The organism is Streptomyces griseus subsp. griseus (assembly GCF_000720255.1).
In the GTDB taxonomy this organism is placed as follows: Bacteria; Actinomycetota; Actinomycetes; order Streptomycetales; family Streptomycetaceae; genus Streptomyces; species Streptomyces griseus_I.
Window position 1 is genome coordinate 55,239 of record NZ_JOJE01000010.1, and the last position, 113,543, is coordinate 168,781.

Sequence of the window (113,543 nt, forward strand, 5' to 3'; positions counted from 1 at the left end):
CGCTCTCCTGGCTGCCCTCACCGCCCTCACCCACGACCCCGACGCCCTCGTACGCGGTGCCGCCTACGAAGCGCTGGCGTCCGCCGGGTGCCCGGCTCCGTTGGCCGAGCAGGCCGTGGCCGCTCAGAGCGACCCTGCCTGGCAGGTGCGCGCCGGTGCCGCCACCGCGCTGTCGGCCGCCGCACTCGACGTCGCCGTCCCGGCGCTGGCCAAGGCTCTCGCCGACCCGAACGCGGACGTCCGCAAGGCCGCGGTCCTGGCACTGACCCGGCACAGCTCCGCCGGGGAGGCCCGCGCGGCCCTCGCCACGGCGACGACGGACTCGGACGCGGACGTCAGGGCGTACGCTGCACGCGCCCTGTGACGGTGCCGGTCACCGGGGGCCGATGAGGGCGCACCGACGTGCCCTCATCGGCCCCCACCCCTATATCCAGTCGTCCGGCTCCGGCTCCTCCGCCATCTCGGGCCAGTCGTCCGCACCGCCGGCTCCCGCGGTCGACACGGCTCCGCCCGACACCGCGCCGCCCGACACCGCGCCGCCCGCACCCGCATCGCCGCCGGCACCCGCAGGGGCGCTCGCAGGCGCCCCGCCGCTCGGCGTGCTCAGCGCATCCAGCACCGCCAGCACGCCCTCCCCGTACGTCGCCAGCTTCTTCTCGCCGATCCCGCTGATCCCCCCGAGTTCCCGCACCGACGTGGGCCAGACGCCGGCGATCTCCCGCAGCGTGGCGTCGTGGAAGATCACGTACGCCGGGACACCCTGCTCGCGGGCCTGCTCGGCGCGCCAGGCACGCAGGGCCTCGAAGGCGGGGAGCAGTTCCTCGGGCAGCTCGGCAACGGCAGCCTTGGCCTTGCGCTCGCCCCGGCCGGAGCCCGCCGAGCCCGCCGAGCCGGACGCGCCGGCCGACCGCGAGGCCACCGGCTTCTTCGGCTCCTTGCGCAGCGGCACCTCCCGCTCCCGCCGCAGCACCGCCCCGCTGGCCTCGGTCAGCACCAAGGTGCCGTACTCCCCCTCGACCGCCAGCAGTCCCTGCGCCAGCATCTGCCGGACGACGCCCCGCCACTCGCCCTCGGTCAGTTCCTCACCGATGCCGAACACGGACAGCTGGTCATGGTCGAACTGGATGACCTTGCCCGTGCGCTTCCCCAGCAGGATGTCGACGATCTGCACGGCACCGAACTTCTGGCCCCGTTCCCGCTGCAACCGCACCACCGTCGACAGCACCTTCTGGGCGGCGACCGTCCCGTCCCAGGTCTCCGGCGGGGTCAGGCAGGTGTCGCAGTTGCCGCAGCCCGCCGCGTCGGGGTCCTGGCCGAAGTAGGCGAGGAGCTGGCCGCGCCGGCACTGGGCCGTCTCGCACAGCGCCAGCATCGAGTCCAGGTGCGCGGCGGCCCGGCGGCGGAACGCCTCGTCGCCCTCGCCGGACTGGATCAGCTTGCGCTGTTGTATGACGTCGTTCAGCCCGTACGCCATCCAGGCTGTGGACGGCAGTCCGTCGCGGCCCGCCCGGCCCGTCTCCTGGTAGTAGCCCTCGACGGACTTGGGCAGGTCGAGGTGGGCCACGAAACGGACGTCCGGCTTGTCGATGCCCATGCCGAAGGCGATGGTCGCGACCACGACGAGACCCTCCTCGCGCAGGAACCGGGACTGGTGCGCCGCACGGGTGCCCGCGTCCAGGCCCGCGTGGTACGGCACCGCCTCGATGCCCTTGCCGGACAGGAACTCGGCCGTCTTCTCCACGGAGTTGCGCGAGAGGCAGTACACGATGCCCGCGTCGCCCGGGTGCTCCTCGCGCAGAAAGCTGAGCAGCTGCTTCTTTGGATCGGCCTTCGGCACGACCCGGTACTGGATGTTGGGCCGGTCGAAGCTGGCGACGAAGTGCCGGGCCGCCGGCATGTTCAGCCGCTGGGTGATCTCCTGGTGCGTCGCGTGCGTGGCCGTCGCCGTGAGCGCGATCCGCGGCACGTCCGGCCAGCGCTCGCCGAGCAGGGACAGGGCGAGATAGTCGGGGCGGAAGTCGTGGCCCCACTGGGACACGCAGTGCGCCTCGTCGACGGCGAAGACAGAGATCTTGCCGCGTGACAGAAGCTCCAGGGAGGACTGCAGACGCAGCCGCTCCGGGGCCAGGTAGAGCAGGTCCAGCTCACCCGCGAGGAACTCGGCCTCGACCACCCGCCGCTCGTCGAAGTCCTGCGTGGAGTTCATGAACCCGGCGCGCACACCGAGCGCCCGCAGCGCGTCCACCTGGTCCTGCATCAGCGCGATGAGGGGGGATACCACGACGCCCGTACCGGGTCTGACCAGGGCCGGGATCTGGTAGCACAGCGACTTGCCACCACCGGTCGGCATGAGGACGACGGCGTCCCCGCCGGCCACGACGTGCTCGATGATCGCTTCCTGCTCGCCGCGGAAGGCCTCGTACCCGAAGACCCGGTGCAGTGTGGCGAGCGACTCGTTCTCAGTCACCTCTGGCATCTCGCTGATCCCGCCCGTCCCGCCCATCGTGATGTCCCCCGTACGTCGTCCCTCGACCACTGCCTCCACGATAGGGGTCCGCACCGACAGCCCCGGAAGTTATCCACAGGCTGAGGGACATCGACCGCCTGAGCAGGTGCGAAGGCCCCGGCTCCCTCGAGGGAACCGGGGCCATGCGCGCGTGCCGCGGGTCAGCGCACGAACACCCCTGCCTGGTTCGCCAGGTCCAGGAAGTACTGCGGAGCCACGCCCAGCACCAGCGTCACCGCTACGCCCACGCCGATCGCCGTCATCGTCAGCGGCGACGGGACCGCGACGGTCGGGCCCTCGGGCCGCGGCTCGCTGAAGAACATCAGCACGATCACGCGGATGTAGAAGAACGCCGCGATCGCCGACGAGATCACACCGACCACGACCAGCGGGCCCGCGCCGCCCTCCGCCGCCGCCTTGAACACGGCGAACTTCCCGGCGAACCCGGAGGTCAGCGGGATGCCCGCGAAGGCCAGCAGGAACACCGCGAACACGGCCGCGACCAGCGGCGACCGGCGGCCGAGCCCCGCCCACTTGGACAGGTGGGTCGCCTCACCGCCCGCGTCACGCACCAGGGTCACCACGGCGAACGCGCCGATCGTCACGAACGAGTACGCCGCCAGGTAGAACAGCACCGAGGACACACCGTCCGGCGTGGTCGCGATGACACCCGCGAGGATGAACCCGGCGTGCGCGATCGACGAGTACGCCAGCAGCCTCTTGATGTCGGTCTGCGTGATCGCGACGATCGCACCGCCCAGCATGGTCACGATCGCGACGCCCCACATGACGGGCCGCCAGTCCCAGCGCAGGCCCGGCAGCACGACGTACAGCAGCCGCAGCAGGGCACCGAACGCGGCCACCTTGGTCGCCGCCGCCATGAACCCCGTCACGGGTGTCGGCGCGCCCTGGTACACATCCGGCGTCCACATGTGGAACGGCACCGCGCCCACCTTGAACAGCAGGCCCATCACGATCATCGCGGCACCGACGAGCAACAGCGCGTCGTTGCCCATGGTGTCCGCGAGCGCCGGGCTGACATTCTTCACCGTGCCGTCGACCACCTGGGCGATCGTCCCGTACGACACGGAGCCCGCGTACCCGTACAGCAGGGCGATGCCGAACAGGGTGAACGCGGAGGCGAACGCGCCGAGCAGGAAGTACTTGACCGCGGCCTCCTGCGACATCAGCCGCTTGCGGCGGGCCAGCGCGCACAGCAGGTACAGCGGCAGCGAGAAGACCTCCAGGGCCACGAACAGCGTCAGCAGGTCGTTGGCCGACGGGAAGATCAGCATGCCGGCGACGGCGAACAGCAGCAGCGGGAAGACCTCGGTCGTGGTGAACCCGGCCTTCACCGCGGCCTTCTCGCTGTCGCTGCCGGGCACGGAGGCTGCCTGTGCCGCGAAGGAGTCGACGCGGTTGCCGTGCGCCTCCGGGTCGAGCCGCCGCTCGGCGAACGTGAACAGGCCGACCAGGGCCGCGAGCAGGATCGTGCCCTGCAGGAAGAGGGCCGGCCCGTCGACCGCGATGGCGCCCATCGCGGCGATGCGTGCCTTCGTCGTGCCGTATCCGTCGGCCGCGAGCGCGACGACCGCGGCGAACGCGGCGGCGAGGGCGACGACGGAGACGAACACCTGGGCGTAGTAGCGGGACTTGCGTGGGACGAACGCCTCGACCAGCACCCCGACGATCGCCGCGCCCACGACGATCAGGGTGGGCGACAGCTGCCCGTATTCGATCTTCGGCGCGTCGATCTTCGAGATCGGGTCGGCCGCGGTTGTCCACAGGCTGTGGACGGCTGCTGCGCTCACTTGGCCGCCTCCACCTCGGGCTGGGGGTCCTTCTTCTGTACGTCGGACAGCGTCTGCTTGACCGCCGGGTTGACGATGTTCGTGAGGGGCTTCGGGTAGACGCCCAGGAAGATCAGCAGTACGACCAGCGGTGCGACCACCAGCAGCTCACGCGCCCGCAGGTCCGGCATCGCGGCGACCTCCGGCTTCACCGGGCCCGTCATCGTCCGCTGATAGAGGACGAGGGTGTAGAGCGCGGCGAGCACGATGCCGAAGGTGGCGATGATGCCGATCGCCGGATATCGCGAGAACGTGCCGACCAGGACCAGGAACTCACTCACGAACGGCGCGAGACCCGGCAGCGACAGGGTCGCCAGACCACCGATCAGGAAGGTGCCGGCGAGCACGGGGGCGACCTTCTGCACCCCGCCGTAGTCCGAGATGAGCCGCGAGCCGCGCCGGGAGATCAGGAAGCCGGCGACCAGCATCAGCGCGGCCGTCGAGATCCCGTGGTTGACCATGTACAGCGTGGCGCCGGACTGACCCTGGCTGGTCATCGCGAAGATGCCCATGATGATGAAGCCGAAGTGCGAGATCGACGCGTACGCCACCAGTCGCTTGATGTCCCGCTGGCCGACGGCGAGCAGCGCCCCGTAGATGATGCTGATCAGCGCCAGTACGAGGATGGCCGGCGTCGCCCACTTCGACGCCTCCGGGAACAGCTGGAGGCAGAAGCGGAGCATCGCGAAGGTGCCCACCTTGTCGACGACCGCCGTGATGAGCACGGCGACCGGGGCGGTGGACTCCTGCATGGCGTTGGGCAGCCAAGTGTGCAGCGGCCACAGCGGCGCCTTCACCGCGAACGCGAAGAAGAAGCCCAGGAACAGCCAGCGTTCGGTGTCGGTCGCCATGTGGAGCGTGCCGTCGGCCCGCGCCTGGGCGATCTCCTGGAGGGAGAAGTTCCCGGCGACGACGTACAGCCCGATCACGGCGGCCAGCATGATCAGACCGCCGACCAGGTTGTACAGCAGGAACTTCACTGCCGCGTACGACCGTTGCGTCGACGCCGCCTTCTCGCCGTGTTCGTGGGCCCGGTCCCCGAAGCCTCCGATGAGGAAGTACATCGGGATGAGCATGGCTTCGAAGAAGATGTAGAAGAGGAAGACGTCGGTGGCCTCGAAGGAGAGGATCACCATCGCCTCGACGGCGAGGATCAAGGCGAAGAAGCCCTGCGTGGGCCGCCAGCGGCGGCTTCCGGTCTCCAGCGGGTCGGCGTCGTGCCAGCCCGCCAGGATGATGAAGGGCATCAGCAGGGCGGTCAGCGCGATGAGCGCCACCGCGATGCCGTCCACGCCCAGCTCGTACCGCACCCCGAAGTCCGCGATCCAGGCATGGGATTCGGTGAGCTGGTAGCGGTCGCCGTCGGGGTCGAAGCGGACCAGGATGGTGATCGCCAGCGCGAGCGTGGCGAGGGAGACGACCAGCGCCAGCAGTTTGGCGGCGTTGCGCCGGGGGGCCGGTACGGCGGCGGTGGCGATGGCCCCGAGGGCCGGGAGCGCCGCCGTCGCTGTCAGAAGGGGAAAGGACATCGGTATCAGACCGCCCTCATCAGCAGGGTCGCGGCGATGAGGACCGCCGCACCGCCGAACATCGAGACCGCGTAGGAGCGCGCGAAGCCGTTCTGCAGCTTGCGCAGCCGTCCGGAAAGGCCACCGACGGAGGCAGCCGAGCCGTTGACGACCCCGTCGACCAGGGTGTGGTCGACGTACACCAGCGAGCGCGTGAGGTGCTCGCCGCCGCGGACGAGGACGACGTGGTTGAAGTCGTCCTGGAGCAGGTCGCGTCGGGCGGCCCGGGTGAGCAGCGACCCGCGCGGGGCGACGGCCGGGACCGGGCGGCGGCCGTACTGTCCGTACGCGATGGCCACGCCGATGACGAGGACGACCATGGTGGCGAGGGTGACCGTCAGGGCGCTGACCGGGGAATCGCCGTGGCTGTGCCCGGTGATGGGCTCCAGCCAGTGCACGAAGCGGTCGCCGATGCTGAAGAACGCTCCGGCGAAGACCGATCCGAAGGCCAGCACGATCATCGGGATGGTCATGACCTTGGGCGACTCGTGCGGATGAGGCTCTGTGTACTCGCCCCGGGTCTCCGCCGCCGGTTCGACGCTGGGCTCGGCCGGGGACGGGGTCGGAGCGTGCCGCCAGCGTTCCTCTCCGAAGAAGGTCATCAGCATCACGCGCGTCATGTAGTACGCCGTGATGGCCGCGCCGAGCAGGGCACAGCCACCGAGGATCCAGCCCTCGGTGCCGCCCTTGGCGAACGCCGCCTCGATGATCGCGTCCTTGGAGAAGAAGCCGGACAGGCCCGGGAAGCCGATGATGGCGAGGTAGCCGAGTCCGAAGGTGATGAAGGTGATCGGCATGTACTTGCGCAGGCCGCCGTACCTGCGCATGTCGACCTCGTCGTTCATGCCGTGCATGACCGATCCGGCGCCGAGGAACAGGCCGGCCTTGAAGAAGCCGTGCGTCACCAGGTGCATGATCGCGAAGACGTAGCCGATGGGGCCGAGGCCCGCCGCGAGGACCATGTAGCCGATCTGCGACATGGTCGAACCGGCCAGCGCCTTCTTGATGTCGTCCTTCGCGCAACCGACGATCGCACCGAACAGGAGCGTGACGGCACCGACGACGGTCACCACGAGTTGTGCGTCGGGGGCGGCGTTGAAGATCGCTCCGGAGCGGACGATCAGGTACACGCCCGCGGTCACCATGGTCGCGGCGTGGATGAGGGCCGAGACCGGGGTCGGGCCCTCCATCGCGTCCCCGAGCCAGGACTGCAGCGGCACCTGGGCGGACTTGCCGCAGGCGGCGAGCAGCAGCATCAGGGCGATGCCGGTGAGCGTGCCCTCCCCGGCCTTGCCGACGAGCCCCGGCTCCTCCTGGGAGCCGAGCACCGGTCCGAAGGCGAACGTCCCGAACGTCGTGAACATCAGCATGATCGCGATGGACAGGCCGATGTCGCCGACGCGGTTGACCAGGAAGGCCTTCTTCGCCGCGGTGGCGGCGCTGGGCTTGTGCTGCCAGAAGCCGATCAGCAGGTAGGAGGCGAGACCGACGCCCTCCCAGCCGACATACAGCAGCAGGTAGTTGTCGGCGAGGACGAGCAGCAGCATCGCCGCGAGGAACAGGTTCAGGTAGCCGAAGAAGCGGCGGCGCCGCTCGTCGTGCTCCATGTACCCGACCGAGTACAGGTGGATCAGCGAGCCGACACCCGTGATCAGCAGTACGAACGTCATCGACAGCTGGTCCAGGCGGAAGGCGACGTCCGCCTGGAAGCCCTCGACCGGGACCCAGGTGTACAGGTGCTGAGTGAGCGTCCGGTGCTCGGGGTTCTTGCCGAGCAGGTCGGCGAAGAGGACGACACCGAGCACGAAGGAGACGGTCGAGAGGGCGGTGCCGATCCAGTGGCCGACGGCGTCGAGCCGACGGCCGCCGACCAGCAGGACGGCCGCTCCGAGCAGGGGCGCCGCGATCAGCAGCGCAATCAGGTTCTCCACGATTCTTCCGACCCCTTACAGCTTCATCAGGCTGGCGTCGTCGACCGAGGCCGAGTGGCGGGAACGGAACAGCGACACGATGATCGCGAGTCCGACCACGACCTCCGCGGCGGCGACGACCATCGTGAAGAAGGCGATGATCTGGCCGTCGAGGTTGCCGTGCATCCGGGAGAAGGCGACGAACGCGAGGTTGCACGCGTTGAGCATCAGCTCGATGCACATGAACACGACGATCGCGTTGCGCCTGATCAGCACCCCGGTGGCGCCGATGGTGAACAACAGGGCGGCGAGATAGAGGTAGTTGACGGGGTTCACTTCGACGCCTCCTCGGCCCGCTTGAAGGTCGGCGGCTCGATCGCGGCCCGCTGCAGGCGCTCCTCGGCGCGCTGTTCGAGGGCCTTGAGGTCGTTGAGCGCCTCGGTGGACACGTCACGGATCTGGCCGCGCTCACGCAGCGTCTTGCTGACCGTGAGGTCGGACGTGGTGCCGTCGGGCAGCAGGCCCGCGATGTCCACGGCGTTGTGCCGGGCGTACACGCCGGGCGCCGGCAGCGGCGGTACGTGCCTGCCCTCGCGGACGCGCTGCTCGGAAAGCTCACGCTGGGTCCTGGCGCGCTCCGTGCGCTCGCGGTGGGTGAGCACCATGGCGCCGACGGCGGCCGTGATGAGCAGCGCGCCGGTGATCTCGAAGGCGAAGACGTACTTGGTGAAGATGAGGGCCGCGAGGCCCTCCACGTTGCCGTTCGCGTTGGCGGCCCCGAGGCCGTTGAACTCCTTCAGGGAGGCGTTGGCGATGCCCGCGAACAGCAGGATGCCGAAGCCGAGGCCACACAACAGGGCCAGCCAACGCTGACCCTTGATGGTCTCCTTCAGGGAGTCCGCCGCGGTGACACCGACGAGCATCACCACGAACAGGAACAGCATCATGATCGCGCCCGTGTAGACGACGATCTGCACGATGCCGAGGAAGTAGGCACCGTTGGCGAGGTAGAAGACCGCCAGAATGATCATGGTTCCGGCGAGACAGAGCGCGCTGTGCACGGCCCTCTTCATGAAGACGGTGCACAGGGCGCCGATCACGGCGACGGTGCCGAGGACCCAGAACTGGAAGGCCTCGCCGGTGGAGGTGGAATATGCGGCGAACTGCGTCATCGGCCGATCACCTTCTCCGACGCCGGCTCGCCCTCACCGAAGGTCGAGGCGGCTTCCTGCGGGACCTCGTCCTTGGAGACGGCGACCTGCCGCTCCGTGCCGGGCGCGGCCTCCGTCACCAGGCCCCGGTAGTAGTCCTGCTCGTCCGTGCCGGGGTAGATCGCGTGCGGTGAGTCGACCATGCCGTCTTCCAGGCCCGCGAGCAGCTGCTCCTTGGTGTAGATCAGATTGGCGCGGCTGGAGTCGGCGAGCTCGAACTCGTTCGTCATCGTGAGCGCGCGCGTGGGGCACGCCTCGATGCACAGACCGCACAGGATGCAGCGGGCGTAGTTGATCTGGTAGACGCGGCCGTACCGCTCGCCGGGCGAGTAGCGCTCCTCGTCGGTGTTGTCCGCGCCCTCGACGTAGATGGCGTCCGCGGGGCAGGCCCAGGCGCACAGCTCGCAGCCGACGCACTTCTCCAGGCCGTCCGGATGGCGGTTGAGCTGGTGCCGTCCGTGGAACCGCGGAGCCGTGGTCTTCTGCTGCTCCGGGTACTGCTCGGTCAGCCGCTTCTTGAACATGGCCTTGAAGGTCACGGCGAAGCCGGCCACGGGGTTCTGGAAGCCGGGCTTCGTCTGCCCGGTCTCCTTCGGCTCCTCAGCCATCGGACGCCTCCTTTCCATCCAGAGATCCGTCACTCGCAGTATCCGACCCACCACTGACAATCAACTCCCGCTCGCGGCGCGAGCGGCGCCGGGGCACCGGTGGAAGCTCCTGTCCCGGCAGCGGCGGCACGGGGAACCCGCCGGCCATCGGGTCGAAGCCGGCCTCCTGTGCGGGGGTCTCCGCCTGCTTCCCGCGGTCGCGGAAGAGGTCCGCCACGAAGGAGAGCAGCAGCAGCGCCAGGACACCGCCGCCGACGTAGAGAGCGATGTCGGCGAAGTCGTAGTTCTCGTTCCTGAGGGTCCGCACGGTCGCGACGAGCATCAGCCACGTCACCGAGACCGGGATGAGCACCTTCCAGCCGAGCTTCATCAGCTGGTCGTAGCGGACGCGCGGGAGCGTGCCGCGCAGCCAGATGAAGAAGAACAGCAGCAGCTGCACCTTGACGACGAACCAGAGCAGCGGCCACCAGCCGTGGTTCGCGCCCTCCCAGAAGCCGCTGATCGGCCAGGGCGCCCGCCAGCCGCCCAGGAAGAGCGTCACCGACACGGCCGAGACGGTGACCATGTTGACGTACTCGGCGAGCATGAACAGCGCGAACTTGATCGACGAGTACTCGGTGTTGAAGCCGCCGACCAGGTCTCCCTCGGACTCCGGCATGTCGAAGGGGGCGCGGTTGGTCTCGCCGACCATCGTGATGATGTAGATCACGAAGGACACCGGCAGCAGGAGGATGTACCAGCGGTCCTGCTGCGCCTCGACGATCGCCGACGTCGACATCGACCCCGAGTAGAGGAACACCGAGGCGAAGGCGGCACCCATGGCGATCTCGTACGAGATCATCTGCGCGCAGGAGCGAAGGCCGCCGAGGAGCGGGTAGGTGGATCCGGAGCTCCATCCGGCGAGGACGATGCCGTAGATGCCGACCGAGGCGACCGCGAGGATGTAGAGCATCGCGATCGGCAGGTCGGTGAGCTGCATCGTGGTGCGCTGGCCGAAGATCGAGATCTCGTTGCCGGCGGGGCCGAAGGGGATCACCGCGATCGCCATGAAGGCCGGGATGGCCGCGACGACGGGCGCGAGGACGTACACCACCTTGTCCGCGCGCTTGACGATGAGGTCTTCCTTCAGCATCAGCTTCACGCCGTCGGCGAGCGACTGGAGCATGCCCCAGGGGCCGTGCCGGTTGGGGCCGATGCGCAGCTGCATCCACGCGACAACCTTGCGCTCCCAGACGATGGAGAACAGCACGGTCACCATCAGGAAGGCGAAGCAGAACACCGCCTTGATGACGACCAGCCACCAGGGGTCGTGGCCGAACATCGAGAGGTCTTCAGCGGCGAGGTACGGGCTCATGCCTCCACCTCCTCGGGGGTCTCGGCGGCGAGCGTCGCCGGGCCGATGCGGACGAGCTTGCCGGGATGTGCCCCGGTGTCGGAGGCGATGCCGCCACCGGTGGAGTTCAGCGGGAGCCAGACGACCCGGTCGGGCATCTCCGTGATCTCGACGGGAAGTTCGACCGTTCCGACGGGTCCGGTCACCGCGAGGGCGTCGCCGTCCTTCACTCCCGACTCGGCGGCCGTCGCGGCCGACACGCGCGCGTGGGCGGCGTGCCTGGTGCCGGCGAGCGCCTCGTCGCCGTCCTGGAGAACACCCTGGTCGAGCAGCAGCCGGTGCCCGGCCAGCACGGCCTCTCCGGCCGCCGGTCGCGGCAACGGCAGGGCGGTCTCCAGCGGCTCGGTGGCCCGCGGCCCGTCCCAGGCCCCGAGCCGGTCCAGCTCCGCCCGCGCGGTCCGCAGGTCCGGGAGCCCCAGGTGTACGTCCATGGCGTCGGCCAGCATCTGCAGCACGCGCGCGTCGGACGGCGCCAGGCGGCGCGTCATCTGGTCGGGCTTGAGCGCGGCCTCGAAGGGGCGGACCCTTCCCTCCCAGTTCAGGAAGGCCCCCGCCTTCTCGGCGACCGCCGCCACGGGCAGCACGACGTCGGCGAGCGCTGTGACCTCGCCGGGCCGCAGCTCCAGCGAGACCAGGAAGCCGACCTCGGCGAGTGCGGCACGCGCGCGTGCCGGGTCGGGCAGGTCGGCGACCTCCACACCGGCCACCAGCAGCGCCTGCAGCTCACCTCCCGCGGCGGCTTCGACGATCTGGCCGGTGTCACGGCCGTAGCGGTGCGGAAGTGCGGCCAGCCCCCAGGCGGCGGCGACCTCGTCACGCGCGCGTGGGTCGGTGGCCGGGCGTCCGCCCGGCAGCAGCGTCGGCAGCGCACCCACCTCGATCGCGCCCCGCTCACCCGCCCGGCGCGGAAGCCAGACCAGCCGCGCGCCGGTCGCGGACGCGGCCCGTGCGGCGGCGGTGAGTCCACCGGGCACGGCGGCCAGCCGCTCTCCGACGACGATCACCGCGCCTTCGGTGCGCAGTGCCTCGGAGGCCTTGCCGCCCGCCTCCTCCAGGCCCACCCCGCTCGCGAGCGCGTCCAGCCACTCGGTCTCGGTGCCGGGAGCGGCCGGCAGCAGGGTGCCGCCCGCCTTCTCCAGCCCGCGTGTGGCGTACGTGGCCAGTGAGAACACCTTCTGCCCGTGCTTGCGCCAGGCCTTGCGCAGCCTCAGGAAGACGCCGGGCGCCTCCTCCTCGGACTCGAAGCCGACCAGCAGGACCGCGGGCGCCTTCTCCAACGCACCGTACGTGACGCCCGTACCGTCGAGATCCCGGCCGCGGCCGGCGACGCGCGCCGCCAGGAAGTCGGCCTCCTCGCTGCTGTGCACCCGCGCGCGGAAGTCGATGTCGTTGGTGTCGAGCGCCACGCGCGCGAACTTGCTGTACGCGTAGGCGTCCTCGATGGTGAGGCGGCCGCCGGTCAGGACACCGGTCCGGCCGCGCGACGCCAGCAGGCCCTGGGCCGCGATCTGGAGCGCCTCCGGCCAGGAGGCCGGCACGAGGTCGCCCTCGGCGTTGCGCACCAGGGGCGTCTGGAGCCGGTCGCGCTGCTGGGCGTACCGGAACGCGAAGCGCCCCTTGTCGCAGATCCACTCCTCGTTGACCTCGGGGTCGTTGGCGGCGAGCCGCCGCATGACCTTGCCGCGCCGATGGTCGGTGCGGGTCGCGCAACCGCCGGAGCAGTGCTCGCAGACGCTCGGGGAGGACACCAGGTCGAACGGGCGGGAGCGGAAGCGATACGCCGCCGAGGTGAGCGCGCCGACCGGGCAGATCTGGATGGTGTTGCCGGAGAAGTACGACTCGAAGGGGTCGCCCTCGCCGGTGCCGACCTGCTGGAGCGCGCCCCGCTCGATCAGCTCGATCATCGGGTCGCCCGCGACCTGGTTGGAGAAGCGGGTGCAGCGGGCGCACAGCACGCACCGCTCGCGGTCGAGCAGCACCTGCGTGGAGATCGGGACGGGCTTCTCGTAGGTCCGCTTCCGGCCCTCGAAGCGGGACTCGGCGTTGCCGTGCGACATCGCCTGGTTCTGCAGGGGACACTCGCCGCCCTTGTCGCAGACCGGGCAGTCCAGCGGGTGATTGATGAGGAGCAGCTCCATCACACCGTGCTGGGCCTTCTCGGCGGCCGGCGAGGTGAGATGGGTCTTCACCACCATTCCGTCCGTGCACGTGATCGTGCAGGACGCCATGGGCTTGCGCTGCCCCTCGACCTCGACGATGCACTGGCGGCAGGCGCCGGCCGGATCGAGGAGGGGGTGGTCGCAGAAGCGGGGGATCTCGATGCCGAGCTGCTCGGCGGCCCGGATCACCAGAGTGCCCTTGGGCACGCTGATCTCCACGCCGTCGATCGTCAGCGTCACGAGATCTTCCGGCGGGACCGCCGCCTCTCCCCCACCTGCGGGAGCGTTGGTGGTCACGGTCATGCGTTCACCTCCGTGCGGTCGGCCCAGGCCGTCGACTTGGCCGGGTCGAAGGGGCAGCCGCGGCCCGTGATGTGCTGCTCGTACTCCTCGCGGAAGTACTTCAGCGAGGAGAAGATCGGCGAGGCGGCACCGTCGCCGAGGGCACAGAAGGACTTGCCGTTGATGTTGTCGGCGATGTCGTTCAGCTTGTCGAGGTCGGACATGACGCCCTTCCCGGCCTCGATGTCGCGCAGCAACTGAACGAGCCAGTAGGTGCCTTCGCGGCATGGTGTGCACTTGCCGCAGGACTCGTGGGCGTAGAACTCGGTCCAGCGGGTGACGGCGCGCACGACGCAGGTCGTCTCGTCGAAGCACTGGAGAGCTTTGGTGCCGAGCATGGAACCGGCGGCGCCCACTCCTTCGTAGTCAAGAGGGACGTCGAGGTGCTCTTCGGTGAACATCGGTGTCGAGGAGCCGCCCGGCGTCCAGAACTTGAGGCGGTGGCCCGGTCGCATGCCGCCGCTCATCTCGAGGAGCTGACGGAGGGTGATACCGAGCGGGGCTTCGTACTGGCCGGGGCTGGCGACATGCCCGCTGAGCGAGTAGAGCGTGAAGCCCGGGGACTTCTCGCTTCCCATCGCCCTGAACCATTCTTTCCCGTTTCTCAGGATGGCGGGAACCGACGCGATCGACTCGACGTTATTCACCACAGTCGGGCACGCGTAGAGGCCCGCGACAGCAGGAAAGGGGGGACGCAGCCGCGGTTGACCACGGCGGCCTTCGAGCGAGTCGAGCAGTGCGGTCTCCTCACCGCAGATGTACGCGCCCGCACCCGCGTGCACGGTGAGTTCGAGGTCGAGTCCGCTGCCCAGGATGTTCTCGCCGAGGTATCCCGCCGCGTAGGCCTCGCGCACGGCCTCGTGCAACCGCCGCAGAACGGGGACGACTTCACCACGCAGATAGATGAAGGCATGCGAAGACCTGATGGCATAACACGCGATCACAATGCCCTCGATGAGGCTGTGCGGGTTCGCGAAGAGGAGCGGGATGTCCTTGCAGGTGCCCGGCTCCGATTCGTCGGCGTTGACAACTAGATAGTGCGGTTTTCCATCACCCTGCGGAATGAACTGCCATTTCATTCCCGTCGGGAATCCCGCGCCGCCGCGCCCGCGCAGACCGGAGTCCTTGACGTACGCGATCAGGTCGTCCGGCGACATGGCGAGCGCCTTGCGGAGCCCCTCGTACCCTTCGTGCCTTCGGTAGACGTCCATCGACCAGGACTTGTCCTCGTCCCAGAAGGCCGACAGCACGGGTGCGAGCAGCTTCTCGGGGCTCGGGTCTTTCAGCTCGGGTGCCAAGGTCATCACTCCCCCTCCTCGGCGGCAGGCCCTGCCGGGTGGGCTGGGTCGGAGGCCGATGTCTCCTGCGGCGCGTCATGTGAGCTGAGGTGCTCGGACGGCGACGGTTCGTGCACCGTCTTGTCCTGCGGCTCGTCGTGCGGGCCGCCGTCCCGCGGATGGACCACGCGCGCGGGTGCGGCCTCTCCCCTTGCCAGGCGGAGGCCCACCAGCGAAGCGGGTCCCGCACTGCCGCTCGCCTCGACGGCCCCGGGCCGCTCGTCGGGGAAGCCGGCCAGAATCCGCGCGGTGTCCTTGAAGGTGCACAGCGGCGCCCCGCGCGTCGGCTCGACCGGCCGGCCCGCGCGCAGGTCGTCGACGAGCCGCTTGGCGCTGCCCGGGGTCTGGTTGTCGAAGAACTCCCAGTTCACCATCACGACCGGCGCGAAGTCGCAGGCCGCGTTGCACTCGATGTGCTCCAGGGTGACCTTGCCGTCGTCGGTGGTCTCACCGTTGCCGACGCCGAGGTGCTCCTGGAGCGCGTCGAAGATCGCGTCGCCGCCCATCACCGCGCACAGCGTGTTGGTGCAGACGCCCACCTGGTAGTCACCGCTCGGCTTGCGCCGGTACATGGTGTAGAAGGTGGCGACCGCGGTGACCTCGGCGGTGGTCAGGTCGAGGACGTCGGCGCAGAACCGCATCCCGGTGCGGGTGACGTGGCCCTCCTCCGACTGCACGAGGTGCAGCAACGGCAGGAGGGCGGACCGGGAGTCGGGGTAGCGGGCGATGATCTCGCGCGCGTCCCGCTCGAGCCGGGCTCGGACGTCGTCCGGGTACGCGGGCGCGGGCAGCTCGGGCATGCCCAGGCTGACGCCGCGCTCCGAAGAAGAGGTGGTCACCGGTCGACGCCTCCCATCACGGGGTCGATGGACGCGACGGCGACGATGACGTCGGCGACCTGGCCGCCCTCGCACATCGCCGCCATGGCCTGCAGGTTGGTGAAGGACGGGTCGCGGAAGTGGACCCGGTAGGGACGGGTGCCTCCGTCGGAGACGACGTGCACCCCGAGTTCGCCCTTGGGCGACTCGACGGCCGCGTACGCCTGTCCCGGCGGAACGCGGAAGCCCTCGGTGACCAGCTTGAAGTGGTGGATCAGGGCCTCCATGGAGGTGCCCATGATCTTCTTGATGTGGTCGAGGGAGTTGCCGAGGCCGTCCGGCCCCAGGGCGAGCTGGGCGGGCCAGGCGATCTTCCGGTCGGCGACCATGACCGGGCCGGGCTGGAGCCGGTCCAGGCACTGCTCGATGATCCCGAGCGACTGGCGCATCTCCTCCAGCCGGATCAGGAAGCGGCCGTAGGAGTCGCAGGTGTCGGCGGTGGGGACGTCGAAGTCGTACGTCTCGTAGTCGCAGTACGGCTGGGTCTTGCGCAGGTCGTGCGGCAGGCCGGTGGAGCGCAGGATCGGGCCGGTGGCGCCGAGGGCCATGCAGCCGGCCAGGTCGAGGTAGCCGACGTCCTGCATACGGGCCTTGAAGATGGGGTTCCCGGTGGCGAGCTTGTCGTATTCCGGGAGGTTCTTCTTCATCTTCTTCACGAACTCGCGGATCTGGTCCACCGCGCCGGGCGGCAGGTCCTGGGCGAGTCCGCCGGGGCGGATGTACGCGTGGTTCATCCGCAGGCCCGTGATGAGCTCGTAGAGGTCGAGAATCATTTCACGATCACGGAATCCGTAGATCATGATCGTGGTGGCGCCGAGTTCCATGCCGCCGGTGGCGATGCACACCAGGTGGGAGGACATCCGGTTCAGCTCCATCAGGAGCACCCGGATGATCTTCGCCCGCTCGGTGATGTCGTCCTCGATGCCGAGCAGTTTCTCGACGGCGAGACAGTAGGCGGTCTCGTTGAAGAAGGACGTCAGGTAGTCCATGCGCGTCACGAACGTGGTGCCCTGCGTCCACGTGCGGAACTCGAGGTTCTTCTCGATGCCGGTGTGGAGGTAGCCGATGCCACAGCGGGCCTCGGTGACGGTCTCGCCCTCGATCTCCAGGATCAGGCGGAGCACCCCGTGGGTGGAGGGGTGCTGGGGGCCCATGTTGACGACGATGCGCTCGTCGTCGGCACGGGCCGCGGACTGGACGACCTCGTCCCAGTCGCCACCGGTGACCGTATATACGGTGCCCTCGGTGGTTTCGCGGGCGGATGCTGACTGCGTGCTCACGAGTACGACCTCCGCTGGTCCGGAGCCGGGATCTGGGCGCCCTTGTACTCGACGGGGATGCCGCCGAGGGGGTAGTCCTTGCGCTGCGGATGGCCCTGCCAGTCGTCCGGCATCATGATCCGCGTCAGGGCCGGGTGACCGTCGAAGACGATTCCGAAGAAGTCGTAGGTCTCGCGCTCGTGCCAGTCGTTCGTCGGATAGACGGAGACGAGCGACGGGATGTGCGGGTCGCTGTCGGGGGCGCTGACTTCCAGGCGGATCAGCCGGTTGTGGGTGATCGAGCGCAGATGGTAGACGGCGTGCAGCTCGCGGCCCTTGTCGCCGAGGTAGTGGACGCCGCTGACGCCGGTGCACAGCTCGAAGCGCAGGGCGGGGTCGTCACGCAGGGTGCGGGCGACGCGCAGCAGGTGTTCGCGCTCGACGTGGAAGGTGAGCTCGTCGCGGTCGACGACCGTCTTCTCGATCGCGTTCCCGGGCAGCAGGCCCTGTTCCTCCAGCGCGCCCTCGAGTTCGTCGGCGACCTCGTCGAACCAACCGCCGTAGGGCCTGCTCGCCGGTCCCGGGAGCCGGACCGAGCGGACCAGGCCGCCGTAGCCGGAGGTGTCGCCGCCGTTGGTGGCGCCGAACATGCCGCGCTGGACGCGGATCTCCTCGCCGCCCTGGCCGCGCTGTCCGGGGAGGTTGGAGGCGGAGAGGTCCTTCTCGGGGTTGGTCCCGTCCGCGGAGCCGTTCACACCGTTGGTGCCGTTCGCGTCGCTCACCGCAGCAGCCCCTTCATCTCGATCGTGGGCAGGGCCTTGAGCGCAGCCTCCTCCGCCTCGCGGGCCGCTTCCTCGGCGTTCACGCCGAGCTTGGAGCTCTGGATCTTCTGGTGGAGCTTGAGGATGGCGTCCATGAGCATCTCGGGCCGTGGCGGGCAGCCTGGGAGGTAGATGTCGACCGGGACGATGTGGTCGACGCCCTGGACGATCGCGTAGTTGTTGAACATGCCGCCCGAGGAGGCGCACACCCCCATGGAGATCACCCACTTGGGGTTCGGCATCTGGTCGTAGACCTGCCGCAGCACCGGCGCCATCTTCTGGCTGACCCGGCCGGCGACGATCATCAGGTCGGCCTGGCGCGGTGAGCCGCGGAAGACCTCCATGCCGAAGCGGGCCAGGTCGTAGCGTCCGGCGCCGGTGGTCATCATCTCGATGGCGCAGCAGGCGAGGCCGAACGTGGCCGGGAAGACGGACGCCTTGCGCACCCAGCCCGCGGCCTGCTCGACGGTGGTCAGCAGGAAGCCGCTCGGCAGCTTTTCTTCGAGTCCCATGTCGTATGGCCCCTCAGTCCCATTCCAGGCCGCCGCGCCGCCATACGTACGCGTACGCGACGAAGACGGTGAGCACGAAGAGCAGCATCTCCACGAGCCCGAAAACACCCAGGGCGTCGAAGGTGACGGCCCAGGGGTAGAGGAAGACGATCTCGATGTCGAAGACGATGAAGAGCATCGCCGTCAGGTAGTACTTGATGGGGAAGCGCCCGCCGCCGGCCGGCGTGGGGGTCGGCTCGATACCGCACTCGTAGGCCTCGAGCTTGGCCCGGTTGTACCGCTTTGGTCCGATCAACGTGGCCATGACCACGGAGAAGATCGCAAAGCCTGCCCCGAGGGCTCCCAGTACGAGGATGGGCGCATACGCGTTCACCGCTCCTCGCTCCTCTCAGTCGGCACTGACTGCTGGCGGTTGCATCGGGCTCACATCAGCCCCACCTGTCGCACGAACCCCGCTCGTCCCGGCGAAGATCGCGAACATGTGAAGCAGGTCACAAGCCCAACTGCCTCGCATCTTATGCCTGCCGCTCTGTGATCTGCGACACGGGGTATTACACAAGCTTTGTGATCTCCACCACCTGACGAAGGATCATGAAGCCGGATGGGCGGTGATCTTCACACGAGAAGCGTCCGAGTGATCACCAGAGGTGACATTTTCGCTCATTGGTGCAGGTCGAGAGGGACGTCTCTATATCAAGAGAGTTCCCTTGCATGCAAATTGGTGCCGGTTGCGTCGCCCTGATAGAGGCACGCGTTCACACCGCAGAGGGAGTCGTGCGGCGAGGTGTGGACGCGTGCACGCGTTCACGAACGGGGTCGGGCACCGATCGCGCACAGGACGCTTGCATTCCGGTAATCGTTCCGTGACCTGCACCACACTCGAAAGAGACGTCAGAGAACCGGGCTTGGCCACGGACCCCAACCAGTGGTAGGTGGCGGGCAATTCGGGCAGAACGACGAAAGCCCATGATCACAGGCTTGATCGCCAGAGTCCGCAATGCCCGTTATGGCGTCAATAAAGAAACTGACAACGGGTGTTCAGGGTGCCCGTTGAACAAATGTGGCGCAGCACACGTTTCTTGAAGGTATGGAGGAGCCCCTGATACCGGTTGTACCCATGTCCCACACCGCTCACATACGCAGCCACCGGAAACCCCGCCGCAGCGCCTCGACGATGGCGATGCGCGCCGGAGTTGCCGGTGGTGTCCTCAGCAGCCTGGCAGTCGCCGGGGCGTCCGGTGCGGCGAACGCGGCCGAGCCGGTGACGCAGACGCTGGAACTGCCCACCCTGACGGGCGATGTGGCCGCTCAGGTCGCCCAGTCCGCGGCCGCCACGCAGCTGGCCGCCGCGAACTACGAACTGCAGGCCGAGCGTGACGCGGCCGCCGCCAAGGCGGCCCAGGAGGCCAAGAAGGACCTCGCCGAGGCCAAGCAGAAGGCCGAGGCCAAGAAGAAGGCCGAGGAGGCCCGCAAGGCCGCCGCTGAAGCCGCCGCGTCCCGTTCCTCGCAGCGGACCACCCTGTCCGCCTCCGCGTCCGCCTCGACGGGGGTCTCCGCTCCCGCCAGTGGCAGCGTCGGGACGGTGATCGCGTTCCTCAAGGCACAGGTGGGCGACGCGTACGTCATGGGCGCCACCGGCCCCAACGCGTGGGACTGCTCCAGCCTGGTCCAGGCCGCCTTCAAGCAGGTCGGCGTCGACCTGCCGCGCGTCTCGCAGGACCAGTCCATGCAGGGCACGGACATCCCCCTGTCCAGCATCCAGGTCGGGGACATCCTGTACTGGGGCTCCAAGGGCTCGGCGTACCACGTGGGCGTGTACATCGGGAACGGCCAGTACCTGGACGCCGCGAACCCCTCGAAGGGCGTCGTCATCCAGGACCTGTCGGGCTACCCGGCCTCGGGCGCGGTGCGCGTGCTCTGAGCCGTACCGGCACACGACGAACACACTGAAGGACCGCGGCCGCTCGGGGGCCGCGGTCCTTCAGTCGTCCCCTGAGGGGCACGCCTCGGGCGCGCCCCTCCCTGCCGGGGTCAGGCCTTGGGAGCCACCTTGCTCAGGCCGTTGATGATGCGGTCCATGGCGTCGCCGCCGGTGGGGTCGGTGAGGTTGGCGAGGAGTTTGAGGGTGAACTTCATCAGCATGGGGTGGGTCAGGCCGCGCTGGGCGGCGATCTTCATGACCTTGGGGTTGCCGATGAGCTTCACGAAGGCGCGGCCCAACGTGTAGTAGCCGCCGTAGGTGTCCTTGAGGATGCGCGGGTAGTGCTGGAGCGCCGTCTCGCGCTGGGCCGGGGTGGAGCGGGCGTGGGCCTGGACGATGACCTCGGCGGCGATCTGACCGGACTCCATGGCGTAGGCGATGCCCTCACCGTTGAAGGGGTTCACCAGACCGCCGGCGTCGCCGACGAGCAGCAGGCCCTTGGTGTAGTGGGGTTGCCGGTTGAAGGCCATCGGGAGGGCGGCGCCGCGGATGGGGCCCGTCATGTTGTCGGGGGTGTAGCCCCAGTCCTCCGGCATCGAGGCGCACCAGGCCTTCAGGACCTCGCGCCAGTCCAGTTCCTTGAAGGAGTCGGAGGTGTTGAGGACGCCCAGGCCGACGTTGGACGTGCCGTCGCCCATGCCGAAGATCCAGCCGTAGCCGGGGAGCAGCCGGTCCTCGCCCGGGCCCCGGCGGTCCCAGAGTTCCAGCCAGGACTCCAGGTAGTCGTCCTCGTGGCGGGGGCTCGTGAAGTACGTGCGGACGGCGACACCCATCGGGCGGTCCTCGCGGCGGTGCAGGCCCATCGCCAGCGACAGCCGGGTGGAGTTGCCGTCGGCGGCGACCACGAGCGGGGCGTGGAAGGTGACTTCGCGCTTCTCCTCGCCGAGCTTGGCGTGGACGCCGGTGATGCGGCCGGTGCGGTCGTCGATGATCGGGGCGCCGACGTTGCAGCGCTCGAACAGCCGCGCCCCCGCCTTCTGCGCCTGGCGGGCGAGCTGCTCGTCGAAGTCGTCGCGCTTGCGGACCAGGCCGTAGTCGGGGAAGGAGGCGAGATCCGGCCAGTCCAGCTGGAGGCGGACACCGCCGCCGACGATGCGCAGGCCCTTGTTGCGCAGCCAGCCGGCCTCCTCCGAGATGTCGATGCCCATCGCTACGAGCTGCTTGACCGCACGCGGGGTGAGACCGTCGCCGCACACCTTCTCGCGCGGGAACTCGGTCTTCTCCAGCAGAAGGACGTCGAGTCCGGCCCGGGCCAGGTGGTAGGCGGTCGTGGAGCCGGCTGGCCCCGCGCCGACGACGATCACATCGGCGGTGTTTTCGGAGAGGGGCTCGGTCACGGCGGGATCTCCCCAAGGTTCGAAATATGCGTGCCGACCGGCACTGGACATGGGCAGTCTATTCAGCGGAACCGATCACCCGGCTGAAGGGCTGCCCCAGTGAACCGAGCTCTCCCCGTAGTACGGCTGCGTGTCCCCACCGACGAGGACGCCGTCGCCTGGCACCGGGCCTTCGCCCACCCGGACGTCATGGAATTCCACGGCGGCAAGGCCGCGGAACTGTTCGTCTACGAGGAGCTGACCGCCCGCCAGCGCCGGCACGACGCCGAGCGCGGCTACTGCCTGTGGACCATGCTCGACGAGTCCGGTCAGGTCATCGGCTTCACCGGCGCCCAGCCCTGGGAGCGGGAGTGGGGTCCGACGGGCGAGGTCGAGATCGGCTGGCGGCTCGCGCGGGAGCACTGGGGCAAGGGGTACGTCACCGCGGCCGCGCGGATGACGCTGGAGCGGGTGCGCGCGGCCGGGGTGCCGAGCGTGGTGGCCATGGTCGACGCGCGCAACGAGCGGTCCATCGCCGTCACCAGACGGCTGGGCATGCGGCTCGCGCAGGTCTTCACGACACCACGCAAGGACGTGGGGCACTGCTACCGGCTCACCTTGTAGCGGAGGTCGCCGATTCCGGAAGCCACCGACCCATTTCGCACACACTGAGTAGTGGATCGCTACAGAAAGCGACTTGAGGCTTCCCGACGGCGCCCCCGGGCGGTTACCCTGCCTGTACCGCTGGGGGTGACATCTGTGCACGCAACGCCCAAAACACCCGAGGTGCGAGTGCCGAAGCTCGTCGGTCTGATGGCCGTGGACGCGCACGAGACGGCGCTGGCACACGGAGTGCTCCTCGCCGCACCCGACCGGCCGGACTTCCCTCGCACCGTCGTCGACTACGTCGTACGGCAGTACCCGCCACCAGGCGTGGAGGTGCCGCGCGGTGCCGTGGTCACGGTCTGGTTCGAGCTGGGGGGAGGTGAGGGCGGCGGGGGCGTGCGCGAGCCGCGCATTCCGAACCCGAGCGGGGGCGGAATGCGACGCGAGCTCGGCGAACCGGGGGACGCCTACGAGATGATCGACAAGTGAGCGTCAGCCGTCGTTGAGGCCGGGGTCGACCTTGAAGCCCCGGTGCAGGGCCACCACCCCGCCCGTCAGGTTGCGCCAGGCCACCCGCGACCAGCCGGCCTTGCGCAGCCGCTCGGCGAGCGCGGGCTGGTCGGGCCAGGCGCGGATGGACTCGGCGAGGTAGACGTACGCGTCCGGGCTGGAGGAGACCGCGCGGGCGACCGGGGGCAGCGCGCGCATCAGGTACTCGGTGTAGACGGTCCGGAAGGGCGCCCACGTCGGGTGCGAGAACTCGCAGATCACGACCCGCCCGCCCGGCCGGGTCACCCGGTACATCTCCGCCAGGGCGGCATCGGTGTCCTGCACGTTGCGCAGCCCGAAGGAGATCGTGACGGCGTCGAAGGTGTCGTCCTTGAAGGGCAGCCGCGTCGCGTCGCCCCCCGTGAACGGCAGCCAGGAGTGCTTCCGCTTGCCGACCTGGAGCATGCCGATCGAGAAGTCGCAGGGGACGACGTACGCGCCGGTGCGGGCGAAGGGCAGCGAGGACGTCGCCGTACCGGCGGCGAGGTCCAGGACCTTCTGCGCGGGGCGGGCGTCGACCGCCTTGGCGACCTCCTTGCGCCATCGGCGGTCCTGGCCGAGGGAGAGCACGTCGTTGGTCAGGTCGTACCGTTCCGCCACGTTGTCGAACATCGAGGCGACTTCGTGCGGCTGCTTGTCCAGGGATGCGCGGGTCACGCGCCCATTGTGGCAGCAGGGGGTACGACGTCACGGCAGCAGCCTCGGCTTCTTGCGTGCCGCCACGTCCTCGACCCAGCCGAACAGCAGCACGAACCCGGCGATCAGGAGCCAGCGGACGCCGAACATGAACCTTGGCTGTCCAAGGGCAGGTACGCCTCGAAGGCCGGCACGTCCCAGAACCGGTCGATCAGCGGGACGGCCAGGATCAGCGCGATCTCGTGCCAGAGGTAGATCGTCACCGCGCGCGCGTTGCCCGACCATGTCCCGCACGACGTCCGGGTAGCGCGACACCATCGAGCCGACCAGGAAGAACGTGCCGGGCACGTCGTACTTCTCGAGGATCTTCAGGAGGACGTCGTCGGGGACCTCGCTGGATCCGGCCCCGGTGCGCACGCGCTGGTCACCGCCGACGTCGGCGCGCAGACAGCCGTCCAGCAGCATTACGCTGGTCAGCGCGAGCGGGAGCAGTCCCGCGAGGATGACCCGGGGTTTCTGCAGGGCCGCGGCCCTGCCCGCCGCGCGTTCCATGCGGCTGGGGGCGCGGCGGCGGCCGCGGGAGGAAGTCGTCGTCATGAAGTGGCTGCGTTCCGGTCAGTTGGCGGCCGCACCGGCGGACGCGGACGGGTTGGGGGCGGAGGCTCCGGAGGCCGGAGCGGACGATGGCAGGCTCGGATTGCATTCCCCGGATATTAGGGACGCTTTATGTGGCCTAAACTCTGGATTTCGTGCGAGAGACCCATGAGAAAAGTCTTGACCTGTCTATTTCCTGAGAAATTTCCGGAACTCCCCCGCAATCGCTCACCGCCGTGAGAGCGTTGAACGTCCTTTTTTCGACGAGAGCGGGTGCATGTGCAATGAGGAGTCTCCGGACGTCGATGGCCGGGCTCGGCTGTCTGTTCGCCCTGGCCGCGACGGGGTGCTCCGCGGACTCCGGAGACAGTACGGACGCGGCGCCGGCACCACCGGAACGGACGTCCGCGTCACCGTCGCAAAGCACCGCCCCCACCACGACCGCACCCGCCGTACCGGCGTCTCCCGCCTACGCCCCGTACGTCAGCGCCACCGAGGCCTCCGCCAACGACCCGGCCGGCGATCCGTCGACGTACAACCTGGCTTTCGTGATCTCCGACGGGAGCAGTTGTACGCCCAAGTGGAACGGCACGCACTCGATCGGCGACTCGAAGGTCATGTCCCGTATCGCGGCGCTCAAGAAATCCGGCGGCACCGTTCGTGTTTCCTTCGGCGGATCCTCCGGCAAGGAACTCGGGGCGACCTGCGACAGCGCGTCGGAACTCGCCCAGGCGTACGGCGCCGCTCTGGACGCGGCGGGATCGGCCCAGGCCGACTTCGACATCGAGGGCGACGAGTTGACCGACCCCGGCTCGGTCGACCTGCGCTCCCGGGCGATCGCGACGCTCCAGGAGGAACGCCCCGATATGGAGGTCTCCTTCACACTCCCGGTGATGCCGTCCGGGCTGGACGCCGACAGCCTGGCCCTGCTGGAGTCCGCCGATGAACACGGCGTGCGGGTCGCCACCGTCAACATCATGACCATGAACTACGGCGAGTCGTACGACGACGACATGGGCGACTACGCCGTCACCTCGGCGACCGCCACCCAGGCCCAGCTCAAGGAGGTCTTCGGCCTGTCGGACGCGGAGGCCTGGCGGGGCATGGCGCTCACCTCGATGATCGGCGTCCAGGACGTCGACAACGAGACGTTCACCCTCGCGGACGCGGCCGAGGTGCGGACGTTCGCCGAGGAGAAGGAGGTCGCCTGGGTGTCCATGTGGTCCACCTTCCGCGACCAGCAGTGTGCGGACAAAGCCACAGGCCGGGACGATCCGTTGACCAACTGCAGCGGGGTGAAGCAGGGTTCCGGAGCCTTCGCCGAGGCGTTCTCCCGGTAGTGCTCCGCCGGGTGCTCACCGCCGCCGGTAGACGATCCGCCCCTCCACGATGGTCGCCACGCACGTGCGCGCGGCCCCTCGTTCGGCGAGCGCCGCCTCGTCCGGTACGTCGAAGAAGGCGAACCGCGCGGCGGAGCCCCGCTCCCTCGGCCATGCGAACTCCACGTCCAGATCGCCGGCGTACGGGTCGAGCGTGGGCACCCCGCCGGGCCGCCCGATCCGGCCCATGGTCCCGATCCCCGAACGGTGCACGGCGTCCCGCACCGCGCGGTTGCGCAGCTCCTCGCAGGCCGCCGTGACCGTGCCGTGGGCCAGCATGCGCTGAACCCCGCGCCGGGCGCTCGCACCCCAGCGGGCGTCGTCCATGGCCAGCGACGCGAGCGCGTCCCCGAACAACGGCTCGGTGCCCAACTCGTCGGCCTCGCGCGGGTCGGGGTGGTACGCCTCCTCCAGCAGCTCGTTGCCGTAGAGGTTGATGAGCCCGGGCGTGAGGATGCCGGGCCACTGGCGCACCCGCGCGCGCGGATGGGCGGCGGCGAGTTGCTCCAGCGGGCCGGCCTCGGCGACCCACGCGCCCTTGACGGCGAGTGCCCGGCCCCGGGAGTCGGCGTGAATGGTCAGCACGTGCTGCCCCGTCGAAGGCTCACGAGATCAGTTGGACGCGAGGAGCTTCAGCTCGGGGTGTGCCGTCCCGCCCGCGATCGCCGTCGAGGAGATGTGGGAGGCGACCCGCTCGTCGACGGGGTCGTTCGCCGGGTCGTCGTGGACGACGATGTGCTCGTACGTCGTGGTCCGCTGGGCCGGGACGCGCCCTGCCTTGCGGATCAGGTCGATGATCTCCATCCGGTTGGAGCGGTGCTTGGCGCCGGCGGAGGAGACGACGTTCTCCTCCAGCATGATCGAGCCGAGGTCGTCCGCGCCGTAGTGCAGCGACAGCTGGCCGACCTCCTTGCCGGTGGTCAGCCAGGAGCCCTGGATGTGCGCGATGTTGTCCATGAACAGCCGCGCGATGGCGATCATCCGCAGGTACTCGAAGAGGGTGGCCTGGGTGCGCCCCTTCAGGTGGTTGTTCTCGGGCTGGTAGGTGTACGGGATGAAGGCCCGGAAGCCGCCCGTGCGGTCCTGGACGTCGCGGATCATCCGCAGGTGCTCGATGCGCTCGGCGTTGGTCTCGCCGGTGCCCATCAGCATGGTCGAGGTGGACTCCACGCCCAGCCGGTGCGCGGTCTCCATGATCTCCAGCCAGCGCTCGCCGCTCTCCTTCAGCGGGGCGATGGCCTTGCGCGGGCGCTCGGGCAGCAGCTCCGCGCCGGCACCGGCGAAGGAGTCCAGACCCGCCGCGTGGATGCGCTGGATCGCCTCCACGACCGACACCTTCGAGATGCGGGCCATGTGCTCGACCTCGCTCGCCCCCAGGCTGTGGATGACGAGCTGCGGGAACGCCTTCTTGATGGCGGAGAAGTGCTCCTCGTAGTACTCGACGCCGTAGTCCGGGTGGTGGCCGCCCTGGAACATGATCTGGGTCCCGCCCAGTTCCACCGTCTCGGCACACCTGCGCAGGATGTCGTCGAGGTCGCGGGTCCAGCCCTTGTCCGTGTCCTTCGGCGCCGCGTAGAAGGCGCAGAACCGGCACGCCGTCACGCACACGTTCGTGTAGTTGATGTTCCGCTCGATGATGTACGTCGCGATGTGCTCGGTCCCGGCGTACCTGCGGCGGCGTACGGCGTCGGCGGCGGCGCCCAGCGCGTGCAGCGGCGCGTCCCGGTAGAGGACGAGCGCCTCCTCGGGGGTGATCCGCCCGCCGTCCGCGGCACGGTCGAGCACGGACTGGAGGTCGGCCTTCTCGGTCACCGGGCGTCCCTTTCGTCAAGGGTGAATAAGAGGTGCGCGGAGCGCTCGGACAAGGGTGGGGGTGGGAGACGGGTGGGCGGACCGAACCAGCCTACGTCAGCCGTTTTCCCGAGGGGACGTCAGGCCGTGTACGCGCCGATGAGCAGCCCGAGGAACGCTCCCGCGATCAGGAACGGCCCGAACGCGATCGCCGTCTTGCGCCCCGCGCGCCGCGCCAGGACGAGGACGCCGCCGTACGCGGCCCCGAGCAGGAACCCGGCGAACGTGCCCAGCATCACCGTGGGCCAGCCGTACCAGCCGAGGACGGCGCCCGCCCCCAGCGCCAGTTTCACATCGCCGAAGCCCATGCCGCCGGGGTTGAGGAGATGCAGGACGAGGTAGCCGGCGCCCAGGGCCAGGGAGCCGAGCAGGGCCGTCGTCCAGTCACCGGCGTGCTCGGGCGCCAGGGCGGCCAGGCCCAGCAGCGCGAGAGCGGCGGCCGCGAGCGGCAGCGTGAGCGGGTTGGGCAGCCGCCGCACCCGCAGATCGACCGCCGCCAGCAGCACCCCGACGGGCACCAGCAGCAGCCAGACGGCGAGCTCGGGCCGCGTACCGGTGGCCGCGGCGAGGGCGGCGCAGAGAAGAGCGGTGACCGCGGCGAGCGGGAGAGCACGAGGTCCGTACGGCGTCCCCGGACCCTCGACGCAGGCCTCGCACGGCGTCCGTCCCACCCAGCCCCGGAGCCGCCCGCCGATCGGATGCCCCTCGGGACAGGCCTCCCGCCACGGCTCCTCGTCCGGCACCGAGAACCGGTACGCGGCCCTCGGCAGCAGCGCCCCCGCCGCCGCACCCCACACCACCGCGACCAGGACCAGCAGCAGGTCGGTCATGCCGGGCCCCTCCCCTCTCCCCTACTTGACCTTCGCGAGCCGGGCCACCGGACGGCCGGAACCGTCGCTGTCCGAGGCGTACGTGAGGCCGTCGCCGGCCGGGGTGAGCGTGACCGTGGCGGCGCTCTTCACACAGGTCGCCGGATTCGAGTCGGCGCCCACGGACGTGGCGACGATCTGCTTGTCCGTCACCTCCTTCAGGGTGAGGACGTCGACGCACACCATGGTCCCGAACGGATCCGTGTTGCGGACGCTGCCCAACTCCTCCCCCACCGCCACCTGCTTCACGGTCACCCGGAACGTGCCCATCGGGACGCTGCCGTCGAGCCCGGTGCCCTGCCCCTGCCAGGTGCCGAGGTAACGAGCGGGTACGCCGACGACCTGTGAGGCGGCATCACTCGGCAGGTCACTGCCCGTGGGTGACGACGTGGCGGACGACGAGGGTGACGACGTGGGTGACCGCGTAGGCGTGGACCCCGGCGCCGACGTCGGCGCGGCGGAGTACTCGCCACCCGCCGAGGTGTCGCTGTCGCTGTCGCGGTCGCCGCCCGGCAGCAGGTCGAACACGAACACCGACCCCACCGTCACCGCCGCCAGCGCTCCCGCCACCGCGAGAGCCACCGTGCAGCTCAGCCGACGCCCCCGCCCCTCGTCCCCGGGCGTCGACGTCGCCGCGACGGACACGGAGAGCCTGCCGGGCCCCGTCCCCGACACCCCCGACGCCACACCCCCGTCCTGCGGCGGCGCGTCACGCGGCTCCGGTACGTAGGGCAGGGCGTCCACCGGCAACGGCGTCGCGGGAGGCGGGATCACGGGAGCCGGAATCACGGCAGGAGGCATCACGGGAAGAGGCATCACGGGAGGCGGCCCGAACTCACCCACCCCCGAAGCCCCGCCCACCGAAGGACTGCTGAACTCCACCGGCCCCGACGGCGCCGCCCCGGCCGTCCCGGCCGCCTCGAGGTTCAGCAGCTGTACGGCACTGCGCCCGACTCGCTCCACCAGCGCACCCGGCAACCAGCCCGCCGCCACCAGCCGTGCCGTGCCCTCCGGAGCGAGCCGCAGGGCGACGTCCCGGGGCGTGGGCCGGACCGCCGGATCCTTGGCCAGGCACGCCTCGACCACCTCACGCAGCTCACCGCCCAACTGCCCCAGCCGCGCCTCCTCGTGGACGACCTTGTAGAGCAGCGCCGCCGAGGAGTCCCCCGGGAACGGCGACTCGCCGGCCGCCGCGTAGGCGAGGACCGCGCCGAGGGAGAAGACGTCGGCCGCGCCGGTCGCGCCCTTGCCGAGGATCTGCTCGGGGGACATGTAGCCGGGGGAGCCGATCGAGACGCCGGTCGAGGTCAGGGAGGCCGTGCCGTCGGTGGCGCGGGCGATGCCGAAGTCGATGAGCAGCGGGCCGTCCACGGTGAGCAGGACGTTGGACGGCTTCACGTCCCGGTGCACCAGCCCCAGGTCGTGCACCGCCGTCAGCGCCTCGGCGAGGCCCGCGCCCAGGACCCGTACGGTGTGCTCGGGCAGCGCCCCGCCGTCCGCGACGGCGCCGGCGAGCGACGGGCCCGCCGCGTACGCGGTGGCGACCCAGGGGACCGACGCGTCAGGGTCGGCGTCCAGGACCGGTGCGGTCCAGGCGCCGCCGACCCGCCGGGCCGCCTCGACCTCGCGGCGGAAGCGGGCGCGGAACTCCTCGTCCAGCGCGAAGTGCGGGTGCACGATCTTGACGGCGACCGTGCGGCCTCCGGCGCTGCGGCCCAGATAGACGCGGCCCATCCCGCCGGAGCCGATCCGGCCGAGCAGTCGGTAGGGCCCCATGGCGGTGGGCTCGTCGGCTCCGAGCGGCTGCATGGCGTCCACCTCTCCCCCGTAGGACTGCACAGCAGATTAGTGCGGCGGGGCGGCCGTGCCCTCGGTGCCGGAGCAGCTGCAGCCGTACTGGAACAGACGCCGTGCCCACGGGCGCGGATGCAGCCCCCGTGGAACAGACGCCGTGCCCACGGGCGCGGATGCAGCCCCCGTGGAACAGACGCGGCGCCCGGCACGGCCGCGGCGCCCTACTGGAGCAGATCCACCCGCACGTCCGCCGGGAAGCCGGTCGTCGGGCCGACGCGGCGGGCGAACTCGGCGACCGCGGCGAGTTGGGGGACGCCGAAGCGGAAGTCGAGGGTGGTGAAGTAGCGCTGGAGCACCGCCTCGTCGAAGGCCTCCCAGCGGGCCGCCTGCTCGGCGACCTTGCCGACCTCCTCCAGGGAGAGGTTGCGGGAGGCGAGGAAGGCCTCGTGGACCTGGCGGGTGATGACCGGCTCCCGCTCCACGTAGTCCCGTCGCGCCGCCCAGACGGCGAAGACGAACGGCAGCCCGGTCCACTCCTTCCAGAGCGCGCCGAGGTCGTGCACCTCCAGCCCGAACCGCGGCCCGTCCAGCAGGTTGGCCCGCAGCGCCGCGTCTCCGATGAGTACGGCCGCCTCCGCCTCCTGCATCATCAGGCTGAGGTCGGGCGGGCAGGAGTAGTAGTCGGGCTGGACGCCGAAGCGTTCCGCCAGCAGCAGCTGGGCGAGGCGGACGGAGGTGCGCGAGGTCGAGCCGAGGGCGACCCGGGCACCGTCCAGCCGGTCCAGTGGGACCTGCGAGACGATCACGCAGGACATGACCGGCCCGTCGCAGCCGACGGCGATGTCGGGGAAGGCCACCAGGTCGTCCGCGTTCTTCAGGAACTCGACGAGGGTGATGGGCCCGATGTCGAGGTCTCCCTGCACCAGCTGCTCGCTGAGCTTCTCCGGGGTGTCCTTCGTCAGCTCGAAGTCGAGCAGCGTGCCCGTTCTCGCGAGCCCCCAGTAGAGGGGCAGGCAGTTCAGGAACTGAATGTGGCCGACGCGCGGCCGGGTGCGAGAATTGTCCACATCGCGAGGCTAGCCCGCGTGGGGTACGGTTCCCCCTTCAGGGTGGGCCTCGATGGGGGTTACGTGTCGCTCCCTGTCGTGGAGGTCGAGTCAACCTCACCCACATGGTTTCAAACATCCGGGTGAAGTGATCTTGACCTCTATTGCTTTCGGCTGCCTGCGTGCTAGGCTCGCCGCAAGTTGCAGTTTGGTTTCCCTTGCAGTACAGAGCCTGCGGAGCATGTAACCGCGGGCTCTCGTCGTTTTCAGACGTATGCAGAGTTGTGCGGCATCTTGTTTTCACACTTGCAGGGTTCTGGAGCAGGGCAACCCTTTGGGCCCAAGGAGGGCTTATGGCTACCGGAACCGTGAAGTGGTTCAACGCCGAAAAGGGCTTTGGCTTCATCGCCCAGGAAGGCGGCGGACCCGACGTCTTCGTTCACTACTCCGCGATCAACGCCGCCGGCTTCCGCTCCCTCGAGGAGAACCAGTCGGTGAGCTTCGACGTCACGCAGGGTCCGAAGGGCCCGCAGGCGGAGAACGTCACTCCCATCTGATCGCGCCGCACCGCAGTACCCAAGGAGCCCCGCGCCATCCGGCGACGGGGCTCCTGCCCTTTCCCGCCCCCGCTCCCGGCTTCACCCCTCACACGTGCTGCATGACCAGCACGAACGTCGTCCCCGGCGTCAGCGCCTCGTACGCGTGCGGCACATCCCCCCGGTAGGTCAGGTAGTCCCCCGGCCCCAGCTCCACGCTCTCCCCGACCGGCCCGGCCTTCATCCGCCCCGTACTGACGACCAGGTGCTCCACCGAGCCCGGAATGTGCGGCTCCGACACCCGGGGCGTGCCCGGTTCCGCCCGCAGGTGGTAGATGTCCCGCCGGGCCCCGGGAGGGCTGGCCGACAGCAGCGTGCCCACGAAGTTGGCCTGCTCCGAGGCGACCGCCGGCCCCTCCCCCGCCCGGATCACCCGCACCGCCGACGTAGGCGGCTCCACCAGTGCGCTGAACGGCACCCCCAGCGCCACCGCCAGCGCCCAGATCGTCTCCATGCTCGGATTACCGCTCGCCGCCTCCAGCTGCGACAGCGTCGACTTCGCGATCCCTGCCCGCTTGGCCAGCTCGGACAGGGACAGCCCGGCCCGGGTGCGCTCGCGGCGCAGGGAGGCGGCGATCCAGTCGAGGGGAAGGCGGGGCGGCGGTGTCGACGCATCGACCACGGGGCACTCCATTCGTTCAACCATTCCGGAAGCGGGCTTCATCGTTCGCTACAGAAGTACGCTCGTTCGCCTTGACGAACACCACGTTTCTTGTCCAGTGTAGAAAACATGCGTTCGTCACACCGAACAAAGCAGCCCACAGAGCAGCCCACAGAGCTCCTCCGGGACGTCGCCCTCGTGTGCCTCGCGGGCGGCATCGTCGGCGTCTCGTTCGGCGCGATCGCCGTGGCGGGCGGCCTGCCGGTGTGGGTACCGGTGGTGATGTCCCTGATCGTGTACGCGGGCTCCGCCCAGTTCAGCGCGGTCGGCGTGCTGCTGGCCGGGGGCGGCCCGCTCGCCGCGGCGGCCACCGGCCTGCTCCTCAACACCCGCACCGCCGCCTACAGCCTGGCCGTGGCCGACGTACTGGGCCGGGGCCGCCTCGCCCGGTTCCTGGGCGCACACCTCGTGACCGACGAGACCGTGGCGTTCGCCCTCGCCCAGCCCGATCCGCTACGGCGCCGGACCGCGTTCTGGGTGTCCGGGATCGGCCTCTTCACCACCTGGAACATGTCCGTGCTCGCCGGAGCCCTGGCCGGCGGCGCCCTCGGGGACACCGCCCGCTACGGCCTGGACGCCGCCTTCCCCGCCGTGCTCGTGGCCCTCGTCCTGCCCGCGCTGCGCGCGGACAAGCGGGTACGGCGGGCCGCGCTGCCCGGCGCGGCGGTGGCCCTGGCGGTGGCGCCGGTCGTCCCGGCCGGGGTGCCGGTGCTGGCCGCGCTGAGCGGGCTCGCCGCGCTGTACCGCAGGAAGGGAGCGGCATGACCGCGACGTTCGTCATGATTCTGGCGCTCGCTGCGGGAACGTACGCCTTCCGCCTGGTGGGCCCCGTTCTGCACGGGCGGGTCGACATCTCGCCCCGCCTCCAGGACCTTCTCTCGACGGGTGCCGTCGTTCTCCTGGTCGCCCTGCTGGCCACCGGGGCACTCACCGAGGGCGGTCACTTCGCCGGCTGGGCGCGCCCGGCCGGGGTGCTCGTCGGCGGACTGCTCGCTTGGCGGCGGGCGCCGTTCGCGGTGGTGGTCCTGGCCGCGGCGGGCGCGACGGCACTGCTGCGGGCGGCCGGGGTGGCCTGAACCGGCCCGCATGTCAGTGGCCCCGGTTAGGCTCCCCCGCCATGACCGACACCGCCGGCTTCCTCGCCACCACCCGGACGTTCTACGACGCCATCGCCGACGACTACGCCGACCACTTCCAGGACGGGTACACGAGGAGGCCCCTGGAGCGGGCGCTGCTCACCGCGTACGCGGAACTGGTGGGTGACAAGGGCACGGTGGCGGACCTCGGCTGCGGGCCCGGGTGGGTCACGGGGTACCTCGCAGGCCTCGGTCTGCCGGTGTTCGGGGTCGACCTGTCGGAGGGGATGCTGGCGGTGGCCCGGCGCGAGAACCCGGAACTGCGGTTCGAACAGGGTTCGATGCTGGAGCTGGACATCCCCGACGGGGAACTCGCGGGCGTGGTGTCCTGGTACTCCTCCATCCACACCCCCATGGACCGGCTCCCCGACCTCTTCGCCGAGTTCCACCGCGTCCTGGCACCGGGCGGCCACCTGCTCCTCGCCTTCCAGGTGGGCGACGAGCCGCGCCACCTCGACCGGCCGTGGGGGCACCCGGTGACCCTCGACTTCGAACGCCGACGCCCGGACCGCGTCGTCGAGCTGCTGGTGTCCGCCGGATTCGCACTCCACTCCCAGGCGGTACGCGAACCCGACGAGTCCCTGGGCGACACGGCACCCCAGGCCTTCCTGACGGCCCACAAGGCATCAAGAGCGGCGGACTGAAAACACGGAGGTGAACACTCCGCCTTCCGGTGCGGAATTCCGGAGAACGGCGGAGTGAAGTCGTGGGTGGCGCCTTTCCCCGGCACAACCGGTTCACCTGATTCAGGGTCAAAGAGGTGATCGCAGGATACGGAAACCGGAATTGCCGAAGGGGCGTCTCCGCATGCGCACGCACCGAACCACTACCGTCACCGCCGCCCTCGCCTTATGCCTCGGCGGCGCGATCCTCTCGGGACCCACCGCCCAGGCGGCCCCGACGGCCACGGCCTCCCTCGTCCACCAGGAGGGCGAGCTCTGGTACAAGGCGGCCCCGGGCCAGACCAACCGCCTCACCGTGTCGGCCGAGGTGGTGCCCAGGACGGAGTTCGAGTCCGACTACGTCCTCACCTTCCGCGACCGCGTCGGCATCACCCTCGCGGCCGGCGAATGCACGTACCCGTCGGCGAGCGACCACACCGTCGCCCGGTGCGTGGTCCCCATCCCCCTCGGCTCCGACGACTCCGACATCTACGACGTCGATCTCGGCGACCGCGACGACACGGCCACGATCCCCGCCGACAACTCCGCGTACGCCGCGATCCACGGCGGCTCCGGCAACGACGTCATCCGGGGCAGCGGAGCGTCGGTCCTCTACGGCGAGGCCGGCAACGACCGCCTCGCGGGAGGCGGGGGCGTCTGGGGCCTCGGCTCCTTCGGCGGCCCCGGCGACGACACCCTCACCGACTGCCGCTACGAGTGCCACGGCGGCCCGGGCAACGACTCCCTCACCGGCGGCGCCGAGGAAGTCGAGAACACCCTCTTCGGCGACGACGGCAACGACGTGCTGCACGGCCGCACGGGCGCCGACGTCCTGTACGGGGGCAAGGGCAACGACAAGCTGTACGGGGAGCAGGGCAACGACGTGCTGTACGGCAACAGCGGCAACGACGTGCTGCACGGGGGCCCGGGCAGGGACAGGCTGTCGGGGGGACCGGGGAGGGACCAGGAGTACCAGGGGTGAGGGGACGAGAGGTGAGCGGTGAAGGGTGACGGCCGCGCCCTCGGTCGGGTCAATGGGCGAATCGAGTCGTGGGGGGCCTTACACAGGGAGGGCAGAGCGGAACCGTAGACACGCAAGGAGTCCCCGTGAGTACCGCAACCAGCGCCGCCCAGACCCGTCGCATCCTGGAACTGCTCGCGCATGCCGATCCCCGGTGGTGGGAGATCATCGAGCCGCATCTGCCCCTGTTCGACGGGCGTCTCGGTGCGCGGTCGGCGGACGGGGACGAGGCGCGGCTCAATCCACAGCCGCTGCCGCCCCGGGAGGCCGTGTGGCGGGCGATCCGGGACACCGCGGTGTCGGTCGCGGAGGCGACGATCGCCGCCAGCCTGGCCGGCCGGAACCCCGTCGAGGTCCTCGCGGAGGTCGGGGACGACTACTGCCCCACCCCGCCGAAGTTCCCCTGGCCCAAGAAGTGGCCGGTACCGGTGCAGGTGCAGCAGCAGTTCCTCGCCGACGGGGCCCACCTCGGGCCCGCCGTCCAGGCCACGGCCGGGCTGGTCTTCCAGACGTACGCCGACCGGACCACGGACGAGGCGCTCAGCAGCGCCTTCTCCGGTCTGGCCCAACGTCTGGTGGACACGGCCCTGCGGAGCAACACCCCGTAGGTCCGGCGAGGAGAGCGGCCTCGTAGGCCTCCCGCCCGAACACGTACGGGCCGAGTCGGGGTGACCGTGATGCGGGCCAGCAGGGGCCAGCACTGCCAGATGCCGCAGCCGCAACCGCAGCCGAGGACGGGGTGCTGTGTGCCGTCGATGCGGATGCCCCACACCGCCGCGGCCGGGTTCTCGGACCAGGGGTGGTGGCGGAACTCGATGCCGTTGTGGTGCGCGGTCACGCCCGTGCCCTCCCCGTGCCCACCCCGGTCCGCGAGCTCTTTACCTCACGTACAGCCCCTCCACCTGCGTCGCGAAGTCCCGCATGATCGCCTCGCGGCGCAGCTTCATCGACGGGGTCAGATGGCCGGACGTCTCCGTGAAGTCGACGGGGAGGACGGCGAAGCGGCGGATGGACTCGGGGCGGGAGACCAGCTTGTTGGCCTCGTCCACCGCGCGTTGCAGCACCGCGTTCAGGTCGTCGTCGCCGATGAGGAGTTCGGCCGGGACGGGGTGCTTGCCGTTCATCTGGCGCCAGTGGGTGAGGCCGTCGGGGTCGAGGGTGATCAGCGCGGAGACGTAGGGGCGGGCGTCGCCCAGGACGATGCACTGGGATATCAGGGGGTGGGAGCGCAGCCAGTTCTCCAGCGGGGCGGGGGCCACGCTCTTGCCGCCCGCCGTGATGATCATTTCCTTCTTGCGGCCGGTGATCGTGAGGAAGCCCTCGTCGTCCAGTTCGCCGATGTCTCCGGTGGCCAGCCAGCCGTCGGGGGCGGCCGGGACGACGCCGCCGGCCGCCGGGTCCCAGTAGCCACGCAGGACGTGGCCGCCGCTGATCAGGATCTCGCCGTCGGCGGCGATACGGACCTTCGTCCCGGGCATCGGCCAGCCCACCGTCCCGAGACGCGGCTTCATCGGGGGCGTCACCGTGGACGCCCCCGTCGTCTCGGTCAGGCCGTAGCCCTCGTAGATCTCGATGCCCGCCCCCAGGTAGAAGGAGGAGAGGCGGCGGCCGAGAGGGGAGCCGCCGCAGATGGCGTGCCGGACGCGGCCGCCCATGGCGTTGCGGATGCGGCGGTAGACCAGCGGGTCGTAGAAGGTGCGGGCGGCTCTCAGGGCCGTGTTGGGGCCGGAGCCGGTGCCCGTCTTGTGGGCCTCCACCGCCTCGCCGTAGCGGCGGGCGATCGACACCGCGCGGTCGAAGGAGGAGAGGCGGCCGCCCGATTCGGCGCGGGCGCGGGCGGTGTTGTAGATCTTCTCCAGCATGTAGGGGATGGCCAGGAGGCAGGTCGGGCGGAAGGCGGCCAGGTCGGGGAGGAGGTCCTCGGCCTTCAGGCTGGGGGCGTGGCCCAGGCGGACGCGGGCGCGTACGCAGGCGATGGCGACCATCCTGCCGAACACGTGGGACATCGGCAGGAACAGCAGGACCGACACCTCCTCGTTCGACCGCGCCTTGAAGATCGGGTAGAGGTACTCGATCGCGTTGTCGACCTCGGCGAAGAAGTTGCCGTGGGTGAGGACGCAACCCTTGGGGCGGCCGGTGGTACCGGAGGTGTAGATCAGGGTGGCGAGGGTGTCGGGGACCAGCATCCCGCGTCGTACGGCGACTTCCTGGTCCGGCAGGTGTGCGCCCCGTTCCTCGAGCCGGTCCAGGTGGCCCTTCTCGATGACCCACATGTGCTGGAGGTCGGGCAGGCGGTCGCGTTCGGGGCCGATGGCGGCGGCCTGGCCGGCCGTCTCGGTCACGAGGGCGACCGCGCCGGAGTCCTGGAGGATCCAGCGGGTCTGGAAGACGGAGGAGGTCGGGTAGACGGGGACGGTCACCAGGCCGGCCGCCCACGCGGCGAAGTCGAGGAGTGTCCACTCGTACCGCGTGCGCGCCATGACGGCGATCCTGTCGCCCGGTACCAGGCCCTCGGCGACGAGTCCCTTGGCGAGCGCGTGCACCTCGGCGGCGAACTCGGCGGCCGTGACGTCCACCCAGGTGCCGTCCTGGGTCTTGCGGCTGATGACGACCGCGTCGGGGGCGGCGGCCGCGTTGTCGAAGGGCAGGTCGGCGAGCGAGCCGTGGGTGACGGGCAGGGCGAACGGGGGCATCGAGGCCTCGCGTACGACTCCGTCGAGTCGGCGGGTCTCGGGGGCGACGAGGGTGGGGGGAGCGTCGTCGTAGCTTGCGGTGGTGGAGTACGGCGTGGACACGGGCGGCTCCCTGGGCGTGCAGCGTCGAACTGCCTTGCTGCAATACGTACGTGCCCCGAGTGGCGGGGCGTTCACCGTCGGTGGCGGAAGAAACGCGTTACCGACGGTTAGGAAGGGGATCGTACGGGGCTGCTGTGGTGGGTTTGTGCGGGTACGGAGGCGATCCGGGGCCAGGCCTGTGCAACCTCGGGGGTTATGTGAGCGACCCTCACGTACGTCCCAGCCTGCTCCGACCTAGACTTACCCAGGGTAACCTGACTCCAGAGTAAGTAAATGGGACACACACCACGCCGACCCCTGGGGAGATCGACATGGCCGACCGCTGTCTGAGCTTCACCGGCAAATCCGCCTGCGTCGACGGACAGGTCGTACGGGTCTGCGAACAGAGCCCGCTGGGGGCCCGATGACCCTCCTCACCCGCTCCCCCGCCCTCGCCCCGCTGCTCGCCCGGGGCACCCTGCTGTCCCTCTTCAAGCACCCTCACCCGGACGCCGACTTCCCCCGCACCCCGCTCGTGCTGCCCGGCCTGCGCGTCGACCTCGCCCGGCTGGCCGCCTACGAGCGGGTGTGCGGCTTCGCCACCGGCGAGGACGCCCTGCCGATCACCTTTCCGCACGTCCTCGGTTTCCCGCTCGCGATGCACCTGATGAGCGGCCGGGACTTCCCGCTCCCGCTTCTCGGCCTGGTCCACACGTCGATCGACATCACCCGGCACGCCTCGCTGCCCGCCACGGCGGCCTACGACCTCAGCGTGCGCGTGGCGGGGCTGGCGCCGCACCGCAGGGGCACGGAGGCCGCCGTCGTCACCGAGCTGCGGCTCGGTGACGACGTGGTGTGGGAGTCGCGGAGCGCCTATCTGGCACGGCACCGCACGGACGGACGTACCGCCGGGGCACCCGAACCCCCGGCGCGTGCGAGCGGGCGGAAGCCGCTTCCCCACCTGGCCGAATGGCGGCTGGCCGCCGATGTCGGGCGACGCTACGCAGCCGCGTCCGGCGACCGCAACCCCATCCACCTGCACGCCCTCACCGCCCGCCTCTTCGGCTTCCCCCGGGCCATCGCGCACGGCATGTGGACGGTCGCCCGCTGCCTCGCCGCCCACGGCACCCCGCACGCGGCCCGGGTCCGGGCGGAGTTCAGGGCTCCGGTGCTGCTGCCGGGGACGGTGCGGTACGCGGCGGACGGGGAGCGGTTCGAGCTGAGGAGCGGTGACGGGGAGAAGGCGCATGTGACGGGGAGCGTGCGGCTGCTGCGATGAGCGGGGCCGGACCTGACGGTGTGCGCGTTCAGCCGCCGCCGTGAGCGGCCGGCTCCTCCGGCGGTACCGAGGGCTGGGCCGGCGGCGACCAGGAGCGGCCCGCCATGAGGCTGCCGAGGCCCGCCCACGCGAAGTTCATCAGGGTCGTGGCCGTCTGCCGGGCGGTGACGCCCTCCGTGGCGTTGGCCCAGGCGGCGAGGGACTCGGCGGCGCCCACCAGGGCCTGGGCGAGACCGGCGACCTCGCGTTCCTGAAGGTCGGGGGCGACGGGGGTCCCCCCGCCCGAGCGAAGCCGGGAGTGGGGGACGGCGTCGCGGGCCGCGATCGCGATCAGCTGGGTGACGAACGCGACGATTTCCTCCCGCATCGCGGCGACCTCGCTCGCGAACGGCTCACCGTGGGTGCGGGCCTGGAGGTGCAGTACCGTCCAGGCCTCCGGATGGTGAGCGGTGTGCGTGAAGAACGCCAGCAGTCCGTCCCAGAGTTGGCGGTCGGCGGACAGCCCGGGGTGGACACCGGCCCGGACCGCCTCGGTCAGCGCCTTCGCCTCGCGGCGGATGCAGGCGGTGAAGAGGTCTTCCTTGGAGTTCAGGTACAGGTACACCAACGGCTTGGACACGCCCGCGAGTTCGGCGATGTCGTCCATCGAGGCGGCCATGTACCCGCGCTGCCCGAAGGTCCGTACGGCGGCGTCCAGCATCTGCTGCTCACGGACGGCACGCGGCATCCGCTTGCTCTTCACGACACCCATGGGCAAAGCCTAGTTGGGGCCGCGCCGAGTGAGACCCCTACGAGGCGTGGCTCTGCGTCTGACCTTGCGTCTGCCCCTGAGCCTGACCCTGGGCGCGGGCGCTGTCGTCGGCCACGTCCTCCTGGCTGCGGTTCGCCTCCAGGTTCGCCTTGACGCGGTCCACCCGCTGCACGACCTGGATCGAGGCGCGGTCCCGCTCCTTGCGCAGCACCACGAAGCTGATCGGGGCGGAGATCACCAGCGACAGCAGGATCACCCACATGCCGTTGGACTGGCCGAGGCCGCGCGGGACGACACCGGAGTAGACGAGGCCCCAGACGACCACGAGGCAGCCCACGAAGATCCCGAGGCGCATCAGCGTGTAGCGGAGCATCTCAATCCACTCTTCCGTTTCTGGCACAAAGGGGCACTGTCCAGTGAAGCACGCCGGTGTACCGGTCCTGCACGGGGGTACGCCGGCTCAGCCCAGCGGCAGCAGCATGATGACGTCGTCGCGGTCGTCGCCGGGGGCGACGCGGATCGCGCCGGGCACGCGGCCGACCTCCTTGTAGCCGCAGGACGCGTAGAAGCGCTCCAGGCCCAGTCCGCCCCGGCAGGTGAGGCGTATCGCCTCGATGCCGTCGAGGGTGCGGGCCGCGTCCGCGGCGGCGGCGAGCAGATCGCGGCCGTACCCCTTGCCCTGGTGCCGTGGGTGCACCATCACCGTGTACAACCACAGCCAGTGGGTCATCAGCCGGTGTGTGTTGAGGGTGAGGAAGGCCGTCGCGGCCACCTGCCCCTCCTCGTCGTGCCCGACGAGCAGGCGGGTGCGCCCCTCACTCATCGCCGCGAAGTGTTTCACCAGCTCCGGGCGTAGGTCCTCCCGGGCCACCGGCGACACGAACCCGACGGCCCCTCCGGCGTTGCTGACGTCGGCCCACAGGTCGAGCAGACCGTCCCGCAGGGCGGGGGTGACGGCGGGGCCAAGAGTGAAAGTAAGGGGCATGGTCGCATCGTACCCATTACGGCATCACGAGAGCGCCCGCGCCGCCACCGCCAGATCAGAGACCAGACCCTGGTACGCCGCCTCCCGGTCGTCCGACCGCAGCACCGACGACGGGTGCACCGTCGGCACCAGCCGCTCCGGGCGCCCGTGGATCTCCTCCTCCAGCACCGTCCCGCGCACCTGCGTGACCCGGAACGACGACCCGAGCAGCGCCTTCCCCGCGGTCGCCCCGAGCACGACGATCAGCTCGGGCTCCACCAGGGCGAGCTCAGCGGCCAGCCAGGGACCGCAGGCGGTCATCTCTCGCAGGCTGGGCGCCTTGTGGATGCGGCGCTTGCGGGGTTCGGCCCGGGTGAACTTGAAGTGTTTGACCGCGTTGGTGATGTACGCGTCCGCCGGGTCCAGGCCCGCTTCTTCCAGGGCTCGGTCGAGGAGCTTGCCGGCCGGGCCGACGAAGGGTTTGCCCTGGCGGTCCTCCTGGTCACCGGGCTGCTCGCCCACGAGCATCACGCGCGCGTGGGCGCTGCCCGCGCCGAACACGGTCTGCGTGGCGTCCCTGTGCAGGGGACAGCCGTGGCAGTCGGCGGCGGCCTTGCGCAGGGCGGTGAGGTCGCGTGGCCCTTCCGGGACGAACGGTTCCGCGGTGTAGGCGTCCTCAGGCGCTCGGGTGGTCACCATGGGGTCCGAGTACCCGCCGTGGGGACTCGGACCCGTGTCGGGTGCGTGCGTGGCGGCTGGTCGCTGAGCAGCTCAGACCCGCATCGGCTGCGGCGATTCCCTGCGCGCCGGGTCCGGGCCCTCGTACTCGCGGATGATCTCGTACCGCGTGTTGCGCTCCACCGGGCGGAAGCCGGCGTCGCGGATCAGGTCGAGGAGGTCCTCGCGGGTCAACTTGTTGGGCGTGCCGTAGTTGTCCGCGTCGTGGGTGATCTTGTACTCGACGACCGAGCCGTCCATGTCGTCGGCGCCGTGCTGGAGCGCGAGCTGCGCGGTCTGGACTCCGTGCATGACCCAGAAGACCTTGACGTGCGGGACGTTGTCGAAGAGGAGGCGGGAGACCGCGAAGGTCTTGAGCGCCTCCGCCCCTGTCGCCATCTGCGTCCGCGCCTGGAGCCGGTTGCGCACCTTGCCGTCCTTCATGTCCACGAAGTCGTGCTGGTAACGCAGCGGGATGAAGACCTGGAAGCCGCCGGTCTCGTCCTGGAGCTCACGCAGCCGCAGTACGTGGTCGACGCGGTGGCGGGGCTCCTCGATGTGGCCGTAGAGCATGGTGCTCGGGGTCTTCAGCCCCTTCTCGTGCGCCAGCCGGTGGATGCGCGACCAGTCCTCCCAGTGGGTGCGGTGGTCGACGATGTGCTGGCGGACCTCCCAGTCGAAGATCTCCGCGCCACCGCCGGTGAGGGACTCAAGGCCCGCGTCGATCAGCTCGTCGAGGATCTCGGAGGCCGACATCCCGGAGATCGTCTCGAAGTGGTGGATCTCCGTCGCCGTGAACGCCTTCAGCGACACGTTCGGCAGCGCGGCCTTCAGCTCCCGCAGCGAGCGCGGGTAGTAGCGCCACGGCAGGTTCGGGTGGAGTCCGTTGACGATGTGCAGCTCGGTGAGGTTCTCGCCCTCCATCGCCTTGGCGAGCTTCACCGCCTCCTCGATGCGCATCGTGTACGCGTCCTTCTCGCCCGGCTTGCGCTGGAACGAGCAGTAGGCGCAGGACGCCGTGCACACGTTCGTCATGTTGAGGTGGCGGTTGACGTTGAAGTGGACGACGTCGCCGTTCTTGCGTGTCCGCACCTCGTGCGCGAGGCCGCCGAGCCACGCCAGGTCGTCCGACTCGTACAGCGCGATGCCGTCCTCGCGGGACAGCCGCTCACCGGAGCGGACCTTCTCCTCCAGCTCGCGCTTGAGCCCGACGTCCATGTCAACACCTTTCTACGACAGCCCGACCAACGGTATCCCTAGACCTCTTCGGGAAGCTCCCCGACCCGGTTCTCCCACTTCGTGGAGAGCACGATCGTCGTACGGGTCCTGGAGACGCCCTTGATCCCGGACAGCCGTCGGATGATCTTCTCCAGGCCGTCCACGTCCGTCGCCCGCACCTTGAGCATGAACGAGTCGTCGCCGGCGATGAACCAGCAGTCCTCGATCTCGCTGAGGTCCTTCAGCCGGCCCGCCACGTCCTCGTGGTCGGCGGCGTCGGAGAGCGAGATGCCGATCAGGGCGATGACGCCGAGGCCCAGCGAGACGGCGTTCACGCTGGCGCGGTAGCCGGTGATGACACCGGCCGCCTCCAGCCGGTTGATGCGGTCGGTGACGCTGGGTCCCGACAGGCCGACGAGGCGTCCCAGCTCCGCGTAGGAGGCCCGGCCGTTCTCCCTCAGGGCCTGGATGAGCTGCCTGTCCACCGCGTCCATGCGATCGAAGCCTTCCACTGAAAGTTCTTGGGTGATGAGGGTGGTGATGAGAGGTACTGCGACTTACTCAGACGGCGCTCACGTCGGGCGGGTTGCGTTGCCGCCGCCCAGTTCGCCCGTCCAGCGGCGGTACAGCCCGTGCGGGACGCCCGCCGCGTCGAGGACCCGGCCGGCGACGAAGTCCACCAGGTCCTGGATGTGGGTCGCCCCGGCGTAGAAGGCGGGCGACGCGGGCACGACACTCGCGCCCGCGTCGTCCAGGGCCACCAGGTGCCTGAGCGTCTGCCCGTTCAGCGGGGTCTCCCGCACGGCCACCACCAGCGGACGCCGCTCCTTCAGGGTCACGCTCGCGGCGCGCTGCAGCAGGTCCTTGGAGAGCCCGAGCGCGACTCCGGCGACGCACGCCGTCGAGGCGGGCACGATCAGCATGCCCTTCACGGCGTACGACCCCGAGGACGGCCCGGCGGCGAGGTCCCCGGCGTTCCAGTGCCGTACGCGGTCGATGTCGACGTCGAAGATGCCGGGCTTGCCGTCGGCTCCCCGTGCCAGCCATTCCCGCAGGTCGGCCCGCCAGTGGGCGTCCCGGAAGGAGATGCCGGTCTCGTCCAGCAGGGTCAGCCGGGAGGCCCGGCTGACGACGAGGTCGACGCTCTCCCCCGCGTCGAGCAGGGCACGCAGCACGGCGGCGGCGTATGGCGTCCCAGACGCTCCGGACACCCCCACGATCCAAGGCACACGCTGCGTTTCTCCTGCGTTCACACCTTGAGCGTACCGGTGGGGCGGAAGGTGTTCAGGACCGGCCGGATGCCTGGCGATCCACGGGGAGGCGGCTGGTGGGGATGGTGAGCTTGCCCAGTGGGGAGTCGATGGTCAGCTCCGCGCCGTACGGGATCGTGTCACGGCCCCGGTAGCCGTCGGGGCCTGGGTTCCACATCGTGACGACATGGCCTTTGAGAGGGTCGAGGACCAGGTAGTTCGCGATGCCGCGAGAGGCGTACCAGCGAGGTTTGACTTCGTAGTCGCGCCGGATGCTCTCCGGAGACACCACCTCGGCGACGAGCTCGATCAGGTCGGCAGGGTAGGCGCTGCGATTCTCCGCCTCCGCCTCCGCCGGGATGACCGCGATGTCCGGGCAGAACTCGTTGGCCTCGTCGAGGGGAAACGCAACATCGCTCACCAGCGCCCACTCCGAGGGCATCTGCCCCTCGACGATCGCCCACAACCGCTGGATCGTCCTCCCGTGGAACGGGCTGACCGGGTTCATCACGATGCTGCCCTCGACAATCTCCGTCAGATAGCCGGGGAACATGTCCTCCAGCTTGCTGAGCTGCGAGTGCAGGCGGTCGATGCCCGAGACGGTCACGCTGGCCTCCCTGGGGTCCTGCCCTCGATGGTAGGCCGCACCGTACTCACACGGTCAGACCCCGAACCAGGAGATCAAGCAGCGCGCACACGAACAGGGCGATGCCGATGAACCCGTTGACGGAGAAGAACGCGCGGTTCAGTCGGGAGAGGTCATGCGGCCGGACGATGGTGTGCTCGTAGAGGAACGCGCCCGCGACGATCAGCAGACCCAGCCAGAAGAAGGCGCCCGCGCCGGTGGCGAGGGCGTACCAGACGAGCAGGGCTGTCGTCACGGCGTGGCAGACGCGCGCTCCCCAGATCGCCGCCGGGATGCCGAAGCGGGCCGGGACCGACATGACGCCGGTCTCGCGGTCGGTCTCGACGTCCTGGCAGGCGTAGATGAGGTCGAAGCCGCCGATCCAGACGCCGACCGCGAGGCCGAGGATCACCGCGTCCCAGGACCACTCGCCGGAGATCGCCAGCCAGCCGCCCACCGGGCCCATCGCCTGGGCCAGGCCCAGGATGGCCTGCGGGAAGTTCGTGAACCGCTTGCCGTAGGGGTAGACCACCATCGGGATCACCGCGATGGGGGCGAGCGCCAGGCACAAGGGGTTCAGCAGGGCGGCCGCGCCCAGGAAGAACACGAGCGCGACCAGCGCGCCGGTCCAGGCGTGCTTCACCGTCACCGCACCGGTGACCAGCTCCCGCTGAGCCGTGCGCGGGTTGCGGGCGTCGATCTCGCGGTCGATGATCCGGTTCGCCGCCATCGCGAAGGTCCGCAGCCCCACCATCGCGACCGTCACCAGCAGCAGCCGGCCCCAGTGGATGTTCCTGTCCCACTGGAACATCGCGGTGAGCGCGGCGATGTAGGCGAAGGGCAGGGCGAAGACGGAGTGCTCGATCATCACCAGGCGCAGGAACGCCTTGGTGCGTCCCGGTTGCGGGAGAGCGGCTGACGCGCTGCTCACAGCCCGTACTCCTTCCACCGGCGGTCGACCTTCGCCGCCGTCTCCGAGTCGGACTCCACCATGTCCGGCCACCCGCCGTCGCGCGTGTAGCCCTCCTCGGGCCACTTCTTCGTCGCGTCGATACCGGCCTTGCCGCCCCAGAACTGCTGGTAGGAGGCGTGGTCAAGGTGATCGACCGGACCTTCCACCACCGTCAGGTCGCGGGCGTAGTCGGTGTTGCCGAGGGCGCGCCAGGCCACCTCGTGGAGGTCGTGGACGTCGCAGTCGGAGTCGACGACGACGATCAGCTTGGTCAGGGACATCATGTGGGCGCCCCAGATCGCGTGCATCACCTTCTGCGCGTGCTTGGGGTACTTCTTGTCGATCGAGACGATCGCGCAGTTGTGGAAGCCGCCGGCCTCGGGCAGGTGGTAGTCCACGATGTCCGGCACGATGATCTTGAGCAGGGGGAGGAAGAAGCGTTCGGTCGCCCGGCCCAGGGGCCCGTCCTCCGTCGGGGGCCGGCCCACGACGATCGACTGGAGCAGCGGTCGCTTCCGCATCGTCACGCAGTCGATGGTCAGCGCGGGGAAGGGCTCCTGCGGGGTGTAGAAGCCGGTGTGGTCGCCGAAGGGCCCCTCGGGGAGCATCTCGCCCGGCTCCAGCCAGCCCTCCAGGACGACCTCCGCCTGCGCGGGCACCTGGAGCGGGACGGTCTTGCAGTCGACCATCTCGATCCGCTTCCCCGCGACGAACCCGGCGAACAGGTACTCGTCGATCTCACCGGGGAGCGGGGCGGTGGAGGCGTAGGTGACGGCGGGCGGACAGCCGAAGGCGATGGCGACGGGGAGGCGCTCGCCCCTGCGCGCCGCGACCTGGTAGTGGTTGCGGCTGTCCTTGTGGATCTGCCAGTGCATGCCGATGGTGCGCTTGTCGTGGCGCTGGAGGCGGTACAGGCCGAGGTTGCGGATGCCGCTCTCAGGGTCCTTGGTGTGGGTCAGGCCCAGGTTGAAGAAGGAGCCACCGTCCTTGGGCCAGGTGAACAGGGCGGGGAGCCGTTCGAGGTCGACGTCGTCGCCGTGCAGGACGACCTCCTGTACGGGCGCGTCCCCGGACTTCACCTTCTTCGGCGGTACGTGCGCCATCGCGCCGAGCTTGCCGAACGCCTCGCGCATCCCGACGAAGCCGTGCGGCAGCTCGGGGCGCAGAAGTCCGCCGATCTTCTCGGAGATCTCGCCGTAGGACTTCAGGCCCAGTGCCTTGAGCAGGCGGCGGTCGGTGCCGAAGACGTTCATCGCGAGGGGCATGTCGGAGCCCTTCACGTTCTCGAAGAGCAGCGCGGGACCGCCGGACTTCTGCACCCGGTCGACGATCTCCCCGACCTCCAGATACGGATCGACCTCCGCCCTGACGCGCTTGAGGTCGCCTTCACGCTCCAGTGCCCTGAGCAGGGAACGAAGATCGTCGTAAGCCATGGGACCAAGTATCGGCCACGGGCTACCCTGACCCCGTCACCGGGGCTGTCCCACGCCCCCGTCACCGTCTCCTGGGGGAACGCCCACCATGCTCCGGTATCTGCCCTTCCTGCTGGTCCTGGCGCTGTGGATCTACGCCTTCATCGACTGTCTGAACACTCCCGAGGAGCAGGTGCGAGGGCTGCCGAAGGTGATCTGGGTGATCATCATCCTGCTCTTCGGCGAGGTGTTGGTCGGTCCGATCGCCTGGCTGGTCGCGGGCAAGGTCCGTACGGCACCGGGGGGCGGCTCCACACCGTCGGAGTGGCACCGCAACCACCGCACTGAGTTCGTCGCGCCGGACGACAACCCCGAGTTCCTGAAGTCCTTGAAGGAGGAGAGCAAGAAGGACGAGGCCCTGCTCAAGGACTGGGAGGCCGACCTGCGCCGGCGCGAGGAGGAGCTGCGCCGCAAGGAGAACGGCGAGGAACCGAAGGACAGTTGATGGAGCTGCGGCTGCTGGTCACCTTCGAGAAGGTGGCCACCGTACTGAGCTTCACCCGGGCCGCGGCCGAGCTGAAGTACGCCCAGTCCAGTGTGACGAGCCAGATCCGCGCTCTGGAGTCCTCCCTCGGCGCGGAGCTGTTCGACCGGCTCGGCAGCCGGATCCGTCTGACCGAGGCGGGCGAGCGGTTGCTGCCGTACGCCCGGCAGATCATCGAGCTGACCGACGAGGCGCGGGCCGCGGTCACCGACGCGGAGGAGCCCTCCGGCACGCTCACCGTCGGCACGATGGAGTCGCTGACGTCGTACCGTCTGCCGCCGCTTCTGGAGCTCTTCCACCACCGCTACCCGAAGGTGCGGCTCTCCCTGCGCACGACCATCGGCGACGGGACCCGGGAGGCGCTGCGGCAGGGAACGTTCGACGTCGGGTTCCTGATGGAGCCGGAGACCGAACACGCGGGCCTGGAGAGCAGGGTGCTCGCCCCCGAGCCGCTGGTGCTGGTGGCCGCCCCTGGTCATCCGCTCGCCGAAGCCGCACCCGATGCCGCACCCGGAGCCGAAACCGGCTCCGGCGCGGCCGCGTTGCGGACGGAGGACCTGGCGGCGGTCCAGTTGGTCGGCACGGAGCCGGGGTGCCCGTACCGCGATCTCTTCGAGTCCGAGCTGACCGAACGCACCGGGACGCCGCCGCCCTTCATGGAGTTCGGCACGATCGAGGCGACCAAACGGGGCGTCGCGGGCGGACTCGGTGTGGCGCTGCTGCCACGGATGGCGGTGGTCGGGGAGCTCACGTCCGGCGCGCTGACGGAGCTGGCCTGGGAGCCGCCGTTCCGGCTGTACACGCAGGTGGCGTGGCGTGCGGGCAAGCGACTGCCGCGCCATCTGCGGCTGTTCATCGACTCCGCGGTACGGCTGGTGCGGGAGCAGACGGCGCCGCTGCCGTGACCACGCGGGGCGTCCTGGCGAGGGTGACCCTGAGGCTCGCGGTCACGATCAGGGGGACGCCGAGTGCCTGGACGAGCCCGATGTGGTGGCCGTAGACCAGCCAGTCCATGACCATCGCGACGGCCGGGTAGGTGAAGGCGAGGACGGCGATCTTCGCGGTCGGGAGCTGGGCGTAGGCCGCGTACATGAGGACGTACATCAGGCCGGTGTGGATGACGCCGAGTCCGATCAGCCAGCCCCAGTCGGCACCGGTGCCCCTCATCGCGCCGAAGTCGGCGAACGGGAGCAGCAACGGAATGCCGACGACGACCTGGACGAGGGCGACGAGGTGCGGTCGCACTCCGGTGACCCGCTTGGTGACGATCGTGGACAGGCCGTAGAGGAGCGCGGCCAGGAGCGCCTGGCCGATGCCGACGAGGTAGGAGCCGCCGGCCGTGAAGTCAGCGGGTGTGACGCCGGAGACGAGGACCAGGCCCGCGAAGGCGACGGCGATCCAGCCGGCCTTGGCGGCGGTCAGGCGCTCGCGGAACAGCAGGGCACCGAGCAGCACGACGTAGAACGGCTGGGTGTGGTAGACGACCGTGGCGACGGAGATGGACGTGTTCTCGTACGACTGGAAGAGCAGGACCCAGTTGAAGACGATGAACACGCCGCCCAGGACCGCGAGTCCGAGGGTGCGCGGGGTGAAGCCGTGGCCGCGGAGCCAGCCGCGGGCGACCACGTAGCCGCCGAGTGCGAGGGCGCCGAACAGGACGCGGAAGAAGACGACGTCGAAGGGCGAGGCTCCGGACTCGACGACGAAGACGCCCAGGGTGCCGGAGAGCACCATGGCGGCGGTGAGCTGGGCTGCGCCCTTGTTCTGCGATGTCATGCCCAGGAAGCTACGAGCGGGCGGTGCGGCGGGTCCACGGGCCAGTGGGGCGTCCTGCCGATGGGGTCATCGGCCGGGCCGATGCGGGCAGGTCGTACGCCGGTGGGCCGTACGCCGGTGGGCCGTACGCCGGTGGGCCGTACGCCGGTGGGCCGTACGCCGGTGGGCCGTACGCCGGTGGGCCGATGGATGAGCGGGAGATGATACATCGGACACGCTGTGCGACCGGAGAAGGGATGTTCCACCGAGGAAGTTGCACAACTTTTTTCAGTCTACTGAAGGGTAATAACTCCCTTCGTTCGCAAGGGAGTTGCTCGAACAAGCCCTTCACATGCAAGGTTCCAGCACGGGACGCGCACACGAATGTCGACTCATCTATTCGAACACTCGCCACACTTCGACCTCTTTCCGCCTCCGGCCGTTCACAGCGGTCCAGTTGACCCACACGAGTGATACGGGTTCCGGCCCCGACACCCGGTAGTCTCCTCCTAGCTCTTCTCTGTGCCGGTGCCCGTGGGTGCCGATCGGGTTCATCAGGCCCGGCCACCTACAGAGAGGAGCAAGGTCCGTGGCTAGCTCTGACCAGCCAAGCGACAGGGACGACGCCGTCCCCCCGGAACCGCGGGACCCGGACCCACCGGTCCCGGACACCGCGGAGCGGGACAGCGCCGCTTCCCCGCGCGGCATCCCAGAGCCGGACTGCGGTAACGCGCCGCGCAGCAGTCGGGTACGCGTGGTCGGAGAGTGCCTGTACTGGCTCGTCCGGCTGATGCTCGACCTGTACGACAACGGCGGATGAGGTTGGGACCTCATCCGCCGTCAGTTACCGAATAGCCGGTACGTGGGCCCGTGCTCAGGTTCCCGCCAGGACACGGGCTCACGGTCGGTTCGGCAAGTCGTCATGGAGCGACGCGCTCCGGAGACGGTCCCACTGTAGGGATCCCCCGAGCATCCACCCCCGCGTGCGCGCCAATCCTCGCGCGTGCGCCGCACATCGGGAACCCATTTCAGTTCTAAGCGGTACCGTGACACAGGGATTGATCTGCCAAAAGCCGCCAAAACACTCGTCAGAGTGAATCGCTATAAGCGATTGCGGACCTGAACGGTACCGTGCCGCTTGCAGCGGTAGTTGAAGATCTGACCAGAGGAGGGGGCGTCAGTGGCTCGTGGCACGGCGAACTTCGACGGTGAGGCCCTGCGCACCGCACGCCTGACCCGCCCCGTCGACGGCCGGCTCCTCAGCGCGGAAGCCGTGGCCCAGCGCCTGGGCACCTCCAAGAGCCGGATCCTCGCGTACGAGAACAACACCTCCAAGCCGGATCCCAAGCGCATCGCGCAGATCAGCGACCTGTTCGGCATCCCGGCCCGGGAGCTGCGCACCAAGCGCGCCCTGGCCGACATCCACGGCCTGCGCTGCCAGAGCGGCCTGACCGCGGCCGAGGCGGCCGCCCTGGTCGGCATCAGCCGCAGCGGCTACGCCAACATCGAACGGCACGCCCTGCTGCCCGTACGGGACGACGGCACCGTCCGGATGAACCTCGCCCGCGTCTTCGGCGTGACCCCCGCCGTCATCGACCGCGCCCTTCTGCGCCACCCCGCGGCGGTCGCCCGCCAGGTCGAACTGGCCGAGCGGCTGGGGGTCGTCTTCGAACGGGCCCACCACAAGCACAGCCCGGCCGTCATCGACGTCGACGACCCCCTCCTGCGACAGATCGCCCCGCTGCTGCAACGCCCCGCGAAAGTCGCCTGCCGCCTTGTGAACGCGGAACTCGATACCTACCGCGAGCTGTTGCGGGACCACGCGCGCATGAAGGTCGACGAGGCCTTCGCCCAGACCGCCTCCGCCGCCACCCGCGCCCGCAACCGCCGCACCCATCTGGAGACCCTGATCGAGGGCGCCGCCCCGGCCGCCGCGAAGAACCTCAGCAGGTTCCTGTCGGAGGCGATGAACGTCCGGCAGTGGCGCCTGATGGTCGCGCTGGCCAACACCGGGCTCGACGGCCTCGCCTTCTCCAGCACCTCGCGCTACGCCTCCCAGGAGGACCTCACCGTCCTCCAGATACGCCAGTACGCCACCGTCCTGCAGCGCGGCGACCAGACGTACGCCATCCCCACCGAGAACGGCCTCATCACGGTCCGCAACAACTACGCCCGCTACGGCCGCCTCTATCCGCGGGTGCCGGCGCCCAACCTGAGCCACTACTGGGAGCAGCGCCGGCGTCCGACGATCGTCATGCGACGGGCGGGACGGCCGGCGCAGGAGAGCACCTGACCTCTCACTCCTCCGGTTTCGCCTCCAGCCAGGTCAGGAGAATGTCGTCGAGGAGGGACTCCAGCGGCCGGCCCGACGCCTGGGCGTTGATCTCCAGCTGGCCCGCGGCCCAGCAGGTGAGGCTCGTGATCAGGACGCGGAGTCCGTCGGTGCCGTACTGCTTCTGGACATCGTCGGCGCATTCCAGGGCCTCCTGGGCGACACGTTCCTCGGGGTAGGTGCCGGCCGCCCTGCGCAGGAGCTCGATGGAGAGACGGGAGATCTCCGGGGCGATGGCGGCCAGCCGCTGATCCTCTTCTTCGTCCACGCGAATCACCCTAGGAGACGGGGCGGATCCTGTAAGGCGTCTGCTGGAAATCCTCGTCTCCGGAAATCCCCGTCCCCGGAAATCCTCGTCTCCGGGCGACGCGGGCCGCACAGTGGGAAGTATGGACCAGTCACAGGCACGCGCCTGGCTCGCGATCGCCGTCGAGGAGGCCCGGGCGGGCCTCGCGGAGGGCGGTATTCCGATCGGCGGCGCGCTCTACGGCGCCGACGGCACCCTGCTCGGCCGCGGCCACAATCGCCGCGTCCAGGACGACGACCCGGCCCTGCACGCGGAGACGGCCGCCTTCCGCGCGGCGGGACGACAGCGGTCGTACCGGGGGACGACGATGGTGACGACCCTCTCGCCGTGCTGGTACTGCAGCGGGCTGGTCCGCCAGTTCGGCATCTCCCGCGTGGTGATCGGCGAGGCGGTCACCTTCCACGGCGGGCACGACTGGCTGGCCGAGCACGGCGTGGAGATCGTGCTGCTCGACGACTCCGAGTGCGTCGCGATGATGCGCGACTTCATCGAGAAGAACCCGGCTCTGTGGAATGAGGACATCGGTGAGTGAGCCCCCTGCCCCGAGCATCCCGCGCCCCCCGCGCATCCCGACCGTCGACCTGCGGCCCTGGCTGGAGGGTGCCCCGCAGGCCCGTGCCCGCATCGCCCGCACCGTGGACGAGGCCCTGCGGACCGCCGGGTTCCTGCTGGTCACCGGGCACGGGGTGGACCCGGAGCTGCAGGCCGCCGTCCGCACGGCGGCCCGGTCGTTCTTCACCCTGCCGCCCGCGGTCAAGGAGGCCTACGCCGTACGGGTCGGCGGCCGGGGCTGGCTCGGCCCCGGAACCGAGGCCAACGGCTACGCGGAGGGCACCGCGACCCCGCCGGACCTGAAGGAGTCCCTCACCTTCGCCACCCACGAGCCGTTCGACGACCCGGCCGTCAACGCGGAGTGGTACGCGCCCAACGTGTGGCCCGCCGAGGTCCCCGAACTCCAGCCGCTGTGCGAGGAGTACCTGACGAGGATGGGCGAGCTGGAGAACCATCTCCTCGCCCTGCTCGGGGAGGCGCTCGGGCTGGAACCCGACTTCTTCACCCGGCACATGGACCATCCGACCTACGGCTTCAACATCAACTGGTACCCGGGGACCGACGTCGTGGGCGAGCCCGAGCCGGGCCAGTTCCGCATCGGCCCGCACACCGACTTCGGCACCGTGACGATCCTCGACCGTGAGGCGGGCCGGGGCGGGCTCCAGGTCTTCACGGACGAGGGCGGCTGGGAGGACGCGCCCTACGACCCCGCCGCGTTCACCATCAACGTCGGTGATCTGATGGCCCGTTGGACCGGTGACCGGTGGCGGTCGGGCAGGCACCGGGTGCTGCCCCCGCCCGCCGACGCGCCCACCGAGGAGCTGATGTCCCTCGTGTACTTCGGCGAGTGCACCCCTGGCACGCTGGTCGAGTCGGTCCCGGCACCGGTGGGGCGGGTGGCCTATCCGCCGGTCGACTCGCATGTCTACCTGCGGGAGAAGCTGGATTCGATCACGGTCGACTGACGAGATCGGAATTTTCGTAACCCAACGGACATCACGCGATCTAGTGCGAATCAACTCCCGCTCCTTACCCTGGCGTTGTAAGCCGTTCCAGGGGGAGGTGCGGTGCACAGATCGTTACACGGGCGGGGCGCCCTGTTCGACGGTGAGCCGCCGGGGCTGGTTCCCCGGCTGGTCGGACTGCGCCCGTACGCGCATCTCGCCGCGAAGGTCGACCATCCCCGCGAGTTGCCGCTGCTGGTGCTCGCGGGCGGCCGGGGTCTCGGCAAGAGCGCTGTGCTGGCCGAGCTGTGGGACGCCTACACGGAGCGGCCCCGCAGGGGCGAGCCACGCAAGCGCACCCCGGTCGCGCTGATCGACTGCGAGGACCAGCAGTTCGCCGGCCCTCCGCACGAGGAGAGCCCGGAGTCCTGGTCACCGGTGTGGCAGGCGCTGCTGGTGATCGCCGAACAACTGACCGAACCGGTGAAGGCGGCCGGACAGCTCACGTTCCCCAGGCTGACGGCGGGCCTGGTGGCGGTGCGGGCCAGCGACTGGAGCGGCCGTACGGACTCCGAGCGCATCCGGCGCGAGCTGGTGCGGATCCTGCTGCTGAACGAGCGGGGTTCGCGGTTCAGCATGGCCGGGCGGTGGGCGGCGAAGGTCGCGGCGAAGGTGATCGCGGCCGCGAGCGGGCAGGGCCCGTTCGTCGCGGCCGCCGTCGAGGCCACCCTGGAGGCTCTCTCCGAGGGCGTCACCGGGCGCCGGGAGCAGCGGTCGTCCACCTGGTACCGCACGCATCCGAACGCGGGCGGCAACGCCAAGCGCGGTCTGCTGCTGCTCGCCGGGAACTTCCGGGCCGGCGGCACCTCGCGGGAGCACGCCGAGCGGTGGCTGGTGCGGGCGCTGCTCGCCGACCTGGCGGAGGGGTACACGGGCCTGGGCTCGCATCTGACGCGGCTGGGCCGGCCGTTGGTGCTGCTGGACAACGTGCGGGGCGGGCCGGGGCCGGGGCTGCTGGACGCGGTGTTGCGGGACCGGTCCGAGGGCATCGGGGACCAGGTGGTGTTCGTCGCGACCGTACGGGGCACGGGGCACGCGGCGCTGCGGGACGCCGTGCGGCGGGAGTTGCCCGCGGTGGCGCGGGTGACGGAGTGGGAGCCGGGCGCCTCACCGTCCTCGCGTGCGCTGCTGGTGCCGTTGCCGCCGCTGTCGCCGGACGACACGCTGCACATCGTGGGCGCGGTCTGCGACGACATCGAGGTGCCTCCCCAGCTCCCCCACGCGGTGCACCGGCTGACCGGCGGCAATCCGCTCGGCATCGCGCTGGTCGCCACCGCCGCGAAACAGCACCCGGACCGGGCGGGCTCGCTCGGCGGACTGCTCACCGCGCGGATCACGGTGACGGAGGACCAGTCCGCCGAGCGAGACCGCCCGGCCTACGGCGAACTGCTGGACCGGCTGGTGCCGGGCGACCGGCTCGACGAACTGACCGTGCTGGCAGCGGCCCACGACCACGACTCGGCGGTCGCGCTGGCCACGGCCCAGCTGCCGGACGACTTCGGCTCCTCGGGCGTACGGTCGCTGCGGGTGCGGCTCGCCGAGGAGGGGCTGCCCGTGGAACCGGGCCACTTCGTCGGCGACCCGTTCGTGCGCACCCTGCTGCTGCTCCGGCTGCACCACCGCAACGCCGACCACGCGAAGTGGCGCGAGGTGCACGAGACGCTGATCCGGCACTACACGGACGACGGCTCCGACGGCGACGACGCCGACGGCCCGGCCCGCGCCCGCTACCGGCTGCACCACGAACTGGCCCTGGGGGACACGGCGGGCGCGGTGGCGTACCTGCGCGACACCTTCCACAGCCTGCACACCCGCACCTGGCTGGACACCCTGCGCTTCCTCGCCTCGGCGCCCTACTTCCACGCGCACGACGCCGAGGGCCGCGACTTCGCCGACCACGACGACCGGCGGGCGGCGGTCGCGCTGGGCCGCACGGACGCCGACCAGAGGCCGCCGGACGGTGTCGACGGCCTCTTCCACCTGCGGATACGGCGGCTGCTGCACGCCGTCTGGCAGGTGGCCGACCCGCTGGTGCTGCCCGATCCGAGGGTGTGCGACCGGCTGCGGTTCGAGCTGCTGCAACTGTCCGACCTGCGGCCGGCGGGCGGGGCGCTGCTGTTCACGGCCTCGCGGACCTGGCCCCGGGACGCCCGCGCCGGCCGGCCGTTGCGCACGCCGGGCGAGGACGAGTCGGACGACCGGGACGGGGAGGCGTGATGGGAAGCCGTGCTGTGCGGTGGCTGCGCGATGTCTGGCAGATCCGCCTCTACCGCTATGTCGCCCTGCTCGTGGCGGCCGCGCTGGTGGCGGGCGGCTTCTTCGGCATCAGGGCGCTCGCGCGGGAGGACCGCTCGTGCGCCGCCGGGGTGGATCGTCCGGAGGGCGACGACGAGTGCGTGGGCGTCGCGACGGAGGCGTACGACTTCGGGCAGGGCCGGCTGCGGGAGGTGGTGCGGGCGATCGGCCGGGAGAACGACCGGCTCAAGGCGGGCAGTTACGTCACGGTCGCGCTGATGCTGCCGTACACCGCGTCCAACCCGTCCACGGTGAGCGACATCCTGCACGAGACACAGGGGGCCTACCTGGCGCAGTGGCAGGCCAACCACGACTCCAACGGGCAGTCCCCGGCGATCCGGCTGGTGCTCGCCAACCCGGGGGCGACCGGGGATTACTGGCAGCCCATGGTGGACCGGCTGGAGCGGATGACGAAGGGCACCGACCGGCTGCGCGCGGTCGTCGGGGTCGGTATGAGCACCGACAACAACAAGGCGGCCGTGCAGGAGCTGACCCGGCGCGGCATCCCGGTGGTCGGCAGCTCCATCACCGCCGACGACCTCGCCAACGGGCACCGGGGCGGCGACCCGTTCCCCGGCCTCGCCCGGGTCTCCCCCACCAACACCGATCAGGCCCGCGCGCTCGCGTCCTTCGCGAAGGTGTCGGCGGGCAGGGCGCTGCTGGTGTACGACAAGCCGGGCGACCCGTACACGCGGACGCTGCAGACGTCGTTCGCGAAGCTGATCGAGGGCTCACCGTACGAGCCGCAGCCGTTCACGCCGCCGGCCGACCGCAGCCAGGAAGGGACGACGGCGAACACGTTCCGGCAGATCACCCACCTGGTGTGCGACACGTCCCCGGAGACCGACACGATCCTGTTCGCGGGCCGGCACACCCAGCTGCGGCAGTTCATCAACGCGCTGGGGCAGCGTGGCTGCCAGGAACGGAGGTTCACACTGCTCACGGGGGACGAGGGCTCGTACCTCACCCATGAGGAGGATCTGGACCGCGGTGCCCTGAAGCGCAACCTGTCCGTCCGCTACACCTCCCTCGCCCACCCGGACGCCTGGCTGCGGGGCGCCCCGGCGACCGGTGGCTCGTCGAAGGACACGCGGGACCTGAAGGGGCTGCTGTCGCGGGCCGAGCGTGATCCGGTGGGACCGCTCGGGCCGGTCGGCCTGGACGACGGCCAGCTGATCATCGGCTACGACGCCACGCTCGTCGCCGTCCACGGCATCCGTGAGGCCACCCCCGACGGCGGGGTGGTCCCGCCGCTCGCGGACGTCGGCCTGCAGTGGCCGCAGGTCAAGGGCTCGCTGCGGGTGAACGGGGTGAGCGGGTGGATCTGCCTGGACGTCCACGGCAACCCCTACGACAAGGCCGTACCGATCGTGGAGCTCACCGCGCAGGGCGGCTCCCGCTTCGTGAAGATCGCCTGGCCGGAGGGGAAGCCGCCGGGGAAGGAGTGTCTGCCGCCGTCGTGAGGGGTCGCCTCACCCTCGCGGGACATTCACCCAATTCGGCCTTTGGCCCGGCTTTGCCGAGCCGTAATAACGCTTGGCGTGCGGACATGGGTTCGATTATGATCTTGGGTGAAGATTTTTCACAGGAAACGGGTGGGAATGAAAATCTCTCTGGGGAAGAACTCTGCGAAGGTGCTGGGGACCGTCGCCGCGGCCGGACTGATCATGGCCATGGGCGCCGGACCCGCCGCCGCCGGACCGTCCGGGGTCCGGTTCGACGTCGGCCCGAAGCTGAGCGACGGGTCGCGCGAGATCGACGTCTACCTCAACAACCGGTACGCCGGATACGGGAAGTGGACCGCGAACGGGGACACCCTCACGGCTCACGACTCCCTCGGCGACGGTTACGGCATCGGCGCCTACCTGAGCACGAGCCCCGTTCGCGAGGCCGACACGTTCGGGAAAAGCTCCCCGTTCACCAGGAATGTGGGCGGAAACCTGACCGAGGACAAGGCCTATTCCTTCTGGGTCTGCATCGGCAACAACAGCAGCGGACTGACCTGCTCCGACGTCTATCCGGTCACGGCGTAACAATGCATTTCAGCCAGGGTGGATCGCCCGGTTTCATTCCGGTGATTCACCCTGGCTATTTCCACGACCAGCGCCGTCCGTACGACGAAGGCCGGTTCCCGCGACCCTCAGGTCACAGGAACCGGCCTTCACCGTTGGGCGGTCACACGCCCGCGTACGAGTGCTTGCCGCTCACGAAGATGTTCACGCCGTAGTAGTTGAACAGCCAGCAGGCGAAGGCGAGCATCGCGAGGTAGGCGGCCTTGCGGCCCTTCCAGCCGGCCGTGGCGCGGGCGTGCAGGTAGCAGGCGTAGCCGACCCAGGTGATGAAGGACCAGGTCTCCTTGGGGTCCCAGCCCCAGTAGCGGCCCCAGGCGTCGCCCGCCCAGATCGCGCCCGCGATGATCGTGAACGTCCACAGCGGGAAGACGGCCGCGTTGACGCGGTAGGCGAACTTGTCCAGGGAGGCGGAGGACGGCAGCCGGTCCAGGAACGAGTTGGCGAACTTGCCGGGCTTGCCGCCGGTCGCGAGCTTGTTCTCGTAGGAGTCCTTGAACAGGTACAGGATCGTGGCGACCGCGCCGACGTAGAACACCGCGCCGCAGAAGATCGCGGTGGAGACGTGGATGTACAGCCAGTACGAGTGCAGGGCCGGGACCAGCTGGTCGCTCGCCGTGTAGAGGACGGTGACCGCGAGGCCGAGATCGAGCAGGACGGTGGTGATCAGGAACAGGCCGAGCCAGCGGATGTTCTTCTTCAGCGCCAGCAGCCCGAGGTACACGCCGACGGCGACCGTCGAGAACGTGATGTTGAACTCGTACATGTTGCCCCACGGCGCCCGCTCCACCGAGGCCGCGCGGGCGACGACACCACCCAGCTCGACCAGGAAGGCGAGCACGGTGAGGGAGATGGCGATCCGTCCGTAGAGATCTCCCTGCTCGTCGCCGCCGTGCGCACCCGGCCCGTCGGGCACGTCACGGGCGCCGGTCGCTGACCGCACGACGACCTTCGGCCGCTCCAGGACGGCGGTGCCGCCGGCCTTCTGCACGGTGACTGCGGGCGCGCCCGCCTTCCTGGCGTCCGTGAGCGCGGCGGCCGTGCGACCGACCTTGCTGCGGCTGCCGAGGAGCCATTCGGCGATGTACGCGAAGAAGGCCAGGGTATAGACGGCCATCGACGAGTAGATCAACGTGTTGCTGATGTTCGCGAGGTTTTCGTTGGTGGCGGCGGCGAGAGTCACTGCTTCTCAGCCCCTTCGGCAGGTACGACTTGGAGGTCGGGGGAATCGGAGGAGCCGGGGTCGGGTGCCCCGGGGGCCTGGTCGTACAGGATCGCGGCGAGTTCGCCGAGCTCTTCGGGCACCTTGGCGGACTCACTGCGGCCGAGCCCGGCCATCTCGACGACCGTGACGCCGTCGGCGCCCTTCACCGCGCGCACCCAGACACGGCGGCGCTGGATGAACAGGGAGGCTGCCAGACCGAAGATCGCGGTGAACGCGCCGACGAGTGCCCAGCCGCTGCCGGGCTCCTGGACGATCTGGAAGTTCGCCCACTCCCTGGTGCCCTCGTAGGTGACCGAGCCCGCGCCGTTCGGGAGTTTCATGGTCTCGCCGGGCTTCAGGTTCTCGCGCAGCTGCGCGCCCTTGGAGTCCTTGAACCCCTTCATGTGGCTCTTGTCCAGCTGGTACACGCTCTGCGGGATGCCCGAGTTGACGCCGAGGTCGCCGTGGTACGGCGTCAGGTTCAGTACCGGGTTCCCCAGCGCCGGGAATGTCGAGGCGGTCTCGCTGCCGGGCGTGTACGTCGGCAGGAAGAAGGCCGAAATGCCCAACTGCTCACTGACGCCTCGGGCGTTCTTGTAGCCGTCGAGGACCTTGATCACACCGGAGGAGGTGACGTTGGAGTCCAGCGGCAGCAGGGGAACGGCGTCCTGGAAGACGACGTTGCCCTTGCCGTCGCGGACGGTGACGAGGGGGGCGTAGCCGTGGGCGGTGAGATAGACCTTCGCGTCGCCGATCTCCAGCGGGTGGTTGACCTCGACGACGGTCTTCTTGTCCTTGCCGTAGGCGCCCTCGCTGTAGGTGATGGCCGCCTGGTAGACGCGCGGGGTGCCCCTGTTCGGACCAGATACCTCGTAGGTGCCGGTGAACTTGTTCAGGGTGAAGCTGAACGGGTTCAGGTCGTCGACGTCGAAGAGGTTGCCGGACTTGAAGTCGTCGTAGGAGATCAGGGTGTTGGAGAAACCACCGTTGCCCTCGACGAGGAGCTTGTTGCCCTCGGACTTGAAGAGCTGGCCCCAGGCGAAGGCGACCAGCAACACGATGAGGGCGGTGTGGAAGGCGAGGTTGCCGACCTCGCGCAGGTAGCCCTTCTCGGCGGCGACGGCGTCACCGGTGAGGTGGGCGCGGAAGCGGCGCTTCTTCAGCAACGCCAGCGCGGCCTCGCGCACCTCCTCCGGCTCGGCCTCCGTACGCCACACGGTGTATGCGGGAAGCCGCGTCAGCCGCCGGGGCGCACCCGGCGGACGTCCGCGCAGCTGGCCCACGAACTGCCAGGTGCGGGGCACGATACAGCCGATGAGGGAGACGAACAGCAGGATGTAGATCGCGGAGAACCACACCGAGCTGTAGACGTGGAAGAGGCCGAGCCTGTCGTAGATCGGCGCGAGCGTCTCGTGCGCCTTGCGGAAGTCGGCGACCTTCGTCTCGTCGCTGCCGGACTGCGGGATCAGTGAGCCGGGGATCGCCCCGAGCGCCACCAGCAGCAGGAGCAACAGGGCGACCCGCATGGAGGTGAGCTGACGCCAGAACCAGCGGGCCCAGCCGATGACGCCGAGGCCGGACACGTTGGCCAGCGTCTCCACGGGTGCGGTGGACATGTGCGAGCCGGCCGCACCAACGCCCTGGTCGTCCGGGGCGGCCGGGGTCTGCTCGCCGGTGGTCGTCTTGCTCATGGATCAGATCCCCACAGTGAAGCCGTTGGACCAGGACTGCATGTCCTGTACGAGGCTGTCCCACGCGCCGGTCAGCAGCAACAGGCCGGTCACGATCATCATCGTGCCGCCGACGCGCATCACCCAGACATAGTGGCGCTTGATCCAGCCGAAGGCGCCGAGCGCCTTGCGGAAGGCGACCGCGGCGAGCACGAACGGCACGCCGAGGCCGAGGCAGTAGGCGACGGTCAGTATGGCACCGCGGCCCGCACTCGACTGCTGTGCGGACAGGGCGAGTACCGAGGCGAGGGTCGGGCCGATGCACGGGGTCCAGCCGATGCCGAACAGCGCGCCCAGCAGGGGGGCGCCGACCAGACCGACGGTGGGCTTGTTGTGGAAGCGGAACTCGCGCTGGGTCATCCAGGGCATCAGGCCCATGAAGAAGACGCCCATGCAGATCATGACGACGCCCAGCACCTTGGACAGGACACCCTTGTTGTCCTGGAGGGTGTCCCCGAAGAAGCCGAACAGGGCTCCGCTGGAGACGAACACGGCGGTGAAGCCGAGGACGAACAGGGAGGCGCCCGCCACCATCCGGCCGCGCCGGGCCTCGGCCAGGTCGGTGCCGGTGACGCCGGTCACATACGACAGGTAGCCGGGGACCAGGGGCAGCACGCACGGGGAGAAGAAGGAGACGAGACCGCCGAGCAGCGCGAGGGGGAGGGCCGCGAGGAGGGCCCCGTTGAGCACCGTGTCGTTGTAGCCGTCCGCGGCCAGCGTGGTGAGCGAGCTCACGTCACTTCTCCGCGAGGACCGGGTCGATCATCGAGCGCAGCCTGTCCTCGCTGAGGGCGGCCAGTGAACGGGCCGCGATCTTCCCGCTCCGGTCGAGGACGAGCGTGCTGGGGATCGCCTGCGGGTTGAGCGTGCCCTTCTGGAATCGGAGGATCAGCTTGCTGCTCGGGTCGTACAGGCTGGGGTACGTGACGCCGTACTGCTTCTCGAAGGCGAGGGCGCTCCCGACCCGGGCGTCGGCGACGTTGATGCCGACGAACTGCACGCCCTTGCTCCGGACGTCCTTGTAGACCTTCTCGAAGTTGGGCGCCTCGGCGCGGCACGGGGCGCACCAGGAGCCCCACACATTGAGGACGACGACCTTGCCCTTGAAGGAGGCGACGTCGAGCTGCTTGCCGTTGATGGTCTTGCCGGAGAGGTCGGGGGCCTGGGCCCGCTCACCCTTCTCGGCGGTCGCGACGCCGTCCTTGCCCATGACGAAGTTGGTGTCGCCGCCCCCGCCCGACGTACCGCCCGAACCGCATGCGGCAAGAGTCAGCGCGGCGACCGCGGCACCCGCGGTGAGCAGGGCGGCGCGGGGCGAGCGGATCCAGGTGGTCGAGCTCAGGGGGGCGCGGCTGGCGGCACTCATGTGAAAAGTTTCGCATGCCCGTTCTGGGGATCTTGCACACCCCCCTTGCGGGCGGAAACCCGCATTTCAGGCGGCGTTCGGCGAGGCCCCTGAAGACGCCTTCGGGGTCTCCTGGAGGAAGGTCTTCCAGCCCCCGGCCGGCTGCTGCCCGACACCGAGGGTGCGCAGCTTCGCCAGCACCTCCGGCTTCTGTACGTCGATCCAGTCCACGAACTGCCGGAAGGAGACCAGGCGTACGTCCGCGCCCTTCTCCTTCTCCCGCGCGATGTGCTTGAAGGCCTCCTCGACGGCGTCCATGTAGATGCCGCCGTTCCACTGCTCGAAGTGGTTGCCGACGAAGAAGGGTGCGCGATTTGTCTCGAATGCCCGCTTGAAGCCGGATATGTACGCCTGGGCCGACTGCCTCCGCCAGCCCGGGTAGTTGGAGGGCGGCGCCTTGGTCGAGTTGACCGACTGGTTGGCGAGCATGTTGTAGTCCATCGACAGGACCTCGAAGCCACGTCCGGGGAAAGGTATCTGCTGCAACGGCAGGTCCCAGATCTCCTGCTTCTTCTGCGGCCAGACCTGGGTGCCTCCGGAGGAGGAGGCGTCGTAGCGCCAGCCGAGGGCGCGGGCGGTGGGCAGCAGGTTGGACTGTCCGAGGAGGCAGGGCGTGCGGGCGCCGACGAGTTCCTTGTCGTAGTCGAAGGGCAGGGACGGCAGATCGGTCCAGCCGGTGTTGGTCCGCCACTCCTTGACGAAGGCCTTCGCCTGGTCGATCTCGCTGCGCCACTGCTTCGGGGTCCAGTTGCCGACGGTGCCGCTGCCGGAGCAGAAGTGCCCGTTGAAGTGGGTGCCGATCTCGTGTCCTTCGAGCCAGGCCCGGCGGATGTTGGTCAGCGTCATCTTCACGTGCTCATCGGTGAGGTAACCGATGTCGGAGGCGCCGCGCGGGTTGTTCGGCGGGTTGTAGAGCCGCTTCTTCGACTCCGGCAGCAGGTACAGCCCGGAGAGGAAGAACGTCATGCTCGCGCCGTGCTCCTTGGCGAGGTCCAGGAAGCGCGGGAAGAGACCGTTGCCGACCTCGCCCGCGCCGTCCCAGGAGAAGACGACGAACTGCGGCGGCTCCTGACCCGGCTCCAGCGGCACGGGCTTCGCGGGCTGGTGGGGCTGCTTGCCGGTGAAGGAGGTGGAGCCGTCCCCGATGGGGCGGGCGGCCGGCGTCGGGCTGCCGGAGGGCTTGCCGGAACGGCCCTTTCCGGAACCGGCACTGTCCTTCGACCCGTCTGACGACGAAAGGCCGCCGCAGCCCGCGAGTCCTGCGGCGGCCGCGGCGCCGGCGCCGAGTCCGAGCATCCCCCTGCGAGTGAGAGCGCGCATTGCTTCCCCGATTCGTACGTCCTCTGGTGGTCACCCCTTCAGAGGACGTGACGAAGCGGGAGGTTCCTCGCGATCACCGCAAGTTCGCAATAATTTGTCACGAACGTGTCATAGAGGCACTCGAGTCGCGCCGCGCACGCCCCGAGTGCTCACGAACCGGCCGCCTATGCCCCGAACGCCTTGCCCTGTCCCTTGACCGGCTTGGCACCGGCGAGGAGGTGGGCGGGGACGAGATCACGGGCCGGCTCGGTGTAGCCGACGGAGACGATCTTGTCACCCTGGTACGTGAACGTCGTCAGCGAGGCCAGCGTGCACTGCCGCTTGCGCGGGTCGTGCCACAGTCGGCGCCGCTCGACGTAGGACCGCACGATCCAGATCGGCAGCTGGTGACTGACCAGCACGGCCTCGTGCCCGCGGGCCACGTCCTTCGCCGCGTCCAGCGCCCCCTTCATCCGGACGACCTGGTCGACGTACGGCTCGCCCCACGAAGGCTTGAAGGGGTTCGTCAGATGCTTCCAGTTGCCGGGCTTGCGCAGCGCGCCGTCGCCGACACCGAACGTCTTGCCCTGGAAGACGTTCTCGGCCTCGATCAGCCGCTCGTCGGTCGCGAGGTCCAGTCCGTGCGCCTTGGCGATCGGCGTCGCGGTCTCCTGGGCCCGCTCCAGCGGGGAGGCGACGACGTGGGTCACATCACGGGAGGAGAGGTGCTCGGCGACCCGGTCGGCCATCTGCCGCCCGAGCTCGGAGAGGTGGTACCCGCCGAGACGGCCGTACAGGATCCCGTCCGGGTTGGCGACCTCGCCGTGACGCATGAGGTGGACGACGGTGATGTCCTTGTTGCTGGTCATGCCGCTGTGGCCTCCGCAGCCGCTCGGGCCGCCGCCGGGAGGGCGTCGGCGATCCGCTGGATGGCCCGCTCGTCGTGGGCCGTGGACACGAACCAGGACTCGAACGACGACGGCGGCAGGTAGACGCCGTTCGCCAGCAGCGAGTGGAAGAAGGCGGTGAAGCGGAAGGACTCCTGCGCCTTGGCGTCCTCGTACGAACGCACCGCCCGGTCCGTGAAGAAGACGGAGAACATGTTGGAGGCGCTCTGCACGGCGTGTGCGACGCCCTCCTTGGTGAGCGCCTCGGAGACGAGCGCCTGGATCCGCTCCGACACGTCGTTGACCTTGGCGTACGCGGCGTCGTCGAGAAGGCGCAGCTGGGCGAGCCCGGCGGCGGTGGCGACCGGGTTCCCGGAGAGGGTGCCGGCCTGGTAGACGGGCCCGGCGGGCGCGAGGTGCGCCATCACGTCGGCGCGGCCACCGAACGCGGCCGCGGGGAAGCCGCCGCCCATGACCTTGCCGAAGGTCATGAGGTCGGGCCGGACCCCGTCGATCCCGTACCAGCCGGCGCGGCTGGTACGGAAGCCGGTCATGACCTCGTCGGAGATGAACAGCGCGCCGTTCGCCCGGCAGGCGTCCTTGAGCCCCTGGTTGAACCCGGGCAGCGGCGGTACGACGCCCATGTTGCCGGGCGAGGCCTCGGTGATCACGCAGGCGATCTCGCCCGGGTGCCGGTGGAAGGCCTCCTGCACGGCCTCCAGGTCGTTGTACGGCAGCACGATCGTGTCGCCGGCCTGGGCACCGGTGACGCCCGGAGTGTCGGGAAGCGCGAAGGTGGCGACGCCGCTGCCCGCGGCGGCGAGCAGGGAGTCGACGTGTCCGTGGTAGCACCCGGCGAACTTGATCACCTTGGACCGCTGGGTGAAGCCGCGGGCGAGCCGGATCGCCGACATGGTGGCCTCGGTCCCGCTGGAGACGAGCCGCACCTGCTCCACGGGCTCCACCCGCGCGACGATCTCCTCGGCGAGCGCGACCTCGCCCTCACCCGGGGTACCGAAGGAGGTGCCGCGCGCGACGGCGTCCTGCACGGCGGCGATGACCTCGGGGTGGGAGTGCCCGAGGATCATGGGCCCCCAGGAGCAGACGAGATCGACGTACTCCCGGCCGTCCGCGTCCTTCAGGTAGGGACCGGTACCCGACACCATGAACCGGGGCGTACCGCCCACGGCACGGAAGGCGCGTACCGGGGAGTTCACGCCACCCGGTGTGACGGCGGCCGCACGGTCGAATAGAGCCTGCGACACAGGCGCTTCGTATGTATAGGGCAGTTCGCTCATGACCTGCGACTTCTCCGACTTCTCGGACTCAGGTTGCCAAGTGACCTCCTCAGGGTAGGCCAGGGGCCGCGGGGGTCAGGGGCGAGCGGGACCGCCGACCGGCCGCCGAACCGGCTGAACCCGCTGCTGAACCGGCGCACAGTCCGCATAACGTGGTGGACAACCCGCAGCCCCACATGATCTGCGAGACTGGCACCTGATACACGCAGCTCAACCGGGCCATGGTGTACAGAACCTTGCACCGTGGCTTCTTCAGGGCTGCAAAGATCCTGCGGGCAGGTGTTTCAACGCACGTTTCGGCGGGCGACCGTGGGGGAGGTCACTGACACGATGATCGGGTTGCGCGGCGGGGGCCACGCGTCCTAAAAAAGCAGTCGGGTGGAGATATGCATCGCGGTGGCGGACTGGGCGAGGGGACTGACGACCTGGGTCCTCGACGTGCCCGGCGGGGAAGGCACCGGCGCGACGCGGAGGACACGACCGAAGCACGTCAGGCACACGGTGTACCGAGTGAGTCCGAGGGGCTGGACCGACGGGTCGAGCAGCTGAGGGCGGGGAGCAGGAATGGTGGTCGGGTGGGGGTGACGTACAAGTACTTCGGCGCGCCGGACGGCGCGACCGCGGCCCGCGTCCCGATCTCGATGCGCCCCGAAGAGCTCGGCGGCGACGAGCTGGGCATGAACGGCATGTTCACCAAGATCAAGCCGGAGACGATGGCCGCGATGGTGCTGACCGGCATCGAGGGTGTGCCCCTGCACAAGGTGCCGCCCCTGGAACTCGTGGTCCTGCACCCCGACTACGCCGTCGTGAAACTCCCCATGACCGTCGTGGACCCCCTCCGCGACATCGGCGAGGAGGCCGTCGGCGCCGCCGCCTTCATCTGGTCCACCGTGCCGGACCGGGGCGGCCCGCGGGACGCGTTCAACGTGTACCAGCTGCTGCACGAGTGGCAGGACTTCTCGCACCGGCTGCATGAGGCGGGGCATCAGCCTTATTGCCTGGTGTGGCCCTGAGCCGGGGTTTCGCTGGTTTCGGGCGGGGTTTCCGGACCTCGCCTCGGTCTTGTGCGGAGGCGAGCCTTCAGGCCGCCGGGGCGCATTGCTTTCGCTGGGGACACTGATATGCCCTGAGCTTCCGGAGCCGGGGCTTCCGTGAAGGTGGACCAGATCACCCTCGACGACGAACACTTCCGCGGCCCGGAAGGTCCTACGGATCCTGACCAGCTCAGCGGCCCCACTCGGTGGCGGCAGAGAGCGGTTGATGAGTTCGGCTGCCGTTCGGGCGTCGTCGACAGTGATGACGAAGCGGGTTCCACGGGTGAGTTCCAGCCACAGCGCGTCGCCCGCCCGCAGGGACACGGCCAGCGTGCCCGGTTTCCACCGGTAGCCCCAGCCGCCGATCTCCATCGGCCGCGTCCAGCGCGCCGACGCGCGCTCGATCCGGTCCATCGGGATGTGGCGGCGCAGGAAGGGCACGAGCACCGAGGCAACCGTGACGCCCTCGGACGACACCGTCACCTTGATGCCGCCGGTAACAAGAAAAGCAGCCGCCGCCGCCAAGAGACTGACCGCCCGGGGCCTCGCCACGAAGACCGCGAACACGGCGAGCGCGATGGCCATGACCACGCCGACAGCGAGCATCCAGGACCGGCCGCTTGCCCTCGCCTTCATAGAACGAGGGCAGCAAGATCCAGGAGGCATGATCCGGACACTTCACCCGCCGCACGTTCGCCACCAGGGCACCGCACACCGTGACAGGCTCGCCTGAAAAGTGGCGCGTCGCCGATCGGCACGGCACCTCGACTCATCGCGTCGAGGATGGCACCGTAAATCAGCGTGAAGCAGCTTAAAAGCGGACAAAGTAAAGGCGGGGTGCGCTGGCGGCTCGTGCTGGCGAGCACCACCATGCTCTTCGTCGAGTTGGCCCTGATCAGATGGGCGGGCGCCAACGTCGTCCATCTCAGCTACTTCTCGAACTTCATCCTGCTGGGATCGTTCCTGGGCATCGGCATCGGGTTCCTGCTCCCCGCCCAGGGCGGACAGTGGCTCAAACGCTGGACACCGGTCCCCCTCGCGCTCCTGATCATCCTGGTACGCGAGTTCCCGGTGCAGGTACGCCAGAGCAGCAACGAGGTCATCTACTTCACCGCCGTGAAGACCACCGGCCTCCCCGAGTGGGTGACACTGCCGGCCATCTTCCTGCTGACCGCGGTGATCATGGCGGGGATCGGCAAGATCACCGCCGATCTCTTCCGTCAGCTCCCCTCGCTCGACGCCTACCGCTACGACCTGCTCGGCAGCATCACCGGATCGGCGTCCTTCGCCCTGCTGTCCTGGCTACGCGCCCCGTCGGTCGTGTGGGGCGTACTCGCCGCCGCGGCCCTGCTGGTCCTCGGAGGACGGCGCAACACGCTGCGGTACGGCATTCCCCTCACGGCGATGGTCGCCGCGCTGTTCATGGAGACGATCACGACCGGCATCTCCTGGTCGCCCTACTACAAGCTCGAGGTCCAGCCCGCGCCGACCACCACCCGGACCTATTACATCTCCGCCAACGGCGTCCAGCACCAGAGCACCGCGCCACTGCCGGTGCTGATGCGGCAGGACTCGCCCTATCGGACGGCGTACGACGAGACGCCCCGCAACCCGCACAGGCGCGTGCTGATCATCGGGGCCGGCAACGGCAACGACGTGGCGGTCGCTCTCGCACACGGAGCGGAGCGCGTGGACGCGGTCGAGATCGATCCCCGGCTGCAGGAGATCGGCGCACAGCTGCACCCCGCGAGGCCGTACGACAACCCCAGGGTGCACGTCCACATCAACGACGGACGGGCCTTCCTGGAGCGCACGAAGACCAAGTACGACCTCGTCGTCCTGGCGCTCCCGGACTCGCTGACGCTGGTGTCCGGTGCGAGCAACCTGCGCCTGGAGAGCTACCTGTTCACCAAGCAGGCGTTCGAGGCCGCGCGGGATCACCTGGAGCCGGACGGCGCGTTCGCCATGTACAACTACTACCGCAAGAGCTGGTTGGTCGACCGGTTCGCCGGAACCCTCGACGAGGTCTACGGCCACGCCCCCTGTCTGACGACGTTCAAGAGGACCGCGGCCGTGCTGGTGGCCGGGATGACGCCCGCCGACCAGTCCTGCCAGAGGGTCTGGCAGGCCAGTGGCGCGGTCCCGGCCGCCGCGACCGACGACCGCCCCTTCCCGTATCTGCTGCACCGGAGCATCCCCACGCTCTACCTGGGCGCGCTGGGCGGAATTCTGCTGGTGACCGTCCTGTCGGTGCGCCTGACCGGGGTGTCCGTCCGCAAGACGTTCCGGTACATCGACATGTTCCTGCTGGGCGCGGCCTTCCTGCTGCTCGAAACGAAGAACGTGATCGGCTTCGCGCTCTACTTCGGTACCACCTGGCTGGTCAACGCCCTCGTCTTCCTCGGTGTCCTGCTCGCCGTCCTCGCGGCGGTCGAGGTCCGGCGCAGACTGCGGCGGGTCAACCAGCCGCTGCTGCAACTCCTGCTCTTCGGCTCCCTGGCCGTGGCGTGGCTCGTCCCCGCCCAGGCCGTGCTCTCGCTGCCCTTCGCCGGCCGGCTCGCCGCCGCCATCGCCCTGGCCTTCGCCCCCATCTTCTGCGCCAACCTCATCTTCTCCGACCGTCTGGCGTCCGCCCCGGACCCGACCTCCGCGTTCGGTGCGAACCTGCTCGGCGCGATGACCGGGGGCGCGATCGAATACCTGGCCCTGGTGACGGGTTACCACGCGCTGCTGCTGATCGTGGCCGCCCTGTACCTCGGGGCCTGCGTCGCCATGCGCTTCACCGGGCGCGGGCCGGGCGCGCAGGCACCGCGGGTGCCGGACGCGACGGTGAGAGCCAAGACCTAGCCGGGTGCGAAGTGGCCGCTGGGGTCGACGTGTCCAAGAGGCGAGGACGGCGGCCCTACGATCACTGTCCATGGACTGGCTCGAGCGCACCGCGGGACTGCGGCAATGGAGCAGGAGCGGGACGCGGGCTCCTCACAAGCCGCTGCTGTTCCTGTACGCCCTCGGCCGGTTCCAGGAGGACGCCGACGGCTCGTTGCGGTACAGCGCGGTGGAACAGGACCTGCAGCGGCTGCTGACCGAGTACGGGCCGCCCAACAGGACGACACCCGCCTACCCGTTCCACCACTTGGCCAACGACGGTGTGTGGGAAGTGCGTACCGACCGTGGGCCCGGCAGCCCCGGGACCGGGGTGCGGGACCTGCGGGACACGGGCGCCACCGGACGGCTCGCGCCCGACCTGCGAGCAGCGCTGCGACGCGAGCCGCCGCTGCTGGGCAGGATCGCGCGGCTCTTGCTCGACCAGCACTTCCCGCCCTCACTCCACGGCGACCTGTGCGAAGCCGTCGGCCTGGAACTGGAGCCCGCGGAGACCGAGCGGCTCCCGAGCGTGCGGCGACAACGGGACCGACGTATGCGAGAGCTCGTGCTGACCGCCTACGAGTACCGGTGCGCCTTCTGCGGTTACGACGGCAGGATCGGCGCGGTGCCGGTCGGGCTGGAGGCCGCGCACGTGCGGTGGTGGGCGTTCGGCGGCCCCGACGACATCGAGAACGGGCTGTGTCTGTGCTCGCTGCACCACAAGCTCCTCGACAAGGGTGTCCTCGGCGTCGGCGAGGGTGAGCGAATCCTGGTCTCGCAACGCTTCATCGGCCACAGCCCCGCCGCCCGCGAGCACGTCACAGCCCTCGCGGGCCGTCCGCTGCTCGGCCCGCAGCCCGGTGCACGCTCCGTGGCGGCCGCCCACCGCGACTGGCACAGCCGTCAGGTCTTCCACGGCAGCCCACGCCCGGCCACCGCTGTCTGATCCGCGCCGCGACCGGCGTGGTACGGGGCCGACTCGCCGTCGGCGTGATCGTGACCACGGCTGCCGTCGACGTACCCGAGTTGTTGCAGCGGTACCGTGCCCAGCACCCGGACGTCCACGTCGCCCTCCGGTCCGGACGCGGCGACGACCTCGCGGCGGCGGTCCGGGACGGCGAATTGGACATCGCCTTTCTCGGCCTGCCGGAGGGCGAGCGGCCCTCCGGCGTGGAACCGTCGTCCTCGATCATGACGAGCATGTGCTGGTGGTGCCGGCCGGGCACCGGTTGGCGGGCGCTGCCCGGGTCACGCTGGAGGAGATCGCCGAGGAGACGTTCGTGGACTTCGTGGCCGGAACCCCCGCCCGAGCCCAGTCCGACAAGGCGTTCGCCGCCGCGGGACTGGTCCGCGAGGTCGCTTACGAGGCCGGTGTCGTCGAGCTGATCACCCGGCTGATCGGGCGCGGACTCGGCGTCGCGCTGCTGCCGTCGGCGTTCATCCGGCCCCTGGCCGCCGACGATCCCGAACTGGCGCTGGTCCCGGTGGTCGACGGGCCGCATCGCGTCGAGTATCTGGCGTGGAGCCGCTTTGCCCGGCCACCCGGGCGATGCTCGACGTCCTAGGGGTCGGACCCCGCCCATAGGCCCCAAGCCGACCACGGGTACGGGCCTTGACAGCCCTGGTCGAGCAATCGCCGCTTTCCGCAGCGGAGTTAAAACGCGGTACACGGCCGGCCCGCCGTGTACCGCGCCTCCGACCGGAGGTTCAGTCGCGCCGCACGACGCACAGGGCCCAGATGACGAACCCGTACAGGGCGATCAGCGTGATCGACCACACGGGGTAGTACGGGATGGACAGGAAGTTGGCGATGATCAGGAGCGCGGCGATGCCGACGCCGAGGACCCTGGCCCAGGTGGCCACCGCGAAGAGCCCGAAGCTCACGACCATCGCGATGACGCCGAGGACCAGCTGGATCCAGCCCCAGCTCGTGAGGTCGAACTTGAAGACGTAGTTGGGGGTGGACACGAAGACGTCGTCATTGGCGATCGCCATGATGCCGCGGAAGAGATCGAGGACACCGGCGACGAACAGCATGATGGCGGCGAACATCGTGAGACCGGTGGCGCCGGCCGGGGAACCTGTCCGGTGGTGAGGTGTGGCGGTGGTTGCCATGAAGGGATCTCCGTTCCTGTGGGGCCATGGATCTTCAGCCCAGAAGCCTGTGTTTCTGCTCCTCGAACTCGGCCTCGGTGATGACGCCTTGCGCCTTGAGTTCACCCAGCTGCTTGAGCCGGTCGATCGTGCTGCCCATGTCGGATGCCGGAGCGGCGGCCGGCTCGGCGGCCTGCGGCGGCTGTGCCGAGGGGGCGTACCGGGCGTACCGCGGCTCGGGTTCCTGGTACGCGTACCCCTGCTGGGCGGCCCAGCGTCCCCGCTGGCGGCGCGTCACACGGTTGGACACCGCGGTCGCCGTACCGGCGACGACGGCCGTGCGTGCCACACCGCGAAGGAGTCCTGGCATGGCGGGTCCCTTTCTCTTGCCCTGGTCAGGAGGCGGCCTCCGCCGCTTCCAGCGAGGCGATGACCGCTTGTACCGGAAGTCGTCCCGAGGCCACCAGCTCGGCCCCGCCGCGGCGCAGCGCGGCGGCGAAGGGAGCGGCCCACACGTTCTCGTAGATCAGGAGACCGGCGGAGTTGCCGGGTTCCACGGCGGCGGCCGCCTCTTCCAGGTCGTCCTGGCCGAGCAGGCCGGAGTGGACACCCTCGAAGACCGCGAGATCCAGGTTGCCGTCACCGGTGAGGTCGGCGATCTCCAGCGCGACCACCGAGCCGTCCTCTTCCTTCCTGATGAACACCAGGTCGAGGATCCGGATGAGGCCGCGGTCCACGAGATCGACCAGCAGCGGGAAGCCCTCGCCTGTCATTCGGTTGCCGTGAAACTCCACCACGATGTAGTCGATGGGTCCCATCTCGTCGCTCTGCCCGCTCACGACTCACCCCTTGTGCTCGTGGGTCCCTTGCAAACCATTGCATCACCGGACCCGGACGGCCGCACCCGGACCCTGATCGCACCGGGTAGCCGGGCGAATCCGTCGGACCTACCCTGAAAAACAGGGCTGTGCCGCCCGCCGAATTCCGGCGCGCGCCATGTCGCCCGCCGGAATTCCGGCGCGTCGAATTCGGCGACCACACGAGGAGCGTCCTCGATGAGCGATTCCATTTCCGCCGGCAGTACCGACAGTCCCACCGGCTACGACATGGGGCACCGCACCCCCGAAGAGCGCGCCGCCTTCGGCAAGGCCGCCCGGTCCAGGGCCCCACGGTCCTCGCACGCCGAGTACACCCCGCCGCCGAAGCGCACCGATCCGGTGGACGTCATCGAGGCACAGTCGGCGAAGCGGGTGCAGGAACTCGTACCGATCCGCTACGGCAGGATGCGCGAATCGCCGTTCCGCTTCTATCGCGGCGCCGCCGCCATCATGGCCGCGGACCTCGCCGACACTCCCCGCAGTGGAATCCGGGCGCAGTTGTGCGGTGACGCCCATATGCTGAACTTCCGTCTGCTGGCCTCCCCGGAGCGCCGGTTGATGTTCGACATCAACGACTTCGACGAGACGCTGCCCGGCCCCTGGGAATGGGACGTCAAGCGGCTGTCGGCGAGTCTGGTCATCGCGGGCCGGGCCAATGGATTCAGTGCCAAGCAGCGGGCGTCGGTGGTGCGGAGGGCCGTGCGGTCCTATCGCGAGCGGATGCGGAATTTCGCCGCGCGGGGAAATCTCGCCGTCTGGTACACGCACTTCGACGCGGACGAGTTGCAGAAGCAGTTCGCGCCGACGATCAGCAAGGAGGACCGGGACCGCTGGGAGCAGGCCAGGGAGCGGGCCCGCTCGCACGACACCCTCCAGGCCTTCGACAAGCTCACCCAAGTCGTCGGCGGACAGCGCCTGATCGCTTCCGATCCGCCGCTCCTCGTACGGCTCGCGGACCTGGTGCCCTACGCGGAACGCGGCGCGCTGGAGAAGGAGATCAGCCGGCTGATCGAGCGGTACGGCCAGACCGTGCAGTCCGACCGGCGCTTCCTGCTGGAGAGCTACCGCGTCGCCGACGTGGCCCGCAAGGTCGTCGGGGTGGGCAGTGTGGGGACCCGCTGCTGGATCGTGCTGCTGCTGGGCAGGGACGACGAGGACCCGCTCTTCCTCCAGGCCAAGGAGGCCGACGAGTCGGTGCTGGCGCCCTACGTCGGCGCGAGCACCTTCCCCACCCAGGGCGAGCGTGTCGTCGCGGGCCAGCGGCTGATGCAGGCCACCAGCGACATCTTCCTCGGCTGGGAACGCGTCGACGGCATCGACGGCCGGCGCCGGGACTTCTACGTACGTCAGCTGCGGGACTGGAAGGGCATCGCGGTGACCGAGAACATGTCACCGAAGCGGATGGCGCTCTTCGCCGAGCTGTGCGGCGCCACCCTGGCCCGCGCCCACGCCCGGTCCGGCGACCGCATCGCGATCGCGGCCTACCTGGGCAGCGGCGATGTCTTCGACCGCGCGCTGGCGACCTTCGCCGAGCTGTACGCCGACCAGAACGAGCAGGATCACCAGGCTCTCGTCGACGCGATCGACACGGGCCGGGTCCAGGCGGAGATGGCTTGAGGGGGCCGGAGGCCAGGAGCCGGAGACCAGGAGCCGGAGACCAGGAGCCAGGGGCCGGGCTACTCCTCGACCGTGGCCACCGCGTCGACACCGGAGCGGCGCAGGGTCCGCTGTACGTCACGGCGGGCGCCGCGGACCGTGAGGGCGGCCGGTTCCGGTGCTCGGGTCGCCGCGCGGAGCAGGGCGTAGGCGCAGGCGAGGTCCAGCCTCACCAAACCGCTCATGTCCAGCACCCACGTGCCGGCCCGCCGCAGACGCCGGTCGAGGAGCAGCGCTTCCAGCTCGCGCAGCGCCTGTGTGTCGAGGTCACCGGTGAAGGCCAGAACGGCGTGTTCCCCGTCTGCCTCGGCGATCCGCACGGTCCCCGACCGGGGCGGCACGGGGTGTTCGTCTGCCATGGCGACCTCCTCGGCGGCCAGTGCACGGTGTACGTCCATTCTCTACGCCCGGACGCCCCGGCGCGACGGCCACCGGCCGGGCCCTGAACCTCCGAGAGCGCCCTTACGCGACGCGGTGCGGGTCCTCCGCCGACCCCCCGCCGACCGTGAAGCCGATCACCGACCCGCCCCCGTCCCGCCGGAAGGCGAACGGTGCTCCGCCGTGGGCGAGGGCCACCTCCCGCACGATGGACAGGCCGAGCCCGGAGCCGGGCAGGGAGCGGGCGTCGGCGGCGCGGTAGAAGCGGTCGAAGACGCGGTCCAGGTCGGTCTCCTCTATGCCGGGCCCCCGGTCGAGGACCTCGACGCGGACCGCCCCGCGACCGGAGAGGGCGACCCCCGTCACCACGATCTCGATGGGCAGGCCGCCCTCCCGGTCGAACTTCGCCGCGTTCTCCACCAGGTTCGACACCGCCCGCGTCAGCATGGCGGGCCGTCCTTCCGTCGTCGTGTCGCCGCTGGTGCGGAGCATGATCTCCCGTCCCGTGCGGCGGCGGGCGAGCCCCAGGACGTCCTCGGCGATGTCGGCGAGGTCGACCCGCTGCGACGGCTCCGTGTCGGACTGCCCGGCCGCGAGGTCGACGAGCTCGTTGACGAGGTCGGTCAGTTCGCGGGCCTCCTGGGTGAGGTCGGCGACCAGGTCCTCACGGGTGGCCGGGGGCAGCTCGTCGATGCGGCGCAGCAGCGAGATGTTGGTCCGCAGCGAGGTCAGCGGCGTGCGCAGCTCGTGCCCCGCGTCCTGCACGAGCCGGCGCTGGTCCTCCTCCGACTGGGCGAGGCGGCCGAGCATGTGGTCGAAGGCGCGGCCGAGGCGGCCCACCTCGTCGTAGCCGGTGACGGGGACCTGGATGCCGAGCCGGCGGGTGCGGGCGACGTCCTCGGCGGCCGAGGCGAGGATGATCAGTCGCCGGGTGATGCGGCGCGCGAGCCACCAGCCGACCAGGCCCGCCCCGATCACGACGGCGATCATCAGCACCAGGGTGCGCTGCTGGAGCGCCCGCAGCAAGTCCTCGGTGTCGCTGAACTCCTGCGCGACCTGCACGGCGCCCCGGCCCCCGCCGAGCGAGACGGTCGCGACGCGGTAGACGTCGCTGCCGACGTCGACGTCCTTGTGCCGGGCGAGCCGCCCGGCGTTCGGGTCGGTCGCGATCCGCCGGTCGTCCACCGTGACGGGCAGCCCGGGTCTGCCCGGGTCGACGACCCCGCCGTCGGGGCCCAGCACCTGTACATCGGTGCGGGCCGGGCGGACGAGGTCGTGGCCCGGCGCGGAGGAGGAGAAGTCGTCGGGGCCCATCCGGTGCTGGCGCACCTCGTCCCGCAGGTCCTGCACGACCTCGTCGAAGACCGACTGCTGGTCCACGCGCACGAGCCGGGCGGCCGCGCTGTAGGACAGGATGCCGACGACGATGGTGACGGCGGCGGTGACGGCCGCGAAGGACACGGCGAAGGTGGTGCGCAGGGAGACGAGGTGGGCCCGCCGGGTCGCCGACAGCCGCCCGAGGCGGCCCACTCAGTCCTCCCGCAGCACGTAACCCACGCCCCGCACGGTGTGGATCAGCTGCGGCGCGCCGGGCTGGTCGAGCTTGCGGCGCAGGTAGCCGACGTACACGGCGAGGTTCTTGGAGCCGGGGCCGAAGTCGTAGCCCCAGATGCGGTCGTAGATGGTGGAGTGGTCGAGGACGATGCCCGCGTTGCGGACCAGCAGCTCCAGGAGTTCGAACTCGGTGCGGGTCAGCTCCAGCTCACGGCCGCTCCGCCAGGCCCGCCGTGCCTGCGGGTCCATGCGCAGCCCGGCGGCCTCGATGTGGCGGCCGGCCGGAAGGGACTCCCGTCGCGTCTCGGGTGCGACGGCCTCGCTGCCGGCGCCGGCGGCGACGGCCGTACCGGCGGTGCCGACGGGGCTCGTGCGGCGCAGCAGGGCGCGCAGGCGGGCGAAGACCTCCTCGACGTCGAACGGCTTGACGACGTAGTCGTCGGCGCCCGCGTCCAGTCCCGCGATCCGGTCCGCGGTCTCCACCAGCGCCGTGAGCATGAGGATCGGCGTGCGGTCGCCCTCGGCGCGCAGGACCCGGCAGACCTGCAGGCCGTCGATGCCGGGCATCATCACGTCGAGGACGAGCACGTCGGGCGGGCTCTTGTGGGCGTGCGCCAGCGCCTCCACGCCGTCGGCGACCGCGGTGACCCGGTAGCCCTCCAGCGTCAGGGCACGCTCCAGGGCGTGACGGATGGCGCGGTCGTCTTCGGCGAGGAGCACTGTCTGGGGCACGCCCCCAGTGTGCCCCGGCTCGCGGTGCTGCGGCCGGGGTGAGTGGGACAGCGACCACCCTTTTTACCGGCCTCTCACCGTCCGCGACCCAACCCGGACCCGCTGTCCGGCCGTCGTCTCACCCCGTGGGCCGCCGCGTCGCGAGCTGCCCGTCTCACCCGTGGGCCGCCGCGCCGCGAGCCGCCCGTCTCACCCCGTGGGCCGCAGCGCCGCGAGCTGTTCGGCGAACGGCACGACCTCCAGGTGTGCGTCGCCCTCGGTGGCCGTCGCGGTGGCCGTCGGGCGCTCCGCCTGCGCGGTGGGGCCGCCCCCGCGCGCCGACAGCCCCGCCATCAGCGCGGCCAGCTCCCCCGCCGCCCGCTCGATCCGCTCGGGCAGCCCCTCGGCACCCCAGTCCTCCGAGGCGGCGTACACCGCGGTGGGTACGACGACGGCCCGCAGGTAGGAGAAGAGCGGTCGCAGGGCGTGCTCCAGGACGAGGGAGTGCCGGGCGCTGCCGCCGGTCGCGGCGATCAGCACCGGCTTCCCGCTGAGCGCGTCCGGGTCGATCACGTCGAAGAACGACTTGAACAGCCCGCTGTACGACGCCGAGAACACCGGGGTGACCACGATGAGACCGTCGGCCGAGGTCACGGCGTCGAGAGCGGCGCTCAGACCGCGCCCGGGGAAGCCGTTGGTGAAGTTGTGCGCGATCTCCACGGCGAGGTCGCGCAACTCGACGACCTGGATCTCCGCCGAGGTCCGCCCGGCGGTCGCCGTGGCCAGCCGGTCGGCGAGCAGCCGGGTGGAGGACGGGACGCTCAGTCCCGCCGAGACGACGACGAGCCTCATGCGACGGTCTCCTTCCGCGCCTGGGTGAGCAGCGACTGGTGGGTGGGGGCCTCCGGCACGTCCGCCGGGCGGCCCTTGGCGAACTCCTCGCGCAGCACCGGTACGACCTCCTCGCCGAGCATGTCGAGCTGCTCCAGGACGGTCTTCAGCGGCAGCCCGGCGTGGTCGACGAGGAACAGCTGGCGCTGGTAGTCACCGGCGTACTCGCGGAAGGCCAGCGTCTTCTCGATGACCTGCTGCGGGGAGCCGACGGTCAGCGGGGTCTGGTCGGTGAAGTCCTCCAGGGAGGGCCCGTGCCCGTAGACCGGCGCGACGTCGAAGTACGGCCGGAACTCGCGGACGGCGTCCTGGGAGTTCTTGCGCATGAACACCTGGCCGCCCAGGCCGACGATGGCCTGCTCGGCCGTGCCGTGGCCGTAGTGGGCGTACCGGCTCCGGTACAGCTCGACCATCCGCTTGGTGTGGTCGGCCGGCCAGAAGATGTTGTTGTGGAAGAAGCCGTCGCCGTAGTACGCGGCCTGCTCGGCGATCTCCGGGGAGCGGATGGAGCCGTGCCAGACGAACGGCGGCACGCCGTCCAGCGGCCGGGGCGTGGAGGTGAAGCCCTGGAGCGCGGTGCGGAACTTCCCCTCCCAGTCCACGACGTCCTCGCGCCACAGCCGGTGCAGCAGGGCGTAGTTCTCGATGGCGAGGTTGATGCCCTGCCGGATGTCCTGCCCGAACCAGGGGTAGACCGGGCCGGTGTTGCCGCGGCCCATCATGAGGTCCACGCGCCCGTCGGCCAGGTGCTGGAGCATCGCGAAGTCCTCGGCGATCTTCACCGGGTCGTTGGTGGTGATCAGGGTGGTGGAGGTGGAGAGGATCAGCTTCTCCGTCCGCGCCGCGATGTAGCCGAGCATGGTCGTCGGTGACGACGGCACGAACGGCGGGTTGTGGTGCTCGCCGGTGGCGAAGACGTCGAGGCCGACCTCCTCGGCCTTCAGCGCGATGGCGACCATGGCCTTGATGCGCTCGCGCTCGCTCGGCGTACGACCCGTGGTGGGGTCCGGCGTGACGTCGCCGACGCTGAAGATCCCGAACTGCATGGTCGCTCAACCTCCCAAAGTTGTTGACCGTTCAACTATACCGCTGAACGACCGCCCCTCTCCACTTATTCCGGTTGACCCGCCCCGCCTTCCTCAATCATATTTACCTGCGTGACACAGATACTGCACAACAAAGAGGAAAGACCGGCCCTCCCCGCCCGCACTCGCTGGGCGATCCTCGCCGTCGTCCTCGCCGCCGACGTCCTCGACCTGCTCGACGCCACGATCACCAACATCGCGGCCCCGACCATCACCGCCGACCTCGGTGGCGGCCCCGCCCTCGTCCAGTGGCTCGGCGCCGGCTATGCCCTCGCGCTCGGCGTACTGCTGGTGCCCGGCGGGCGGCTCGGCGACAAGTACGGGCGCCGGCGCCTGTTCCTGACCGGACTCGCCGGGTTCGTCGTCGCCTCCCTGGCCTGCGGCCTCGCCCGGAGCCCGGAGCAACTCGTCGTCGCCCGGCTCGCCCAGGGCGCCTTCGGGGCCCTGGTCATCCCGCAGGGCTTCGGCATCCTCGCCACCACCTGGCCCCGCGACCAGATCGGCAAGGCGTTCAGTCTCTTCGGACCGGTCATGGGCCTGTCCGCCATCGGCGGCCCGATCCTCGCCGGCTTCCTCGTCGACGCCGACCTCGGCGGCCTCGGCTGGCGCCCCATGTTCCTGATCAACCTGCTCCTCGGCGGCGCCGCCATACTCGCCGCGCTGCGCCTGCTCCCCCGCGACACGGGAACACCCGGCACCGTCATCGACGGACCCGGCTCCGCGTTGCTCGGCGGCGCCATGCTCGGCCTGCTCGGCGGCCTCATCGACGGCTCCGCGCAGGGCTGGACCGCCCGCCCGCTCACCCTGCTCCTGCTGGGCCTCGCCCTGTTCGCCGGGTTCTGGCACCGCCAGCGCACCGCCACCGACCCCCTCATCCGGCCGACCCTGCTGCGCAACCGCGGCTTCACCTCCGGCCTGCTGCTCGGCATCGTCTCCTTCGCCGCGGTCGCCGGGCTCCTCTACGCCGTCTCCCTCTACCTCCAGCGCGGCCTCGGCCGCGGCCCCGCGGGCACCGCGCTCGGCCTGATCCCGCTGTCCGCCGGCATCGTCGTCGCCTCGATCGCCTGCTACCGGCTCATCCACACCTACGGCCGCCGACTCGTCCTCGCCGGACTGCTGATCATCCTGGCCGGATGCGCCGGCCTGTTCGCCATGAGCTCCGCGGACCTGACGAGCGGCTGGGCCCTGGCGCCTTCCCTGCTCGTCATCGGCCTCGGCATGGGCACCTGCTTCGGCACGGTCTACGACGTCACCATCGGGGACATCACCCCCGAGGAGGCGGGCAGCGCGAGCGGCTCCCTCAACGCCGTCCAGCAACTCGCCAACGCGATGGGCGCGGCCGCCGTGACGACCGTCTACTTCAAGGCCACGGCCGGCGGCGAGTCCCACGCCATGAACGTGAGCCTCACCGTGGTCGCGGCGGCCGTCGCCCTGTGCCTGCCCCTCGTACGACTGCTGCCGCGCAAGGCGCCGGAGGAACAACACCACTGACCTGTCAGGGAACCAGCACCAGCCGCCCCCGCACCCCGCCCTCGCCCAGCCGGGCGTGTGCCTTCGCCGCCTCCTGCAGGGCGTACGTCTCGGCCACCCGCAAGGTCAGGACACCCGCGTCGACCAGCCGGACCAGCTCCGCCAGGCGCGCCCCGTCGGCGCTCACCTCCACCGCGCCGGTGCGCACCCCGCGCTCGGCGGCGGGCTGGGCCTGCGGGATGACACCGACGTAGGCACCGCCGTCCCGCACCCGGGCCAGGGCCCGCTCGCCGAGGACCGCCGCGTCCAGCACGGCGTCGAAGCCGCCCGATTCGACGTCCCCGGCGATGAAGCGGGCGGCCCCCAGCGACCGTACGAGCTCCTCGTCGTCCTCCCGGGCCAGCGCGGTCACCGCGATCCCGCGGTGGGCGGCGAGCTGGACGGCGAACCCGCCGACCGCGCCCGCCGCACCCGTCACCAGCAGCGACCCGCCCGGCGCCGGATCCAGCAGGTCCAGGGCCTGCATGGCGGTCAGGGCGTTCAGCGGGAGGGTCGCCGCGTGCACCGCGTCGGCCGTCGCCGGCGCTGTGGCCACCGCGTCCGTGTCCACCACGACGTACTCGGCGTGCGTGCCGAGCGGCTTCACCATGCCGTAGTCCAGCGCCACCACCTCGTCGCCGACGCTCCAGGCGGTGGCCACCCCGGTCGCGTCCACCGTCCCGGCGACGTCCCAGCCGAGACCGATTTGCTTGCCCGCGCCCCCGAACACACCCTCCCGCACCCCCGCGTCCACCGGGTTCAGCGCGGCCGCCGCGACCTTGATCCGCACCTGCCGCGCGCCCGGCTCCGGCACCTCGACGTCCACGACCTCGACGGCCTCGGGTCCGCCGAACGACGTCACCACTGCTGCACGCATGCCAACTCTCCCTGGTCATCGGGCACTTGCGGGCTCCTGTCGCCCGGCCTCGCCCTGTGCCGCAACCCTAGGAAGAGCTACTATCCATCGGGAAGTAGTTACCCGAAGGTGCCTACCTCACCCGGAGGAGAGCCATGGCGACCATGACAGCGGCCCAGCGGCGCGAACAGGCGCGCGCCGAGTACGACGCCTTCATCCGGGGCTGCCCCACCAACCAGCTCCTCGGCCGCCTCAGCGACAAGTGGGTCAGCCTGGTCGTCGCGGCCCTCTCCCACGGCGGCCCCCTGCGCTACAGCGACCTCGGCCGCAAGATCGCCGGCGTCAGCCCGAAGATGCTGACCCAGACCCTGCGCAGCCTGGAACGCGACGGCATCCTCGTCCGCACGGTCACGCCCTCCGTCCCGGTACGCGTCGACTACGCGCTCACCCCGCTGGGCCGCAGCCTCGCCCTTCTGCTGACCGCCGTGAAGGACTGGGCGGAGACCCACATCGACGAGGTGCACGCGGCACGGGAGCGGTACGACGGCGAGAACGGCGCGCAGCACGACTGAACGGCCGGCGGACCGCCTCGGTGAAAAGAGGTGCGCCCGACCACCTCGTCAGGCGGGCCGGCCGGCGGACCGCGGTGCGCTCCCGTACGACGAGCCGGTGGGGCGCGCGGATCGACGGTGCCTCGTCGGTGCCGGTGAGCGGGCCCCAGGCCCCGCGTCTGCGGCGCGATCCGAACAACAGGCCCTAGACCCGTCCCTCCCGCAACCGGGTGACCTGGGCCGCGCTGAACTCCGTCGTACGCCTCATGTGGTCGATCAGCAGGGTCAGTTCGGAGTCGTCGAGGTCGTCGAAGAGCGCCACCCAGCCGCCGCCGAGCCGGTCCCACATCCGCCCGAACTCGACGATCTTCTCCGGCACCGTCGCCACGAGCACCCGCCGCCGGTCGCCGGCGTCCCGTTCCCGGACCACGTACCCGGCCCGCTCCAGCCGGTCCACCAACCGCGTCGCCGACCCGGTCGTCAGCCCCGTCAGCTCGGCCACCCGGCCCGTCGTCACCGGCTCACGCTCCAGCGTCAGCAGATTCAGGCACTGCAGATCCGTGGGGTGCAGGCCCAGATGATCGGCGACGGCCTGGTTGAAGAGGGCGTACGAGGCCATGTAGCGGCGCGAGACGCTGGACAACTCATCCAACAGCCGCGACCGCGCGTTCCCGGACATGGCGTGCACCCCTTAGTTCGCGCCGTGCGAAGCGATCGTAGTCGGAATTGAGAGGGAGGCTGTGTCACCAGGCGTACGAGTCCCCCGTGGGGCCACCGCGGGGAACGCCGTGCGAGGCTGCACGCATGCTCGTCGTCCGCTCCGCCGCCCTGTTCGTCCTCGCCGCCCTCTTCGAGATCGGCGGCGCCTGGCTGGTCTGGCAGGGCGTGCGCGAGCAGCGCGGCTGGCTGTGGTTGACGGGCGGTGTCCTCGCGCTCGGCGCCTACGGCTTCGTCGCCACCTTCCAGCCGGACGCCCACTTCGGCCGCATCCTCGCCGCGTACGGCGGCATCTTCGTCGCCGGCTCGCTCCTGTGGGGCGCGGTCGCCGACGGCTACCGCCCCGACCGCTGGGACATCGCAGGCGCGCTGATCTGCCTCGCGGGCATGGCCGTGATCATGTGGGCACCGCGAGGCGACTGAGCGCCGGTCTCAGATCAGCTCCTCCGGCAGCAGCCCGAGCTGCGACAGGAAATCCATCTGGTCGAAGTACAGCCGGTAACTGACGATCCGGCCGTCCCGCACCTTCGCGAAGTCGACCCCGCGGATCCGGATCTCCTTCTGGGTGGCGGGCAGTGTCTCCCCCGACGGCAGCGGGATCGGCCCCGTGTTCCTGCCGTGGAAGAAGCCCTCGTCGATGGCGGTGTCGCCGACCTCGTACGAGTACACCGACTCGTAGCGGGCCTCGGTGAGCATCTCGGTCATCTGCCGCCAGTAGTCCGCGATGTTCTCGCGCCCGTGCAGCTCCCCGCCGTCCGGGGTCACGGCGACCGCGTCCGGCGCGTACAACTCGGCGATGAGCTTCGCGTCCGCCTTCGTCGTGAGCGCCTCGGTGAGCCGGTCCATGACGTCACGCGCTTCACTCATGATCCACCTCCGTACTCAGGGGATCACCCACCTCGATTTTCTCACGCGACCCGGCCCCCGGCGGGTCCGCGGCAGCCGCCGCGGACATCCCGTTCCACGCCCCGGACACCGAGCCGTACGCCTGTCCCCGCCACCTATCCTGTGCGGCGGAAGCCGACCGTACGAACGCCCGACCGCCGACGACCCGAGGAGCACCCCCATGGCCACCGCCGCACCGTCCGCCGCCTCCCGCATTGCCGTCGTCACCGGTGCGAGCAGCGGAATCGGCGCCGCCACCGCCCGGCAGCTCGCCGCGGCCGGCTACCGCGTGGTCCTGACCGCGCGCCGCAAGGACCGCATCGAGCAGCTCGCCGAGGAGATCACCGCGGCCGGCGGCTCGGCGACGGCGTACCAGCTGGACGTCACCGACCGCGCGGCCGTCGACGAGTTCGCCACCGCCTTCAAGACGATCGGCGTGCTCGTCAACAACGCGGGCGGCGCGCTGGGCGCCGACACCGTCGCGACCGGTGACCCGGCCGACTGGCGCACGATGTACGAGACCAATGTCATCGGCACCCTGAATCTCACCCAGGCCCTCCTGCCCAAGCTGGACGCGAGCGGCGACGGCACCGTCGTCGTGGTCTCCTCCACCGCCGGCCACGGCACGTACGAGGGCGGCGCGGGCTACGTCGCCGCCAAGCACGGCGCCCACGTCCTCGCCGAGACCCTGCGCCTGGAGATCGTCGGCCGGCCGGTCCGGGTCATCGAGATCGCCCCCGGCATGGTCAAGACCGACGAGTTCGCGCTGACCCGCTTCGGCGGCGATCAGGAGAAGGCGCGGAAGGTCTACGAGGGCGTGGCCGAGCCGCTCACGGCGGACGACGTGGCGGACACGATCACCTGGGCGGTGACCCGCCCCAGCCACGTCAACGTCGACCTGCTCGTCCTGCGCCCGCGCGCCCAGGCGTCCAACACGAAGGTGCACAGGGAACGGTGAGCCGCGGCCAGAACTCCCGGTGATCTCCTAGGGTCGGGGAACGTGGACAGACACATATCCTTCGAGTCGCTGCACAACTTCCGCGACCTGGGCGGCTACCGCACCGCCGACGGCCGGCACCGCGTCCGCCCGGGCCGTCTGTTCCGCGCGGACTCCCTGGGCAAGCTGAACCCCGGCACGCCGGACTGGGACCGCTTCCTCTCCCTGGGCATCCGCACGGTGCTGGACCTGCGCCACCCCTGGGAGGCCGACCGGCGCGGCCGCGTACCGGCGGACGACTCCTTCGCGTACCACAACCTGAGCATCGAGCACCGCCCCTACGACCAGGCGGCCCAGACTCCCGACGTCGCCCCGGGCCCCTACCTCGCCGAGCGCTACCTGGAGGTCGCCGAGGACGGCACGAAGGAGATCCGGGCGGCCCTGGAACGCGTGGCGGGGACGAACGACCCCCTCGTCTTCCACTGCGCCTCCGGCAAGGACCTCACGGGCCAGCTGGCGGCCCTGATCCTGGGCCTCCTGGACGTCCCGGAACACACGATCATCGAGGACTTCTCCCTCACGGAACTGGCCACCCCGGCCCTGCTGGCGGACTGGCGCACCCGCAACGGGGGCCGCAGTCCCGCGTGGCCGGGCTTCGCCCGCGCCCCCGAGAGCGTGATGCGCCTGTACCTGCAGTCCTTCAGAGCCCACTACGGCTCCATGGAGGCCTACGTCTCCCAGGCCCTCGGCCTCGACGCGCAGGCCCTGACCGACACGCTCCGGGCGAACCTCCTGGAACCGCTCCCCACCACCTGGCCCGAGCCGGCGTTCCGCAGGGCGACCCCCGCCGACGCCCCCGCCCTGGTCCGCCTCCGCGACACAGCGGCCCTCTGGCAACTGGCCCGGGGCATCGCGCAGTGGCTGCCCGGCGAGAAGACGGAGGCCCACTTCCGCCAGGTCATGCGGGACGGCGAGGTCTGGCTGGCGTACGCCGGAGACCACCTGGCCGGCGGCTGGGAACTCTGGTGGACCGACCCCGCCGCCTGGGGCCCCCGCCCGCCCGACGCGGGCTACATCCACCGCCTGATGACCGTCCCGCACACGGCCCCACCGGGCACGGGCCGCGTGCTGCTGGCCGAGGCGGAATCCCGCATCACCGCCGAGGGCCGCCCCTACGCCCGCCTCGACTGCCTTTCCACCAACCCCCGCCTGCGCAGGTACTACGAGTCGGCGGGCTACACGGTCGTCGGCGAACAGCCCGCGAAGGACGGCGGCACGGGGAGCCCGTACGGGGTGACACTGCTGGAGAAGCGGCTCGCGTGACGCGGCGGGGATGCCGGGCTCGCGCTCGACCCCGCGCGAGCATCAGCCCTTCACACAGACGAACTGCTTCAGCTTCGCCACGACCTCGACAAGGTCCCGCTGCTGATCCATGACCTGCTCGATCGGCTTGTAGGCGCCCGGGATCTCGTCCACGACGCCGGAGTCCTTGCGGCACTCCACGCCCCGCGTCTGCTCCTCCAGGTCCTTCGTCGAGAAGCGACGCTTGGCCGCGTTGCGGCTCATGCGCCGACCCGCCCCGTGCGACGCCGAGTTGAAGGCCTTCTCGTTGCCGAGGCCCTTCACGATGTACGAACCCGTGCCCATCGAGCCGGGGATGATCCCGTAGTCACCGGAGCCGGCCCTGATCGCTCCCTTGCGGGTGACGAGCAGGTCCATGCCGTCGTAGCGCTCCTCGGCGACGTAGTTGTGGTGTGCGCTGATCTCCGGCTCGAAGACCGGCTTGGCCTTCTTGAACTCCTTGCGGACCACGTCCTTCAGGAGCGCCATCATGATCGACCGGTTGTACTTCGCGTACTCCTGCGCCCAGAACAGGTCGTTGCGGTACGCCGCCATCTGCGGGGTGTCCGCGACGAAGACCGCGAGGTCACGGTCGATCAGACCCTGGTTGTGCGGCAGCTTCTGGGCCACGCCGATGTGGAACTCGGCCAGCTCCTTGCCGATGTTCCGGGAACCGGAGTGGAGCATCAGCCAGACGGCACCGGTCGTATCCGTGCACAGCTCTACAAAGTGATTCCCGGATCCGAGAGTTCCCATCTGCTTCGTGGCGCGCTCCTGACGGAATTTGACCGCATCGGCGATCCCGTCGAACCGCCCCCAGAAGTCGTCCCACCCGCCGGTCGCGAAACCGTGCAGGCCCCCCGGGTCCACGGCACTGTCGTGCATCCCCCGCCCCACCGGAATGACCTGCTCGATCTTCGACCGCAGCCGGGAGAGGTCCCCCGGCAGGTCGTTCGCCGTGAGGGACGTCTTCACCGCCGACATCCCGCAGCCGATGTCGACACCCACCGCGGCCGGGCACACCGCCCCCCGCATCGCGATGACGGAGCCCACGGTCGCACCCTTGCCGTAGTGGACGTCCGGCATGACCGCGAGGCCCTTGATCCACGGCAGGGTCGCGACGTTGCGCAGTTGCTGGAGGGCGCCCTCCTCGACCGTCGCGGGGTCGGCCCACATTCGTATCGGGACCTTCGCGCCCGGCATTTCCACGTACGACATATCGTCCTCATTCCCCCGGAACCAAAACAGAAGTCTCAAGTCGCAAAACCGGCGCCAAGGTCGGTGAAAGGGGACAGCGGACCGGCGTCCACGGCTCTGCGTGCGATAGACATTGTCTCCAGGGGTAGCCCTCGCGCGGCAAGCGATTAACCAGCGGGGACCCCCGACACATACACGGCAGACCAAGGCCGGACACACCGTCGAGAGGAGCCTGACCGTGCAGCGGAAGGCGTACGTACCCGGCGTGGCCGCGCTCCTCGCGGCACTCCTCGCCGGCTGCACGGGCGGCTCGGACGACGGCGGCACGACGGACGACTCCAACCCCGGCGACACCAGCACGGCGACGGCGGCGCCCCAGCCCGGCAAGTACGCCTCGCTCCCCGAGCCGTGCGGCGCGGTCAGCCACAGCACGCTCGACTCACTGCTGCCCGGCATCAAGCAGATCACCGACCCCGACCAGCGCGAGAACGCCTACGCGGGCGAGGCGACGCAGACGTTCAACACGGACCGCAAGGTCGGCTGCCGCTGGAAGGTGCCGGCCACCAGCGCCACCGACCATCTGCTCGTCGACTTCGAGCGGGTGGTGTCGTACGACAACGCGGTCAGCGACGACAGCCAGGCGGAGCAGCTCTTCTCGAAGAAGGAGGTCGCGGCCGACCTCCCGGAGCCGACCGCCACCGAGTCCGCCGCCGACGACGCGGCGAGCCCCTCCGCCGCCCCGAGCAACGCCTCGCCGTCCGCCTCTCCTTCTTCCGCTTCCCCTCCCTCCTCGTCTCCCTCCTCCCCGGCCTCCTCCCCGTCCTCCACCGCCACCTCGACCGATCTCCAGCCCCGCGTCCTCACTGATCTCGGTGACGAGGCGTTCCTCGACGACGAGCTCAGCAGCTCGGGTTCGACCGCCAAGCAGCGCACGGTGACTGTGGCGTTCCGCACGTCGAATGTGATCGTGACGATCGAGTACATGGAGCAGCCGACGACCGTGGGCGTCGTCCCGGACAGTGAGGAAATGCAGGACAGGGCGCAGAAACTGGCCGCCCAGCTGGCGGAGTCCCTGGCGGGCTGACGCCCCCTCACCGCGTCTCCGACAGGTGCCGCGAAGGTCACAAAGCGAGAACACACAGCTCCTTCACCGCGTACCGTGGCCCCTCGGACCCGATCCGACCGCACGAACCACGAGCGTCATGAGTGAAGGAACCATGCAGCGACGAGCCCAGCGAGAACCGCGTGACCAGCGAGCGAAGCGAGCCAAGCGCCTGAACCGCGTCCTTGTCAGCGCGGCCGCCGTCCCCGTGATGCTGGTGGCCGCCGGCTGCTCCTCCGACTCCGATTCCGGCTCCGACGCCGCGAACGCGGCGGAGCAGGGGGCCGGCAGTGAGGTGAGCGCGTCCCCGAGCGCGTCGCCGACGGTGCAGGCCGCCGCGTTCAAGACGCTGCCCGAGTCGTGCAAGGTGCTGTCGAAGAAGACCCTCGAAGACCTGGTGCCCGAGGCGAAGTCGGGCAAGGAGGGCAAGTCGAGCGACGCGTCGACGCGGGGCAGCTGCTCCTGGAGCAGCCTCGCCAACAACGGTGTGAAGGGCTCGCAGTTCCGCTGGCTGAACGTGGCCCTGCTGCGTTTCGAGTCGGACCAGACGCGCGGCGCGGGCGACAAGCTGGCGCAGGAGTACTACGCGTCGCAGGTCAACGACGCCAAGGCGGTCTCGGGTGCGAAGGGCACCAAGTCGGAGCCGGTCGCCGGTACGGGCGACGAGGCGACGTCGGTGGGCTACGACCTGAAGAAGAAGGAAGGCGCCTTCAAGCAGCAGACGGTCGTGGCGCGCGTCGAGAACGTCGTCGTCACCGTCGACTACAACGGCGCGGGCCTGGCCGGCGACAAGACGCCGAGCGCCGCCGACCTGAAGAAGGCCGCGGAAAAGGCGGCCAAGGAGGCGGTGGCGGCGGTGTCGTCGGCCAACGGCCAGGGCGGCTCGGGTTCGGGCTCCGGTTCGGGTGCGGGCACGGCGAGCCCGACGCCCTCGAAGTCGGCGTCCAAGGATCCGTCGGCGAGCCCGTCGAAGTCCGCGAGCGCCTCCCCTTCCACATCAGCGTCGAAGAAGAGCTGACTGTCACACCTGGCGGTCAACTCCCAGCTCACAGCGGCAGCTTGATGGAGCCCGGTCCCCTCCTGGGGCCGGGCTCCGCCCGTCCCGGCGAAGCGTTCACCGGACGCATGTGCCACCCTGTTCCGCGCAACAACACGCAAGGGGAGGGGAGTACGGGTGGCCGCGCCAATGCAGCTGACTCGGATGCACCGCATTCTCATCGGCGTGGTCGTGGCCGGCGCCGTGATCATCGCCGGAATCGGCTTCGCCGGTTCCTACGCGGCCGTCCGCGAGCTGGCCATCAAGAAGGGCTTCGGGAACTTCTCCTACGTCTTCCCGATCGGCATCGACGCGGGCATCTGCGTCCTGCTCGCCCTGGACCTCCTGCTGACGTGGATCCGCATCCCCTTCCCGCTGCTGCGCCAGACGGCGTGGCTGCTGACGGCGGCGACGATCGCGTTCAACGGCGCGGCGGCCTGGCCGGACCCGCTGGGCGTCGGCATGCACGCGGTGATCCCGGTGCTGTTCGTCGTCGCCGTCGAGGCGGCCCGGCACGCCATCGGCCGCATCGCCGACATCACCGCCGACAAGCACATGGAGGGCGTCCGCCTCACCCGCTGGCTCCTCTCCCCCGTCCCCACGTTCCTCCTGTGGCGCCGCATGAAGCTGTGGGAGCTCCGCTCCTACGACCAGGTGATCAAGCTGGAACAGGAGCGCCTCGTCTACCAGGCCCGCCTGCGCTCCCGCTTCGGCCGAGCCTGGCGCCGCAAGGCCCCGGTGGAGTCCCTGATGCCGCTGAGGCTGGCGAGGTACGGGGTTCCGCTGGCGGAGACCGGACCGGCCGGCCTCGCGGCGGCGGGGATCGAACCTCAGCTGCTGCGGCCGAGGCCCGCGGCGCCGGAACTGGAGTCCAGGCCCACTCAGGCCTCGACGCCCGCCCAGGCGACGCCCCCGGCCCAGGCCACGACGCCCGCCCAGGCACCGACGCCGGCCCAGGCCGACGGAGAGGTGCCGAGCCAGTGGTTCGCCACCCCGCACCCGACCGACGTGGAGTACCAGGGCGGCTACGACCCGAACTACGAGCCGCCCGTATACGCGCCTCCGCAGGAGCAGCAGGCCTTCTACAACGGACAGCCGCAGCAGATCCCGGTCCCGGTGCCGCAGCCCCGCGCGGCCGAGCCCCAGGCCGCCGCGGAGCCGACGCCCGTGCCGGCCCGGGAGCAGGCGCCGGAGCCGCACGTGCAGGTGCCGAACGGCGCGGGCGGCACGCGCCCCCTGGGAGAGGGCGTACCGGAGGCGACCCCTTCGGACGAGGACCTGTACCAGGTGTTCCGGTACTCGATAGACGGCGAGGGCATGCCCACCCCCGGCGCCTTCGCCGCGAACGTCGAGGCCGCCTACGGGTTGCGCCTGCAGTCCCGCGATCTGAACCAGTACATGGACCAGTTCGCGGCCCGTCTCAACAGTGAGCTGATGGAAGACCACATCGCATAACCCGGCTCGTACGACGATGGGGGCGCCCGGCGAACACCGGGCGCCCCCATCGTCGTATGAGCGGCTTACTCGCCGAGCAGGCTCCGCACCCGCTCCTGCCCCACCGCCAGCAGCAGCGTGGGCAGCCGAGGTCCGGTGTCACGGCCCACCAGCAGGTGGTACAGCAGCGCGAAGAACGACCGCTGGGCCGTCTTGATCTCCGACGGCAGCTCCTTGGGCGTGGCGTCCGCCGAGAACCCGGCCTGCACCTTCGGCACGCCGTACACGAGGTGCGTCAGCCCGTCCAGCGACCAGTGCGAGTCCAGCCCGTCGAGCAGCAGCCGCAGCGACTGCTGGGACGCCTCGTCCAGGGACTTCAGCAGCTCGGCGTCGGGCTCGTCCCGCACGATGGTGCGCTGGTCCGCCGGGACGTGCGTGTTGATCCACGCCTCCGCCTTGTCGTACCGCGGCCGCGCCTCGTCCAGCGACCCGAGCGGGTTCTGCGGGTCGAGGTCGGACAGGATGCGCAGCGCCTGGTCCTGGTGCCCGGCGGTGATGTCGGCGACGGAGGCCAGCGTCCGGTACGGCAGCGGCCGCGAGGTGCGCGGCAGCTCACCGGCGGCGGTGCGCACCGCACGCGAGTGGGCGGCCACGTCCCCCGGCAGCGCGGAACCGTCGGTGACCTTGCCGTCCAGCTTGTCCCACTCGTCGTAGAGCCGCTGGATCTCCTGGTCAAAGGCGATCTTGAACGACTGGTTGGGCCGACGGCGGGCGTACAGCCAGCGCAGCAGCTGCGGCTCCATGATCTTCAGGGCGTCGGCCGGGGTGGGGACCCCGCCCCGGGAGGACGACATCTTCGCCATCCCGGAGATGCCGACGAACGCGTACATCGGACCGATCGGCTGCTTCCCGCCGAAGATCCCGACGATCTGCCCGCCGACCTGGAACGAGGACCCCGGCGAGGAGTGGTCGACACCGCTCGGCTCGAAGATCACGCCCTCGTACGCCCAGCGCATCGGCCAGTCGACCTTCCAGACCAGCTTGCCGCGGTTGAACTCGTTCAGCCGGACCGTCTCGGAGAAGCCGCACACCGTGCAGGTGTACGTCAGCTCGGTGCTGTCGTCGTCGTAGGCGATGACGGTGGTGAGGTCCTTCTCGCAGTTGCCGCAGTACGGCTTGTACGGGAAGTACCCGGCGGCGCCGGAGCTGCCGTCGTCCTCGGCGGCCGCGCCGGAGCCCTCGGCGGCCTCCAGCTCGGCCTCGTCGACCGGCTTCTGCTGCTGCTTCTTCGCCGGCGCCTTCTTCGTGCGGTACTGGTCGAGGATCGCGTCGATCTCGCCCCGGTGCCGCATGGCGTGCAGGATCTGCTCGCGGTACACGCCCGAGGTGTACTGCGCGGTCTGGCTGATCCCGTCGAACTCGACGCCCAGCTCGGCGAGCGCCTCGATCATCGCGGCCTTGAAGTGCTCGGCCCAGTTGGGGTGGGCGGAGCCCTTCGGGGCCGGGACGGAGGTCAGCGGCTTGCCGATGTGCTCCTGCCAGGAGTCGTCGACCCCGGCGATCCCGGCGGGCACCTTGCGGTAGCGGTCGTAGTCGTCCCAGGAGATGAGGTGGCGGACCTGGTGCCCCCGGCGGCGGATCTCGTCGGCGACCAGGTGCGGGGTCATCACCTCACGGAGGTTGCCGAGGTGGATGGGGCCGGAGGGCGAGAGGCCGGACGCGACGACCACAACCGGTTTGCCCGGGGCACGGCGCTCCGACTCCTCGATGACCTCATCCGCGAAACGGGAGACCCAGTCGGTGGTCTCGGTGCTCTGAGCCACGATCGGCACGTCCTCTTTTACTGAAGTACTGAAGGCTTGATGGTTGCCCCATTCTCCCAGACGGCATCGCGCCCGGGAAAACCCGTTTACCCCCATGGGATACTGGCTGTGTCCATCGACCCCCCGAGGAGAACGGCACCCACTTCTATGGCCCCGGTCACGTCCCTCAGCGACTCCGTCCAGCAGCAGCTCACCTCCGCGATCTCCGCCACCCTGCCGGAGGCCACCGCGGACCCGCTGCTGCGACGAAGCGACCGGGCCGACTTCCAGGCCAACGGCATCCTCGCGCTGGCCAAGAAGGCGAAGTCGAACCCGCGGGAGCTGGCGACCCAGGTCGTCTCGCAGATCGTCACCGGTGACGTGATCAAGGACATCGAGGTCTCCGGCCCCGGCTTCCTCAACATCACCATCACCGACAAGGCGATCACCGAGAACCTGGCCGCTCGGTACGCGGACACCGACCGCCTCGGTGTGCCCCGCCCGGAGCGGGCCGGTACGACGGTCATCGACTACGCCCAGCCGAACGTGGCGAAGGAGATGCACGTCGGCCACCTGCGCTCCGCGGTGATCGGCGACGCCCTGGTCCAGCTGCTGGAGTTCGCGGGCGAGACGGTGGTCCGGCGTCATCACATCGGCGACTGGGGCACCCAGTTCGGCATGCTCATCCAGTACCTGGACGAGCACCCGCACGAGCTGGACCACAAGGCCGCCGAGGTGACCGGCGAGGAGGCGATGTCGAACCTCGACCGCCTCTACAAGTCCGCGCGCAAGCTCTTCGACTCCGACGAGGAGTTCAAGACGAGGGCCCGGCGCCGGGTGGTGGACCTCCAGGCCGGTGAGCCGCACACGCTCGCCACGTGGCAGAAGTTCGTCGACGAGTCGAAGATCTACTTCTTCTCCGTCTTCGAGAAGCTGGACATGGAGGTCCGGGACCCGGACATCGTCGGCGAGTCCGGCTACAACGACATGCTCGACGAGACCTGCCGCCTCCTGGAGGAGTCGGGTGTCGCGGTCCGCTCGGAGGGCGCCCTGTGCGTGTTCTTCGACGACGTCAAAGGCCCGGACGGCAAGCCGGTCCCGCTGATCGTGAAGAAGTCGGACGGCGGCTACGGCTACGCGGCGACCGACCTGTCCGCGATCAGGGACCGCGTCTTCAACCTGAAGGCGAACACTCTGCTTTACGTGGTGGACGCCCGCCAGTCGCTGCACTTCAAGATGGTCTTCGAGACCGCCCGCCGGGCCGGCTGGCTCAACGACGACGTCACCGCCGTCCAGCTCGCCTTCGGCACGGTCCTCGGCAAGGACGGCAAGCCGTTCAAGACCCGTGAGGGCGAGACGGTCAAGCTGGTCGACCTCCTCGACGAGGCGGTCGACCGTGCCACCACCGTGGTCCGGGAGAAGGCCGAGAAGGTCGGGCTGTCCGAGCAGGAGATCGAGGAGAACGGCCAGTACGTCGGCATCGGCGCCGTGAAGTACGCTGACCTGTCGACCTCCGCCGTACGGGACTACAAGTTCGACCTTGACCAGATGGTCTCGCTCAGCGGTGACACGTCCGTGTACCTCCAGTACGCGTACGCCCGTATCCAGTCCATCCTGCGCAAGGCGGGCGACGCCCGTCCGGCGGCCCACCCGGAGCTCGCGCTGGCCCCGGCGGAGCGAGCGCTGGGTCTGCACCTGGACCGGTTCGGCGAGACGGTGCTGGAGGTGGCGTCGGCGTACGAGCCGCACAAGATGGCCGCCTACCTCTACCAGTTGGCGACCCTCCTCACGACCTTCTACGACCAGTGCCCGGTCCTGAAGGCCGAGACGCCGGAGCAGGTGGCCAACCGCCTGTTCCTCGTCGACCTCACGGCCCGCACGCTGCAGCGGGGCATGGCCCTTCTGGGCATCAGGACGCCCGAGCGTCTCTGACACCCAGGAACCCGTACGCATGTTGTGTAAGCGGCCCGATGATCCAGCTCACTCCGTCCACGTGGGCCGCTTTCCTCACGTACGCCGGTAACCCCGTTGTCAGTGGGCGCCCTTAAAGTCACCGGCATGGCGACTCTTCCCAACCCGCTGCCCAAGCTGGCGGCTGATCCGAGTGGGCGTGTGCTCGGGCTTCGTCTCCCTCTCGGGAGGCTGATCGACGTGACGGACGAGGGGCCCTGGCACGAGCCCCTGCTGTGGCATGCGGAGCAGTCCGCGTCTCCCGGCAACTGGGCCGCGCTGGGCACACCCGCCGGCCGGGCCGGGCTCCTGCCCGTCCTCGTCGACCTCGGGGGCGACCAGGGCGGACCCGAGCAGTGGGAGTTGATGCCGGACGAGGTGTCGTACCCGGGGGATCACGACGCCGAGGAGGTCCTCACCGAGCTGTGGGAGGAGTACGCGGCCGAGGACGACGAGTGGCCCAGCCTCGTCGCCGCCCCCGTCCTCACCGCCGATCCGGACACCCGCGCCACCGAGGTCGCCGACGCCCTCGCCCAGGGCCGGTCCTGGTTCAAGGAACCGCATCTCGCCCTGGTCCCGGCCCGCCGCTCGGCCGACATCCCCGCCGCCATCGGCTGGACCGGGCCCCTCAACTACGAGGAGGACGTCGCCCGCATCTGCGCGGTCCTGCGCTCCTGGGAGGACCGCTTCGGCATACGGGTCGTGGGCCTCGGCTTCGACCGGCTGGTCCTCTCCGTCGCCGCTCCGCCCACCTCCCTCGCCGAGGCGGAGGCCGTCGCCGCCGAGCACTTCGCGTTCTGCCCGGACAACGTCCTCCAGCAGCACGACGGCACCCTCGCCACGTACGCCCGTCAGTTGCTCGACGAGCGCACGACCTGGACCTTCTGGTGGGACTGAGACCGGCGGACCGGCCTACCCCCTGAACCCCTCCCCCAGCCTCCGCAGCCCCTCCGCGATCTCCTCCGGCGTCTGCGTCACGAAGCACAGCCGGAGGGTGGAGCGGTCGGGTTCGCCCGCGTAGAAGGGTGCGCCCGGCACGTACGCCACGTCGTGCCGGACCACCTCAGTGAGAAGGGCCGTCGTGTCGTACGACTCCGGAAGCCGGGCCCAGAGGAACATGCCGCCCTCGGGGCGCTGCCAGGAAGAGCCCGCCGGGAGCGCCTCCGCGAGCCCGGCGAGCATCGCGTCCCGCCGCTCGCGGTACACGCCGGCCACGCGCGCGACGTGCGCGTCGAGGTCGCCCTCGGTCAGGTACCGCGCCGCCGCCAGCTGGTTGACGGTCGGCGTGTGCAGGTCTGCCGCCTGCTTGGCGACCACGCAGGCCCGGCGCAGCTCGGCCGGCGCCCGCAGCCAGCCGAGGCGCAGGCCGGGTGCCATGACCTTGGAGAAGGAGCCGAGGAGGACGGTGCGGTCGCGGGCGTCGGCGTGCGCGGCGATCCAGGGGACGCGCTCACCGTCGTAGCGCAGCTCGCCGTACGGGTCGTCCTCGATGATCCACAGGCCGTGCCGGGCGGCGACGGAGGCGACGGCGGCCCGGCGTTCGACCGGCATCGTGCGGCCGGTGGGGTTCTGGAAGGTGGGGACGGTGTAGAGGAGTTTCGGCCGCTCCCGTTCCACCGCCGCGGCGAGGGCCTCCGGGTCGACGCCGTCGGCGTCCGTGGGCACGGCGATCACGCGGGCGCCCGCGAGGCCGAAGACCTGGAGTGCCGCCAGGTAGCAGGGGTCCTCGACGAGGACGGTGTCGCCGGGGTCGAGCAGTGCGGCGGCGAGGAGGGACAGCGCCTGCTGGGAGCCGGTGGTGACGAGGAGGTCGTCGGCGACGGTCGGCAGCCCGCGTGCGGTGGTCCGCGTCGCGAGCTGCTCCCGCAGCGTGGGCTCACCCTCGGTGGTGGAGTACTGCAGGGCCTGGGCCGGCGCCTGTTCGAGGACCTCGCGGAACGCGGCGGCTATGCCCTCCTGGTCGAAGAGCTCCGGCGCGGGCAGCCCGCCCGCGAAGTTGATCACCTCGGGGCGTGCGGTGACCGCGAGAATGTCCCGTACGGGCGAGCCGCCGATCGTCCCGGTCCGCGCGGCGAGCGGCGGCAGGGAAGCGGTCGGGGGCGGGGGTGCGACGGTCATGGCAGGGCTCCTTCGGCTGCGGGTACCTCGCGTGCCCGCAGCCTACGGAGATGCATGCCGCCTACACCGGCATTTCCGTGATGCGGACACCGGCCAGGCTCCCTGCCGCCGTCACGCCTTCGTCCCCGTCGCCCCGTACACGTTGATGTCCGCGTCGGTGACGTCGCTGATGTCGTAGTAGCGCACCTTGTCGATGGCGTCGAGGCCCTCCAGATCCGCGGCGTCCGCGTGCTCCGGCGCAGGCGCCGCGTCGTCGGGCCGCCAGTGGTGCGCCGGGACGACACCGGGCTCGGCGAGCTCGACGCCGGCCTCGGCGAAGAACCGCTCGACCTCGGCCTTCGACCGCAGCACGAAGGTGAACCCGCGCTCCGTGTAGGTCCGTTGCACCGCGCGGATGCTCTCGGGGTTGAGGTCCTCGGTGAGGTGGCTGAGGACGAGCCGGCTGCCGGAGGGCAGCGCCGCCACGAGCTCGCGCACGATCGGGTAGGCCTGCGCGTCCTCGACGAAGTGCAGGATCGCCACCAGGCACAGCGCGACCGGCTGGTCGAAGTCGATGGTCTTCGCGGCCTGTTCGAGGATGTGTGCCGGGCTCTTCAGGTCGGCGTCGATGTAGTCCGTACGGCCCTCGGGGCCCGACGTGAGCAGGGCACGCGCGTGGGCGAGCACCACGGGGTCGTTGTCCACGTAGACGACCCGGGAGTCGGGACTGATCCGCTGGGCGATCTGGTGGACGTTCTCCGCGGTCGGCAGGCCGGTGCCGATGTCGAGGAACTGGCGGATGCCGTCCTCCTTCGCCAGCGTGGTCACCGCGCGGCGCATGAAGTCCCGGTTGTGCCGCACGTCGAGATACCCACGCGGGTTGGCGGCGAGCGCCGCGGCGGCCGCGGCCCGGTCCACCGGGTAGTTGTCCTTGCCGCCGAGGAAGACGTCGTAGACGCGAGCCGGGTGCGCTTTGGTGGTGTCGATCCTCCTCCTCAGCTCGGCGGGATCCTGGCTGAGGGCATCACCGGACATGGGCGTCTCCCTGGGAGCTCGGTCATTTAATTGACAACCAATTAGGCGGTCAACAACCTAACTCCCGGGACGACTTGATGGTGCCCAAACGACTCCGGTGTCCCGTCCGATGTCCCAGGGAGACACCATCCCCGCAGGTCAGATGCGCGAGCCGTAGTCCGGCGTCCCGAATTCCCCCAGGACCGTGGCCTCCGGCCCGCCGAACAGCTCAAGCTGTGGTGGTCCCACCCGCCCGCACCTCGCTCCCGCCCGGAAGGCCGTCATGCCCGCACGCCGCGCCGCCCGCACCCGTCTGCTCGCCGCCGCCCTGACCGCCCTCGCCGCGCTCGCCCTCACCGGCTGCCGGGACGGCGAGGGCCTGCGCGACGAGGGACCGTCGCACGCGGGGCTGCCCAAGTCGTCCGCCCCGTACGACGCCCCGGCCGGAAAGCCTGGACCTGCGGGGCAACGCGCACCCGGAACCTACTGAGCGGCCAGCATCCTGGCCGCGTCGACGGCCCAGTACGTGAGGACGTTCTGCGCGCCGGCCCGCTTGATGCCGGTCAGCGTCTCCAGGATCGCCCGATCCCGGTCGATCCAGCCCTTCTCCGCGGCGGCCTCGACCATCGAGTACTCGCCGGAGATCTGGTACGCGGCGACCGGCACGTCCACGGAGTCCGCGACGCGCGCGAGGATGTCGAGGTAGGGGCCGGCCGGCTTGACCATCACCATGTCGGCGCCCTCCTCCAGGTCGAGCGCCAGCTCGCGCAGCGACTCCCGCACATTGGCCGGGTCCTGCTGGTACGTCTTGCGGTCGCCCTTCAGCGACGAGCCGACGGCCTCCCGGAACGGCCCGTAGAAGGCGGAGGCGTACTTCGCGGTGTAGGCGAGGATCGCGACGTCCTCCCGGCCGATCTGGTCCAGGGCGTCCCGGACCACACCGATCTGCCCGTCCATCATTCCGCTGGGCCCGACGACGTGCGCGCCGGCGTCCGCCTGGACCTGCGCCATCTCGGCGTACCGCTCGAGGGTCGCGTCGTTGTCGACACGGCCCTCCGCGTCCAGCACACCGCAGTGTCCGTGGTCGACGGTCTCGTCGAGGCACAGGTCGGACATGACGAGCAGGTCGTCGCCGACCTCGGCGCGTACGTCCCGCAGGGCGACCTGGAGGATCCCGTCCGGGTCGGTCCCGGGCGTGCCCAGCGCGTCCTTCTTCGACTCCTCCGGCACTCCGAAGAGCATGATCCCGGAGATCCCGGCCTCCACCGCCTCCAGCGCGGCCTTCTTCAGACTGTCCCGGGTGTGCTGCACCACGCCGGGCATCGCCGCGATCGGCACCGGCTCGCTCACACCCTCCCGCACGAACGCGGGGAGGATGAAGTCGGCGGGGTGCAGGCGGGTCTCCGCGACCATGCGCCGCATGACGGGGGTGGTGCGCAGCCGACGCGGACGCGTACCGGGGAAGGATCCGTACTTCGTCATGCACCTACGCTACGCCCGCCCCGCGCCCGCCTTTACCGACTGCCCGTCGGGGAGGCCGCCCTCACCGACTGCCCGCCGGGGGCCTTGTCGCACCGCCTTGTCGCACATGCGGGGCCCGCCCCCCGGGTCCATGCTGGAAGTACGCCCCTCAACAAACGGCAGCCCTCGACATGAACCCGCCGTACCTCCGTAGCCGCCCCCACGGAGCCCGCGATGACCGCGACCCATCACACCCCGTCCGACCTGTTCGCCCTCTCCGGTGTCCGCGGCCCGGTGCTGCGCCCCGGCGAGGACGGTTACGTCGCCGAAGTGACCGGCTTCAACCTGGCGGCCGCGCACACCCCGGACGTCGTCGTCGGCGCGACCTGCGCCGACGACGTCGTGGGCGCGCTGCGCTGGGCCACCGCCACCGGCACCCCCGTCGCCGTCCAGGCCACCGGCCACGGCGCCAACTACCCCATCGACCACGGCCTGCTGATCACCACGTCCCGCATGACGGACGTGCGGATCGACCCGTCCGCGCGCACGGCGACGGTGGCCGCCGGCGCCAAGTGGCGCCATGTGCTGGAGGCTGCCGCCCCGCACGGCCTCGCCGCGCTGTGCGGCACGTCCACGGACGGGGGCGCCGTCGGCTACACGCTGGGCGGCGGCCTGCCGGTCCTCGGCCGGACCTACGGCTACGCGACGGACCTCGTGCGCTCGTTCCGGCTCGTCACACCCGACGGGACGCAGCACGAGGTGGACGCCGGACACGATCCCGACCTGTTCTGGGCGCTGCGCGGCGGCAAGGGCAACGTGGGCGTGGTGACGGAGATGACCTTCGACCTCCTCCCGCTGCCGCGCATCCTCGGCGGCGGCATCTACTGCCCCGGCGAGCACGCGGAGGCGCTGCTGCGCACCTGGGCGAACTGGACGCCGACGCTGCCGATCGAGATGTGCTCGGCGTTCTCGCTGCTGCGGCTGCCCCCGCTCCCGGCGATCCCGGAACCGCTGCGCGGCGGTTTCTGGGCCCGCGTCGCGGTGGCGTGGACGGGCGAGCCGGCGGAGGGCGAGGCACGGCTGGCCCCGATCCGGGCGGCGGCGCCGGTCACGGTCGACACGGTGACGGAGATGGACTACACGGCCGTGGACCGCATCTACATGGAGCCGCAGGACCCACTGCCCGCGAGGGAGTCCTGTGCGCTGTTGCGGGAGCTGACGCCCGAGGCGGTGGACACGTTCCTGTCCGAGGCCGGCCCGGCCGCGACCGACTACCCGCTGCTGCTGGTGGAGCTGCGCCACATGGGCGGCCAGCTGGCCCGTCCGCCCCGCCTGGAGGACGCGATCTGCGCGCGCGACGCCAGCTACTTCCTGGAGACGGTCGGCGTCCTCGTCTCGCCGGAGGCGGCCCGCGCCGTGGAGGAGGCCACGCTCTCCCTCCAGAGTGCGATGTCCCCCCACGGCACCGGCCTGACCATGGTCAACATCCACGGCACCCCGGGCGACGAGCGCGACCGCGCCCGGGCGTGGACCCCGGAGGTCTACGCCCGCCTGGGCCGCACGAAGACGACGTACGACCCGGACAACCTGCTGCGCTACGGGCACACGGTGGGCTCCGCTTAGGCACGGGCAGCTGGGGCAGACGGCGACCTCCCGATCACGCCGCTGACAGCCGATGCGGGCGATCACCATCACGTGGTGCGGGTGCCGGCGCCCTGTCGGCGCGCGCGGGGCGCCTCCGCCGGTCCTGCCGGCGGCGCACCCTGCACGCGGGTCGACTGGCGGAACAGGCCGCGGACAGCGGCTGACAGCGCCCACACCAAGAGCGGGAACGCCGCCACCCGTTCCATGCCTCCCATCCCGAGTCCGAGGTAGTGGGAGGAGAGGAAGAGCCCGAAGGCCGTAAGCGCCGTCACTCCCAGCAGGCTGGTCGCCCAGCGCAGCGGGCCCGGCACATCGTCCGCCAGGCCGGCTCCCGCCACCACGAGCCCGATGTTGCCCATGGCCATGACGAACAGCGCACCCAGGGCATGCTGGTTCTCGTGGACGTCCGCAGGTGCCAGCCCGACCAACACGAATCCCACACCGGCACAGCCCAGCAGGCACCGGGCCACGATCGCGGTCGCGCCTCTGTGCCACAGAACGCCGGTCAAGACGACGCCAACGACGAAAAGCGCTCCCAAGGCTGTGAACGAAACGTTCATCAGGCCGTGTTCGGGCGAGCAGATATAGCGGGGCTCAGGTTCCGGCTGCATGGCGCAGTGAGCATTACCCAGGTCGCTGATGTTGTTCCGCGCCCAGCTGTACGGCCTGGTCCAGGCCGCCCCGACAACCACCTGGGCCACAAAGAACTGCACCACACCCGCGGCCCAGGCGACGTATCCGATCCGGGTCCTCAACTGTCCACTTTCTCTCGCACGTTCACGTGCGAACAGCGGATCACGAACGACCGGCCTCGGACCCTCCGGCGAGCCCCCGGGTACGGGGTGGGGCAGGCCATAGGTACCGCCGAGGCAAAGGGTGCACAGCGGTCCACGTCGCCATGAGAACGCCCCGCCGTCCCCCTCTTCGGGACGGCGGGGCGTTCGAGGTCCTGCTCATGGCAGGCCACGGGTCATGGCTAGGTCGTCGACCGACGCCTGCGCGCCCCCGGCCTCCGCTCGCTCGGCCGGGTCACCGGGTCGCCCGCCTCCAGCGCCGCGACGCGGCGCTTGGTGCCGAAGTCCGCCAGCGCCTCGGCCAGCTTGTGCACGGACGGCTCGGGAGCCATCACGTCCACCCGGAGTCCGTGCTCCTCGGCGGTCTTGGCGGTGGCCGGTCCGATGCAGGCGATCACGGTCACGTTGTGCGGCTTGCCGGCGATGCCGACCAGGTTCCGCACGGTGGACGACGACGTGAACAGCACCGCGTCGAAGCCACCGCCCTTGATCGCCTCCCGGGTCTCCGCCGGCGGCGGCGACGCCCGCACGGTCCGGTAGGCCGTGACGTCGTCGACCTCCCAGCCCAGCTCGATGAGCCCGGCGACCAGGGTCTCCGTGGCGATGTCGGCGCGCGGCAGGAAGACGCGGTCGATCGGGTCGAAGACCGGGTCGTAGGGAGGCCAGTCCTCCAGGAGGCCCGCCGCCGACTGCTCACCGCTGGGCACCAGGTCCGGCTTCACACCGAACGCGATCAGCGCCTTGGCGGTCTGCTCGCCGACCGCCGCGACCTTGATCCCGGCGAACGCGCGGGCGTCGAGCCCGTACTCCTCGAACTTCTCCCGTACGGCCTTGACGGCGTTGACGGAGGTGAAGGCGATCCACTCGTAGCGGCCCGTCACCAGGCCCTTGACCGCCCGCTCCATCTGCTGGGGCGTGCGCGGCGGCTCGACGGCGATCGTCGGGACCTCGTGCGGCACCGCGCCGTAGGACCGCAGCTGGTCGGAGAGCGCCGCCGACTGCTCCTTCGTGCGCGGCACGAGCACCTTCCAGCCGAACAGCGGCTTGGACTCGAACCACGCCAGCTGGTCGCGCTGGGCGGGGGCGGAACGCTCACCGACCACGGCTATCACCGGCCGCGCGCCCTCGGGCGAGGGCAGCACCTTCGCCTGCTTCAGCGTCTGCGCGATGGTGCCCAGGGTCGCCGTCCAGGTCCGCTGCCGGGTGGTCGTGCCGGCGACGGTCACCGTCATCGGGGTGTCGGGCTTGCGGCCCGCGGCCACCAGCTCACCGGCGGCGGCCGCCACGGAGTCCAGCGTCGTGGAGACCACCACGGTCCCGTCCGACGCGCCGACCTCGGTCCAGCACCGGTCGGAGGCGGTGCGGGCGTCCACGAACCGCACGTCCGTGCCCTGCGCGTCCCGCAGCGGGACACCGGCGTACGCGGGCACGCCGACGACCGCGGCGACACCCGGCACGACCTCGAAGGGCACGCCCGCGGCGGCGCAGGCGAGCATCTCCTCGGCGGCGTACGTGTCGAGTCCGGGGTCCCCGGACACCGCACGTACGACCCGCCTGCCGCCCCGCGCGGCCTCCATGACAAGATGTGCGGCATCCCGCACCACGGGGATCGGAACGGTCGTTGACGAGCCGTCAACAACCGTCAGCTGAGGCGCGCCTGTGCCCGGAACCGGGTCCGACGAGGGATCCGTCTCCGTGTCCACCATGGAGACACCCGGCCTGGCATGGACGCGTACGACGTCGAGCACCTCGTGCTCGGCGACCAGAACGTCCGCGTTGGCCAGCGCCTCCACGGCGCGCAGAGTCAGTAGTCCCGGATCCCCGGGTCCGGCACCTAGGAAGGTGACGTGCCCGTGTTCCGGACCGGCGGGAAGGGTGGTGGGGCTCAATGTGCTCGCTCCCCCATCAGACCGGCCGCGCCCTGGGCGAGCATCTCAGTCGCGAGTTCGCGACCGAGCGCCGTTGCCCGGTCGTGCGTCTCGGGCACGGGACCGGTGGTGGACAGCTGCACCATGCGCGTGCCGTCGGTGGTCCCGACGACTGCGCGCAGGCGCATTTCCTTGACAATCTGCCCGTCGGCCAGAAGGTCGGCCAGCGCGCCCACAGGGGCGCTGCAGCCGGCCTCCAGGGCGGCGAGCAGTGACCGCTCGGCGGTCACGGCGGCCCGTGTGAACGGGTCGTCGAGCTCGGCGAGCGCGGCGATCAGTTCCGCCTGGTCGGCGGCGCATTCGATCGCCAGAGCCCCCTGGCCGGGGGCGGGCAAAACCGTGTCGACCGACAGGAAGTCGGTCACTTCGTCACCGCGGCCGATCCGGTTCAGTCCGGCGGCGGCCAGCACGACCGCGTCGAGCTCACCGTCCCGTACGAATCCGATCCGGGTGTCGACGTTCCCCCGTATCGGCACCGTCTCGATGTCCAGCCCGTGGCCGCGCGCGTACGCGTTCAGCTGCGCCATGCGACGCGGCGAACCGGTGCCGATGCGTGCCCCGCGGGGGAGGTCGGTGAACTTCAGGGCGTCCCGGGCGACGATCACGTCACGCGGGTCCTCGCGCACGGGGACGGCGGCCAGCACCAGTTCCTCGGGCTGCGTGGTCGGCAGGTCCTTCAGCGAGTGCACCGCGAAGTCGACCTCGCCGCGCAGCAGCGCGTCCCGCAGGGCCGTCACGAAGACGCCCGTGCCGCCGATCTGCGCGAGGTGCTCGCGGGAGGTGTCGCCATAGGTGGTGATCTCGACGAGTTCGACGGGCCGTCCGGTCATCCGGCGCACGGCCTCCGCCACCTGCCCGGACTGGGCCATGGCGAGCTTGCTCCGCCGGGTGCCCAGCCGCAGCGCGTGTTTGTCGTCTGTTCGCGGGGTACTCATGCGGACCCTCGGTTCTTCTCGGTGCTGTCCTCGGCCCGGGACACGGCGTCGACCGTCTCCTGGTCGAGGTCGAACAGGGTGCGCAGCGCGTCCGCGTACCCGGCGCCGCCGGGTTCGGCCGCGAGCTGCTTGACCCGGACGGTCGGCGCGTGCAGCAGCTTGTCGACGACGCGCCGCACGGTCTGGGTGATCTCCGCGCGGTGCTTGTCGTCGAGGCCGGGCAGCCGCCCCTCCAGCCGGGCGATCTCGCCGGCGACGACGTCCGCGGCCATGGTGCGCAGGGCGACCACGGTGGGCGTGATGTGCGCCGCCCGCTGTGCCGCCCCGAAGGCCGCGACCTCGTCGGAGACGATACGCCGGACCTGGTCGACGTCGGCGGCCATCGGGGCGTCCGCGGAGGCCTCGGCGAGGGACTCGATGTCGACCAGTCGCACCCCGGCCAGGCGGTGTGCGGCCGCGTCGATGTCGCGGGGCATGGCCAGGTCGAGGAGGAAGAGGACGGGCTCGGGCCGCGAGGCCTCGGCGGCCGGCTCGGGCCTGCGGCGCTCGGGGATGCGGCCGACGGTGGCCGCGGTCGCGGCGAGCGCGGTGATCAGCTCGGCGTCGGCCTCGGGGCTGCGGCGGGCCGCTTCCCGGCGGTCCACGGAGGCACCGGCGGCCCAGGCGGCGTGCTGCTCCAGCGTCGCCGCGTCCATCCCGGCCACGGCGGCCTCCCCCATGACGGAGAAGCCGGGCTGCACGGCGGACAGGTCGAGGGGGCAGTTCTCGTCGGTGCCGACGGTGGCGGGCGGCAGCGGGGTGTCCCGTACGTCGGCGCGCGGGGCGGCCGTACGACGGTCGTCGCCCTCGGCCGTACGGCGCTCGGCGCCGGTCTCCGCGACGGGCTCGCCGGTGCGGCCCTCGACCGCCTGCGCGACCGCCCCGGCGGTCAGGACGAGTCCCGTCGCGCCGGTACAGGAGACGGCGACGTCGGCACGTGTCAGCTCGACCGGCACCGATTCGATCGGTACCGCGCGGGCCAGCACGTCCGTGTCGTCCCCCTCGCCCAGTATCTGCGCGAGGCGCTCGGCGCGGTCCTGGGTGCGGTTGGCGACGACGATCTCGGCGACCCCGGCGCGTGCGAGGGTCGCGGCGGCCAGGGACGACATGGAGCCGGCGCCGATGACCAGGGCCTTCTTGCCGCGCGCCCAGTTCTGGACGTCCGCGCCGGCGGCCAGCTGCTCCAGGCCGAAGGTGACCAGGGACTGTCCCGCGCGGTCGATCCCGGTCTCGGAGTGGGCGCGCTTGCCGACCCTGAGGGCCTGCTGGAACAGGTCGTTGAGCAGGCGTCCGGCGCTGTGCAGTTCCTGGGCGCGGGCCAGGGAGTCCTTTATCTGGCCGAGGATCTGGCCCTCTCCGACGACCATGGAGTCCAGTCCGCAGGCCACCGAGAACAGGTGGTGGACGGCCCGGTCCTCGTAGTGCACATAGAGATAGGGAGTGAGTTCCTCCAGGCCGACCCCGCTGTGCTGGGCGAGCAGCGTGGACAGCTCGGCGACACCGGCGTGGAACTTGTCCACGTCGGCGTAGAGCTCGATGCGGTTGCAGGTGGCGAGGACCGCGGCCTCGGTGGCCGGTTCGGCGGCGACCGTGTCCTGGAGCAGCTTGGACTGGGCGTCCGCGCTCAGGGAGGCCCGCTCGAGGACGCTGACGGGTGCGCTGCGGTGGCTCAGTCCGACGACGAGGAGACTCATGCCGGCATCACGGCGGGCATGTCCCCGTCAGGTCCCTTGCCGGCGGACTGCTTGCGGGCGGCGGTGGCGGGTACCGCGCCGTCGGCGGCGGCCTCCTCGCCGGCCTTGCGCTGCTCGTGGAAGGCGAGGATCTGCAGCTCGATGGAGAGGTCGACCTTGCGCACGTCGACGCCGTCCGGGACTGACAGCACGGTGGGCGCGAAGTTCAGGATGGAGGTGACCCCGGCGGCCACCAGCCGGTCGCAGACCTGCTGGGCGGCACCGGCGGGGGTCGCGATCACGCCGATCGAGACGCCGTTGTCCTGGATGATCTTCTCGAGGTCGTCGCTGTGCCGCACCGGGATCCCGGCGACGGGCTTGCCGGCGAGCGCGGGGTCGGCGTCGATGAGGGCGGCGACCCGGAAGCCGCGCGAGGCGAACCCGCCGTAGTTGGCGAGGGCGGCGCCGAGGTTTCCGATACCGACGATGACGACCGGCCAGTCCTGGGTGAGGCCCAGCTCGCGCGAGATCTGGTAAACGAGGTACTCGACGTCGTAGCCGACGCCGCGCGTGCCGTAGGAACCCAGGTAGGAGAAGTCCTTGCGCAGCTTCGCGGAATTGACCCCGGCGGCGGCCGCGAGCTCCTCGGAGGAGACCGTGGGCACCGAGCGCTCCGACAGTGCGGTCAGAGCGCGGAGGTACAGCGGAAGCCTGGCGACGGTGGCCTCGGGAATCCCTCGGCTACGGGTCGCCGGTCGGTGAGTTCGGCCAGTTGCCACGGTGCTCCTGCGGGTAGAGCGGGGCTGCAGGCGGTCGGACGTGCCATGACCGCCCCGTCGAATGCAGGCTATGTCTTTGTGAACGCGTGCACAAAGATGGTGTCCGATTTGCCCGGCCAACGTGACCGGGGTCACGCGCCCCCGGCGCACCTGTGTGGAACCGGCGCACAGGCGCCACCGTTCCTCTTCTCCTGGGGGCAAAACCGCACACTCTCCTCACGAATCCCGCCCCCGAGACCAAGCCGCCATCGATCCTAAGCGACTTTGCCGACCAGTTGGACTAGTCGGTCAGTGCCTTCCTGAGGCGTTCCTCGTTCACGCGCCAGAAGGTGTGCTGCTTGCCGTCGACGAGCACGACAGGGATCTGCTCCCAGTACTGGTCGTGGAGTTGGGAGTCCTGGGTGATGTCCTTGCTCTCCCAGGGGACCCCGAGATCGCCGCACACCTTCTCGACCACGAGCTGTGCGTCATCACACAGATGGCAGCCGGGCTTTCGAACCAGTGTGACGAGACGCTCCCTGGGGGCGCTACGACGAAAGAGGGGACTCATGGCGCCATTCTCGCGCTTCTTCAACGGCGCGGTCGCGGAGAGTTCACAGTCTTCAAACCTTCCAGCTCCGGAACCACCGAACAAACTGGCTATGCTCACGCTCATGGCCGCTCTCGGATGGCTCACTCCCCGTAGGCGCTCCGCCACGGCGCGGAGCGTGTTGGCAGGCGAGGCCTCGGCGGAGGCAGCGCGCAAGTCCTCGCAGGACGTCGCCCTCGACGTCGGACCGGACGAGGCTGCCCAGGAACCGGAGTTCCCGGTCCTCGGCGACGACCGGGCCGCCGCCTTCTTCGACCTGGACAACACGGTGATGCAGGGTGCCGCCCTGTTCCACTTCGGCCGGGGCCTGTACAAGCGGAAGTTCTTCGAGACCCGCGACCTGGTGAAGTTCGCCTGGCAGCAGGCCTGGTTCCGGCTGGCCGGGATCGAGGACCCCGAGCACATGCAGGACGCCCGCGACTCGGCGCTGTCGATCGTCAAGGGCCACCGCGTCTCCGAGCTGCAGTCGATCGGCGAGGAGATCTACGACGAGTACATGGCCGAGCGCATCTGGCCGGGCACCCGCGCGCTGGCACAGGCCCACCTGGACGCCGGCCAGAAGGTGTGGTTGGTCACAGCGGCCCCCGTGGAGATCGCCCAGGTGATCGCCCGCCGCCTGGGCCTGACCGGCGCCCTGGGCACGGTCGCCGAGTCGGTGGACGGCGTCTACACCGGCAAGCTGGTCGGCGAACCGCTGCACGGTCCGGCGAAGGCGGAGGCGGTGCGCGCGCTGGCGGCTGCGGAGGGCCTGGACCTCTCCCGCTGCGCGGCCTACAGCGACTCGCACAACGACATCCCCATGCTGTCGCTGGTGGGCCACCCCTACGCGATCAACCCGGACACCAAGCTGCGCAGGCACGCCCGGGAACTGGACTGGCGGCTGCGGGACTACCGCACCGGCCGCAAGGCGGCGAAGGTCGGCATCCCGGCGGCGGCCGGCGTCGGCGCCGTGGCGGGCGGCACGGCCGCGGCGATCGCGCTGCACCGCCGTCGCCGATAACAATTCCAACGGTTGTACCCCTCACCCCGCCGGCCAGTCCTGTTGTCCGGACACCGCCACAACACGCCCCGGACCGACCCGGAATCCGAACCTTTCCGATCAAAAATCGATCACTCTCTAGTGCTTGATCGGGCGCCAATCGGTTACAGATGCGACGTAATCGATGATTTGAGCAACTGGGCGTAGCAGGGCCTTTACGAAGCGTTATTCTCCTCAGACGCAAACCGGTACCCCTCCGTCGCTACGACGGGTGAATGGTCCCGCACTGCACGTGATGGAAGCTCTGCCTCTGGGAGTCCCGTGTACCCACACGTCGGGGTTGACGCCTCGGGCCTGGCTACGCTGCGCGCAACGGTCGCCACGGTCCAAGGCCTGTTGCGCGGATTCGTCCCCACCGCGTACGCCGCCCCCGCCTTCGCCACCGCCGCGCCCGTCGGCCCGTGCTACGCACTCGCCGACGGCATGGAACAGGTGTCGGCGCGCAGCGCCGTCGGTGAGGGGCGGCGGTCCGGCGACGGGCGGGCCGCCGGCAGACGGGGGCGCTCCGGCGGCTCGGCCACCGCCCGCCGCCCGGCCGCCGACAGCGACAGCGCCCGCATGATGGACCTCGTCGAGCGCGCCCAGGCCGGCGAGGCCGACGCCTTCGGCCGGCTCTACGACCAGTACAGCGACACCGTCTACCGCTACATCTACTACCGGGTGGGCGGCAAGGCGACCGCCGAGGACCTCACCAGCGAGACGTTCCTGCGCGCCCTGCGCCGCATCGGCACGTTCACCTGGCAGGGCCGCGATTTCGGTGCCTGGCTCGTCACCATCGCCCGCAACCTCGTCGCCGACCACTTCAAGTCGAGCCGCTTCCGGCTCGAGGTGACCACCGGCGAGATGCTCGACGCCAACGAGGTCGAGCGCTCCCCCGAGGACTCCGTCCTGGAGTCGCTCTCCAACGCCGCCCTCCTCGACGCCGTACGGCGGCTCAACCCGCAGCAGCAGGAGTGCGTGACGCTCCGCTTCCTCCAGGGCCTCTCCGTCGCCGAGACGGCCCGCGTGATGGGCAAGAACGAGGGCGCCATCAAGACCCTCCAGTACCGGGCCGTGCGCACCCTCGCGCGGCTCCTGCCGGACGACGCCCGCTGAAGGGGCACGCTCCGCTGTCTCCAACTCACCCTTGGTGAAAGTGGGTTGGATTCGCGGTCGGATCATCCGCCGTCCGTAACCCAAGTGCCAAGCCGCTCGTTGTGCGGGATGCAGACTCCCTGTGGTCACTCCCTGGCTGACTTCAATCACTCACTCGTGTGGTTGTACTCAGGGCGTGCAACCCTCAGGACCCCCTGGGGAGTCGACCGTCATGACGAGAGGAGGTGCCGCCAGTGATCGCGAACGTATCGGCGCACCGGCGGGCGAACGCCTTCGCCCAGGCCCTGGACGAGCAGTCCGACCGGGACACGGCGGCCGCGCAGCCCGAGGCGTCGGCACCGGCACCGGCCGCCGCCGAACCGACCGAGCAGGGCCGTCTCCTGGCCCTCGCCGCCGGTCTCGGCGAGCTGCCCAAGCCGGAGCTCGACCCGGAGGTCAAGGTCGTGCAGCGGGCCCAGCTCGTGGCCGCTTTCGAGGCCATGCTGCAGGAGGGCACCGCGCGAGGCGAGGCGGCAGACCCGTCGGTCCCCGAGCAGAGGTCCCACCGCTCCCGAGGCGCACACCGGGCGACCCCCCTGGGCAAGCTCCGGCCACGCTCACGCCTGGCCAAGGGGCTCACCGCGGGCGGACTCAGCGTCGGAGTCGCCGCGGGCGCCTTCGGCGGAGTCGCCGCCGCGAGCTCCGACGCGCTGCCCGGCGACTCGCTCTACGGCCTCAAGCGCGGCATCGAGGACTTCAAGCTCCAGTACCTCGCCGAGGGCGACGGCGAGCGGGGCGAGGTCTACCTCGACCAGGCCTCGACCAGGCTCAGCGAGGCCCGCCGGCTGATGGAGCGCGACCGCGGCGGCCACCTGGACCACGAGTCGCTCGGCGAGATCCGCCGCGCGCTGTCGGGCATGCGGCACGACGCCTCCGAGGGCCACCGGCTGCTGCACGAGGCGTACGAACGCGACCCCGACTCCCTGGGCCCCATGCAGGCCCTCTCCGCCTTCTCCCGCTCGCACCGCGAGGCGTGGGGCGCACTGCGCGAGAGGCTGCCCGTCCAGCTCGGGGACGTCGGAGACCAGGTGTCGTCGGTGTTCGACGCCATAGACGAAGAGGTCGCACCGCTGCAGTCCCTGCTCCCGCCGCCCCCGGCCCAGCCCGGCGGCAGCAGCAGTGGGCGCCAGGACGGCTCGGGGTCCGCCTCCACCGGAGCGTCGCACTCGGGCCGGCCCGCGGCCCCCAGCACCGGCAGCGGCTCCGCCGGCACGGGCCACTCCAGCAACCCCGGCAAGTCCTCCCCGTCCGGCAACGAGTCCGACGGCCTCATCGGCGGCAACCCGGGAGGCCTGCTCGACCCGGCCCAGTCCCCCGACACCGCCACCCCGTCCACCAGCCACACGCCCACCAACGAACCCGACGTCACCCTCCCACCCCTCCTCCCGGGCCTCCTCCCGGGCCTGGGCATCGACGGCGACGACACGGAGTAAGGCCGGCCGACGGCAGTACGGCGTTGGGGGCGACCCCAACGCCGTACAAAGGTGCCTAGAAGAACACCGACCGCCGCTGCACCAGCAACTTGTACAGCGTGTGCTGGATCTGTTCCCTCACCTGGTCCGTCAGGTTGAACATCAGCATCGGATCCTCGGCCGCCTCCGGCGGATAGCCGTCCGTCGGGATCGGCTCACCGAACTGGATCGTCCACTTCGTCGGCAACGGGATCCCACCCAGAGGACCGAGCCAGGGAAACGTCGGCGTCAGCGGGAAGTACGGAAAGCCCAGCACCCGGGCCAGCGTCTTCGCGTTGCCGATCATCGGGTAGATCTCCTCCGCACCGACGATCGAGCACGGAATGATCGGCGCCCCCTGACGCAGCGCCGTGGAGACGAAACCGCCGCGGCCGAACCGCTGGAGCTTGTAGCGCTCGCTGAACGGCTTGCCGATGCCCTTGAAGCCCTCCGGCATCACCCCCACCAGCTCGCCCTCAGCGAGGAGCCGCTCGGCGTCCTCCGCACAGGCCAGGGTGTGCCCCAGCTTCCGGGCCAGCTCGTTGACCACCGGCAGCACGAACACCAGGTCCGCGGCGAGCAGCCGCAGATGCCGGCCCGCGGGGTGGTGGTCGTGGACGGCGACCTGCATCATCAGCCCGTCCAACGGCAGCGTCCCGGAGTGGTTCGCGACGATCAGCGCACCACCGTCCGCCGGGATGTTCTCGACGCCCTTCACCTCGACCCGGAAGTACTTCTCGTACACCGGCCGCAGCAGGGACATCAGGACCTGGTCGGTCAACTCCTCGTCATAGCCGAAGTCGTCGACCTCGTAGTCGCCGGTGAGACGGCGGCGCAGGAAGGCCAGGCCGCTCGCGACCCGCCGCTCCAGACCGCCGCCCCCGTCCGTCCGCGGGGTCTCCGGCGGCTGTTCCTCACCCGTCACAGGAACATCATCCTGCGTGGAAGGCCTGCTGGGCAGGGGCTGCACCTCACGAACCACAGCGGGCTGCTCCCCGCCCGTGCGCCGGCTCCCCCCGCCCCGGCGCCGCGACGGCCGCGGTACGGCGGCCCCACGGGACCGGTCGTCGTCGAACGGAATGACCTTGGCGTCCGCCATTGTTGATGCGCTCCTCAGTTGGCGCTCTGCGTCGGGAGGTGGCCGCTGCCCGGCACGGGCAGCGCGGCGATCCGGTCGACGGCCCCCGCGAGGGCCTCCGGCGGCAGCAGCCCGGGGCCCTGGCTGCGTGCGAAGTCCGCGAACGTTTCCGCGGTCGTGTACCTCGGCCGGAACCCCAGCGTCTCGCGCATCTGGTCCGTGGACACCACCCGGCCGTGGGTCAGCAGCCGGATCTGCTCGGGTGAGAAGTCCGTCATCCCCAGCGTACGTACCAGGGAGCCCGTCCACGTGACCGCCGGCAGCAGCAGGGGCACGGTGGGGCGGCCGAGCCGCCGGGAGCACTGGGAGAGCAGCAGGACCCCGTCGCCGGCGATGTTGAAGGTGCCGCTGTTGAGCGTGCCCCGCACCGGCTCGTGCGACGCGATCCGCAGCACCTCGATCACGTCGTCCTCGTGCACGAACTGCAGCCGCGGGTCGTAGCCGAACACCGTCGGCAGGATCGGCAGGGAGAAGTACGAGGTGAGCGGGGTGTCGACGTTCGGACCCAGGATGTTCGCGAACCGCAGCACACACACGGCCACGTCGGGCCGCCGCCGCGCGAACCCGCGGACATAGCCCTCGACCTCGCACGTGTCCTTGGCGAAGCCGCCGCTCGGCAGCGACTTCGGCGGAGTGTTCTCGGTGAACACCGCCGGATCGCGGGGCGCCGACCCGTACACGTTCGTGCTGGACTTCACGACCAGCCGCTTCACGCTCGGGGACTTCTGACAGGCACCCAGCAACTGCATGGTGCCGATGACGTTGGTCTCCTTGACCGTCGCCCGGCTGCCGCCGCCCAGTGCGGTCCCGGTGACGTCCAGGTGGACGACCGTGTCGGCGCCCGTCTCCGCGAGCACGCGCGCGACGGTCGGCTGCCGGATGTCGGCCTGGATGAAGTCCGCGCCGCCCAGATGGTGCTCGGGCGGGACCGCGTCCACGGCGATGACCCGGTCCACCTGTGGGTCACGCTGGATCCGTCGTACGAAACGGCCACCCAACTGACGGGCCACTCCGGTCACGAGCACGACCTTGCCCAAGATCAGCGCCTTCCTTCCGCCTCGTCCCTCAGCTTCGCGCACACTGCCGAGTTCCCCGTCTGCGGGCCAACTTAGCGGTTCGTTGTTGCGCTGTGATGACCGCCTGACGCACGAGGTGGCGGGAACCCCCGTACGTACGAGTGGCCCCCCACCGGATCCGGTGGGGGGCCACAACACGCTTTCACTGCGTCGCGTGCGTAACTTACTTCTTGTTACGACGCTGGACGCGCGTGCGCTTGAGCAGCTTGCGGTGCTTCTTCTTGGCCATCCGCTTGCGCCGCTTCTTGATAACAGAGCCCACGACTACCCTCGCTCACTTCTCATCACTCGGTGCTGGGCGCCATGGGCCCATACGACCTACGAGGGGCTAGCCTACCCGCCCGAGCGCTGAGGTCGTAATCGAGGTTGCCGAGGGGATCCCGAAGTGCCCTGTACTGCGATGCGGATCCCCCCGGCGACGCCGCTCAGACGGTTTCCACCCCCACATAGCTCTCGCGAAGGTACTCGTGAACCGCTTGCTCCGGGACGCGGAACGACCTCCCGACCCGGATCGCGGGCAGATGACCGCTGTGCACCAGCCGGTACACGGTCATCTTCGACACTCGCATCACCGAGGCGACTTCCGCCACGGTAAGGAACTGGACCTCGTTCAGA

Annotated in this window: 110 protein-coding genes and 3 pseudogenes (2 of these 113 cut by a window edge); 41 read left to right on the forward strand and 72 right to left on the reverse strand. The window is 70.3% G+C overall.

Features of this window, described 5'->3' with window-relative positions; translation table 11 throughout:
* Positions 1-364 carry the 3' end of a fumarate reductase/succinate dehydrogenase flavoprotein subunit gene (locus tag IG99_RS15825; RefSeq protein WP_394298023.1) on the forward strand. It extends 2,465 nt beyond the left edge of the window, so the window shows 364 of its 2,829 coding nt (coding positions 2,466-2,829); its start codon lies beyond the left edge, outside the window; it ends in the stop codon at positions 362-364.
* 60 nt (positions 365-424) lie between these two features.
* Here IG99_RS15825 and recQ read toward each other — a convergent pair whose 3' ends face one another.
* The 15 genes from recQ to IG99_RS15900 all read right to left on the reverse strand — a co-directional run bounded on the left by recQ (position 425) and on the right by IG99_RS15900 (position 18,727).
* Positions 425-2,503: a DNA helicase RecQ gene (gene recQ / locus IG99_RS15830; protein ID WP_037674406.1), complete on the reverse strand. Its 2,079-nt coding sequence runs from the start codon at positions 2,501-2,503 to the stop codon at positions 425-427.
* 164 nt (positions 2,504-2,667) lie between these two features.
* On the reverse strand, positions 2,668-4,317 hold the full coding sequence (gene nuoN, locus IG99_RS15835) for an NADH-quinone oxidoreductase subunit NuoN (RefSeq protein ID WP_037674407.1): 1,650 nt from the start codon (positions 4,315-4,317) through the stop codon (positions 2,668-2,670).
* Positions 4,314-5,885 carry an NADH-quinone oxidoreductase subunit M gene (locus IG99_RS15840; protein WP_037674408.1) on the reverse strand — a complete coding sequence of 524 codons (1,572 nt, stop codon included), beginning with the start codon at positions 5,883-5,885 and terminating at the stop codon, positions 4,314-4,316. The genes nuoN and IG99_RS15840 overlap by 4 nt, the downstream gene beginning before the upstream one ends.
* 5 nt (positions 5,886-5,890) lie before the next feature.
* Positions 5,891-7,855, reverse strand: coding sequence for an NADH-quinone oxidoreductase subunit L (nuoL, locus tag IG99_RS15845; protein ID WP_037674410.1), 1,965 nt, complete (start codon positions 7,853-7,855; stop codon positions 5,891-5,893).
* A gap of 15 nt (positions 7,856-7,870) precedes the next feature.
* The gene (nuoK, locus tag IG99_RS15850; protein ID WP_003974374.1) at positions 7,871-8,170 is read right to left on the reverse strand and encodes an NADH-quinone oxidoreductase subunit NuoK; all 300 of its coding nucleotides are present in this window, start codon (positions 8,168-8,170) and stop codon (positions 7,871-7,873) included.
* Positions 8,167-9,006 carry an NADH-quinone oxidoreductase subunit J gene (locus IG99_RS15855; protein WP_037674413.1) on the reverse strand — a complete coding sequence of 280 codons (840 nt, stop codon included), beginning with the start codon at positions 9,004-9,006 and terminating at the stop codon, positions 8,167-8,169. The genes nuoK and IG99_RS15855 overlap by 4 nt, the downstream gene beginning before the upstream one ends.
* Positions 9,003-9,653: an NADH-quinone oxidoreductase subunit NuoI gene (nuoI, locus tag IG99_RS15860; protein ID WP_037674416.1), complete on the reverse strand. Its 651-nt coding sequence runs from the start codon at positions 9,651-9,653 to the stop codon at positions 9,003-9,005. The genes IG99_RS15855 and nuoI overlap by 4 nt, the downstream gene beginning before the upstream one ends.
* The gene (nuoH, locus tag IG99_RS15865) at positions 9,646-11,007 is read right to left on the reverse strand and encodes an NADH-quinone oxidoreductase subunit NuoH (RefSeq protein WP_037674419.1); all 1,362 of its coding nucleotides are present in this window, start codon (positions 11,005-11,007) and stop codon (positions 9,646-9,648) included. The genes nuoI and nuoH overlap by 8 nt, the downstream gene beginning before the upstream one ends.
* A complete protein-coding gene (locus IG99_RS15870; RefSeq protein WP_037674421.1) occupies positions 11,004-13,508 on the reverse strand; it encodes an NADH-quinone oxidoreductase subunit G in 2,505 nt (834 codons plus the stop codon). The genes nuoH and IG99_RS15870 overlap by 4 nt, the downstream gene beginning before the upstream one ends.
* On the reverse strand, positions 13,505-14,851 hold the full coding sequence (nuoF, locus tag IG99_RS15875) for an NADH-quinone oxidoreductase subunit NuoF (protein ID WP_037674422.1): 1,347 nt from the start codon (positions 14,849-14,851) through the stop codon (positions 13,505-13,507). Before nuoF ends, IG99_RS15870 begins: the two co-directional genes overlap by 4 nt.
* Positions 14,851-15,723 (reverse strand): NADH-quinone oxidoreductase subunit NuoE, encoded by an 873-nt coding sequence (gene nuoE / locus IG99_RS15880; RefSeq protein WP_037674423.1) that lies wholly within the window; start codon positions 15,721-15,723, stop codon positions 14,851-14,853. The genes nuoF and nuoE overlap by 1 nt, the downstream gene beginning before the upstream one ends.
* The gene (locus IG99_RS15885; protein ID WP_037674424.1) at positions 15,720-17,042 is read right to left on the reverse strand and encodes an NADH-quinone oxidoreductase subunit D; all 1,323 of its coding nucleotides are present in this window, start codon (positions 17,040-17,042) and stop codon (positions 15,720-15,722) included. The genes nuoE and IG99_RS15885 overlap by 4 nt, the downstream gene beginning before the upstream one ends.
* The gene (locus IG99_RS15890; protein ID WP_037674425.1) at positions 17,039-17,803 is read right to left on the reverse strand and encodes an NADH-quinone oxidoreductase subunit C; all 765 of its coding nucleotides are present in this window, start codon (positions 17,801-17,803) and stop codon (positions 17,039-17,041) included. The genes IG99_RS15885 and IG99_RS15890 overlap by 4 nt, the downstream gene beginning before the upstream one ends.
* Positions 17,800-18,354, reverse strand: coding sequence for a NuoB/complex I 20 kDa subunit family protein (locus tag IG99_RS15895; protein WP_007383964.1), 555 nt, complete (start codon positions 18,352-18,354; stop codon positions 17,800-17,802). The genes IG99_RS15890 and IG99_RS15895 overlap by 4 nt, the downstream gene beginning before the upstream one ends.
* A gap of 13 nt (positions 18,355-18,367) precedes the next feature.
* Positions 18,368-18,727 (reverse strand): NADH-quinone oxidoreductase subunit A, encoded by a 360-nt coding sequence (locus IG99_RS15900; RefSeq protein ID WP_007383963.1) that lies wholly within the window; start codon positions 18,725-18,727, stop codon positions 18,368-18,370.
* A 714-nt stretch (positions 18,728-19,441) separates the two neighbouring features.
* Here IG99_RS15900 and IG99_RS15905 point away from each other — a divergent pair.
* A complete protein-coding gene (locus tag IG99_RS15905) occupies positions 19,442-20,275 on the forward strand; it encodes a C40 family peptidase (RefSeq protein WP_037674426.1) in 834 nt (277 codons plus the stop codon).
* Positions 20,276-20,385: 110 nt separating this feature from the next.
* On the opposite strand, the gene IG99_RS15910 is transcribed toward IG99_RS15905, so the two are convergent.
* On the reverse strand, positions 20,386-21,723 hold the full coding sequence (locus IG99_RS15910) for a geranylgeranyl reductase family protein (protein WP_051865444.1): 1,338 nt from the start codon (positions 21,721-21,723) through the stop codon (positions 20,386-20,388).
* 48 nt (positions 21,724-21,771) lie between these two features.
* On the opposite strand from IG99_RS15910, the gene IG99_RS15915 reads away from it, so the two are divergent.
* Both IG99_RS15915 and IG99_RS15920 read left to right on the forward strand, forming a co-directional pair.
* Complete coding sequence (locus tag IG99_RS15915) at positions 21,772-22,275, forward strand: GNAT family N-acetyltransferase (protein ID WP_037674430.1); 504 nt, start codon at positions 21,772-21,774, stop codon at positions 22,273-22,275.
* Between the two features lie 162 nt (positions 22,276-22,437).
* The gene (locus IG99_RS15920; protein WP_037674438.1) at positions 22,438-22,746 is read left to right on the forward strand and encodes a PASTA domain-containing protein; all 309 of its coding nucleotides are present in this window, start codon (positions 22,438-22,440) and stop codon (positions 22,744-22,746) included.
* A 3-nt stretch (positions 22,747-22,749) separates the two neighbouring features.
* Here IG99_RS15920 and IG99_RS15925 read toward each other — a convergent pair whose 3' ends face one another.
* From IG99_RS15925 to IG99_RS45455, 3 genes and pseudogenes are all read right to left on the reverse strand, one after another.
* The gene (locus IG99_RS15925) at positions 22,750-23,463 is read right to left on the reverse strand and encodes a demethylmenaquinone methyltransferase (protein WP_037674441.1); all 714 of its coding nucleotides are present in this window, start codon (positions 23,461-23,463) and stop codon (positions 22,750-22,752) included.
* Between the two features lie 30 nt (positions 23,464-23,493).
* A pseudogene (locus IG99_RS45450) lies at positions 23,494-23,717 on the reverse strand (acyltransferase family protein); the annotation flags it as partial.
* Positions 23,716-24,039: pseudogene (locus IG99_RS45455) on the reverse strand (polysaccharide deacetylase family protein); the annotation flags it as partial. The pseudogenes IG99_RS45455 and IG99_RS45450, both read right to left, overlap by 2 nt.
* Positions 24,040-24,320: 281 nt before the next feature.
* Here IG99_RS45455 and IG99_RS15935 point away from each other — a divergent pair.
* Positions 24,321-25,376, forward strand: a complete 1,056-nt coding sequence (locus tag IG99_RS15935; protein ID WP_199815531.1) for a chitinase — start codon at positions 24,321-24,323, stop codon at positions 25,374-25,376.
* A 15-nt stretch (positions 25,377-25,391) separates the two neighbouring features.
* On the opposite strand, the gene IG99_RS15940 is transcribed toward IG99_RS15935, so the two are convergent.
* From IG99_RS15940 to IG99_RS15960, 5 genes are all read right to left on the reverse strand, one after another.
* Positions 25,392-26,000 carry a hypothetical protein gene (locus IG99_RS15940; protein WP_037674447.1) on the reverse strand — a complete coding sequence of 203 codons (609 nt, stop codon included), beginning with the start codon at positions 25,998-26,000 and terminating at the stop codon, positions 25,392-25,394.
* Between the two features lie 27 nt (positions 26,001-26,027).
* The gene (gene mqnC, locus IG99_RS15945; RefSeq protein WP_037674449.1) at positions 26,028-27,227 is read right to left on the reverse strand and encodes a cyclic dehypoxanthinyl futalosine synthase; all 1,200 of its coding nucleotides are present in this window, start codon (positions 27,225-27,227) and stop codon (positions 26,028-26,030) included.
* Positions 27,228-27,346: 119 nt separating this feature from the next.
* On the reverse strand, positions 27,347-28,096 hold the full coding sequence (locus IG99_RS15950) for a prepilin peptidase (protein WP_037674450.1): 750 nt from the start codon (positions 28,094-28,096) through the stop codon (positions 27,347-27,349).
* A gap of 21 nt (positions 28,097-28,117) precedes the next feature.
* Positions 28,118-29,944 carry a serine/threonine-protein kinase gene (locus IG99_RS15955; RefSeq protein WP_037674638.1) on the reverse strand — a complete coding sequence of 609 codons (1,827 nt, stop codon included), beginning with the start codon at positions 29,942-29,944 and terminating at the stop codon, positions 28,118-28,120.
* A 206-nt stretch (positions 29,945-30,150) separates the two neighbouring features.
* Positions 30,151-30,996, reverse strand: coding sequence for a menaquinone biosynthetic enzyme MqnA/MqnD family protein (locus IG99_RS15960; RefSeq protein ID WP_037674452.1), 846 nt, complete (start codon positions 30,994-30,996; stop codon positions 30,151-30,153).
* A 332-nt stretch (positions 30,997-31,328) separates the two neighbouring features.
* On the opposite strand from IG99_RS15960, the gene IG99_RS15965 reads away from it, so the two are divergent.
* Positions 31,329-31,532, forward strand: coding sequence for a cold-shock protein (locus IG99_RS15965; RefSeq protein ID WP_037674453.1), 204 nt, complete (start codon positions 31,329-31,331; stop codon positions 31,530-31,532).
* Positions 31,533-31,620: 88 nt separating this feature from the next.
* On the opposite strand, the gene IG99_RS15970 is transcribed toward IG99_RS15965, so the two are convergent.
* Positions 31,621-32,193, reverse strand: a complete 573-nt coding sequence (locus IG99_RS15970; RefSeq protein ID WP_037674641.1) for a helix-turn-helix domain-containing protein — start codon at positions 32,191-32,193, stop codon at positions 31,621-31,623.
* Positions 32,194-32,301: 108 nt separating this feature from the next.
* On the opposite strand from IG99_RS15970, the gene IG99_RS15975 reads away from it, so the two are divergent.
* From IG99_RS15975 to IG99_RS15995, 5 genes are all read left to right on the forward strand, one after another.
* On the forward strand, positions 32,302-32,997 hold the full coding sequence (locus tag IG99_RS15975) for an AzlC family ABC transporter permease (RefSeq protein ID WP_037674456.1): 696 nt from the start codon (positions 32,302-32,304) through the stop codon (positions 32,995-32,997).
* Positions 32,994-33,308 carry an AzlD domain-containing protein gene (locus IG99_RS15980; protein ID WP_037674459.1) on the forward strand — a complete coding sequence of 105 codons (315 nt, stop codon included), beginning with the start codon at positions 32,994-32,996 and terminating at the stop codon, positions 33,306-33,308. The genes IG99_RS15975 and IG99_RS15980 overlap by 4 nt, the downstream gene beginning before the upstream one ends.
* A gap of 41 nt (positions 33,309-33,349) precedes the next feature.
* A complete protein-coding gene (locus tag IG99_RS15985) occupies positions 33,350-34,012 on the forward strand; it encodes a class I SAM-dependent DNA methyltransferase (RefSeq protein WP_037674462.1) in 663 nt (220 codons plus the stop codon).
* A gap of 163 nt (positions 34,013-34,175) precedes the next feature.
* Positions 34,176-35,012: a calcium-binding protein gene (locus IG99_RS15990; protein WP_037674466.1), complete on the forward strand. Its 837-nt coding sequence runs from the start codon at positions 34,176-34,178 to the stop codon at positions 35,010-35,012.
* Between the two features lie 125 nt (positions 35,013-35,137).
* Positions 35,138-35,659, forward strand: coding sequence for a hypothetical protein (locus IG99_RS15995; RefSeq protein ID WP_037674468.1), 522 nt, complete (start codon positions 35,138-35,140; stop codon positions 35,657-35,659).
* Positions 35,660-35,929: 270 nt separating this feature from the next.
* Here IG99_RS15995 and IG99_RS16000 read toward each other — a convergent pair whose 3' ends face one another.
* A complete protein-coding gene (locus IG99_RS16000) occupies positions 35,930-37,846 on the reverse strand; it encodes an AMP-dependent synthetase/ligase (protein WP_037674469.1) in 1,917 nt (638 codons plus the stop codon).
* Between the two features lie 403 nt (positions 37,847-38,249).
* On the opposite strand from IG99_RS16000, the gene IG99_RS16005 reads away from it, so the two are divergent.
* On the forward strand, positions 38,250-39,104 hold the full coding sequence (locus IG99_RS16005) for a MaoC family dehydratase (RefSeq protein WP_037674471.1): 855 nt from the start codon (positions 38,250-38,252) through the stop codon (positions 39,102-39,104).
* Positions 39,105-39,132: 28 nt separating this feature from the next.
* On the opposite strand, the gene IG99_RS16010 is transcribed toward IG99_RS16005, so the two are convergent.
* From IG99_RS16010 to IG99_RS16055, 10 genes are all read right to left on the reverse strand, one after another.
* A complete protein-coding gene (locus IG99_RS16010; RefSeq protein ID WP_037674474.1) occupies positions 39,133-39,855 on the reverse strand; it encodes a TetR/AcrR family transcriptional regulator in 723 nt (240 codons plus the stop codon).
* A gap of 37 nt (positions 39,856-39,892) precedes the next feature.
* On the reverse strand, positions 39,893-40,228 hold the full coding sequence (locus tag IG99_RS16015; protein ID WP_037674476.1) for a DUF4229 domain-containing protein: 336 nt from the start codon (positions 40,226-40,228) through the stop codon (positions 39,893-39,895).
* Between the two features lie 87 nt (positions 40,229-40,315).
* A complete protein-coding gene (locus IG99_RS16020) occupies positions 40,316-40,840 on the reverse strand; it encodes a GNAT family N-acetyltransferase (protein ID WP_037674479.1) in 525 nt (174 codons plus the stop codon).
* A 24-nt stretch (positions 40,841-40,864) separates the two neighbouring features.
* Entirely contained in the window at positions 40,865-41,518 is a 654-nt protein-coding gene (locus IG99_RS16025; protein ID WP_107055941.1) for a UdgX family uracil-DNA binding protein, read from the reverse strand.
* Positions 41,519-41,590: 72 nt separating this feature from the next.
* Positions 41,591-42,754: an aminofutalosine synthase MqnE gene (gene mqnE / locus IG99_RS16030; RefSeq protein WP_037674483.1), complete on the reverse strand. Its 1,164-nt coding sequence runs from the start codon at positions 42,752-42,754 to the stop codon at positions 41,591-41,593.
* Between the two features lie 38 nt (positions 42,755-42,792).
* Positions 42,793-43,248: an Lrp/AsnC family transcriptional regulator gene (locus IG99_RS16035; protein WP_037674651.1), complete on the reverse strand. Its 456-nt coding sequence runs from the start codon at positions 43,246-43,248 to the stop codon at positions 42,793-42,795.
* A 78-nt stretch (positions 43,249-43,326) separates the two neighbouring features.
* Positions 43,327-43,983 carry a UbiX family flavin prenyltransferase gene (locus IG99_RS16040; protein WP_037674486.1) on the reverse strand — a complete coding sequence of 219 codons (657 nt, stop codon included), beginning with the start codon at positions 43,981-43,983 and terminating at the stop codon, positions 43,327-43,329.
* 55 nt (positions 43,984-44,038) lie between these two features.
* Complete coding sequence (locus IG99_RS16045; protein WP_037674488.1) at positions 44,039-44,611, reverse strand: Uma2 family endonuclease; 573 nt, start codon at positions 44,609-44,611, stop codon at positions 44,039-44,041.
* A gap of 46 nt (positions 44,612-44,657) precedes the next feature.
* Complete coding sequence (gene mqnP, locus IG99_RS16050; protein ID WP_037674490.1) at positions 44,658-45,560, reverse strand: menaquinone biosynthesis prenyltransferase MqnP; 903 nt, start codon at positions 45,558-45,560, stop codon at positions 44,658-44,660.
* Positions 45,557-47,014, reverse strand: a complete 1,458-nt coding sequence (locus IG99_RS16055) for a menaquinone biosynthesis decarboxylase (RefSeq protein ID WP_037674492.1) — start codon at positions 47,012-47,014, stop codon at positions 45,557-45,559. Before IG99_RS16055 ends, mqnP begins: the two co-directional genes overlap by 4 nt.
* Before the next feature lie 88 nt (positions 47,015-47,102).
* On the opposite strand from IG99_RS16055, the gene IG99_RS16060 reads away from it, so the two are divergent.
* Positions 47,103-47,498 carry a PLD nuclease N-terminal domain-containing protein gene (locus IG99_RS16060; protein WP_037674494.1) on the forward strand — a complete coding sequence of 132 codons (396 nt, stop codon included), beginning with the start codon at positions 47,103-47,105 and terminating at the stop codon, positions 47,496-47,498.
* Positions 47,498-48,442 (forward strand): LysR family transcriptional regulator, encoded by a 945-nt coding sequence (locus tag IG99_RS16065; RefSeq protein WP_037674497.1) that lies wholly within the window; start codon positions 47,498-47,500, stop codon positions 48,440-48,442. Before IG99_RS16060 ends, IG99_RS16065 begins: the two co-directional genes overlap by 1 nt.
* Here the strand turns inward: IG99_RS16065 and IG99_RS16070 are convergent.
* Both IG99_RS16070 and IG99_RS45460 read right to left on the reverse strand, forming a co-directional pair.
* Positions 48,390-49,313 carry a DMT family transporter gene (locus IG99_RS16070; RefSeq protein ID WP_037674501.1) on the reverse strand — a complete coding sequence of 308 codons (924 nt, stop codon included), beginning with the start codon at positions 49,311-49,313 and terminating at the stop codon, positions 48,390-48,392. The two genes, IG99_RS16065 and IG99_RS16070, sit on opposite strands and share 53 nt — an antisense overlap.
* Positions 49,310-49,522 (reverse strand): hypothetical protein, encoded by a 213-nt coding sequence (locus IG99_RS45460; protein WP_158973190.1) that lies wholly within the window; start codon positions 49,520-49,522, stop codon positions 49,310-49,312. Before IG99_RS45460 ends, IG99_RS16070 begins: the two co-directional genes overlap by 4 nt.
* Before the next feature lie 359 nt (positions 49,523-49,881).
* Here IG99_RS45460 and IG99_RS16075 point away from each other — a divergent pair, with 359 nt between their 5' ends.
* Both IG99_RS16075 and IG99_RS16080 read left to right on the forward strand, forming a co-directional pair.
* Positions 49,882-50,112 carry a hypothetical protein gene (locus IG99_RS16075; RefSeq protein ID WP_037674504.1) on the forward strand — a complete coding sequence of 77 codons (231 nt, stop codon included), beginning with the start codon at positions 49,882-49,884 and terminating at the stop codon, positions 50,110-50,112.
* Between the two features lie 360 nt (positions 50,113-50,472).
* Entirely contained in the window at positions 50,473-51,585 is a 1,113-nt protein-coding gene (locus IG99_RS16080) for a helix-turn-helix transcriptional regulator (RefSeq protein ID WP_037674507.1), read from the forward strand.
* Between the two features lie 4 nt (positions 51,586-51,589).
* On the opposite strand, the gene IG99_RS16085 is transcribed toward IG99_RS16080, so the two are convergent.
* A complete protein-coding gene (locus IG99_RS16085; protein ID WP_037674509.1) occupies positions 51,590-51,892 on the reverse strand; it encodes a hypothetical protein in 303 nt (100 codons plus the stop codon).
* A 121-nt stretch (positions 51,893-52,013) separates the two neighbouring features.
* Between IG99_RS16085 and IG99_RS16090 the strand changes: the two genes are divergently transcribed.
* The 5 genes from IG99_RS16090 (at position 52,014) to IG99_RS44185 (ending at position 57,815) form a co-directional block, all read left to right on the forward strand.
* The gene (locus tag IG99_RS16090; protein WP_037674512.1) at positions 52,014-52,463 is read left to right on the forward strand and encodes a nucleoside deaminase; all 450 of its coding nucleotides are present in this window, start codon (positions 52,014-52,016) and stop codon (positions 52,461-52,463) included.
* The gene (locus IG99_RS16095) at positions 52,444-53,448 is read left to right on the forward strand and encodes an isopenicillin N synthase family dioxygenase (RefSeq protein ID WP_051865449.1); all 1,005 of its coding nucleotides are present in this window, start codon (positions 52,444-52,446) and stop codon (positions 53,446-53,448) included. Before IG99_RS16090 ends, IG99_RS16095 begins: the two co-directional genes overlap by 20 nt.
* 102 nt (positions 53,449-53,550) lie before the next feature.
* Positions 53,551-55,704 carry a hypothetical protein gene (locus IG99_RS16100; protein ID WP_037674517.1) on the forward strand — a complete coding sequence of 718 codons (2,154 nt, stop codon included), beginning with the start codon at positions 53,551-53,553 and terminating at the stop codon, positions 55,702-55,704.
* Positions 55,704-57,245, forward strand: coding sequence for a hypothetical protein (locus IG99_RS16105; protein WP_037674520.1), 1,542 nt, complete (start codon positions 55,704-55,706; stop codon positions 57,243-57,245). The genes IG99_RS16100 and IG99_RS16105 overlap by 1 nt, the downstream gene beginning before the upstream one ends.
* 138 nt (positions 57,246-57,383) lie before the next feature.
* Entirely contained in the window at positions 57,384-57,815 is a 432-nt protein-coding gene (locus IG99_RS44185) for a hypothetical protein (protein WP_051865451.1), read from the forward strand.
* A 142-nt stretch (positions 57,816-57,957) separates the two neighbouring features.
* Here IG99_RS44185 and ccsB read toward each other — a convergent pair whose 3' ends face one another.
* The 7 genes from ccsB to hemL all read right to left on the reverse strand — a co-directional run bounded on the left by ccsB (position 57,958) and on the right by hemL (position 65,674).
* Positions 57,958-59,034 (reverse strand): c-type cytochrome biogenesis protein CcsB, encoded by a 1,077-nt coding sequence (ccsB, locus tag IG99_RS16115; protein WP_037674522.1) that lies wholly within the window; start codon positions 59,032-59,034, stop codon positions 57,958-57,960.
* On the reverse strand, positions 59,031-60,746 hold the full coding sequence (resB, locus tag IG99_RS16120; RefSeq protein WP_037674524.1) for a cytochrome c biogenesis protein ResB: 1,716 nt from the start codon (positions 60,744-60,746) through the stop codon (positions 59,031-59,033). The genes ccsB and resB overlap by 4 nt, the downstream gene beginning before the upstream one ends.
* A gap of 3 nt (positions 60,747-60,749) precedes the next feature.
* The gene (locus tag IG99_RS16125; RefSeq protein WP_037674525.1) at positions 60,750-61,520 is read right to left on the reverse strand and encodes a cytochrome c biogenesis CcdA family protein; all 771 of its coding nucleotides are present in this window, start codon (positions 61,518-61,520) and stop codon (positions 60,750-60,752) included.
* A gap of 1 nt (position 61,521) precedes the next feature.
* A complete protein-coding gene (locus IG99_RS16130; protein WP_037674526.1) occupies positions 61,522-62,151 on the reverse strand; it encodes a TlpA family protein disulfide reductase in 630 nt (209 codons plus the stop codon).
* Between the two features lie 66 nt (positions 62,152-62,217).
* Positions 62,218-63,510: a polysaccharide deacetylase family protein gene (locus tag IG99_RS16135; RefSeq protein ID WP_037674527.1), complete on the reverse strand. Its 1,293-nt coding sequence runs from the start codon at positions 63,508-63,510 to the stop codon at positions 62,218-62,220.
* Positions 63,511-63,674: 164 nt separating this feature from the next.
* Complete coding sequence (locus tag IG99_RS16140; protein WP_037674528.1) at positions 63,675-64,358, reverse strand: histidine phosphatase family protein; 684 nt, start codon at positions 64,356-64,358, stop codon at positions 63,675-63,677.
* A complete protein-coding gene (gene hemL / locus IG99_RS16145) occupies positions 64,355-65,674 on the reverse strand; it encodes a glutamate-1-semialdehyde 2,1-aminomutase (RefSeq protein ID WP_037674531.1) in 1,320 nt (439 codons plus the stop codon). The genes IG99_RS16140 and hemL overlap by 4 nt, the downstream gene beginning before the upstream one ends.
* Positions 65,675-66,060: 386 nt before the next feature.
* Between hemL and IG99_RS16155 the strand changes: the two genes are divergently transcribed.
* From IG99_RS16155 to IG99_RS16170, 4 genes and pseudogenes are all read left to right on the forward strand, one after another.
* Positions 66,061-66,687, forward strand: a complete 627-nt coding sequence (locus IG99_RS16155; protein ID WP_199815532.1) for a hypothetical protein — start codon at positions 66,061-66,063, stop codon at positions 66,685-66,687.
* 822 nt (positions 66,688-67,509) lie between these two features.
* Complete coding sequence (locus IG99_RS16160) at positions 67,510-69,555, forward strand: spermidine synthase (protein ID WP_234311862.1); 2,046 nt, start codon at positions 67,510-67,512, stop codon at positions 69,553-69,555.
* 70 nt (positions 69,556-69,625) lie between these two features.
* Positions 69,626-70,519 carry a phosphorothioated DNA-binding restriction endonuclease gene (locus tag IG99_RS16165; protein WP_037674535.1) on the forward strand — a complete coding sequence of 298 codons (894 nt, stop codon included), beginning with the start codon at positions 69,626-69,628 and terminating at the stop codon, positions 70,517-70,519.
* Positions 70,520-70,524: 5 nt separating this feature from the next.
* A pseudogene (locus tag IG99_RS16170) lies at positions 70,525-71,158 on the forward strand (LysR substrate-binding domain-containing protein); the annotation flags it as partial.
* A gap of 122 nt (positions 71,159-71,280) precedes the next feature.
* On the opposite strand, the gene IG99_RS16175 reads toward IG99_RS16170, so the two are convergent.
* Genes IG99_RS16175 through IG99_RS16185 form a run of 3 tightly spaced genes read right to left on the reverse strand, consistent with a single transcriptional unit; the run spans position 71,281 to position 72,485 of the window.
* Entirely contained in the window at positions 71,281-71,688 is a 408-nt protein-coding gene (locus IG99_RS16175; RefSeq protein ID WP_037674537.1) for a DUF7144 family membrane protein, read from the reverse strand.
* A gap of 34 nt (positions 71,689-71,722) precedes the next feature.
* Positions 71,723-72,037, reverse strand: a complete 315-nt coding sequence (locus IG99_RS16180) for an SHOCT domain-containing protein (protein ID WP_037674539.1) — start codon at positions 72,035-72,037, stop codon at positions 71,723-71,725.
* 25 nt (positions 72,038-72,062) lie between these two features.
* Complete coding sequence (locus tag IG99_RS16185) at positions 72,063-72,485, reverse strand: DUF6325 family protein (RefSeq protein WP_037674658.1); 423 nt, start codon at positions 72,483-72,485, stop codon at positions 72,063-72,065.
* Between the two features lie 288 nt (positions 72,486-72,773).
* On the opposite strand from IG99_RS16185, the gene IG99_RS16190 reads away from it, so the two are divergent.
* The gene (locus tag IG99_RS16190) at positions 72,774-74,162 is read left to right on the forward strand and encodes a DUF2252 domain-containing protein (RefSeq protein WP_037674659.1); all 1,389 of its coding nucleotides are present in this window, start codon (positions 72,774-72,776) and stop codon (positions 74,160-74,162) included.
* A gap of 59 nt (positions 74,163-74,221) precedes the next feature.
* Here IG99_RS16190 and IG99_RS16195 read toward each other — a convergent pair whose 3' ends face one another.
* From IG99_RS16195 to IG99_RS16215, 5 genes are all read right to left on the reverse strand, one after another.
* Positions 74,222-74,560 carry an STAS domain-containing protein gene (locus IG99_RS16195; protein WP_051865470.1) on the reverse strand — a complete coding sequence of 113 codons (339 nt, stop codon included), beginning with the start codon at positions 74,558-74,560 and terminating at the stop codon, positions 74,222-74,224.
* A 103-nt stretch (positions 74,561-74,663) separates the two neighbouring features.
* Positions 74,664-76,109 carry a sensor histidine kinase gene (locus tag IG99_RS16200; protein WP_037674541.1) on the reverse strand — a complete coding sequence of 482 codons (1,446 nt, stop codon included), beginning with the start codon at positions 76,107-76,109 and terminating at the stop codon, positions 74,664-74,666.
* On the reverse strand, positions 76,110-76,865 hold the full coding sequence (locus IG99_RS16205) for a response regulator transcription factor (RefSeq protein ID WP_199815533.1): 756 nt from the start codon (positions 76,863-76,865) through the stop codon (positions 76,110-76,112).
* Between the two features lie 189 nt (positions 76,866-77,054).
* Positions 77,055-77,696 carry an FMN reductase gene (locus IG99_RS16210; RefSeq protein WP_037674544.1) on the reverse strand — a complete coding sequence of 214 codons (642 nt, stop codon included), beginning with the start codon at positions 77,694-77,696 and terminating at the stop codon, positions 77,055-77,057.
* A complete protein-coding gene (locus IG99_RS16215) occupies positions 77,693-78,781 on the reverse strand; it encodes an LLM class flavin-dependent oxidoreductase (RefSeq protein WP_037674545.1) in 1,089 nt (362 codons plus the stop codon). Before IG99_RS16215 ends, IG99_RS16210 begins: the two co-directional genes overlap by 4 nt.
* Positions 78,782-78,892: 111 nt before the next feature.
* On the opposite strand from IG99_RS16215, the gene IG99_RS16220 reads away from it, so the two are divergent.
* Positions 78,893-80,311 (forward strand): MFS transporter, encoded by a 1,419-nt coding sequence (locus tag IG99_RS16220; RefSeq protein ID WP_037674546.1) that lies wholly within the window; start codon positions 78,893-78,895, stop codon positions 80,309-80,311.
* Between the two features lie 4 nt (positions 80,312-80,315).
* Here the strand turns inward: IG99_RS16220 and IG99_RS16225 are convergent, their stop codons facing one another.
* Positions 80,316-81,206 (reverse strand): NADP-dependent oxidoreductase, encoded by an 891-nt coding sequence (locus IG99_RS16225; protein WP_037674548.1) that lies wholly within the window; start codon positions 81,204-81,206, stop codon positions 80,316-80,318.
* Between the two features lie 134 nt (positions 81,207-81,340).
* Here IG99_RS16225 and IG99_RS16230 point away from each other — a divergent pair, with 134 nt between their 5' ends.
* The gene (locus tag IG99_RS16230; RefSeq protein WP_037674550.1) at positions 81,341-81,757 is read left to right on the forward strand and encodes a winged helix-turn-helix transcriptional regulator; all 417 of its coding nucleotides are present in this window, start codon (positions 81,341-81,343) and stop codon (positions 81,755-81,757) included.
* 184 nt (positions 81,758-81,941) lie between these two features.
* Here the strand turns inward: IG99_RS16230 and IG99_RS16235 are convergent, their stop codons facing one another.
* Positions 81,942-82,415 carry a MarR family winged helix-turn-helix transcriptional regulator gene (locus IG99_RS16235; RefSeq protein WP_037674661.1) on the reverse strand — a complete coding sequence of 158 codons (474 nt, stop codon included), beginning with the start codon at positions 82,413-82,415 and terminating at the stop codon, positions 81,942-81,944.
* A gap of 125 nt (positions 82,416-82,540) precedes the next feature.
* Between IG99_RS16235 and IG99_RS16240 the strand changes: the two genes are divergently transcribed.
* Positions 82,541-82,876 (forward strand): YnfA family protein, encoded by a 336-nt coding sequence (locus tag IG99_RS16240; protein WP_037674553.1) that lies wholly within the window; start codon positions 82,541-82,543, stop codon positions 82,874-82,876.
* 9 nt (positions 82,877-82,885) lie between these two features.
* Here the strand turns inward: IG99_RS16240 and IG99_RS16245 are convergent, their stop codons facing one another.
* Positions 82,886-83,320 carry an ester cyclase gene (locus tag IG99_RS16245; protein WP_037674555.1) on the reverse strand — a complete coding sequence of 145 codons (435 nt, stop codon included), beginning with the start codon at positions 83,318-83,320 and terminating at the stop codon, positions 82,886-82,888.
* A gap of 199 nt (positions 83,321-83,519) precedes the next feature.
* Between IG99_RS16245 and IG99_RS16250 the strand changes: the two genes are divergently transcribed.
* On the forward strand, positions 83,520-84,296 hold the full coding sequence (locus IG99_RS16250; RefSeq protein ID WP_037674558.1) for an SDR family NAD(P)-dependent oxidoreductase: 777 nt from the start codon (positions 83,520-83,522) through the stop codon (positions 84,294-84,296).
* Positions 84,297-84,338: 42 nt separating this feature from the next.
* Positions 84,339-85,598, forward strand: a complete 1,260-nt coding sequence (locus IG99_RS16255; RefSeq protein ID WP_037674559.1) for a GNAT family N-acetyltransferase — start codon at positions 84,339-84,341, stop codon at positions 85,596-85,598.
* Between the two features lie 42 nt (positions 85,599-85,640).
* Here the strand turns inward: IG99_RS16255 and IG99_RS16260 are convergent, their stop codons facing one another.
* Positions 85,641-86,834: an RtcB family protein gene (locus tag IG99_RS16260; protein WP_037674561.1), complete on the reverse strand. Its 1,194-nt coding sequence runs from the start codon at positions 86,832-86,834 to the stop codon at positions 85,641-85,643.
* A 217-nt stretch (positions 86,835-87,051) separates the two neighbouring features.
* Between IG99_RS16260 and IG99_RS16265 the strand changes: the two genes are divergently transcribed.
* The 3 genes from IG99_RS16265 (at position 87,052) to IG99_RS16275 (ending at position 90,406) form a co-directional block, all read left to right on the forward strand.
* Positions 87,052-87,897: a hypothetical protein gene (locus tag IG99_RS16265; RefSeq protein ID WP_037674563.1), complete on the forward strand. Its 846-nt coding sequence runs from the start codon at positions 87,052-87,054 to the stop codon at positions 87,895-87,897.
* Between the two features lie 133 nt (positions 87,898-88,030).
* Positions 88,031-88,933, forward strand: a complete 903-nt coding sequence (locus IG99_RS16270; protein ID WP_037674565.1) for a DUF3558 domain-containing protein — start codon at positions 88,031-88,033, stop codon at positions 88,931-88,933.
* Positions 88,934-89,116: 183 nt separating this feature from the next.
* Entirely contained in the window at positions 89,117-90,406 is a 1,290-nt protein-coding gene (locus IG99_RS16275) for a DUF2637 domain-containing protein (protein WP_037674567.1), read from the forward strand.
* 65 nt (positions 90,407-90,471) lie between these two features.
* Here IG99_RS16275 and lysS read toward each other — a convergent pair whose 3' ends face one another.
* Positions 90,472-92,217, reverse strand: a complete 1,746-nt coding sequence (gene lysS / locus IG99_RS16280) for a lysine--tRNA ligase (RefSeq protein ID WP_037674571.1) — start codon at positions 92,215-92,217, stop codon at positions 90,472-90,474.
* A 138-nt stretch (positions 92,218-92,355) separates the two neighbouring features.
* On the opposite strand from lysS, the gene argS reads away from it, so the two are divergent.
* On the forward strand, positions 92,356-94,119 hold the full coding sequence (gene argS / locus IG99_RS16285; RefSeq protein WP_037674574.1) for an arginine--tRNA ligase: 1,764 nt from the start codon (positions 92,356-92,358) through the stop codon (positions 94,117-94,119).
* A gap of 126 nt (positions 94,120-94,245) precedes the next feature.
* Positions 94,246-95,034, forward strand: a complete 789-nt coding sequence (locus IG99_RS16290) for a DUF4253 domain-containing protein (protein WP_037674577.1) — start codon at positions 94,246-94,248, stop codon at positions 95,032-95,034.
* 15 nt (positions 95,035-95,049) lie between these two features.
* Here the strand turns inward: IG99_RS16290 and IG99_RS16295 are convergent, their stop codons facing one another.
* Complete coding sequence (locus IG99_RS16295) at positions 95,050-96,255, reverse strand: aminotransferase-like domain-containing protein (protein WP_037674579.1); 1,206 nt, start codon at positions 96,253-96,255, stop codon at positions 95,050-95,052.
* Positions 96,256-96,366: 111 nt separating this feature from the next.
* Positions 96,367-97,269: an SAM-dependent methyltransferase gene (locus IG99_RS16300; RefSeq protein ID WP_037674582.1), complete on the reverse strand. Its 903-nt coding sequence runs from the start codon at positions 97,267-97,269 to the stop codon at positions 96,367-96,369.
* A gap of 262 nt (positions 97,270-97,531) precedes the next feature.
* On the opposite strand from IG99_RS16300, the gene IG99_RS16305 reads away from it, so the two are divergent.
* A complete protein-coding gene (locus tag IG99_RS16305; RefSeq protein ID WP_037674584.1) occupies positions 97,532-97,738 on the forward strand; it encodes a hypothetical protein in 207 nt (68 codons plus the stop codon).
* Here IG99_RS16305 and hemB read toward each other — a convergent pair.
* Complete coding sequence (hemB, locus tag IG99_RS16310; protein WP_037674586.1) at positions 97,732-98,730, reverse strand: porphobilinogen synthase; 999 nt, start codon at positions 98,728-98,730, stop codon at positions 97,732-97,734. The genes IG99_RS16305 and hemB overlap by 7 nt on opposite strands.
* A 213-nt stretch (positions 98,731-98,943) precedes the next feature.
* Here hemB and IG99_RS16315 point away from each other — a divergent pair, with 213 nt between their 5' ends.
* The gene (locus tag IG99_RS16315) at positions 98,944-100,332 is read left to right on the forward strand and encodes an FAD-binding oxidoreductase (protein WP_037674588.1); all 1,389 of its coding nucleotides are present in this window, start codon (positions 98,944-98,946) and stop codon (positions 100,330-100,332) included.
* Positions 100,333-100,400: 68 nt separating this feature from the next.
* Here IG99_RS16315 and IG99_RS16320 read toward each other — a convergent pair whose 3' ends face one another.
* From IG99_RS16320 to IG99_RS16345, 6 genes are all read right to left on the reverse strand, one after another.
* Positions 100,401-101,108 (reverse strand): DUF998 domain-containing protein, encoded by a 708-nt coding sequence (locus tag IG99_RS16320; RefSeq protein WP_158973191.1) that lies wholly within the window; start codon positions 101,106-101,108, stop codon positions 100,401-100,403.
* Positions 101,109-101,329: 221 nt separating this feature from the next.
* Positions 101,330-103,036 carry a bifunctional uroporphyrinogen-III C-methyltransferase/uroporphyrinogen-III synthase gene (locus tag IG99_RS16325; RefSeq protein WP_037674590.1) on the reverse strand — a complete coding sequence of 569 codons (1,707 nt, stop codon included), beginning with the start codon at positions 103,034-103,036 and terminating at the stop codon, positions 101,330-101,332.
* Positions 103,033-104,010, reverse strand: a complete 978-nt coding sequence (gene hemC, locus IG99_RS16330; RefSeq protein ID WP_037674591.1) for a hydroxymethylbilane synthase — start codon at positions 104,008-104,010, stop codon at positions 103,033-103,035. Before hemC ends, IG99_RS16325 begins: the two co-directional genes overlap by 4 nt.
* A complete protein-coding gene (locus IG99_RS16335) occupies positions 104,007-105,743 on the reverse strand; it encodes a glutamyl-tRNA reductase (protein WP_037674592.1) in 1,737 nt (578 codons plus the stop codon). The genes hemC and IG99_RS16335 overlap by 4 nt, the downstream gene beginning before the upstream one ends.
* Positions 105,740-106,501: a redox-sensing transcriptional repressor Rex gene (locus IG99_RS16340; RefSeq protein ID WP_037674593.1), complete on the reverse strand. Its 762-nt coding sequence runs from the start codon at positions 106,499-106,501 to the stop codon at positions 105,740-105,742. The genes IG99_RS16335 and IG99_RS16340 overlap by 4 nt, the downstream gene beginning before the upstream one ends.
* A 280-nt stretch (positions 106,502-106,781) precedes the next feature.
* On the reverse strand, positions 106,782-107,051 hold the full coding sequence (locus IG99_RS16345; RefSeq protein WP_037674595.1) for a glutaredoxin family protein: 270 nt from the start codon (positions 107,049-107,051) through the stop codon (positions 106,782-106,784).
* Positions 107,052-107,154: 103 nt separating this feature from the next.
* On the opposite strand from IG99_RS16345, the gene IG99_RS16350 reads away from it, so the two are divergent.
* The 3 genes from IG99_RS16350 to IG99_RS16360 all read left to right on the forward strand — a co-directional run bounded on the left by IG99_RS16350 (position 107,155) and on the right by IG99_RS16360 (position 110,696).
* Entirely contained in the window at positions 107,155-108,090 is a 936-nt protein-coding gene (locus tag IG99_RS16350; protein ID WP_037674664.1) for an HAD family hydrolase, read from the forward strand.
* Between the two features lie 300 nt (positions 108,091-108,390).
* Entirely contained in the window at positions 108,391-109,224 is an 834-nt protein-coding gene (locus IG99_RS16355; RefSeq protein WP_037674597.1) for an ECF subfamily RNA polymerase sigma factor, BldN family, read from the forward strand.
* 233 nt (positions 109,225-109,457) lie between these two features.
* Positions 109,458-110,696, forward strand: a complete 1,239-nt coding sequence (locus tag IG99_RS16360; RefSeq protein ID WP_037674599.1) for a DUF5667 domain-containing protein — start codon at positions 109,458-109,460, stop codon at positions 110,694-110,696.
* A 55-nt stretch (positions 110,697-110,751) separates the two neighbouring features.
* Here the strand turns inward: IG99_RS16360 and IG99_RS16365 are convergent, their stop codons facing one another.
* From IG99_RS16365 to IG99_RS16375, 4 genes are all read right to left on the reverse strand, one after another.
* Positions 110,752-111,813, reverse strand: coding sequence for a lysophospholipid acyltransferase family protein (locus IG99_RS16365; protein WP_037674600.1), 1,062 nt, complete (start codon positions 111,811-111,813; stop codon positions 110,752-110,754).
* A gap of 14 nt (positions 111,814-111,827) precedes the next feature.
* On the reverse strand, positions 111,828-112,889 hold the full coding sequence (locus tag IG99_RS16370; protein WP_037674601.1) for an NAD-dependent epimerase/dehydratase family protein: 1,062 nt from the start codon (positions 112,887-112,889) through the stop codon (positions 111,828-111,830).
* Positions 112,890-113,091: 202 nt separating this feature from the next.
* Positions 113,092-113,190 carry a 30S ribosomal protein bS22 gene (locus tag IG99_RS45465; RefSeq protein ID WP_003948845.1) on the reverse strand — a complete coding sequence of 33 codons (99 nt, stop codon included), beginning with the start codon at positions 113,188-113,190 and terminating at the stop codon, positions 113,092-113,094.
* Between the two features lie 163 nt (positions 113,191-113,353).
* On the reverse strand, positions 113,354-113,543 hold the 3' portion of the coding sequence (locus IG99_RS16375) for a helix-turn-helix domain-containing protein (protein WP_037674604.1). The gene runs 20 nt beyond the window's last position; only the last 190 of its 210 coding nucleotides appear in the window; its start codon lies off the right edge, out of view — the gene reads right to left on this strand; its stop codon occupies positions 113,354-113,356.

Coding starts and splice junctions, on each gene's coding strand:
- recQ (WP_037674406.1), bottom strand. CDS start 2,503: ATGGGCGGGACGGGCGGGATCAGCGAGATGCCAGAGGTGACTGAGAAC.
- IG99_RS15840 (WP_037674408.1), bottom strand. CDS start 5,885: ATGTCCTTTCCCCTTCTGACAGCGACGGCGGCGCTCCCGGCCCTCGGG.
- IG99_RS15855 (WP_037674413.1), bottom strand. CDS start 9,006: ATGACGCAGTTCGCCGCATATTCCACCTCCACCGGCGAGGCCTTCCAG.
- nuoI (WP_037674416.1), bottom strand. CDS start 9,653: ATGGCTGAGGAGCCGAAGGAGACCGGGCAGACGAAGCCCGGCTTCCAG.
- nuoH (WP_037674419.1), bottom strand. CDS start 11,007: ATGAGCCCGTACCTCGCCGCTGAAGACCTCTCGATGTTCGGCCACGAC.
- IG99_RS15870 (WP_037674421.1), bottom strand. CDS start 13,508: ATGACCGTGACCACCAACGCTCCCGCAGGTGGGGGAGAGGCGGCGGTC.
- nuoF (WP_037674422.1), bottom strand. CDS start 14,851: ATGACCTTGGCACCCGAGCTGAAAGACCCGAGCCCCGAGAAGCTGCTC.
- IG99_RS15895 (WP_007383964.1), bottom strand. CDS start 18,354: ATGGGACTCGAAGAAAAGCTGCCGAGCGGCTTCCTGCTGACCACCGTC.
- IG99_RS15905 (WP_037674426.1), top strand. CDS start 19,442: ATGGAGGAGCCCCTGATACCGGTTGTACCCATGTCCCACACCGCTCAC.
- IG99_RS15910 (WP_051865444.1), bottom strand. CDS start 21,723: ATGTCCAGTGCCGGTCGGCACGCATATTTCGAACCTTGGGGAGATCCC.
- IG99_RS15935 (WP_199815531.1), top strand. CDS start 24,321: ATGAGGAGTCTCCGGACGTCGATGGCCGGGCTCGGCTGTCTGTTCGCC.
- IG99_RS15950 (WP_037674450.1), bottom strand. CDS start 28,096: ATGACCGACCTGCTGCTGGTCCTGGTCGCGGTGGTGTGGGGTGCGGCG.
- IG99_RS15955 (WP_037674638.1), bottom strand. CDS start 29,944: ATGCAGCCGCTCGGAGCCGACGAGCCCACCGCCATGGGGCCCTACCGA.
- IG99_RS15965 (WP_037674453.1), top strand. CDS start 31,329: ATGGCTACCGGAACCGTGAAGTGGTTCAACGCCGAAAAGGGCTTTGGC.
- IG99_RS15975 (WP_037674456.1), top strand. CDS start 32,302: ATGCGTTCGTCACACCGAACAAAGCAGCCCACAGAGCAGCCCACAGAG.
- IG99_RS15980 (WP_037674459.1), top strand. CDS start 32,994: ATGACCGCGACGTTCGTCATGATTCTGGCGCTCGCTGCGGGAACGTAC.
- IG99_RS15985 (WP_037674462.1), top strand. CDS start 33,350: ATGACCGACACCGCCGGCTTCCTCGCCACCACCCGGACGTTCTACGAC.
- IG99_RS15990 (WP_037674466.1), top strand. CDS start 34,176: ATGCGCACGCACCGAACCACTACCGTCACCGCCGCCCTCGCCTTATGC.
- IG99_RS16005 (WP_037674471.1), top strand. CDS start 38,250: ATGACCCTCCTCACCCGCTCCCCCGCCCTCGCCCCGCTGCTCGCCCGG.
- IG99_RS16010 (WP_037674474.1), bottom strand. CDS start 39,855: ATGGGTGTCGTGAAGAGCAAGCGGATGCCGCGTGCCGTCCGTGAGCAG.
- IG99_RS16015 (WP_037674476.1), bottom strand. CDS start 40,228: ATGCTCCGCTACACGCTGATGCGCCTCGGGATCTTCGTGGGCTGCCTC.
- IG99_RS16020 (WP_037674479.1), bottom strand. CDS start 40,840: ATGCCCCTTACTTTCACTCTTGGCCCCGCCGTCACCCCCGCCCTGCGG.
- IG99_RS16025 (WP_107055941.1), bottom strand. CDS start 41,518: ATGGTGACCACCCGAGCGCCTGAGGACGCCTACACCGCGGAACCGTTC.
- mqnE (WP_037674483.1), bottom strand. CDS start 42,754: ATGGACGTCGGGCTCAAGCGCGAGCTGGAGGAGAAGGTCCGCTCCGGT.
- IG99_RS16035 (WP_037674651.1), bottom strand. CDS start 43,248: ATGGACGCGGTGGACAGGCAGCTCATCCAGGCCCTGAGGGAGAACGGC.
- IG99_RS16055 (WP_037674492.1), bottom strand. CDS start 47,014: ATGGCTTACGACGATCTTCGTTCCCTGCTCAGGGCACTGGAGCGTGAA.
- IG99_RS16060 (WP_037674494.1), top strand. CDS start 47,103: ATGCTCCGGTATCTGCCCTTCCTGCTGGTCCTGGCGCTGTGGATCTAC.
- IG99_RS16065 (WP_037674497.1), top strand. CDS start 47,498: ATGGAGCTGCGGCTGCTGGTCACCTTCGAGAAGGTGGCCACCGTACTG.
- IG99_RS16070 (WP_037674501.1), bottom strand. CDS start 49,313: ATGACATCGCAGAACAAGGGCGCAGCCCAGCTCACCGCCGCCATGGTG.
- IG99_RS45460 (WP_158973190.1), bottom strand. CDS start 49,522: ATGTATCATCTCCCGCTCATCCATCGGCCCACCGGCGTACGGCCCACC.
- IG99_RS16090 (WP_037674512.1), top strand. CDS start 52,014: ATGGACCAGTCACAGGCACGCGCCTGGCTCGCGATCGCCGTCGAGGAG.
- IG99_RS16095 (WP_051865449.1), top strand. CDS start 52,444: ATGAGGACATCGGTGAGTGAGCCCCCTGCCCCGAGCATCCCGCGCCCC.
- IG99_RS16105 (WP_037674520.1), top strand. CDS start 55,704: ATGGGAAGCCGTGCTGTGCGGTGGCTGCGCGATGTCTGGCAGATCCGC.
- IG99_RS44185 (WP_051865451.1), top strand. CDS start 57,384: ATGAAAATCTCTCTGGGGAAGAACTCTGCGAAGGTGCTGGGGACCGTC.
- resB (WP_037674524.1), bottom strand. CDS start 60,746: ATGAGCAAGACGACCACCGGCGAGCAGACCCCGGCCGCCCCGGACGAC.
- IG99_RS16130 (WP_037674526.1), bottom strand. CDS start 62,151: ATGAGTGCCGCCAGCCGCGCCCCCCTGAGCTCGACCACCTGGATCCGC.
- IG99_RS16135 (WP_037674527.1), bottom strand. CDS start 63,510: ATGCGCGCTCTCACTCGCAGGGGGATGCTCGGACTCGGCGCCGGCGCC.
- IG99_RS16140 (WP_037674528.1), bottom strand. CDS start 64,358: ATGACCAGCAACAAGGACATCACCGTCGTCCACCTCATGCGTCACGGC.
- hemL (WP_037674531.1), bottom strand. CDS start 65,674: ATGAGCGAACTGCCCTATACATACGAAGCGCCTGTGTCGCAGGCTCTA.
- IG99_RS16155 (WP_199815532.1), top strand. CDS start 66,061: ATGCATCGCGGTGGCGGACTGGGCGAGGGGACTGACGACCTGGGTCCT.
- IG99_RS16165 (WP_037674535.1), top strand. CDS start 69,626: ATGGACTGGCTCGAGCGCACCGCGGGACTGCGGCAATGGAGCAGGAGC.
- IG99_RS16175 (WP_037674537.1), bottom strand. CDS start 71,688: ATGGCAACCACCGCCACACCTCACCACCGGACAGGTTCCCCGGCCGGC.
- IG99_RS16180 (WP_037674539.1), bottom strand. CDS start 72,037: ATGCCAGGACTCCTTCGCGGTGTGGCACGCACGGCCGTCGTCGCCGGT.
- IG99_RS16185 (WP_037674658.1), bottom strand. CDS start 72,485: ATGGGACCCATCGACTACATCGTGGTGGAGTTTCACGGCAACCGAATG.
- IG99_RS16190 (WP_037674659.1), top strand. CDS start 72,774: ATGGGGCACCGCACCCCCGAAGAGCGCGCCGCCTTCGGCAAGGCCGCC.
- IG99_RS16195 (WP_051865470.1), bottom strand. CDS start 74,560: ATGGCAGACGAACACCCCGTGCCGCCCCGGTCGGGGACCGTGCGGATC.
- IG99_RS16210 (WP_037674544.1), bottom strand. CDS start 77,696: ATGAGGCTCGTCGTCGTCTCGGCGGGACTGAGCGTCCCGTCCTCCACC.
- IG99_RS16215 (WP_037674545.1), bottom strand. CDS start 78,781: ATGCAGTTCGGGATCTTCAGCGTCGGCGACGTCACGCCGGACCCCACC.
- IG99_RS16225 (WP_037674548.1), bottom strand. CDS start 81,206: ATGCGTGCAGCAGTGGTGACGTCGTTCGGCGGACCCGAGGCCGTCGAG.
- IG99_RS16230 (WP_037674550.1), top strand. CDS start 81,341: ATGGCGACCATGACAGCGGCCCAGCGGCGCGAACAGGCGCGCGCCGAG.
- IG99_RS16235 (WP_037674661.1), bottom strand. CDS start 82,415: ATGTCCGGGAACGCGCGGTCGCGGCTGTTGGATGAGTTGTCCAGCGTC.
- IG99_RS16240 (WP_037674553.1), top strand. CDS start 82,541: ATGCTCGTCGTCCGCTCCGCCGCCCTGTTCGTCCTCGCCGCCCTCTTC.
- IG99_RS16245 (WP_037674555.1), bottom strand. CDS start 83,320: ATGAGTGAAGCGCGTGACGTCATGGACCGGCTCACCGAGGCGCTCACG.
- IG99_RS16250 (WP_037674558.1), top strand. CDS start 83,520: ATGGCCACCGCCGCACCGTCCGCCGCCTCCCGCATTGCCGTCGTCACC.
- IG99_RS16260 (WP_037674561.1), bottom strand. CDS start 86,834: ATGTCGTACGTGGAAATGCCGGGCGCGAAGGTCCCGATACGAATGTGG.
- IG99_RS16270 (WP_037674565.1), top strand. CDS start 88,031: ATGCAGCGACGAGCCCAGCGAGAACCGCGTGACCAGCGAGCGAAGCGA.
- IG99_RS16275 (WP_037674567.1), top strand. CDS start 89,117: ATGCACCGCATTCTCATCGGCGTGGTCGTGGCCGGCGCCGTGATCATC.
- argS (WP_037674574.1), top strand. CDS start 92,356: ATGGCCCCGGTCACGTCCCTCAGCGACTCCGTCCAGCAGCAGCTCACC.
- IG99_RS16290 (WP_037674577.1), top strand. CDS start 94,246: ATGGCGACTCTTCCCAACCCGCTGCCCAAGCTGGCGGCTGATCCGAGT.
- IG99_RS16295 (WP_037674579.1), bottom strand. CDS start 96,255: ATGACCGTCGCACCCCCGCCCCCGACCGCTTCCCTGCCGCCGCTCGCC.
- IG99_RS16300 (WP_037674582.1), bottom strand. CDS start 97,269: ATGTCCGGTGATGCCCTCAGCCAGGATCCCGCCGAGCTGAGGAGGAGG.
- IG99_RS16305 (WP_037674584.1), top strand. CDS start 97,532: ATGCCCGCACGCCGCGCCGCCCGCACCCGTCTGCTCGCCGCCGCCCTG.
- hemB (WP_037674586.1), bottom strand. CDS start 98,730: ATGACGAAGTACGGATCCTTCCCCGGTACGCGTCCGCGTCGGCTGCGC.
- IG99_RS16315 (WP_037674588.1), top strand. CDS start 98,944: ATGACCGCGACCCATCACACCCCGTCCGACCTGTTCGCCCTCTCCGGT.
- hemC (WP_037674591.1), bottom strand. CDS start 104,010: ATGAGTACCCCGCGAACAGACGACAAACACGCGCTGCGGCTGGGCACC.
- IG99_RS16335 (WP_037674592.1), bottom strand. CDS start 105,743: ATGAGTCTCCTCGTCGTCGGACTGAGCCACCGCAGCGCACCCGTCAGC.
- IG99_RS16345 (WP_037674595.1), bottom strand. CDS start 107,051: ATGAGTCCCCTCTTTCGTCGTAGCGCCCCCAGGGAGCGTCTCGTCACA.
- IG99_RS16350 (WP_037674664.1), top strand. CDS start 107,155: ATGGCCGCTCTCGGATGGCTCACTCCCCGTAGGCGCTCCGCCACGGCG.
- IG99_RS16365 (WP_037674600.1), bottom strand. CDS start 111,813: ATGGCGGACGCCAAGGTCATTCCGTTCGACGACGACCGGTCCCGTGGG.